The sequence below is a fragment of the Enterobacter asburiae genome, assembly GCF_001521715.1.
Taxonomy (GTDB): domain Bacteria; phylum Pseudomonadota; class Gammaproteobacteria; order Enterobacterales; family Enterobacteriaceae; genus Enterobacter; species Enterobacter asburiae.
Window position 1 is genome coordinate 3025122 of record NZ_CP011863.1, and the last position, 113830, is coordinate 3138951.

The 113830-nt window shown below is 56.6% G+C and carries 109 protein-coding genes and 3 tRNA genes (2 of these 112 only partly in view); 46 read left to right on the forward strand and 66 right to left on the reverse strand.

The genetic code is table 11. The features are described from left to right. Positions 1-350, forward strand: partial view of an aspartate carbamoyltransferase regulatory subunit gene (pyrI, locus tag ACJ69_RS14610; protein WP_023310197.1) — the 3' portion only. 112 nt of this gene lie to the left of the window's left edge; the window shows 350 of its 462 coding nt (coding positions 113-462); the start codon falls outside the window, past its left edge; the stop codon is at positions 348-350. Between the two features lie 73 nt (positions 351-423). After that, entirely contained in the window at positions 424-810 is a 387-nt protein-coding gene (ridA, locus tag ACJ69_RS14615) for a 2-iminobutanoate/2-iminopropanoate deaminase (protein WP_008501391.1), read from the forward strand. Between the two features lie 51 nt (positions 811-861). Here ridA and ACJ69_RS14620 read toward each other — a convergent pair whose 3' ends face one another. Together ACJ69_RS14620 and mgtA are read right to left on the reverse strand one after the other, a co-directional pair. Beyond that, positions 862-3246: a beta-N-acetylhexosaminidase gene (locus ACJ69_RS14620; protein ID WP_059347247.1), complete on the reverse strand. Its 2385-nt coding sequence runs from the start codon at positions 3244-3246 to the stop codon at positions 862-864. Positions 3247-3456: 210 nt separating this feature from the next. Continuing rightward, positions 3457-6165 carry a magnesium-translocating P-type ATPase gene (gene mgtA, locus ACJ69_RS14625; protein ID WP_059347248.1) on the reverse strand — a complete coding sequence of 903 codons (2709 nt, stop codon included), beginning with the start codon at positions 6163-6165 and terminating at the stop codon, positions 3457-3459. A 387-nt stretch (positions 6166-6552) separates the two neighbouring features. Between mgtA and treR the strand changes: the two genes are divergently transcribed. The 5 genes from treR (at position 6553) to nrdG (ending at position 13819) form a co-directional block, all read left to right on the forward strand. After that, positions 6553-7500 carry a trehalose operon repressor TreR gene (gene treR / locus ACJ69_RS14630; protein ID WP_059347249.1) on the forward strand — a complete coding sequence of 316 codons (948 nt, stop codon included), beginning with the start codon at positions 6553-6555 and terminating at the stop codon, positions 7498-7500. A 129-nt stretch (positions 7501-7629) separates the two neighbouring features. Next, entirely contained in the window at positions 7630-9048 is a 1419-nt protein-coding gene (treB, locus tag ACJ69_RS14635) for a PTS trehalose transporter subunit IIBC (protein WP_054829935.1), read from the forward strand. Positions 9049-9099: 51 nt separating this feature from the next. Then, on the forward strand, positions 9100-10743 hold the full coding sequence (gene treC, locus ACJ69_RS14640) for an alpha,alpha-phosphotrehalase (RefSeq protein WP_059347250.1): 1644 nt from the start codon (positions 9100-9102) through the stop codon (positions 10741-10743). A gap of 375 nt (positions 10744-11118) precedes the next feature. After that, entirely contained in the window at positions 11119-13257 is a 2139-nt protein-coding gene (gene nrdD, locus ACJ69_RS14645) for an anaerobic ribonucleoside-triphosphate reductase (RefSeq protein WP_023310191.1), read from the forward strand. Positions 13258-13354: 97 nt separating this feature from the next. After that, positions 13355-13819 (forward strand): anaerobic ribonucleoside-triphosphate reductase-activating protein, encoded by a 465-nt coding sequence (gene nrdG, locus ACJ69_RS14650; RefSeq protein ID WP_048977027.1) that lies wholly within the window; start codon positions 13355-13357, stop codon positions 13817-13819. Between the two features lie 3 nt (positions 13820-13822). Here the strand turns inward: nrdG and ACJ69_RS14655 are convergent, their stop codons facing one another. The 14 genes from ACJ69_RS14655 to pmbA all read right to left on the reverse strand — a co-directional run bounded on the left by ACJ69_RS14655 (position 13823) and on the right by pmbA (position 25098). Beyond that, positions 13823-14107 carry a type II toxin-antitoxin system RelE family toxin gene (locus tag ACJ69_RS14655; RefSeq protein ID WP_054829936.1) on the reverse strand — a complete coding sequence of 95 codons (285 nt, stop codon included), beginning with the start codon at positions 14105-14107 and terminating at the stop codon, positions 13823-13825. Beyond that, positions 14097-14339 (reverse strand): type II toxin-antitoxin system RelB/DinJ family antitoxin, encoded by a 243-nt coding sequence (locus ACJ69_RS14660; RefSeq protein ID WP_008501400.1) that lies wholly within the window; start codon positions 14337-14339, stop codon positions 14097-14099. Before ACJ69_RS14660 ends, ACJ69_RS14655 begins: the two co-directional genes overlap by 11 nt. A gap of 77 nt (positions 14340-14416) precedes the next feature. Further along, the gene (locus tag ACJ69_RS14665) at positions 14417-16327 is read right to left on the reverse strand and encodes a BglG family transcription antiterminator (protein WP_059347251.1); all 1911 of its coding nucleotides are present in this window, start codon (positions 16325-16327) and stop codon (positions 14417-14419) included. Positions 16328-16346: 19 nt separating this feature from the next. Further along, the gene (locus ACJ69_RS14670; RefSeq protein ID WP_059347252.1) at positions 16347-17483 is read right to left on the reverse strand and encodes a lactonase family protein; all 1137 of its coding nucleotides are present in this window, start codon (positions 17481-17483) and stop codon (positions 16347-16349) included. 36 nt (positions 17484-17519) lie between these two features. Beyond that, positions 17520-18260 carry a 2-dehydro-3-deoxy-phosphogluconate aldolase gene (gene dagF / locus ACJ69_RS14675; protein ID WP_029739262.1) on the reverse strand — a complete coding sequence of 247 codons (741 nt, stop codon included), beginning with the start codon at positions 18258-18260 and terminating at the stop codon, positions 17520-17522. Next, the gene (locus ACJ69_RS14680) at positions 18257-19375 is read right to left on the reverse strand and encodes a DgaE family pyridoxal phosphate-dependent ammonia lyase (RefSeq protein ID WP_059347253.1); all 1119 of its coding nucleotides are present in this window, start codon (positions 19373-19375) and stop codon (positions 18257-18259) included. Before ACJ69_RS14680 ends, dagF begins: the two co-directional genes overlap by 4 nt. Continuing rightward, positions 19359-20492: an amidohydrolase/deacetylase family metallohydrolase gene (locus ACJ69_RS14685; protein WP_059347254.1), complete on the reverse strand. Its 1134-nt coding sequence runs from the start codon at positions 20490-20492 to the stop codon at positions 19359-19361. The genes ACJ69_RS14680 and ACJ69_RS14685 overlap by 17 nt, the downstream gene beginning before the upstream one ends. Positions 20493-20534: 42 nt before the next feature. Then, positions 20535-21176, reverse strand: a complete 642-nt coding sequence (locus ACJ69_RS14690; RefSeq protein WP_023310183.1) for a DUF4310 family protein — start codon at positions 21174-21176, stop codon at positions 20535-20537. 13 nt (positions 21177-21189) lie between these two features. Next, positions 21190-21966: a DUF4311 domain-containing protein gene (locus tag ACJ69_RS14695; RefSeq protein WP_023310182.1), complete on the reverse strand. Its 777-nt coding sequence runs from the start codon at positions 21964-21966 to the stop codon at positions 21190-21192. 22 nt (positions 21967-21988) lie between these two features. Continuing rightward, positions 21989-22288, reverse strand: coding sequence for a DUF4312 family protein (locus ACJ69_RS14700; protein ID WP_006810338.1), 300 nt, complete (start codon positions 22286-22288; stop codon positions 21989-21991). A 2-nt stretch (positions 22289-22290) separates the two neighbouring features. After that, a complete protein-coding gene (locus tag ACJ69_RS14705; RefSeq protein ID WP_010427372.1) occupies positions 22291-22653 on the reverse strand; it encodes an SFCGS family glycine-rich protein in 363 nt (120 codons plus the stop codon). 10 nt (positions 22654-22663) lie between these two features. Further along, positions 22664-23002: a glycine dehydrogenase gene (locus ACJ69_RS14710; protein ID WP_025911967.1), complete on the reverse strand. Its 339-nt coding sequence runs from the start codon at positions 23000-23002 to the stop codon at positions 22664-22666. A 315-nt stretch (positions 23003-23317) separates the two neighbouring features. Then, positions 23318-23704, reverse strand: a complete 387-nt coding sequence (gene cybC, locus ACJ69_RS14715; RefSeq protein ID WP_008501412.1) for a cytochrome b562 — start codon at positions 23702-23704, stop codon at positions 23318-23320. A 41-nt stretch (positions 23705-23745) separates the two neighbouring features. After that, positions 23746-25098, reverse strand: a complete 1353-nt coding sequence (gene pmbA / locus ACJ69_RS14720; RefSeq protein WP_023310180.1) for a metalloprotease PmbA — start codon at positions 25096-25098, stop codon at positions 23746-23748. Positions 25099-25193: 95 nt separating this feature from the next. Between pmbA and yjgA the strand changes: the two genes are divergently transcribed. Then, positions 25194-25745, forward strand: coding sequence for a ribosome biogenesis factor YjgA (gene yjgA, locus ACJ69_RS14725; RefSeq protein WP_054829937.1), 552 nt, complete (start codon positions 25194-25196; stop codon positions 25743-25745). A gap of 95 nt (positions 25746-25840) precedes the next feature. On the opposite strand, the gene mpl is transcribed toward yjgA, so the two are convergent. Then, positions 25841-27220: a UDP-N-acetylmuramate:L-alanyl-gamma-D-glutamyl-meso-diaminopimelate ligase gene (gene mpl / locus ACJ69_RS14730; RefSeq protein WP_029739256.1), complete on the reverse strand. Its 1380-nt coding sequence runs from the start codon at positions 27218-27220 to the stop codon at positions 25841-25843. 197 nt (positions 27221-27417) lie between these two features. On the opposite strand from mpl, the gene fbp reads away from it, so the two are divergent. Together fbp and ACJ69_RS14740 are read left to right on the forward strand one after the other, a co-directional pair. Further along, on the forward strand, positions 27418-28416 hold the full coding sequence (gene fbp / locus ACJ69_RS14735) for a class 1 fructose-bisphosphatase (RefSeq protein WP_023310178.1): 999 nt from the start codon (positions 27418-27420) through the stop codon (positions 28414-28416). 150 nt (positions 28417-28566) lie between these two features. After that, entirely contained in the window at positions 28567-28923 is a 357-nt protein-coding gene (locus ACJ69_RS14740) for a helix-turn-helix domain-containing protein (RefSeq protein ID WP_059347255.1), read from the forward strand. Here the strand turns inward: ACJ69_RS14740 and ACJ69_RS14745 are convergent. The 5 genes from ACJ69_RS14745 to ytfQ form a co-directional block, all read right to left on the reverse strand. After that, the gene (locus ACJ69_RS14745) at positions 28895-30466 is read right to left on the reverse strand and encodes a methyl-accepting chemotaxis protein (RefSeq protein ID WP_059347256.1); all 1572 of its coding nucleotides are present in this window, start codon (positions 30464-30466) and stop codon (positions 28895-28897) included. The two genes, ACJ69_RS14740 and ACJ69_RS14745, sit on opposite strands and share 29 nt — an antisense overlap. 93 nt (positions 30467-30559) lie before the next feature. Continuing rightward, positions 30560-31561, reverse strand: coding sequence for a galactofuranose ABC transporter, permease protein YjfF (yjfF, locus tag ACJ69_RS14750; protein WP_023310175.1), 1002 nt, complete (start codon positions 31559-31561; stop codon positions 30560-30562). Further along, complete coding sequence (ytfT, locus tag ACJ69_RS14755; protein ID WP_166642373.1) at positions 31548-32573, reverse strand: galactofuranose ABC transporter, ATP-binding protein YtfT; 1026 nt, start codon at positions 32571-32573, stop codon at positions 31548-31550. The genes yjfF and ytfT overlap by 14 nt, the downstream gene beginning before the upstream one ends. Before the next feature lie 10 nt (positions 32574-32583). Continuing rightward, positions 32584-34086, reverse strand: a complete 1503-nt coding sequence (ytfR, locus tag ACJ69_RS14760) for a galactofuranose ABC transporter, ATP-binding protein YtfR (RefSeq protein WP_029741733.1) — start codon at positions 34084-34086, stop codon at positions 32584-32586. 133 nt (positions 34087-34219) lie between these two features. Further along, positions 34220-35176: a galactofuranose ABC transporter substrate-binding protein YtfQ gene (gene ytfQ / locus ACJ69_RS14765; protein WP_014882271.1), complete on the reverse strand. Its 957-nt coding sequence runs from the start codon at positions 35174-35176 to the stop codon at positions 34220-34222. Positions 35177-35355: 179 nt separating this feature from the next. Between ytfQ and ACJ69_RS14775 the strand changes: the two genes are divergently transcribed. From ACJ69_RS14775 to ACJ69_RS14785, 3 genes are all read left to right on the forward strand, one after another. Beyond that, a protein-coding gene (locus tag ACJ69_RS14775) for an IS3 family transposase (RefSeq protein ID WP_116799391.1) occupies positions 35356-36563 on the forward strand; the annotation gives its coding sequence in 2 pieces (ribosomal slippage) (positions 35356-35677 and positions 35677-36563; 1209 coding nt in all). A 273-nt stretch (positions 36564-36836) separates the two neighbouring features. Further along, entirely contained in the window at positions 36837-37367 is a 531-nt protein-coding gene (gene ppa / locus ACJ69_RS14780; protein WP_010427397.1) for an inorganic diphosphatase, read from the forward strand. A gap of 223 nt (positions 37368-37590) precedes the next feature. Next, the gene (locus ACJ69_RS14785) at positions 37591-38019 is read left to right on the forward strand and encodes a hypothetical protein (protein WP_232248554.1); all 429 of its coding nucleotides are present in this window, start codon (positions 37591-37593) and stop codon (positions 38017-38019) included. On the opposite strand, the gene ACJ69_RS14790 is transcribed toward ACJ69_RS14785, so the two are convergent. Next, a protein-coding gene (locus ACJ69_RS14790) for an IS3 family transposase (RefSeq protein ID WP_116799391.1) occupies positions 38016-39223 on the reverse strand; the annotation gives its coding sequence in 2 pieces (ribosomal slippage) (positions 38016-38902 and positions 38902-39223; 1209 coding nt in all). The two genes, ACJ69_RS14785 and ACJ69_RS14790, sit on opposite strands and share 4 nt — an antisense overlap. A 99-nt stretch (positions 39224-39322) precedes the next feature. On the opposite strand from ACJ69_RS14790, the gene ACJ69_RS25330 reads away from it, so the two are divergent. Continuing rightward, the gene (locus tag ACJ69_RS25330) at positions 39323-39526 is read left to right on the forward strand and encodes a hypothetical protein (RefSeq protein WP_233424633.1); all 204 of its coding nucleotides are present in this window, start codon (positions 39323-39325) and stop codon (positions 39524-39526) included. After that, positions 39523-39993 (forward strand): hypothetical protein, encoded by a 471-nt coding sequence (locus ACJ69_RS14805; protein WP_047646496.1) that lies wholly within the window; start codon positions 39523-39525, stop codon positions 39991-39993. The genes ACJ69_RS25330 and ACJ69_RS14805 overlap by 4 nt, the downstream gene beginning before the upstream one ends. A gap of 314 nt (positions 39994-40307) precedes the next feature. Here the strand turns inward: ACJ69_RS14805 and ACJ69_RS14815 are convergent, their stop codons facing one another. Genes ACJ69_RS14815 through tamA form a run of 3 tightly spaced genes read right to left on the reverse strand, consistent with a single transcriptional unit; the run spans position 40308 to position 46161 of the window. Then, on the reverse strand, positions 40308-40652 hold the full coding sequence (locus tag ACJ69_RS14815; protein ID WP_014830431.1) for a gamma-glutamylcyclotransferase family protein: 345 nt from the start codon (positions 40650-40652) through the stop codon (positions 40308-40310). Between the two features lie 2 nt (positions 40653-40654). Then, on the reverse strand, positions 40655-44431 hold the full coding sequence (gene tamB, locus ACJ69_RS14820) for an autotransporter assembly complex protein TamB (protein WP_059347257.1): 3777 nt from the start codon (positions 44429-44431) through the stop codon (positions 40655-40657). Continuing rightward, complete coding sequence (gene tamA, locus ACJ69_RS14825; RefSeq protein WP_029741955.1) at positions 44428-46161, reverse strand: autotransporter assembly complex protein TamA; 1734 nt, start codon at positions 46159-46161, stop codon at positions 44428-44430. The genes tamB and tamA overlap by 4 nt, the downstream gene beginning before the upstream one ends. Positions 46162-46385: 224 nt before the next feature. Between tamA and msrA the strand changes: the two genes are divergently transcribed. Together msrA and ACJ69_RS14835 are read left to right on the forward strand one after the other, a co-directional pair. Then, on the forward strand, positions 46386-47027 hold the full coding sequence (gene msrA, locus ACJ69_RS14830) for a peptide-methionine (S)-S-oxide reductase MsrA (RefSeq protein WP_054830266.1): 642 nt from the start codon (positions 46386-46388) through the stop codon (positions 47025-47027). Positions 47028-47280: 253 nt separating this feature from the next. Beyond that, a complete protein-coding gene (locus tag ACJ69_RS14835) occupies positions 47281-48618 on the forward strand; it encodes a polyamine export protein PaeA (protein ID WP_032662457.1) in 1338 nt (445 codons plus the stop codon). 71 nt (positions 48619-48689) lie between these two features. Here the strand turns inward: ACJ69_RS14835 and ACJ69_RS14840 are convergent, their stop codons facing one another. Further along, on the reverse strand, positions 48690-48896 hold the full coding sequence (locus ACJ69_RS14840; RefSeq protein WP_008501430.1) for a DUF1107 domain-containing protein: 207 nt from the start codon (positions 48894-48896) through the stop codon (positions 48690-48692). Positions 48897-49220: 324 nt separating this feature from the next. Between ACJ69_RS14840 and ACJ69_RS14845 the strand changes: the two genes are divergently transcribed. After that, positions 49221-49778: a YtfJ family protein gene (locus ACJ69_RS14845; protein WP_023310161.1), complete on the forward strand. Its 558-nt coding sequence runs from the start codon at positions 49221-49223 to the stop codon at positions 49776-49778. Here the strand turns inward: ACJ69_RS14845 and cysQ are convergent. Further along, complete coding sequence (cysQ, locus tag ACJ69_RS14850; protein ID WP_059347258.1) at positions 49772-50512, reverse strand: 3'(2'),5'-bisphosphate nucleotidase CysQ; 741 nt, start codon at positions 50510-50512, stop codon at positions 49772-49774. The two genes, ACJ69_RS14845 and cysQ, sit on opposite strands and share 7 nt — an antisense overlap. A 190-nt stretch (positions 50513-50702) precedes the next feature. Here cysQ and ACJ69_RS14855 point away from each other — a divergent pair, with 190 nt between their 5' ends. Then, positions 50703-52646, forward strand: a complete 1944-nt coding sequence (locus ACJ69_RS14855; RefSeq protein WP_059347259.1) for a bifunctional 2',3'-cyclic-nucleotide 2'-phosphodiesterase/3'-nucleotidase — start codon at positions 50703-50705, stop codon at positions 52644-52646. Between the two features lie 98 nt (positions 52647-52744). Here ACJ69_RS14855 and ACJ69_RS14860 read toward each other — a convergent pair whose 3' ends face one another. Further along, positions 52745-53131: a winged helix-turn-helix transcriptional regulator gene (locus ACJ69_RS14860; protein ID WP_029741950.1), complete on the reverse strand. Its 387-nt coding sequence runs from the start codon at positions 53129-53131 to the stop codon at positions 52745-52747. 84 nt (positions 53132-53215) lie between these two features. Here ACJ69_RS14860 and ACJ69_RS14865 point away from each other — a divergent pair, with 84 nt between their 5' ends. From ACJ69_RS14865 to ACJ69_RS14885, 5 genes are all read left to right on the forward strand, one after another. After that, positions 53216-54013, forward strand: coding sequence for an SDR family oxidoreductase (locus ACJ69_RS14865; protein ID WP_059347260.1), 798 nt, complete (start codon positions 53216-53218; stop codon positions 54011-54013). A gap of 50 nt (positions 54014-54063) precedes the next feature. After that, a protein-coding gene (locus tag ACJ69_RS14870; RefSeq protein ID WP_103215986.1) for an IS1-like element IS1A family transposase occupies positions 54064-54761 on the forward strand; the annotation gives its coding sequence in 2 pieces (ribosomal slippage) (positions 54064-54313 and positions 54313-54761; 699 coding nt in all). 36 nt (positions 54762-54797) lie between these two features. Continuing rightward, on the forward strand, positions 54798-55802 hold the full coding sequence (locus ACJ69_RS14875; RefSeq protein WP_071886575.1) for a GlxA family transcriptional regulator: 1005 nt from the start codon (positions 54798-54800) through the stop codon (positions 55800-55802). A gap of 48 nt (positions 55803-55850) precedes the next feature. Further along, positions 55851-56675: an AraC family transcriptional regulator gene (locus ACJ69_RS14880; RefSeq protein WP_023310154.1), complete on the forward strand. Its 825-nt coding sequence runs from the start codon at positions 55851-55853 to the stop codon at positions 56673-56675. 75 nt (positions 56676-56750) lie between these two features. Continuing rightward, positions 56751-57716 carry a DMT family transporter gene (locus ACJ69_RS14885; protein ID WP_059347261.1) on the forward strand — a complete coding sequence of 322 codons (966 nt, stop codon included), beginning with the start codon at positions 56751-56753 and terminating at the stop codon, positions 57714-57716. 79 nt (positions 57717-57795) lie between these two features. Here the strand turns inward: ACJ69_RS14885 and ACJ69_RS14890 are convergent, their stop codons facing one another. Next, a complete protein-coding gene (locus ACJ69_RS14890) occupies positions 57796-59445 on the reverse strand; it encodes a methyl-accepting chemotaxis protein (RefSeq protein WP_047646486.1) in 1650 nt (549 codons plus the stop codon). A 243-nt stretch (positions 59446-59688) separates the two neighbouring features. On the opposite strand from ACJ69_RS14890, the gene ytfE reads away from it, so the two are divergent. Then, positions 59689-60351, forward strand: coding sequence for an iron-sulfur cluster repair protein YtfE (gene ytfE, locus ACJ69_RS14895; protein ID WP_054829815.1), 663 nt, complete (start codon positions 59689-59691; stop codon positions 60349-60351). Positions 60352-60447: 96 nt separating this feature from the next. On the opposite strand, the gene cycA is transcribed toward ytfE, so the two are convergent. Further along, entirely contained in the window at positions 60448-61857 is a 1410-nt protein-coding gene (cycA, locus tag ACJ69_RS14900) for a D-serine/D-alanine/glycine transporter (RefSeq protein WP_029740380.1), read from the reverse strand. A 311-nt stretch (positions 61858-62168) separates the two neighbouring features. Beyond that, positions 62169-62789, reverse strand: coding sequence for an FKBP-type peptidyl-prolyl cis-trans isomerase (fklB, locus tag ACJ69_RS14905; protein WP_008502892.1), 621 nt, complete (start codon positions 62787-62789; stop codon positions 62169-62171). Between the two features lie 233 nt (positions 62790-63022). On the opposite strand from fklB, the gene ACJ69_RS14910 reads away from it, so the two are divergent. Continuing rightward, positions 63023-63667, forward strand: a complete 645-nt coding sequence (locus ACJ69_RS14910; protein WP_059347262.1) for an OapA family protein — start codon at positions 63023-63025, stop codon at positions 63665-63667. Positions 63668-63734: 67 nt separating this feature from the next. Here the strand turns inward: ACJ69_RS14910 and rplI are convergent, their stop codons facing one another. From rplI to rpsF, 4 genes are read right to left on the reverse strand one after another with little or no spacing between them, the layout of a single operon-like run. Next, positions 63735-64184 carry a 50S ribosomal protein L9 gene (gene rplI / locus ACJ69_RS14915; protein ID WP_023310148.1) on the reverse strand — a complete coding sequence of 150 codons (450 nt, stop codon included), beginning with the start codon at positions 64182-64184 and terminating at the stop codon, positions 63735-63737. Positions 64185-64225: 41 nt separating this feature from the next. Further along, the gene (rpsR, locus tag ACJ69_RS14920) at positions 64226-64453 is read right to left on the reverse strand and encodes a 30S ribosomal protein S18 (RefSeq protein WP_000135199.1); all 228 of its coding nucleotides are present in this window, start codon (positions 64451-64453) and stop codon (positions 64226-64228) included. A gap of 4 nt (positions 64454-64457) precedes the next feature. Continuing rightward, positions 64458-64772 carry a primosomal replication protein N gene (gene priB, locus ACJ69_RS14925; protein ID WP_008502895.1) on the reverse strand — a complete coding sequence of 105 codons (315 nt, stop codon included), beginning with the start codon at positions 64770-64772 and terminating at the stop codon, positions 64458-64460. Between the two features lie 6 nt (positions 64773-64778). Then, entirely contained in the window at positions 64779-65174 is a 396-nt protein-coding gene (rpsF, locus tag ACJ69_RS14930; protein ID WP_014068637.1) for a 30S ribosomal protein S6, read from the reverse strand. Positions 65175-65515: 341 nt separating this feature from the next. On the opposite strand from rpsF, the gene yjfY reads away from it, so the two are divergent. Next, positions 65516-65791 (forward strand): DUF1471 family protein YjfY, encoded by a 276-nt coding sequence (gene yjfY, locus ACJ69_RS14935; protein ID WP_029740378.1) that lies wholly within the window; start codon positions 65516-65518, stop codon positions 65789-65791. Positions 65792-65960: 169 nt separating this feature from the next. Here yjfY and yjfP read toward each other — a convergent pair whose 3' ends face one another. Further along, positions 65961-66683, reverse strand: coding sequence for an esterase (yjfP, locus tag ACJ69_RS14940; protein WP_059347263.1), 723 nt, complete (start codon positions 66681-66683; stop codon positions 65961-65963). 137 nt (positions 66684-66820) lie between these two features. Between yjfP and bsmA the strand changes: the two genes are divergently transcribed. The 3 genes from bsmA to ACJ69_RS14955 all read left to right on the forward strand — a co-directional run bounded on the left by bsmA (position 66821) and on the right by ACJ69_RS14955 (position 69678). Further along, positions 66821-67150: a biofilm peroxide resistance protein BsmA gene (bsmA, locus tag ACJ69_RS14945; protein ID WP_029740376.1), complete on the forward strand. Its 330-nt coding sequence runs from the start codon at positions 66821-66823 to the stop codon at positions 67148-67150. Positions 67151-67286: 136 nt separating this feature from the next. Beyond that, positions 67287-67574 carry a DUF1471 family protease activator YjfN gene (gene yjfN / locus ACJ69_RS14950; RefSeq protein ID WP_032665074.1) on the forward strand — a complete coding sequence of 96 codons (288 nt, stop codon included), beginning with the start codon at positions 67287-67289 and terminating at the stop codon, positions 67572-67574. Between the two features lie 172 nt (positions 67575-67746). Beyond that, entirely contained in the window at positions 67747-69678 is a 1932-nt protein-coding gene (locus ACJ69_RS14955) for a methyl-accepting chemotaxis protein (protein WP_059347264.1), read from the forward strand. Here the strand turns inward: ACJ69_RS14955 and ACJ69_RS14960 are convergent. Further along, positions 69675-71297, reverse strand: coding sequence for an isovaleryl-CoA dehydrogenase (locus ACJ69_RS14960; protein WP_054829814.1), 1623 nt, complete (start codon positions 71295-71297; stop codon positions 69675-69677). The genes ACJ69_RS14955 and ACJ69_RS14960 overlap by 4 nt on opposite strands. Positions 71298-71489: 192 nt before the next feature. On the opposite strand from ACJ69_RS14960, the gene ACJ69_RS14965 reads away from it, so the two are divergent. Beyond that, positions 71490-72764, forward strand: a complete 1275-nt coding sequence (locus ACJ69_RS14965; protein WP_054829813.1) for an MFS transporter — start codon at positions 71490-71492, stop codon at positions 72762-72764. Positions 72765-72843: 79 nt separating this feature from the next. Here the strand turns inward: ACJ69_RS14965 and rlmB are convergent, their stop codons facing one another. The 14 genes from rlmB to nnr form a co-directional block, all read right to left on the reverse strand. After that, positions 72844-73578, reverse strand: a complete 735-nt coding sequence (gene rlmB / locus ACJ69_RS14970; protein WP_010427468.1) for a 23S rRNA (guanosine(2251)-2'-O)-methyltransferase RlmB — start codon at positions 73576-73578, stop codon at positions 72844-72846. 65 nt (positions 73579-73643) lie between these two features. After that, positions 73644-76088, reverse strand: coding sequence for a ribonuclease R (gene rnr, locus ACJ69_RS14975; RefSeq protein WP_039261027.1), 2445 nt, complete (start codon positions 76086-76088; stop codon positions 73644-73646). A gap of 38 nt (positions 76089-76126) precedes the next feature. Continuing rightward, on the reverse strand, positions 76127-76552 hold the full coding sequence (nsrR, locus tag ACJ69_RS14980; protein ID WP_023334253.1) for a nitric oxide-sensing transcriptional repressor NsrR: 426 nt from the start codon (positions 76550-76552) through the stop codon (positions 76127-76129). A gap of 192 nt (positions 76553-76744) precedes the next feature. Further along, a complete protein-coding gene (locus ACJ69_RS14985; protein ID WP_024907332.1) occupies positions 76745-78043 on the reverse strand; it encodes an adenylosuccinate synthase in 1299 nt (432 codons plus the stop codon). A 104-nt stretch (positions 78044-78147) separates the two neighbouring features. After that, positions 78148-78345 (reverse strand): DUF2065 domain-containing protein, encoded by a 198-nt coding sequence (locus ACJ69_RS14990; RefSeq protein ID WP_003855996.1) that lies wholly within the window; start codon positions 78343-78345, stop codon positions 78148-78150. A 71-nt stretch (positions 78346-78416) separates the two neighbouring features. Next, positions 78417-79421: a protease modulator HflC gene (gene hflC / locus ACJ69_RS14995; RefSeq protein WP_029740370.1), complete on the reverse strand. Its 1005-nt coding sequence runs from the start codon at positions 79419-79421 to the stop codon at positions 78417-78419. 2 nt (positions 79422-79423) lie between these two features. Continuing rightward, positions 79424-80683, reverse strand: a complete 1260-nt coding sequence (hflK, locus tag ACJ69_RS15000) for an FtsH protease activity modulator HflK (protein WP_059347265.1) — start codon at positions 80681-80683, stop codon at positions 79424-79426. A gap of 56 nt (positions 80684-80739) precedes the next feature. Continuing rightward, positions 80740-82020: a ribosome rescue GTPase HflX gene (gene hflX, locus ACJ69_RS15005; protein WP_023310136.1), complete on the reverse strand. Its 1281-nt coding sequence runs from the start codon at positions 82018-82020 to the stop codon at positions 80740-80742. 74 nt (positions 82021-82094) lie between these two features. Further along, positions 82095-82406: an RNA chaperone Hfq gene (gene hfq, locus ACJ69_RS15010; RefSeq protein WP_023334248.1), complete on the reverse strand. Its 312-nt coding sequence runs from the start codon at positions 82404-82406 to the stop codon at positions 82095-82097. Between the two features lie 85 nt (positions 82407-82491). Further along, positions 82492-83442 carry a tRNA (adenosine(37)-N6)-dimethylallyltransferase MiaA gene (gene miaA / locus ACJ69_RS15015; protein WP_032651346.1) on the reverse strand — a complete coding sequence of 317 codons (951 nt, stop codon included), beginning with the start codon at positions 83440-83442 and terminating at the stop codon, positions 82492-82494. After that, positions 83435-85279 carry a DNA mismatch repair endonuclease MutL gene (gene mutL / locus ACJ69_RS15020; protein ID WP_029740368.1) on the reverse strand — a complete coding sequence of 615 codons (1845 nt, stop codon included), beginning with the start codon at positions 85277-85279 and terminating at the stop codon, positions 83435-83437. The genes miaA and mutL overlap by 8 nt, the downstream gene beginning before the upstream one ends. Before the next feature lie 9 nt (positions 85280-85288). After that, positions 85289-86629, reverse strand: coding sequence for an N-acetylmuramoyl-L-alanine amidase AmiB (gene amiB, locus ACJ69_RS15025; protein WP_029740367.1), 1341 nt, complete (start codon positions 86627-86629; stop codon positions 85289-85291). 16 nt (positions 86630-86645) lie between these two features. Next, positions 86646-87107, reverse strand: a complete 462-nt coding sequence (gene tsaE / locus ACJ69_RS15030) for a tRNA (adenosine(37)-N6)-threonylcarbamoyltransferase complex ATPase subunit type 1 TsaE (RefSeq protein WP_013095283.1) — start codon at positions 87105-87107, stop codon at positions 86646-86648. Continuing rightward, positions 87100-88623, reverse strand: coding sequence for a bifunctional ADP-dependent NAD(P)H-hydrate dehydratase/NAD(P)H-hydrate epimerase (gene nnr, locus ACJ69_RS15035; RefSeq protein ID WP_059347266.1), 1524 nt, complete (start codon positions 88621-88623; stop codon positions 87100-87102). Before nnr ends, tsaE begins: the two co-directional genes overlap by 8 nt. On the opposite strand from nnr, the gene queG reads away from it, so the two are divergent. Beyond that, positions 88622-89761 carry a tRNA epoxyqueuosine(34) reductase QueG gene (queG, locus tag ACJ69_RS15040; RefSeq protein WP_059347267.1) on the forward strand — a complete coding sequence of 380 codons (1140 nt, stop codon included), beginning with the start codon at positions 88622-88624 and terminating at the stop codon, positions 89759-89761. The two genes, nnr and queG, sit on opposite strands and share 2 nt — an antisense overlap. Before the next feature lie 270 nt (positions 89762-90031). On the opposite strand, the gene ACJ69_RS15045 is transcribed toward queG, so the two are convergent. The 4 genes from ACJ69_RS15045 to orn form a co-directional block, all read right to left on the reverse strand. Further along, positions 90032-90107: transfer RNA gene (locus ACJ69_RS15045), tRNA-Gly, on the reverse strand. A gap of 36 nt (positions 90108-90143) precedes the next feature. Continuing rightward, positions 90144-90219, reverse strand: a tRNA-Gly gene (locus tag ACJ69_RS15050). 37 nt (positions 90220-90256) lie between these two features. Next, positions 90257-90332: transfer RNA gene (locus tag ACJ69_RS15055), tRNA-Gly, on the reverse strand. A gap of 196 nt (positions 90333-90528) precedes the next feature. Further along, positions 90529-91074 (reverse strand): oligoribonuclease, encoded by a 546-nt coding sequence (orn, locus tag ACJ69_RS15060; protein ID WP_023310130.1) that lies wholly within the window; start codon positions 91072-91074, stop codon positions 90529-90531. Positions 91075-91181: 107 nt separating this feature from the next. Here orn and rsgA point away from each other — a divergent pair, with 107 nt between their 5' ends. The 3 genes from rsgA (at position 91182) to mscM (ending at position 96643) form a co-directional block, all read left to right on the forward strand. Next, a complete protein-coding gene (gene rsgA / locus ACJ69_RS15065; protein WP_023334242.1) occupies positions 91182-92234 on the forward strand; it encodes a small ribosomal subunit biogenesis GTPase RsgA in 1053 nt (350 codons plus the stop codon). A 97-nt stretch (positions 92235-92331) separates the two neighbouring features. Continuing rightward, a complete protein-coding gene (gene asd, locus ACJ69_RS15070) occupies positions 92332-93300 on the forward strand; it encodes an archaetidylserine decarboxylase (RefSeq protein ID WP_029739893.1) in 969 nt (322 codons plus the stop codon). Positions 93301-93319: 19 nt separating this feature from the next. Continuing rightward, complete coding sequence (gene mscM / locus ACJ69_RS15075; RefSeq protein ID WP_059347268.1) at positions 93320-96643, forward strand: miniconductance mechanosensitive channel MscM; 3324 nt, start codon at positions 93320-93322, stop codon at positions 96641-96643. Positions 96644-96687: 44 nt separating this feature from the next. Here the strand turns inward: mscM and epmA are convergent, their stop codons facing one another. Next, positions 96688-97665, reverse strand: coding sequence for an elongation factor P--(R)-beta-lysine ligase (epmA, locus tag ACJ69_RS15080; RefSeq protein ID WP_024907345.1), 978 nt, complete (start codon positions 97663-97665; stop codon positions 96688-96690). 310 nt (positions 97666-97975) lie between these two features. Between epmA and frdA the strand changes: the two genes are divergently transcribed. Genes frdA through frdD form a run of 4 tightly spaced genes read left to right on the forward strand, consistent with a single transcriptional unit; the run spans position 97976 to position 101269 of the window. Beyond that, entirely contained in the window at positions 97976-99766 is a 1791-nt protein-coding gene (gene frdA, locus ACJ69_RS15085; RefSeq protein ID WP_029739891.1) for a fumarate reductase (quinol) flavoprotein subunit, read from the forward strand. Next, entirely contained in the window at positions 99759-100493 is a 735-nt protein-coding gene (locus tag ACJ69_RS15090) for a succinate dehydrogenase/fumarate reductase iron-sulfur subunit (protein ID WP_023310124.1), read from the forward strand. The genes frdA and ACJ69_RS15090 overlap by 8 nt, the downstream gene beginning before the upstream one ends. A gap of 10 nt (positions 100494-100503) precedes the next feature. Then, positions 100504-100899 (forward strand): fumarate reductase subunit FrdC, encoded by a 396-nt coding sequence (gene frdC / locus ACJ69_RS15095; RefSeq protein WP_029739890.1) that lies wholly within the window; start codon positions 100504-100506, stop codon positions 100897-100899. Between the two features lie 10 nt (positions 100900-100909). Then, positions 100910-101269 (forward strand): fumarate reductase subunit FrdD, encoded by a 360-nt coding sequence (frdD, locus tag ACJ69_RS15100; RefSeq protein WP_000609653.1) that lies wholly within the window; start codon positions 100910-100912, stop codon positions 101267-101269. A 29-nt stretch (positions 101270-101298) separates the two neighbouring features. Here the strand turns inward: frdD and ampR are convergent, their stop codons facing one another. Then, positions 101299-102174, reverse strand: coding sequence for a LysR family transcriptional regulator AmpR (ampR, locus tag ACJ69_RS15105; protein ID WP_054829812.1), 876 nt, complete (start codon positions 102172-102174; stop codon positions 101299-101301). Positions 102175-102306: 132 nt separating this feature from the next. On the opposite strand from ampR, the gene ACJ69_RS15110 reads away from it, so the two are divergent. Beyond that, on the forward strand, positions 102307-103449 hold the full coding sequence (locus ACJ69_RS15110) for a cephalosporin-hydrolyzing class C beta-lactamase ACT-4 (protein WP_059347269.1): 1143 nt from the start codon (positions 102307-102309) through the stop codon (positions 103447-103449). A gap of 138 nt (positions 103450-103587) precedes the next feature. Continuing rightward, positions 103588-104118, forward strand: coding sequence for a lipocalin family protein (locus tag ACJ69_RS15115; protein WP_054829811.1), 531 nt, complete (start codon positions 103588-103590; stop codon positions 104116-104118). Here ACJ69_RS15115 and sugE read toward each other — a convergent pair. Next, positions 104115-104432: a quaternary ammonium compound efflux SMR transporter SugE gene (sugE, locus tag ACJ69_RS15120; RefSeq protein WP_006178944.1), complete on the reverse strand. Its 318-nt coding sequence runs from the start codon at positions 104430-104432 to the stop codon at positions 104115-104117. The genes ACJ69_RS15115 and sugE overlap by 4 nt on opposite strands. A gap of 261 nt (positions 104433-104693) precedes the next feature. Here sugE and ACJ69_RS15125 point away from each other — a divergent pair, with 261 nt between their 5' ends. Continuing rightward, a complete protein-coding gene (locus ACJ69_RS15125) occupies positions 104694-105293 on the forward strand; it encodes a helix-turn-helix transcriptional regulator (RefSeq protein ID WP_059347270.1) in 600 nt (199 codons plus the stop codon). Between the two features lie 37 nt (positions 105294-105330). Here ACJ69_RS15125 and ecnB read toward each other — a convergent pair whose 3' ends face one another. From ecnB to efp, 3 genes are all read right to left on the reverse strand, one after another. Further along, a complete protein-coding gene (gene ecnB, locus ACJ69_RS15130) occupies positions 105331-105477 on the reverse strand; it encodes a lipoprotein toxin entericidin B (RefSeq protein WP_003025482.1) in 147 nt (48 codons plus the stop codon). A gap of 108 nt (positions 105478-105585) precedes the next feature. Further along, entirely contained in the window at positions 105586-105717 is a 132-nt protein-coding gene (locus ACJ69_RS15135; RefSeq protein WP_024907352.1) for an entericidin A/B family lipoprotein, read from the reverse strand. Positions 105718-105775: 58 nt separating this feature from the next. Next, on the reverse strand, positions 105776-106342 hold the full coding sequence (gene efp / locus ACJ69_RS15140; RefSeq protein WP_010427766.1) for an elongation factor P: 567 nt from the start codon (positions 106340-106342) through the stop codon (positions 105776-105778). Between the two features lie 40 nt (positions 106343-106382). Between efp and epmB the strand changes: the two genes are divergently transcribed. Further along, on the forward strand, positions 106383-107411 hold the full coding sequence (epmB, locus tag ACJ69_RS15145) for an EF-P beta-lysylation protein EpmB (RefSeq protein ID WP_059347271.1): 1029 nt from the start codon (positions 106383-106385) through the stop codon (positions 107409-107411). Between the two features lie 47 nt (positions 107412-107458). On the opposite strand, the gene ACJ69_RS15150 is transcribed toward epmB, so the two are convergent. The 3 genes from ACJ69_RS15150 to ACJ69_RS15160 all read right to left on the reverse strand — a co-directional run bounded on the left by ACJ69_RS15150 (position 107459) and on the right by ACJ69_RS15160 (position 109915). Continuing rightward, positions 107459-107812, reverse strand: a complete 354-nt coding sequence (locus ACJ69_RS15150) for a DUF4156 domain-containing protein (protein WP_023310115.1) — start codon at positions 107810-107812, stop codon at positions 107459-107461. Between the two features lie 134 nt (positions 107813-107946). After that, entirely contained in the window at positions 107947-109590 is a 1644-nt protein-coding gene (gene groL / locus ACJ69_RS15155) for a chaperonin GroEL (RefSeq protein ID WP_029742112.1), read from the reverse strand. Positions 109591-109621: 31 nt separating this feature from the next. Continuing rightward, a complete protein-coding gene (locus ACJ69_RS15160) occupies positions 109622-109915 on the reverse strand; it encodes a co-chaperone GroES (RefSeq protein WP_003855929.1) in 294 nt (97 codons plus the stop codon). Between the two features lie 179 nt (positions 109916-110094). Here ACJ69_RS15160 and yjeH point away from each other — a divergent pair, with 179 nt between their 5' ends. Further along, a complete protein-coding gene (gene yjeH / locus ACJ69_RS15165) occupies positions 110095-111345 on the forward strand; it encodes an L-methionine/branched-chain amino acid transporter (RefSeq protein ID WP_059347272.1) in 1251 nt (416 codons plus the stop codon). A 24-nt stretch (positions 111346-111369) separates the two neighbouring features. On the opposite strand, the gene ACJ69_RS15170 is transcribed toward yjeH, so the two are convergent. Beyond that, complete coding sequence (locus tag ACJ69_RS15170) at positions 111370-111834, reverse strand: FxsA family protein (protein WP_023616652.1); 465 nt, start codon at positions 111832-111834, stop codon at positions 111370-111372. Between the two features lie 335 nt (positions 111835-112169). Between ACJ69_RS15170 and aspA the strand changes: the two genes are divergently transcribed. Both aspA and ACJ69_RS15180 read left to right on the forward strand, forming a co-directional pair. Next, positions 112170-113606 carry an aspartate ammonia-lyase gene (gene aspA, locus ACJ69_RS15175; protein ID WP_003855923.1) on the forward strand — a complete coding sequence of 479 codons (1437 nt, stop codon included), beginning with the start codon at positions 112170-112172 and terminating at the stop codon, positions 113604-113606. Positions 113607-113721: 115 nt separating this feature from the next. Next, positions 113722-113830 carry the 5' portion of an anaerobic C4-dicarboxylate transporter gene (locus tag ACJ69_RS15180; protein ID WP_023334226.1) on the forward strand. 1193 nt of this gene lie beyond the right edge of the window, so 109 of the gene's 1302 nt are visible here — the first part of the coding sequence; it begins with the start codon at positions 113722-113724; the stop codon falls past the right edge of the window.

Here is a 113830-nt window from a genome sequence, read left to right on the forward strand (position 1 = left end):
CCGACCAGCGCATCACCATCGGCCTGAACCTGCCGTCGGGCGAGATGGGCCGCAAAGACCTGATTAAAATCGAGAACACCTTCCTGACCGACGAGCAGGTCAACCAGCTGTCGCTGTACGCGCCGGACGCCACCGTCAACCGCATCGACGAGTATGAAGTGGTCGGCAAATCCCGCCCGAGCCTGCCGGATCGTATCGAAAGCGTGCTGGTCTGCCCGAACAGCAACTGCATCAGTCACGCTGAGCCGGTTTCTTCCAGCTTTGCAGTGAAAAAACGCGCCGATGACATCGCGCTCAAATGCAAATACTGCGAAAAAGAGTTTTCTCATTATGTGGTGCTGGCCAACTAATTGAGGTTGGTAATGAAATCCCGGCTGTTATAATGGCCGGGAACATTCTTAACGCTGTAATTCTGGAGAAAACATGAGCAAAGTACTCGCGACGGAAAATGCACCAGCGGCTATCGGCCCTTACGTTCAGGGCGTTGATCTGGGTAGCATGATCATCACTTCCGGGCAGATCCCGGTGAACCCAAAAACCGGCGCGGTGCCGGAAGACGTCGCGGCACAGGCGCGCCAGTCGCTGGAAAACGTGCAGGCTATCGTTGAATCTGCCGGTCTGAAAGTGGGCGACATCGTCAAAACCACCGTTTTCGTGAAAGATCTGAACGATTTCGCGACCGTTAACGCCACTTACGAAGCGTTCTTCACCGAGCACAACGCCACCTTCCCGGCGCGCTCCTGCGTGGAAGTGGCCCGTCTGCCAAAAGACGTGAAAATTGAAATCGAAGCGATTGCGGTACGTCGCTAATTCGCTTTGGCGATAAAAAAAGGCAGCCCAGGCTGCCTTTTTTGTTGCTTGCTACTGATTCCGCGTCGCCCTGAGCAGCGTTTCCAGCGGATACACCGCCGCAATCACCACCTCGTCCTGGACCTTCGCCGCGTTATCCAGCTCGCTCTGAATCGACGCTATCTCTTTATCATCCAGCGTGCCCTGGCGCGCGACCAGATCCGTCAGCCGCAGGCCAATGGAGGCCAGCTTATCCACCTCCTGGATCACCGGCTTCATCGCCTTCAGCTGATAGCTGTTTTCGCTTAGCGCCAGCGCGTCGCTGGTGTTGCTCTGCCAGCGGTTAAAGACGTGGCGCAGCGCGTCGGCGCTTTCCGTGACTTCAGCATCGCTCACCAGGCGGTCCGCCCATTTGTTCATCTGGCGCACGGTGGCGCTTTCGGCGTTTAGCGCGTCCGCGAAGCGGTTGAGCGGCTCAAACTGATGATAATTTCCCGCCTGGAACTTCAGGTGCTGACGGGTGTAATACTGCGCGGGCTCTACCGCCTGCGCGAGGATCTGCAGCGGCAGCGTGTCGGCATTCCCGGCGAGGCGCGTGAACTGCACCTGCTGCTGGGTATGCTGCTGCAGCCCAACCGACACCGTCGACCAGCTATCCATCGCCTGCAGGCGGGTGTACATGTTGTCGACATCGTTGACGTCCTGCGCGGACCAAAGGCGCTCCGCCACCGCGAAGGTGCGCGGCCACAGGCGGATATCCAGCACCGGCGCCACCACGTTCTCCGCCCACAGCGCGGCTTCACCGCCGAGCAGGTTGGCCTGATTCGCCACGTCCGGCACGACGGGCGGAATGCCTTTCGGCACCGCGTCCAGACGCGCGCCGCTGATTGGGTAACGCGTATTCCCCACCAGGAAATAGCCGGTGAGCTTGTCGTTATCAACGGAGACCACCGGGCGCGTCTCGCCCATCCACGTATCGACGGTGAAGGTCACCTGGCTGTCGTCACGCCATTCAATACCCTGCACCGCGCGGCGGGATTTCCCGGCAAAATCAATAAACCCGCGCCAGCCTGCGTCCCCTTTCACCAGCGTGAAGCTCCCCTCCACCGGCTTGCCCTTCAGGCGCGGCATGGAAAAGGCCCAGCTCTGGACGCTGTCCGTGTCTGCAATCACATCCACGCCGTTCAGCCCCTGCGGGACAATTTCGTTGCGGTAGTGATAGGCGGTGGACTGGGGCTGGTCGAGATAGAAACCGGTGGAGAGAATGCCCTTGTAGCCGTTCTGCGCCACCTGCCCCAGCGCGTCCTGGCCCTGCCAGGACTGGATCAGAATGCTTTTCGGCAGGTCGGGATGATAGATCTCGTCCCAGCCGACCATCTGCCGGTGGTGTTTCTCGAGGATCGTTTCCAGCTTGCGGTTGAAATACGCCTGCAGCGCGTGGCTGTCCGCCAGCCTGTTGTCGCGCATGAAATTCTGGATTGCGGCATTCGCTTTCCACTGGCTGTCGTCGACCTCGTCACCGCCGATATGCAGATACGGATCGGGGAAGATCGCCGCCAGTTCACTGACCATCGCGTCAGCAAAGGCGTAGGTTGCCTCTTTTGTGGGATCTAATACCGGCTTCAGCACGCCCCAGTGGCGCTCCATGGCGTACGGCCCCGGGGCGCTCATCAGCTCCGGATAGGCCACGGCAATCGCCGAGGCGTGGCCCGGCATGTCGATCTCCGGCACCACGCGGATACCGCGCTCGGCGGCGTAACGCACCACTTCGCGCATTTGTTCAGGCGTGTAGAACAGCCCGTCGCTGGCAAGCTGCGTCAGCTTAGGGTAGCGCTTTGAGCTGAAGCGCCAGCCCTGATCGTCGGTTAAGTGCCAGTGCAGGACGTTGAGCTTCGCCGCGGCCATGCCGTCGATCTGGCGCTTGATATCCGGCAGCGGAATAAAGTGGCGCGCCGAGTCGAGCAGCAGCCCGCGCCACGGGAAGCGCGGCGAATCTTCAATGGTGACCCACGGCAGCGAGGTGTTTTCCGCCCCGTTCTGCATCAGCTGGAGCAGGGTTTCCATGGCGCGCAGCGCGCCGAAGCGGGTGTTGGCGGAGATATCGACGCCGTTGGCATCCACCGTGAGCCTGTAGCTTTCATCGCTGTCCGGCAGCGGCTGCGGTTTTACCTTTTTGGCAACCGCGATGCGGATGGTCGGCTTTTCAGGCTTGTCGGCCTGCGGCTGCAGCGTCCAGCCGGTTTGCAGGGCCATGCGCTGGCGCAGGCGGTTGACGGCGTCGCCTAGATCGTCGCCGCTGACGCTGACAGAGATTTTATCATTAAGCACCAGCGCGCCCTGTGTCGTCGGGCGTTCAACCTTGGCAGGCCAGGGCATTAAGGGGAGATCGCCTGCCGGGGCGGCAAAGGCTGAGGCGCCGAGCATCAGCCCGGCGGTTAAGAGACTGTACCGTAACATGAATGTTCCTTATCTGACGGGCCAAATAAAGGCAAAACATTCTGTTAACATGCGCTCAATTTGTCGTCAAGCGAATGCGCCGACGGAGATCACAGGTTGTTGAATTTGGGAGGAAAGCCAGTCCCCTCTCCCCAAAGGGGCGAGGGTGAAAGGCGGCACCGAGCGGTCCCCTCTCCCTTCCAGGGAAAGGGTTAGGGTGAGGGTAAAAAATTACTGCCATCCATACCGACGCGCATAGAATCCTTTCACCATCTGCGTCAGCACCATATAGCCCGCGAGGATCGCCACCAGCCACGGGAAGTAGCTCAGCGGCAGCGCCTGCAGCTGCAGGTAGCTCGCCAGCGGGGAGAACGGCAGCGCGATACCGAGCGCCATCACAATCCCCGTCATCACAATCAGCGGCCACGCGGCGCGGCTCTGGATGAACGGAATGCGGCGGGTGCGGATCATATGCACAATCAGCGTCTGCGACAGCAGACCCACCACGAACCAGCCGGACTGGAACAGCGTCTGGTGTTCCGGGGTGTTGGCGTGGAACACAAACCACATCAGGCAGAAGGTCAGGATATCGAAGATGGAGCTGATCGGCCCAAAGAACAGCATAAAGCGCCCGAGATCCGCCGGGTTCCAGTGCTGCGGCTTCTGGATCTGCTCGTCGTCCACGTTATCAAACGGGATCGCTACCTGAGACACGTCGTACATCAGGTTCTGGATCAGCAAGTGCAGCGGCAGCATCGGCAGGAACGGCAGAAACGCGCTCGCCACCAGCACGCTGAAAACGTTACCGAAGTTGGAGCTGGCGGTCATTTTGATGTACTTGAGCATGTTGGCAAAGGTGCGGCGTCCTTCGATCACGCCCTCCTCCAGCACCATCAGACTCTTTTCCAGCAGAATGATATCCGCCGCTTCGCGGGCAATATCCACCGCGCCATCGACGGATATACCGATGTCCGCCGCACGCAGCGCGGGCGCGTCGTTGATGCCGTCGCCCATAAAGCCCACCACGTGCCCTTCGCGCTTGAGCAGGGTGACGATGCGCTCTTTGTGCATCGGCGTCAGGCGGGCAAACAGCGTGGTACGCTGGGCAAGCTTCGCCAGCTCATCGTCGGACAGGTGCTCAATATCGCTCCCCACCACCACGTCGCCCGCGTCCAGCCCCACTTCATGGCACACTTTGGCCGCCACCAGCTCGCTGTCGCCGGTGAGAATTTTGACGGTAATGCCGCTCGCCTTCAGCGCCTTCAGCGCCGGCGCGGTGGTCTCTTTCGGCGGATCGAGGAAGGCGATATAGCCCTCGAGGATCAGATCGGATTCGTCGATACGCTGATAGTCACCCTCGCGCGCGGGCAGGAACTTGCTCGCGACCGCCACCACGCGCAGCCCCTGACGGTTCAGGTTGTCGGTGACGCGCCTGATGCGGCGCAGCATGGTGTCGTCCAGCGGCACGATGTCGCCGTTATAGCGAACCTGCGTCGACACGTTGAGGATCTCCTGCAGCGCCCCTTTGCAGATCAACTGGTGCACGTCCGTCTGCTCGCTCACCACCACCGACATGCGGCGGCGCTCGAAGTCGAACGGGATCTCATCCACCTTCTGCCAGCGGCCGGAGAGCGTGCGGGCGGATTCTTCATCCACCCCTTCCAGCACCGCGACGTCGAGCAGGTTTTTCAGCCCGGTCTGGTAATGGCTGTTCAGCCACGCGCTGTGTAGGACGCGCTCGCTGGTTTTGCCGGAGATATCGGTGTGGTTCTCCAGCACGATTTTGTCCTGCGTCAGGGTGCCGGTTTTATCGGTGCAGAGAATGTCCATCGCGCCAAAGTTCTGGATGGCGTCGAGGTGTTTAACGATCACTTTCTGCTTAGAGAGCTTCACCGCCCCGCGCGCCAGCGTGGAGGTGACGATCATCGGCAGCATTTCAGGCGTTAAGCCAACGGCCACGGAGAGCGCGAACAGGGCCGCTTCCCACCAGTCGCCTTTGGTGTAGCCGTTGATCAGCAGCACGATCGGCGTCATCACCATCATAAAGCGGATCAGCAGCATGCTGACGCGGCCAATCCCTTTCTGGAAGGCGTTCGGCTCGCTCTCCTGCTCGCTGACGCGCCCGGCAAGCTGACCAAACCAGGTGTTGCCCCCGGTGGCGGTGACAATCGCCTGCGCGGTGCCGCTGACCACCGTGGTGCCCATGAAGCACAGGGTGTCGCACTCGAGCGGGTTCATCTGCTGCGGGTCGCGGCTGCGCGCCACCTTTTCAACGGGCAGGGATTCCCCGGTCAGGGAGGCCTGCGCCACGAACAGATCGCGCGCCTGGATGATGCGTAAATCCGCCGGGATCATGTCCCCCGCCGCCAGCTTCACCAGATCGCCCGGCACCAGCTGGTCGATAGGCAGTTCCACCCAGGCGTTTTCGCCGAGATCGTTAATCACGCGCGAGACGGTCGCGGTATTGCTGACCATCGCCTTCAGGGCGTCCGCCGCTTTGGTGGAGCGGGCCTCCTGAATAAAGTTCAGCAGCGTGGAGATACCCACCATCAGGGCAATCACGCCTGCGGCAAACAGATCTTCCGTCGCGTAAGAGATAAGGCCGAGCACGGTCAGCAGCAGGTTGAACGGGTTGCGGTAGCAGAGCCACAGGTGCACCCACCACGGAGACGGCTTTTGCGCCGGGATCTGGTTATCGCCGTGCACGGCGCGGATTTTTTCCACTTCGGCCGCGTTTAGCCCTTCCGGGTGTCCGCCGAACGCGCGCCAAACTTCGTTTTCATCCATCGCCGCCACGTTCAGGCAGCGTTCGGTCAGGGACGCGGGGATCGCGGTGCCCACCATGTTTTTGGCGTTTGGCAGCGGGTCGCGCTGAACAAGACGGTGTGGCAGGTGGCGGCTCAGCAGGGCCTGCAGCTGCCGGGTGATATTTTTAAACATAGTCATTCCTCCGCATCCGCGAATGCGGACGCAGCAATTCCTTCAGGCGTGGCAAAGCCGTACCTGAGAGGCACTCAATTTTTCAAGCAGGAACGTTTAAGACGTTGCTGCCTCACGCCGGTGAGACAGCAAAAGCTGGCTTACCGGAAAGAACGCATTCTCCCGTTCAGGAGAGGTGTGGGATCGGGATCCATGAAGCCTCCGGTAAGTAAAAAGTAGGGTGTCGCCGCGCAGTACAGGGATTTAGGCATACCCTTTATGACGATTCGGGCGGTATTATACCCCCCTGCAAATAAACCGAACGTAAACCAGACTTTGCCCATAGCGAAATCGCGCTATAGCATTAGGCTCAATTCACTACATCGTCGTTGTTACAGGGAATACAGCATGCAGAACCGCCTTACGATTAAAGACATCGCGCGTTTAAGCGGCGTGGGGAAATCGACCGTCTCACGCGTGCTGAACAACGAAAGCGGCGTCAGCGAACGCACCCGCGAGCGCGTTGAGGCGGTCATGAATCAGCACGGTTTTTCCCCTTCCCGCTCCGCGCGCGCCATGCGCGGGCAGAGTGACAAAGTCGTCGCCATCATTGTCTCGCGTCTGGACTCTCTGTCTGAAAATCTCGCCGTGCAGACCATGCTGCCCGCCTTCTACGAGCAGGGGTATGATCCGATCATGATGGAGAGCCAGTTCTCTGTGCAGCTGGTTGAAGAACATCTGGGTATGCTTCAGCGGCGCAACATTGATGGCGTGGTGCTGTTCGGTTTTACCGGCATTAAGGACGAGATGCTAAAACCCTGGCAGCCTTCGCTGGTGCTGCTGGCGCGCGATGCCCACGGGTTTGCCTCCGTCTGCTATGACGACGAGGGCGCGATTATCACCCTGATGCAGCGCCTGTTTGACGAAGGCCATCGCCACATCAGCTTCCTCGGCGTCCCGCACGCGGACGTCACCACCGGCAAGCGCCGTCATGAGGCCTATCTGGCCTTTTGCAAAAAGCACAATCTCTCCGCCGTGGCCTCTCTCCCGGGGCTGGGCATGAAGCAGGGCTACGAGCAGGTCGCCAGCGTTCTGACGCCGCAGACCACGGCGCTGGTGTGCGCCACGGATACCCTGGCGCTGGGTGCCAGCAAATATCTGCAGGAACAGCGCATCGATAATCTGCAGGTGGCGAGCGTCGGCAGCACGCCGCTGATGAAGTTCCTGCACCCGGAGATCCTTACCGTCGATCCGGGCTACGCCGAGTCCGGCAGACAGGCCGCCGCGCAGCTGATCGAGCAGATAAACGGGCGTTCAGAGCCGCGTCAGATCGTCATTCCCGCTCACCTTTCGTAACCCCTCTAAAACAGATTATTGTGATCTTCGCCCGATTTCGGGAACGTTCCCATTTTCGCCGTCACGCTGAAGGAGTAGGCTTGCGCTCAGGTCATTACACCCCCTCACCATCTGTCATGAGGTTTCATGATGAGTAAAGTCAAACAAGCAGATATCGATCGGTTGATCGTCCTGGTCGGCGGACGCGAAAACATCGCTACCGTCAGCCATTGCATTACCCGCCTGCGCTTCGTGCTGAACGATCCGGCAAAAGCCAACCCGAAGGCCATTGAAGAACTTTCCATGGTCAAAGGCTGCTTCACCAACGCCGGGCAGTTCCAGGTCGTTATTGGTACCGAAGTGGGCGATTACTATCAGGCTCTGCTGGCGACAACCGGGCACTCTTCTGCCGATAAAGAACAGGCGAAGAAGGCCGCGCGCCAGAATATGAAGTGGCACGAGCAGCTGATTTCCCACTTCGCGGAAATTTTCTTCCCGCTGCTGCCCGCGCTGATCAGCGGGGGCTTAATCTTAGGCTTCCGTAACGTCATCGGCGATGTGCCGATGAGCGACGGCAAAACCCTGGCGCAGATGTATCCGGCGCTGAAAACCGTTTACGATTTTCTGTGGCTGATTGGCGAGGCGATATTCTTCTATCTGCCGGTCGGGATTTGCTGGTCCGCGGTGCGCAAAATGGGCGGCACGCCGATTCTCGGTATCGTGCTGGGCGTCACGCTGGTCTCTCCACAGTTAATGAACGCTTACTTACTTGGGCAACAGGTGCCGGAAGTGTGGAACTTCGGCCTGTTTACCATCGCCAAAGTGGGCTATCAGGCGCAGGTTATCCCTGCACTTCTGGCCGGTCTGGCACTCGGCTTTATTGAAACGCGCCTGAAGCGCATCGTGCCGGATTACCTCTATCTGGTGGTGGTGCCGGTCTGCTCGCTGATTATTGCCGTGTTCCTGGCGCACGCCTTTATCGGTCCGTTTGGCCGCATGATCGGCGACGGCGTGGCCTTCGCGGTGCGTCACCTGATGACCGGCAGCTTCGCGCCAATCGGTGCCGCGCTGTTTGGCTTCCTGTACGCCCCGCTGGTGATCACCGGCGTGCACCAGACCACGCTGGCTATCGACATGCAGATGATCCAGAGCCTCGGCGGCACGCCGGTCTGGCCGATTATCGCCCTGTCTAACATTGCGCAGGCCTCTGCGGTGACCGGCATCATCATCGTCAGCCGCAAGCATAACGAGCGTGAGATCTCCGTTCCGGCGGCCATCTCTGCTTACCTCGGCGTCACCGAACCGGCGATGTACGGTATCAACCTGAAATACCGCTTCCCGATGCTCTGCGCGATGATCGGTTCCGGTCTGGCGGGCCTGGTGTGCGGTCTGAACGGCGTGATGGCGAACGGGATTGGCGTCGGCGGCCTGCCGGGCATTCTCTCCATCCAGCCCGCTTACTGGCAGGTGTTTGCCCTGGCGATGGCCATCGCGATCATCGTCCCAATGGCGCTCACCACCGTGGTTTACCAGCGTAAGTTCCGTCAGGGCTCGCTGCAGATTGTTTAACTCTCTCTTTCGGGGCGCAGTTGCGCCCCTTCGCATTTGCAGGAACGCACTATGAATACCCTTCCTCACTGGTGGCAGAACGGCGTCATCTATCAGATTTACCCAAAGAGCTTCCAGGACACCACCGGCAGCGGCACCGGCGATCTGCGCGGCGTGACGCAGCGTCTGGACTACCTGAAAACCCTCGGCATCGACGCCATCTGGCTGACGCCATTTTATATCTCCCCGCAGGTGGATAACGGCTACGACGTGGCGAATTACACCGCCATCGATCCGGCCTACGGCACGCTGGATGATTTCGACGAGCTGGTTGCCCGGGCGCACGAGCGCGGCATTCGCATCGTGCTGGATATGGTGTTTAACCACACCTCCACGCAGCACGCCTGGTTCCGCGAATCGCTGAACAAAGAGAGTCCGTACCGCCAGTTCTACATCTGGCGCGACGGCACGCCGGAGCAGCTTCCCAACAACTGGCGATCCAAGTTTGGCGGCAACGCCTGGCGCTGGCACGCCGAGAGCGAGCAGTATTACCTGCACCTGTTCGCCCCGGAGCAGGCGGACCTCAACTGGGAAACCCCTGAAGTGCGCGCCGAGCTGAAAAAGGTGTGTGAGTTCTGGGCCGATCGCGGCGTGGACGGCCTGCGTCTCGACGTGATTAACCTGATTTCAAAAGACCAGGATTTCCCGGACGACAACATCGGAGACGGTCGCCGCTTCTACACCGATGGGCCGCGCGTTCACGAATATCTGCAGGAGATGAGCCGCGACGTCTTCACCCCACGCAACCTGATGACGGTGGGCGAGATGTCCTCGACCTCGCTGGAGAACTGCCAGCAGTACGCCTCGCTCGACGGACGCGAGCTGTCGATGACCTTTAACTTCCACCACCTGAAGGTAGACTATCCCGGCGGCGAAAAGTGGACGAAGGCGAAGCCGGACTTCGTGGCGCTAAAAACCCTCTTCCGCCACTGGCAGCAGGGGATGCACAACAGGGCCTGGAACGCGCTGTTCTGGTGTAACCACGATCAGCCGCGCATCGTGTCGCGCTTTGGTGACGAAGGGGAATACCGCGTACAGGCCGCGAAGATGCTCGGCATGGTGCTGCACGGCATGCAGGGCACGCCCTATATCTACCAGGGCGAAGAGCTGGGGATGACCAACCCGCACTTCAGCCGCATTACCGACTATCGCGACGTGGAGAGCCTGAACATGTTCGCCGAACTGCGCGCCAACGGCCGCGAGCCGGATGAACTGCTGGCGATTCTGGCGAGTAAGTCCCGTGATAACGGACGAACCCCAATGCAGTGGGACGCGTCGCACAATGCGGGCTTTACCGAGGGCGAGCCGTGGATTGGCGTCTGCGATAACTACGAAACCGTGAACGCCCGTGCGGCGCTGGACGACCCGGATTCGGTGTTCTACACCTACCGGTCGCTGATTAACCTGCGCAAAACCCTGCCGGTGCTGACGTGGGGAGATTATGAGGATCTCCTGCCGGAGCATCCTTCTCTTTGGTGCTATCGCCGCCAGTGGCAGGGACAGACGCTGATAGTGGCGGCAAACCTGAGTCCTACGCCTCAGGAATGGCAGACAGACGCTCTCAGCGATAAGTCGCAGGTGCTGATGAGTAACTACCCGTCACCGCAAACGACGTCGCTGCGTCCGTTTGAAGCGGTCTGGTGGCTGCAGCAGTAACATTCCCGCCGGGTGCCGCCTAGCACCCGGCTTATTTTACTGTTTTTGTTGAATAATTAATCAGATTTTTCTCGCGCGCCTTTACAATCGCTGAAGCGCCCGTCGTTTGTACTCTCGTCTTTTTACTTTGTTCTGCATCAAATAAATCGCAAACATGTTTGATGCAAATCACTATATGTAGCACTTAAAATGCACGCCGACCCAACATCTTGTATTTATCGTCTACTATTCCAACAACAAGACGGCGCTTACGCTGGCCGGAATTGTGGATAACACGAGCTGGGAACGCGGGAAGTCTTTGGCCCGGCGGGGAATACGCCCGGTGAATACTTCTCCACCTCTGTGGATAACCTGTTTTCAAAAAATGGAGTGATCATGACACCGCATGTGATGAAACGTGATGGCTGTAAAGTGCCGTTTAAATCAGAGCGCATCCAGGAAGCCATTCTGCGTGCAGCTAAAGCAGCGGGAGTCGATGACGCAGATTACTGCGCCACCGTCGCAGAAGTCGTTAGCAGCCAGATGAACGAACGCAGCCAGGTTGATATCAACGAGATCCAGACCGCGGTTGAGAACCAGCTGATGGCGGGGCCTTACAAACAGCTGGCGCGCGCCTACATTGAGTACCGTCACGATCGTGACGTGCAGCGTGAGAAGCGCGGTCGTCTGAACCAGGAAATCCGTGGCCTGGTGGAGCAGACCAACTCCGCCCTGCTCAATGAAAACGCCAATAAAGACAGCAAAGTGATCCCGACCCAGCGCGACCTGCTGGCCGGTATCGTCGCCAAACACTATGCCCGTCAGCATCTGCTGCCGCGCGACGTAGTGTCCGCGCACGAGCGCGGCGAGATCCACTACCACGACCTCGACTATTCGCCGTTCTTCCCGATGTTCAACTGCATGCTGATCGACCTGAAAGGCATGCTGACCCACGGTTTTAAAATGGGTAACGCCGAGATTGAACCGCCTAAGTCGATCTCCACGGCCACCGCCGTCACCGCGCAGATTATCGCTCAGGTCGCCAGCCATATTTATGGCGGCACCACGATTAACCGCATTGATGAAGTGCTGGCCCCGTTCGTGACGGCAAGCTTCAACAAGCATCGTAAAACGGCCGAAGAGTGGCAGATCCCGGACGCTGACGGCTACGCGCACTCCCGCACCGAGAAAGAGTGCTACGACGCCTTCCAGTCGCTGGAGTATGAGGTAAACACGCTGCACACCGCCAACGGCCAGACGCCGTTTGTGACCTTCGGTTTTGGTCTGGGCACCAGCTGGGAATCGCGCCTGATCCAGCAGTCCATCCTGCGCAACCGCATTTCCGGCCTCGGCAAGAACCGCAAAACGGCGGTGTTCCCGAAACTGGTATTCGCTATCCGCGACGGCCTGAACCACAAGTTTGGCGATCCGAACTACGACATCAAACAGCTGGCGCTGGAGTGCGCGAGCAAGCGCATGTACCCGGACATCCTGAACTACGATCAGGTGGTGAAAGTGACCGGTTCGTTTAAAACGCCAATGGGCTGCCGCAGCTTCCTCGGCGTGTACGAAGATGAAAACGGCGAGCAGATCCACGACGGGCGCAACAACCTGGGCGTTATCAGCCTGAACCTGCCGCGCATCGCGCTGGAGGCGAAAGGGAATGAAGCTGAATTCTGGACGCTGCTGGACGAGCGCCTGCAGCTGGCGCGTAAGGCGCTGATGACCCGCATTGCGCGCCTTGAAGGGGTGAAAGCCCGCGTGGCGCCGATCCTTTATATGGAAGGGGCCTGCGGCGTGCGCCTGAAGGCGGACGATGACGTGTCTGAGATCTTCAAAAACGGTCGCGCGTCCATTTCGCTGGGCTATATCGGCATTCACGAGACCATCAACGCCCTGGCGGGCGATACGCATATGTACGACAGCGAGGCCCTGCGTGAGAAAGGCATCGCGATTGTTCAGCGCCTGCGCGACGCGGTTGACCAGTGGAAAGAGGAAACCGGCTACGGGTTTAGCCTCTACAGCACGCCGAGCGAGAACCTGTGCGACCGCTTCTGCCGTCTGGACACCGCCGAGTTCGGGATTGTGGAAGGCGTGACCGACAAAGGGTATTACACCAACAGCTTCCACCTCGACGTGGAGAAAAAGGTGAACCCGTACGACAAGATCGACTTCGAAGCGGCGTATCCGCCGATCGCCAGCGGCGGCTTCATCTGCTACGGAGAGTATCCGAACATTCAGCACAACCTGAAGGCGCTGGAAGACGTGTGGGATTACAGCTATCAGCACGTGCCGTATTACGGAACCAACACGCCAATCGACGAGTGCTACGAGTGCGGCTTTACCGGCGAGTTCGAGTGTACGAGCAAAGGCTTCACCTGCCCGAAATGCGGCAACCACGATGCGGCCCGCGTCTCCGTGACCCGTCGCGTGTGCGGCTATCTCGGCAGCCCGGACGCGCGTCCGTTTAACGCAGGGAAGCAGGAAGAGGTGAAGCGTCGCGTGAAGCATTTGGGGAATGGGCAGATCGGGTAAGTTCTGCGCAGGGTTCTCCCCCTCACCCTACCCCTCTCCCTGTGGGAGAGGGTCGGGGTGAGGGCATCAGCGCGCACACATTCTCTGGACATTTTCTATGCGATACCATCAATACTACCCCGTCGACATCGTCAACGGCCCCGGCACCCGCTGCACCCTGTTCGTTTCAGGCTGCGTCCACGAATGCCCCGGCTGCTATAACAAAAGCACCTGGCGCTTAAATTCCGGCATGCCGTTCACCGCCGAAATGGAAGACCGGATCGTCAACGACCTGAACGATACGCGCATCAAACGCCAGGGGATTTCGCTCTCCGGCGGCGACCCCCTGCACCCGCAAAACGTGCCGGATATCCTGAAGCTGGTGAAGCGCATTCGCCGCGAATGTGCAGGCAAAGATATTTGGGTCTGGACGGGATATAAACTGGACGAACTCAATGCGCAGCAAAGAGAAGTAGTGGATCTGATTAACGTCCTGGTCGACGGCAAGTTTGTGCAGGATTTAAAAGATCCGGCTCTGATTTGGCGCGGCAGCAGTAACCAGGTAGTGCATCATCTGCGGTGATAGCTAAAGCCGTTTGTTTGCATCATGATAAACGGCTGATTTCTCTCTCTTACCGATAGCGATAACAAATACCGTTACAACGTTGTCCTGAACCTGATAGACCAAACGATAACCCTGCGATCTGAGTTTTATTTTGTAGCAATCCGGTAGACCATGCAGGCGGGCCGATTCGACCCTGGGATTCACCAACACCTCCGCAAGTTTCTTCTTAAACTGGTCTTTTACAGTCTCCCCCAGCTTGCTCCACTCCTTTAACGCCCTCGGATCAAATGCCAGTTCATAAGTCATCCAGACTAACCTTAATTCCCTTTTGCGGATTCGCCAGTCGCTCCCGGACCGTCTGTATCAGCGCATCTTCACTGTCGCTAATCGTGACCGTTTTCACCGGCATACGTCCCGTCTCCGCGACGTACTGAAACAGTAATCGCACGGCTTCCGTTGGGGTGATATTGAGTTTTTCCAGCACGGCATAAGCCTCGTTTTTGAGTTTGTCATCCAGACGGACGTTCAGCGTGGCCATTATGCCTCCGGTAAAATCGAATTTGTAATGCAGTTTAGCATTACATTCGCATTACATCGAATTCTGGATAACGCCTCTCAAAACCGGCTCAAACTCTCCATCGCCACCGCCTTAAACCCGGCAAAATCTCCGCAGCTACAGAGCCGCGACATCGCCCGTTCACGCAGGAAGGTGACGAAGATATCGTAAATCGCCATCGCCTCTTCGTATTCGCTTTTGCTGATGGCGAGCAGGAAGATGACGTGCGCGGTTTCGTCGCCCCACTGGACGCCGTCCGGGGCGAGCACGGTATAGACCACCGTTTTCTGCGCTAAAAGGCCGAGAGAGTGCGGGAGCGCAATACCGTCGCCGAGCATGGTGCTGACGATGGCTTCACGCTCGATAACCGAATCCAGAAACTCCGCGCCAACGAAGCCTTCGCCTTCGAGCTGCTCGCACAGCTCGCGGAACAGCGTTTGCTGGTCAACGGGCTTGTCGAGAATGCGGAAATGGGCCGCATCGAAGTATTTATCCAGCATCCACGGGCGGGTACGATCCACCAGCACCAGCTTGCCTATCTGCTCTAACTGGTAATCGGTCGGGAACGGGGCGATCGTCACCACCGGCTTAGACTTTTCGCTCACGCGGGCTGTGGCGATCACGAAGTCTTCGCCGATAGAGTCGGCCAATTCGTACTCGCGCAGGGTGAGCGTGCGCGTGACTTCAATTTGCGGATATTTGCGCTGCAGCACCGCTTCAATCATGCGGACCATGGCATTACCGGCGTCGCACACCAGCAGCACGCGCGGCTGGCGCTGGTAGCCGATGTTGTAGTGGCGCTCCAGCCCGACGCCAATATGCAGCACCAGGAAGCCGATTTCGTTTTCGCTGATCACATACGGCGTGTATTTGCCCCAGCTCGACACCGCCGCGAGGGTCATATCCCACGCCATCGGGTAGTGCTGCTTGATGTTATCCAGCAGCGGATTGGGGATCATGATTTGATACCGCACGCGGGTGATCATCGTCTTGATGTGCGTGAGCAGGTCCGCGTGCAGCTGCTCGTCGCTGAGCAGGTTGTAGTTATAGTGGGTGTTGATATAGCGCAGGATGTAGTTGACCAGCGCTTCGTCGTCATCCGCGTTAATTGCGCTCGGGGCAATCTCCTGGATCTGCCGCGCCGCAATGTGCACGCACAGCCAGCTCTCCTCTGAAGGTGAAAGCGCTTTGCCCGCCAGCTGCTGGATAGTGACGGCGATATCCTTCGCCGCCTCGCGCACGTTCTCTTCCACGTCTTCGGCGTGGAATTCCGGCAGCGGATAGCCCTCGCTGATGCGCCGCACCGACACCGCGCAGTACAGGCGCAGGAACAGTTCGCCTTCATCGGTCAGACGGATGTGATGACGCGTCAGCGCCTCGTGCAGCACGGGCACCATCTGCTCCGCCACGCCTGCATTCAGCGCCACGTCGGTCACCAGCGGGTTCAGGCTGTCCTGCTGCGCCAGCTCCCAGAGCAGATCGGTCAGGCAGGCGCGGGTCGACATCTCGCTGCCAAACAGCTTCATGCCGTGGCGCGGACGCGTTTCCAGCGTCAGGTTATAGCGGTGAAACCACTCGCGCACTTCGGCCATGTCGCTTTGCAGCGTGGCGCGGCTGACGAACCACTCGTCAGCCAGATCCTCGAGCTTAAGAGAAAATGCCGAGGTCAGAAAACGCACCACCAGATAGTGCACGCGCTCCGGCCCGGTCCGGGGAATACGCAGCGCGCGCGGGTGGGATGCCTGCAGCTGCTGGTAGCGCTGGGCATCATCAATTTTGAGCTGGTAGCCGTTGCCCCGGCTCAATATAAACTGCGCGCCGTGGCCTGCCAGCAGCGCGTTCAGGGCGGTGATATCGGCACGGACGGTTCGCGTGGAGACCGACAGCCGCTGCGCCAGCTCGTCCTGCGGCAGCGTCTCGTTTTGCAACAGATCGAACAGTTGCGCTAAACGTTGGTTCGGAAATCGCACGGGTTTGTCCTCTTACAGCTTAAGGTGAAATGACCATCTGGGATGGGCTGCCGACCGGGATGTAGTCCGGCTCGAAGCTCAATTTGCCGTCCTGCGCCACGCGGAAACGGGTAATGTTGTCGCTGCGCTGGTTCATGACGTACAGCCAGCGCCCCTGCTTATCGAGCGTCAGGGTGCGCGGGTAGTCGCCGCGCGTCCAGACGTCGTCCTGATGCGTCAGCGTGCCCTCCGCTGTTACGGTAAAGTGCCCGATGCTGTTATGCAAACGGTTAGCCACATACAGCTGTTTACCGTCGGCGCTTAATGCGAGCCCGGCAGCAAAGCTGGTGCCTTTGTAACCTTCCGGCAGGGCTGAAAGCGTTTTGCCCTCTTTCAGGGTGCCGTTGGCGCTCACGGTATAATGGGTGAGCGTAGACGCCTCTTCGTTAATCAGCCACAGGGCATCGCCTTTGGGCGTAAAGACAAAGTGGCGCGGCCCGGCGCCTTTTGAGGAGGCGCTGATAAACGGCGGATCGTTCGGCGTCAGCTTCCCTGTTCGATCGTCAAAACGGTACTGGTAGAGGCGATCCAGCCCAAGATCGGTGGAAAATACGTATTTCCCGCTCGGATCGGCGGCGATCATGTGCGCGTGGGGGCCGTTATGATCGCTGATGGCAAAGCTGCCCTCCGCTGCCGCTTCCGGCTTCGCCGCGCCCGCTTCGCCTTGATCCTGATGAGTGTCCGTGACCTCACCCAGGCTGCCGTCTGCGTTGACCGGTAAAACGGCAATCGATCCGCTGACGTAGTTCGCCACCAGCAGATGGCGACCGTTCGGCGTCAGGGAAAGATACACCGGCCCCGCACCGCCGGAGGCCACCTGATTCAGCTCGCTCAGCGCGCCGTTATCCCCCACCCGCAGCGCCTGCACCACGCCCTGCTCCACTTCACTTGCCAGATAGAGCGTTTTGCCGTCGTGCGAAACGGCCAGCTGCGCGGCGTTCGGCAGCTTGCTCACCAGCGTTTTATTCGCCAGCGCGCCGCTTTGCGGGTCAACGGTAAAGCGGTACAGCCCTTCGCCGTTGGGGTTGTAGGTGCCCACCCAGGCGTATTGCGGCTGGGCGATGGCGGCGGTGGCGAACATTGAGAGTGAAGCAACAAGCAGGGTACGGGTGTGCATGGTGGCTCCTTTGTGTGTGTGCGGTAAGGTTTTGTTCTACTTCACCAGCTTCTTCGTCATCGCAAGCAGCGTACGCACGTCTTCCGGGCGCGTATCGCCGCTGGCTTTGTCGATAATCGAGCTGTAGATATGCGGGATGATTTTACTCACGCCCGCGTCGAGGGCGATCTGCAGGATCTCCTCATAGTTTTCCAGATCGATACCTCCGGTCGGCTCCAGCCAGAAGTCGTGACGGGCGCAGGCTTCCGCCACCGCTTTGTACTCGTCACGGCACTTCAGGCCGCCCATCGGGAAGTATTTGATGGAGCTGCCGCCGAAATCCTTCAGCAGGGCAATCGCGGTTTCAACCGGTACGATGCCGTCCGGCGCGTTGCTGCTCAGCGGTCCGGTGGAGATTTTGACCATGCCCACGGTGCCGGTCGGAGAGACCAGACCGTTAACCACCGATTCATTCTGCCCCAGCAGCGCGCGGCTGGTGGCCACGCCGGTGAAGACCTGGTTGACGTGCTGCGGCTGCACCTGACGGGAGATTTCACTCACCATAGCAGACTGGTTCGGATCCCCCGCGCCGAGGCCTACGGAGAGCGCGTTATCAATCAGCGCGGCATATTCACGCATATCGGCAACGGCGCTCGCCACGTCCGGGTAATTTTTGGAGAGCACGCCCACCAGCACATGACCTTCCGCCGCCTCGTAAATGGCGCTGGCGTTGGCTTTCGATCCTGCCAGCACGTTCAGGCAGACGCGGTCACGGTAAAAGTTGGGGGTCAGTTTCATGCTTTTTTCTCCTGTCCTAATACTTCGCTAATGCGGCGGTACACGATGTTCAGCTGGTCAGCGTTCACGCTGCGCACGTCCGCCTCGATAATCCCTTCGTTGGCCTTGTAGCCGCGGAAGTAAATGGCGTATTCGCCCTGTTTCAGCTTCGCCACCAGATCGCCCGTGCCGACGCCCGTTGCGGCTTCGTCGAACTTAATCTCGGTGCGCGCGATATCGCGACCGGCGCTGTCCCAGACCACGCGAGCGGTCACGCCGTTCAGGGTATTGAGCGCGTTGATAAACGGCGTCATCTTCGCCACCATCTCGGCCCCGCTCTCTTTGGTCGCCGTCAGGTAATGTTCGATGGCGCAGGTCAGGCCCAGAATGCCCTCTTTGCCCACTTTCATGGCGCGGCCAATGCCCGCGGTCTGACGCTTCACCCACTCAACGTACTGGGTTTTGCCGATCACCAGCCCGCTGGTTGGGCCTTCAATCGCCTTCGCGCCGCTGTAGATCACCAGATCGGCGCCGGATCGGTAGTACGCGTGCAGATCTTCTTCCGCCGCCGCATCGACGATCAGCGGGAGATCGTGCTTGCGCGCCACAACCGCCGCCTGCTCGACGCTGAGCATGCTTTTCTGCACGCAGTGGTGAGATTTGATGTAGAGGATCGCCGCCGTGCGCGGGGTGATCGCCGCCGCCAGCTGATCGGCAGAGCATTCGTTGGCGTAGCCCGCCTCCACCAGCTTGCCGCCGCCCAGCGCCACCATGGTGCCCACCGGCGCGCCAAAGTTCACGTTGTGGCCTTTCGGCAGGACGATTTCGTTGTTCTCAATCGGGGTCACGTGCAGGTTTTCCAGCAGCCAGTCGCTGTCTTTTACCAGCACCGCCGCCACCGACTGGGCAATGCCCGCCGACGCGCAGGAGACCACCGTCGCGCCTTCCACATCCAGCAGCTTCGCGATGTATTCCCCGGTTTTGTTGACCAGATCCTTCATCTCGAAATAGTGATTCATGCCGTCCATCGCCGCCTGCACCACTTCCGGGCGCGGCGTGGAGACGCCCAGCGCCGTCATGCGGCCAGAGGTGTTGATAACCTGCTTTAAGTTGTACTTCTCATAAATCGAAGGCATGTTCCGTGCTCCCTTGTTCGGTCATGTAGCCCTTGCCCGCGCGGATCGCGGCAAGCGGCACCAGAATGTGTTCAGCCTGCAGGCTGTCGTTTTCAGCATCCGTCAGCACCGTCGGCTGGCGTTTGAGCGTGAACAGCGTCAGGTCGGCGTCGAGGCCCGGCTGAATGCGGCCTTTATGCGACAGGCGCAGGCCGTCGGCAGCGTTCGCAGTCACGCAGTCAATCACCTGCGGCAGCGACATGCCGATGGCGAGGAATTTAGACATTACGCTTGCCAGCGAGCCCACCGGGCCGTTGATGCGGTTGCGGCAGTAGATATCCGAGCTGATGGTGTGCGGCAGAATGCCCATCGCGATGGCGCGTTTCGCCACTTCGAAGCTGAAGCTCGCCGTACCGTGGCCGACGTCCAGACGCACGCCGCGCTTCAGCGCAGACGTAATGGAGGCGCGCAGCTCGCCGGAGGGCGTCAGAATGCGGTTGGGCTTGCCGTTGTAGCAGTGGGTGATGATGTCGCCGGAGCTCAGCAGCTCGGCAATTTCGTCGAGGTTCGGCGGGTTGTTGCCGATATGCACCATCAGCGGCAGGTCGCCGTTCTCTTTCTGAATGGCTTTCGCGCGCTCCAGCGGCGTGATGCCGTTTTCACCGACCACGCTGCTGCTCATGCGCGCCTTCAGGCCGACGATAAAATCAGGGTGGCGCTTCACCGCCTGCTTCACCGCGTCGGCGTCAATATTCGCCATGTTGGCCAGCTCGTTCTGAGCGATCAGCCCCACGCGGGAGATGTTCAGCAGGGCAAACACCTCGGTAGAGGCCCTGCGGGTGATTTCATAGAAATCGTCCACGTCGTCGGCGCCGGTGCTGCCCGCGTCCACCACGGAGGTGACGCCGGTGGCAATGCCCACGCTGTCCGGCTCGTCGTGGTAAATCGGGGAGTTCGGGTAGCAGTGAACGTGGGAGTCAATCCAGCCTGCGCTGACGAACACGTCGCCGTTCAGCTCAACCGTTTTATGCGCGGGGGCGTCAATGTCGCCCAGCGCCGCGATCTTCCCGTCCTGAATGGCGATATCGGTCAGGGTATCGTCGGCAAGGCGCGCACGGCGCAGGAGTAAATCAAACATGAGGATCTCCTGATAAGGCGGGCGCCTGAGCGCCCGCGGGTATTAAAGGGCGACCGGGAACAGCCAGCCCAACAGCATTGCGCCGAGAATGGCGCCACCGGTGATCGGCTTCTGCCAGATGTAGAACACCAGCGCACCCAGCAGGGAACCGACGCCGATAGGAATGGATGCGGTCATGGCGCTGAGGATAATCAACGGCCCGAGGAAGCGGCCGGAGGCGTTACCCGCGCCCATCATCACGTCTGCACCGTAGGTAGAGTTGCTCTGGTTGATGGTGAACTTACGCGCCAGGATGATGACGTAGCCAATCGCCAGACCAATCACCAGGCCGGTAATCAGCGCGGCAATGAAGTTGGTCACCGGGAACATGATGCCCGCGCCCAGCAGCAGCGCCGGAACGCCAAGACCGACGCCGGTCTGGATCGCACCGCCGATGTCGAGAATCCCCACCAGCGAGCCTTCGATAATACGGGCGAACAGGAAGCTCGCGCCGAACGCCGCTACCGCGCCGTAGACGCCGGTATCGATCCCCGCTTTCAGCATCGCCACGAAGGCCACTTCGTTAAACGCACCGATGCCGTAGAGGTAGTACATGTGCGTCCCGGCGAAAACGCCGGAGGAGAGCAGGCCAACGAAGATCGGGAACGACCAGTCGGCATACCAAAAACCTTTATTCTGTTCCATGTAGAGGCTCCTGTTATTTACCGCTGAGCGAGTTGTGGATCATGTCGAGCCAGTTCGGCACGGTCAGATGGAAGGATTCGATCATCTTCATGTCGAAGCCGCGGAAGAAGCCGCTCAGCACGAAGAGCAGGACGATCGCCGCCATCATCACTTTGGTGACGTGGTTCCAGCCGCTCTCTTCCACACCTTTCCCGATCAGGATCCCCAGCACCAGGCCCGGTACGGCGTTGCCCATGATCAGCTGCGCCGCGCCGCCAAAGATGGTGGCCCAGAAGCCCGATTTTTTACCCGCGTCGATGGCCGCCAGCCAGAAGATCACCGGCATCACGGTGTTCACCAGCAGGTTTGCCGCAGGCACCAGCACTTTGACGGCGGTGACCTGAAGCGCTGCCGGAACGGAGGAGGCGGTCAGGTTCAGGAAGGTGACGACGAGCATGCCGATCACGCCGCAGGCAATCGCCATTTTGCGCGGGTCGTGCAGCGTTTCGCCGACGTTACGGTTTTTGATCATCAGTGCAGCAGCACCCCAGTTCGGGATGATGCGGTGGTCAACGTCCTGTGTGAAGGCACCTGCGGCCACGGAAGAGGCCCAGGCGTTAAAGAAGAAACCTAACCCAAAGGAGAAGTGGGACGCCGGATCCCCTTCACAGGAGTTCAGCTCCCCCAACGTACGAAACGCGCCCATACCCTGAGTGGTAGGCGCATGAAACATGCGTGCAGCCCCGGCTCCGACACCGACGCCAACCAGGCCGCCAATGATGAGCGATTTTATTAATATAATTAAGAACATCAGTCTGCCCTTTTATGAATAATCAGCGTTGCGTGACGAAATCCACCTGGTCAAGATTGATAGCGGTCACGTTGACGGTCACATCCAGCTCCACGCTGTAGGTGCGTCTTTCCCGGCGCAGAAAGAAGAACAGAAACGCTTCTTTTCGCACCGCTTCTTGCGCCTGAACGACCTGCACATCCTGTGGCTCAATACGCAGTAAGATATGCGGTGAGGCTTTCATCACCGCGGCCTGAACGTGGTTGAGCGCGTCGGCAAAGGCGCGCGCTTTGGCGTCGCCTTTTCCCTTCACTCTCACCGTGGTTGTGAACTGTTCTTTCATGCTTATGCGCCGTATTTCTTCTGCCACGCCTGTACCAGACGCTCGCCCAGCTCTTCTTTATCCATAAAGCCAAAGCCCAGCACGTTGCAGCCTTCGTTGATGGCGGTCACGCCTTCTTCCACGGAACGCATGCCGTATTTGGCCTTGTAGCCATATTTGGTTTGGGCAGTGATGGCACCCGCGCCGCCGCTGCCGCAGAAGGAGATGCCGAAGGTGGCGTTTTCCGCCTTCATCATGTCGCCGAGCTTCATGTCCGCCGCCATGCCCGGCACAACCACCGCGCGTCCACCTGCTTTTTCCACACCGGCAGCCACTTTCTGACCTTTACCCAGGCGATCGCCAATCACGACTGTAATCTGTTCCATGTGTTGCTCCTTAAAGGTTGTCTTTCGCGACTTCAAAGTGAACGGAGAGCAGCCAGGCTTCTTCATCAGGAAGATTGCCAAACTGCGCGACCACTTCACGGGCGAGCCGCATTGAATCCGGTGAAATTTCGTCAAACAGCTCTGCTTCAACCTCCGGCAGCGGCTCGCCGGTCACGGACCGGTGCGCCATTGCGCGCACGTGTGAGGTGAGCATCTGCTCCTGTACCGCATTGGGGATGATGTTGTTCCGGGCCAGCAGGGCATAAACCTGCTGCAGCATGGTGTTCGCGAGCTGTTCTGTTTGCTCCGCCTGTTCCCCAACGTCGTTCATTACCGCTCCGTTAATCACTGGTCTTACCCCGTTAATGGCTCTGGAATAAAACTAACGTTGGGGGGGAATTGTTTGTAGCGAGTTGTTTTCCACTTCGAAGTGGAAAGGCGAGCCGCAGCAGTGATCTGTGCCACATAAATGCGGTGAATCTGAATTAATCCCGGTATTTGCGTGATGAATATCACGTATTCCAGCGGCAAAATGCGCGCCGGGGAAACGAAACGTTCAGGCGTGGTGACGCAAAAATGTGATGGCGATAGGGTTTACTTATTACCGCGTAAAAAAAACGGGAGCCACTGGCCCCCGCTGGTTGTTTGTCAGATGCGCGATCGGTTAACGGTATTTCTTGTGATAGGTGTTACGGGTCGTCACAAACTGCTCGGCCGCCGCCTGGGCTTCCTTCACTTTGCCTTCGTTAGCCAGCTTCAGCGCGCCGTCGATCTGGCCGACCAGCACGTCAAAGCCGTGGCGGTAGTCTTTCATCTCTGCGCTGTCTGCCGCTTTGCTTTCCAGCTTCGGAGGCGTCGCTTTTTGTGCGTCCAGCGCCGCTTCACGCATTTTGGTCAGCGCGTCTTTCATTTCAGCCGCATTGTCGGTTTTCTGCACCACCTTCAGGTTTTGACCGAGGATGCCCATGTCGTCTTCAAGATCGGCAGCAAACGCAGAAGAGCCAAGAACCAGCGTTGAAGCCGCGACGATCGCTAACAGATGTTTACGCATTGCTCACTTCCTTTTTTATTATTAAAACGCCTTTACGGGTATTACTGACCGGCGATTTTCATTTCCGGCAGAAGTACAGAACCACACTGTATATTGCTACGTGTTTCAATATCGTTACCGACCGTAACGATATTCCGCCACATGTCCTTCAGGTTGCCGGCAATCGTAATCTCGCTTACCGGATACTGGATTTCGCCGTTTTCCACCCAGAAGCCCGCCGCGCCGCGCGAGTAGTCGCCGGTGATGCCGCTTACGCCCTGCCCCATCAGCTCGGTGACCACCAGCCCGGTGCCCATCTCTTTCAGCATCTGCTCAAAGTTCAGGCCCTGTCCGGCAATGCGCCAGTTGTGGATGCCGCCAGCGTGTCCGGTGCTTTTCAGCCCCAGCTTGCGCGCGGAGTAGTTGGTCAGCAGCCACTGCGTCAGAATACCGTCTTTGATGATATCGCGACGTTCGGTGCGCACGCCTTCGCTGTCGAACGGCGTGGAGGCCAGCCCTTTCAGCAGGTGCGGATGTTCTTCAATGGTGAGCCATTCCGGCAGGATCTGCTTGCCCAGCGAGTCGAGCAGGAAGGTCGATTTACGGTAAACCGAGCCGCCCGCGATAGCGCCCACCAGATGGCCAAACAGACCGGTTGCCACTTCATTCGCAAAAATGACCGGGGCCTTCATGGTGGAGAGTTTACGCGGCGACAGGCGCGACAGCGTGCGTTCGGCACACTCTTTACCCACCCACTCAGGAGACTGCAAATCCCCCAGCGCGCGGCCAATGGTGTAGGCGTAGTCGCGCTCCATGTCTCCGTTCTCTTCGGCGATGACGCAGCTGGAGAGCGAATGACGGGTAGAGCAGTAGCCCTGCAGCATGCCGTGGCTGTTGCCGAAGACTTTGATGCCGTAGTGGCTGTTGAAGCTGCCGCCTTCGGTATTGGTGATGCGCTTATCCGCCTGCAGGGAAGCCTGCTCGGCGCGCGCGGCCAGCTCGATCGCTTCGTCCGGGGTCACCTCCGCCGGGTGGAAAAGATCGAGATCCGGCGCGTCAAACGCCAGCAGGTCTTTATCCGCCACGCCTGCGTAAGGATCCGGAGAGGTATAACGGGCGATATCCAGCGCAGCCTGCACCGTGCGGGCAATGGCATCCGGGCTGAGATCGGTGGATGACGCGCTGCCTTTGCGATTCTGGTGATACACCGTGATCCCAAGCGCGCCATCGCTGTTGAATTCTACGTTCTCCACTTCACCATAGCGGGTACTCACGCTGATGCCGGTGGTTTTGCTGACCGCCACTTCGGCGCCATCTGATTTTTCTGAAGCAAGCATCAGCGCGGTGGAGACGGCTTCTTCAAGAATCTTACGCTGCGCTTCAACTTGTGAGGTTACTTTCATCGCAAATGCCATACTGTAAGAGAGAGTTATCTGAAGTCTAACAGAGAACCGTTTTTCAGTGCGCGTCTTAACTGGTAACATTAGCCTCTTTTTTTAAGGAGCCTGACATGACTAAGCAGCCCGAAGACTGGCTCGACGACGTTCCCGGTGATGACATCGAAGACGAAGATGATGAGATCATCTGGGTCAGTAAAAGTGAAATTAAACGTGACGCCGAAGAGTTAAAACAGCTTGGCGCAGAAATGGTAGAACTGGGTAAAAACGCGCTGGACAAGATCCCGCTCGACCAGGATCTGCGTGATGCCATTGAACTGGCACAGAAAATCAAGAAAGAAGGCCGTCGTCGCCAGCTTCAGCTTATCGGGAAAATGCTGCGTCAGCGCGACGTCGATCCGATCCGCCAGGCGCTGGACAAGCTGAAAAACCGCCACAACCAGCAGGTTGCGTTTTTCCATAAGCTTGAGCAGATCCGCGATCGCCTGATTGAACAGGGTGATGTTGCCGTACCGGAAGTGCTGAACCTGTGGCCGGATGCCGACCGCCAGCAGCTGCGTTCCTTGATCCGCAACGCGCAGAAAGAGAAAGAAGGGAATAAGCCGCCGAAGTCTGCGCGCCTGATTTTCCAGTATCTGCGCGAGCTGTCTGAGAACGAAGAGTAATCTGTTCCCCTCACCCCTGCCCTCTCCCCAGAGGGGCGAGGGAGAAAACACGGGAAAGTAGGCCCGGTAAGCGCAAGCGCCACCGGGCTTTTTTTTTACTCTGCGGCGGCCGCTTCCGCTTTCTTCGCCAGACCGTCCAGCAGCTTCTGATGGATCCCACCAAAACCGCCGTTGCTCATCACCAGAATGTGGTCGCCAGGCTGTGCGGCTTTCACCACCATATCCGCAAGCGCATCCACATCCGCGCTCCAGTGCGCAGGCTGAATGCAGGCGTCGGCCACTTCGGCCACCTGCCACGGAATATGCTGCGGCTGCAGCAGGAAGACTTCATCGGCGCGTCCTAACGACGGCGCGAGGTCATCTTTGCAGATGCCCATCTTCATGGTGTTCGAGCGCGGTTCCAGCACCGCCAGGATGCGGGCTGTCCCGCCAACCTTGCCACGCAGGGCGGCAAGCGTTGCCAGAATGGCGGTTGGGTGGTGCGCGAAATCGTCATACACGGTAACGCCGTGGGCTTCACCGCGCAGTTCCAGACGGCGACGGGCATTGATAAACGAGCCCAGCGCATTGGCCGCATCCGCAGGCAGAACGCCCACGTGACGCGCCGCAGCAATGGCCATCAGGCCGTTGTGCATGTTGTGCTCGCCCACCAGGCCCCACTTCACCTCACCCACTTTCTCACCGTCGAGCAGCACTTCCCACTCGGAGGCATCGGCGTTGAGCTTTTTCGCCTGCCAGTGGCCCTGCTCGCCCACCAGCTCTTGCTCGCTCCAGCAGCCCATCGCCATCGTCTGCTTCAGGTTGATGTCGTTCTCCGGCAGGATGATGCGCCCCTGGCCCGGAACAATGCGCACCAGGTGGTGGAACTGTTTCTGGATCGCTTTCAGGTCGTCAAAAATATCCGCGTGGTCGAACTCAAGGTTGTTGAGGATCAGCGTGCGCGGGCAGTAATGCACGAACTTGGAACGCTTGTCGAAGAACGCGCAGTCGTACTCGTCGGCTTCGATCACAAAGAACGGGCTGTCGCCCAGACGCGCAGAAACGTCGAAATTACCCGGTACGCCGCCAATCACGAAGCCAGGCTTGTAGCCGCAGGCTTCGAGGATCCAGGTCGCCATGCCCGCGGTCGTGGTTTTGCCATGCGTACCGGCAACGGCAACCACCCAGCGGTCGCGCAGGACGAAGTCATGCAGCCACTGCGGGCCGGACATGAACGGAATATTGCGTTCCAGAACCGCCTCGACGCACGGATTGCCGCGGGTCATGGCGTTGCCGATGATCACCAGGTCCGGCTCGGGATCAAGCTGGCTGGCATCGTAGCCCTGAATTAACGAGATGCCCTGTTTCTCCAGAAGTGTGCTCATTGGCGGATACACATTGGCGTCCGAACCTGTCACTTCATGGCCCAGCGAGCGCGCCAGCATTGCCAGTCCGCCCATGAAAGTGCCACAAATCCCCAATATATGAATGCGCATACGTCACTATCCTTCTTCAATGTGGCGCACATTTTACTCACATGTTAGCGGCTGTGAAACGCATTTCAGGTAAATCCGTATGTTGCTGGCGCGATTCACCTCTGCGCTAATATTTGAATGTTTGTTAAGATTGTTGGGCTTTAGTCGTTTTAGTGAACATACAATCGCTCTACTCACAAAGATGCAGGGAAAGTGTTATGAAAACGTTAGGTGAATTTATTGTCGAAAAGCAGCACGAGTTCTCTCATGCTACCGGTGAACTCACTGCTTTGCTGTCGGCAATAAAGCTGGGCGCTAAGATCATCCACCGTGATATCAACAAGGCCGGTCTGGTCGATATCCTGGGTGCCAGCGGTGCCGAGAACGTTCAGGGCGAGGTTCAACAGAAGCTCGATCTGTTCGCAAATGAAAAATTGAAAGCTGCACTGCGCGCGCGCGACATCGTTGCGGGTATCGCCTCTGAAGAAGAAGATGAAATTGTTGTTTTCGAAGGGTGTGAACACGCTAAATACGTTGTTCTGATGGATCCGCTCGACGGCTCCTCAAACATCGACGTTAACGTTTCTGTCGGTACCATTTTCTCCATCTACCGCCGCGTCACGCCTGTTGGCACGCCGGTGACCGAAGAAGATTTCCTGCAGCCGGGCATTAATCAGGTTGCTGCCGGTTACGTTGTTTATGGCTCCTCCACCATGCTGGTGTATACCACCGGGTGCGGGGTTCACGCCTTTACGTACGATCCGTCACTGGGCGTTTTCTGTCTGAGCCAGGAACGCATGCGCTTCCCGGAGAAGGGCAACACCTACTCCATCAACGAAGGCAACTACATCCGCTTCCCGAACGGCGTGAAGAAGTACATTAAATTCTGCCAGGAAGAAGATAAAGCCACACAGCGCCCGTACACGTCCCGCTATATTGGCTCTCTGGTCGCGGATTTCCACCGTAACCTGCTGAAAGGCGGTATCTACCTCTACCCAAGTACCGCCAGCCACCCGGACGGGAAGCTGCGCCTGCTGTACGAGTGCAACCCGATGGCGTTCCTCGCCGAACAGGCGGGCGGCAAGGCGAGCGACGGTAAAGAGCGTATTCTGGATATCGTGCCGGAAAGCCTTCACCAGCGCCGTTCATTCTTCGTCGGCAACAACCACATGGTTGAAGACGTTGAGCGTTTTATCCGTGAGTACCCGGACGCGTAATGCCTCTCTACAGGGGAGCCGTTCTGGCTCCCCTGGTCATTTATATATTTTACCGTATAAGTGTTTATAAAAAACATGCTTTAATATTCACCACTGCTCCTGCATTATTTCCATAACAGTTTGACAGATATTTCGTGGAGCAGAATCGCAATGAAAAATTATTCCCGTGCTAATACCGGCATTGATTTAAATCTTATCCCTGTATTTATTGAGATCGTCCGCTGCGGCAGCATGGCAAAAGCCTCTTTGCGTCTGGAGATGTCACGTCCGGCGGTGAGCCTGGCCTTAAAGCGCTTTAATCAACTCTTTGATGAGCCGTTATTTTTCCGCAAAGGTTTATATCTTGAACCGACGGAAAAGGCGTTAGCCTTAACTAGCTCGCTGGAAATATTAATGGGTGATATTCACGATAATATTGCGGCAGTTAATTCCGGGAAAAATAAAACCCCGGCACAGAACGTACCGGGGCTGGGTAATATTATACAGCGGTCTGAGTCGCCACTTTGAATGATGACATGGCTTCCATCAGCTGACGCGACTGCTCCTCAAGGGAGCGGGTCGCGGCGGAGGATTGCTGCACCAGCGCCGCATTCTGCTGCGCGGTTTCGTCCATCTGATTCACCGCAATATTCACCTGCTCAATACCGCGGCTCTGCTCCTGAGACGCGGTCGCAATCTCACGCATCAGTTTGGTCATACGCAGCACTTCTGTTGCGATCTCGTCCATCGTTTCGCCAGCCTGCTGGGCCAGCTCGCTGCCCTCGTTAACGTGGGTCTGCGAATCACTGATAAGCGTTCGGATCTCTTTCGCCGCGTCGGCGCTGCGGCTGGCAAGGTTTCGCACTTCGCCCGCGACGACGGCAAACCCGCGCCCCTGCTCGCCCGCGCGCGCCGCTTCCACGGAGGCGTTAAGCGCCAGGATATTGGTCTGGAAGGCAATACCGTCGATCACGCTCAGGATGTCGGCGATGCGCGCCGAGCTGCCGGAGATATCGCGCATTTTTTCAATCACGTAGCAGACCATTTCGCTGCCGTGATCGGCCGTGTCGGACACCGACTTCGCCAGCTGGTGCGCCTGCTCGGCGTTATCGGCGTTGAGCTTCACCGTCGCGGTGATCTGTTCCATGCTGGCCGCCGTCTGCTCCAGCGACGTGGCGGTGGATTCCGTACGCTCGGCAAGATCGCGGTTTCCCAGCGTCAGCTCGCGGCTACCGGTGTCAATTTGCGAGCTGGCATCGCGTACCCGCATAACCGAGTTCATCAGCGACTGTCGCATCTCCTCTATCACCGCGTTGAGGCGGTTAAACTCCTGGCTCGCGGGGGCATTCAGCGTATGGGTTAAATCCCCCGCCGCCACGTTCTCCAGCTGAGCAATGGAGGCCGAGAGCGGCTTGAGCAGCATATGGCGCAGCACCAGCCACGCGAGCACGATAATGCCCGCCGTCAGCAGCGCGGCGACGATAATCAGGATCAGTACGTGGGTTTTACTCGCCTGCACGGCACTCACTTCCGCCTGACCACGCGCTTCGCTCCATTTCTGAAACGCCTGCATATCGTTATCAAACTGCTTCGCCACCGGAATCAGCGTCTTCTCCAGCAGATCGTAATACCCGTCCGCGCTCTGGTCATTCAGGGTTTTCAGCATCGGGTTGATCCCCTGCTGGCTATACGTCGCCAGGCTGGCCGCCACTTTATCGAGCAGCTGTTGCCCCTGCTCGTCAGCCACGCCGCCGTCGATTACGCCTTTCAGCGTTTTTTGGGCCAGGGCAACTTCCTGATTGATGTTTTTTACCGCTTTGGCCGCATCGTCCAGCATGCCGATTTCCATCATGCGGACGGCCTGGCCCGCCTCATTGCGCGCGCGCAGGATCAGCGTATAGCCTGAATTAAGCTGCACCATCTGCTCACCCTGAAGGTGATTAATACGCTGCAGTGAAGAAGAACTCTGTGTGAGGGCATAAATGCCGATGCCGCTGACAATCAGCAGCAGAAGGGTCATAACGGCCAGTAAAGAGAGCAAGCCGGTACGAATCGATAGCGTTTTAAGCATGATATTATTTCCGGTAGCGAGATATTTCTGGGCATAAAAAAAGAGTATCGGCCGCTACCGGAAAATGTTTAGACTTTAAGCAAATTCAGCGTGTTATCGCTCTGTTACCGATGTGTTTACGCGGGTAACAGGCGAGCTTTGACGGTTCTCCCAGAGCACCGTCAGGCCACGCTGCAGGGCAATAAAAATAAACAGCAGAATGCCGATGGCGATCTTCGTCCACCAGGAGCTGAGCGTGCCGTCAAAGTTGATATAGGTTTGTATCAGCCCCTGGATGGCCACGCCGAACAGCGTTCCCAGCACCGTGCCCACCCCGCCGCTGAGCAGCGTGCCGCCGATAACCACAGAAGCAATCGCATCCAGCTCTACGCCCACGCCTGCAAGGGCATAGCCCGCCTGGGTATACACCGAGAAGACGATACCCGCCAGCGTCGCCAGGCCGGTCGAGAGCATATAGATGCGGATGGTGGTGCTGCGGGTTGAGATCCCCATCAGGTTTGCCGACGTAGCGCTACCGCCGATGGCGTACACCTGATTGCCAAACCGGGTACGATGGGCGAGGAAGATGCCAATCACCACCACGCCCAGCATCAGCAGCCCCATCGCGCTCAGGCGGCCGCCGCCGGGAATTTTCCACGCCAGGCTGGAGAGCGTGTCGTACACCGGATGGTTAATCGGAATCGACTCTTCCGACACCAGGTAGCTCACCCCGCGCAGGAAGAACATTCCCGCGAGGGTAATGATAAACGCCGGGATTTTTAACGCGTCGATCAGCAGCCCCATAAAGGCGCCAAACGCGCAGCCCATCGCCAGCACCAGCGGAAACGCCACCAGCGGAGAGATCCCCCAGAAGCCGATCGCCTTCGCGAGGAACACGCCCGTAAACGCGATCACTGACCCGACGGAGAGATCGATTCCGCCAGAGAGGATCACAAATGTCATCCCGACGGCGATGATGCCTAAAAAGGCGTTATCGGTCAGGATATTGCAGATCACACGCGTGGAGGCAAAACCGGGGAATTGGGTGAGGCAGTAGAGGTACCCCAGCACAAACACGCCCAGCGTGATCATCAACGGTAAATTACGTTTTATCATGGCCACGGATCCCCTTAATGATGCTGACAAAGCGCGGCGACTGGACGATCAGCACGCAGAGCACGACCACCGCCTTCACCACCTGGTTGAGTTCCGGCTGAAACCCCGAAAGCAGGATCCCGGTGTTCATTCCCTGAATGATCAGCGCGCCTATCACCGAGAGCAGCAGGTTAAAGCGCCCGCCCATCAGCGACCCGCCGCCGATCACCACCGCGAGGATCGCGTCCAGCTCCAGCCACAGTCCCGCGTTGTTGGCATCCGCCCCGCGAATATCCGCCGCGACGATGACCCCGGCGATGGCGGCGCAGACGCCGCTCAGCACGTAGGTCAGCATCACCATCAGGCGGGTGTTGACCCCGGCGTTGCGCGCGGCGCGGATGTTGATCCCGACGGCCTCAATGAACATGCCCAGCGCCGTTTTGCGGGTGAAAAGCCAGAAAACAACGAGCGTGGCCAGGGCAACGATCACCGGCGTCGGGAAGAACAGCAGGTTGCCGCTCCCGATCCACGCCAGGCTCGGAGAGTTAAAGGTGACAATCTGCCCGGAGGTGATCAGCTGCGCCACGCCGCGCCCGGCCACCATTAAGATAAGGGTGGCGACAAAGGGCTGAATTTTCAGCACCGCCACCAGAATGCCGTTCCATAATCCGGCCAGCACGCCGGTGCCTAAGGCCGCCAGCAGTACCACCGGCAGGCTGTGTCCGGACACGGTCATGGAGGCTGCCGTGGCCCCGGCGATGGCCATCACCGCGCCGACGGAGAGGTCAATCCCGCCGGTGGCGATGACCAGCGTCATCCCGATGGCCAGCAGCGCCACCGGCGCGGCACGGTTTAGAATGTCTATCGGGCTGCCAAACAGGCGACCATCCTGCACGATAATCTGGAAGAAATGCGGCGCGACCAGGCTATCAACCAGCAGAACAACCAGCAGCGCTGCGATTTGCGGCGTGCCGGTTGGCCAGCTGAATCGGCGCTTTGACTCACCGGTTTGCGAAAGCGAACGGGGCATCACGATTTACTCCTTATGCCGCGATGGCATTCATGATCGCCGGAACGGACAGCTTATCCAGCGGGATCTCTGCCACCTGTTTGCGATCGCGCATGATGATGACGCGATCGGCATAGCCCACCAGCTCCTCCAGCTCGGACGAAATAACCAGCAGCGCCAGACCGTCCGCGCACAGGGTTTCGATAAGCCGGATAATTTCGGCGTGCGCGCCCACGTCAATGCCGCGGGTTGGTTCGTCGAGGATCAGGAACTGGGGTTTGGTCAGCAGCCAGCGAGAGAGGAGAACCTTCTGCTGGTTACCGCCGGAGAGAAACTCAATAGGCTGTTCCGCGCTCGGGGTACGAATACCCAGCTGACGGATGAAGCGCTCGGCAATCGCGTTCTGCTCTTTACGGGGGATCGGGCGCAGCCAGCCGCGCTGGGCCTGCAGCGCCAGGATGATATTTTCCCGCACCGAGGCCGCGGCAATAATGCCGTCCGTTTTTCGGTCTTCCGGGCAGAAGCCGACGCCCAGACAGGAGGCCTGATGCGGCGATCGCAGGGTTTGCGGTTTGCCCTTGATCAGCGCGGTGCCGCTGTCCGCAGGCTTGATCCCGAAGATCACCTCGGCGGTTTCGGTCCGGCCGGAGCCCAGCAGGCCCGCCAGGCCGACAATTTCGCCCGGGCGGACTTCCAGATTAAACGGCGATATCACGCCTTTCTTGCCGTAATCGCTGAATGCGGCGACCGGTTTCTCGCTCAGCAGCGTGCGCCCTGCGCGCTGAAGGGCGTTAGTTTCCAGCTCGCGGCCCAGCATCATTTTCACCAGTTCGATCTGCGGCAGCTCGCGGGTTTCGCGGCAGCCGACAAAGCTGCCGTTGCGCAGCACCGTGATACGATCGCTTACCTCATACACCTGATCGAGGAAGTGGGTAACGAAGATCAGGCTGACGCCCTGATCGCGCAGCTGGCGCATCAGGGTAAAGAGCATCTCCACTTCCTGGGTATCGAGGCTGGCGGTGGGTTCGTCGAGGATGAGTACCTTCGCGGAGAGATCGATCGCGCGACAGATGGCGACAATCTGCTGCATCGCCACGGAAAAGCGGTTCAGCGGCTCGCGGACGTCGAGGGAGAAGCCGTACGATTCCATCAGCTTTGTCGCCCGCGCCTCCATCTCTTTGCGGCGCAGCAGGCCAAAACGGCGTGGCTCGCGGCCAATAAACAGATTATCCGCCACCGACATATTCGGCAGCAGGTTCACTTCCTGGTACACCGTCCCGATCCCCAGCTGCTGGGCATGGGCGGTATTTTTCGGCGAAATGGCGTTGCCTTCCAGCCAGATGGTGCCGCGATCGGCATGATAAACGCCGGTCAGGGATTTAATCAGCGTCGATTTTCCCGCGCCGTTCTCGCCCAGCAGCGCCATGATCTCTCCGCGCCGCAGGCTGAAATCAACGTTATCCAGCGCCTTTACGCCGGGGAAGAATTTGCTTAAGCCCTCTGTGCGGAGGATTTCCTGGTGTTGTTCAGTGGTCATGGTTTTCCCCCTCACCCTGACCCTCTCCCCGGAGGGGAGAGGGGATTGATCGTGCCAATTGTTAATATCCAGCTCCGCCCTGCCTTTCTCCCTCTCCCCTCCGGGGAGAGGGCTGGGGTGAGGGGCGCGGGTCTTAGTAGCCCATATTTTTCTTCTTCTCTAACTCTTCTTTCGCCGTGTCAGGCAGGTAGAGCGTGGACTTGGTGACCGTCACCTTCTCAGGCATCGTGCCGTCTTTCTTGAATTTCTCCAGCGCGTCGAATGCCGGGCCCGCCATGTTTGGCGTCAGCTCCACGCTGGCGTTGGCTTCACCGTCAATCATCGCTTTGTAGATGTCCGGCACGCCGTCGATAGAGCCGGTGAGAATATCTTTGCCCGGCTTCAGGCCCGCTTCTTTAATCGCCTGAATCGCACCGATCACCATGTCATCGTTGTGGGCGTAAACCATGCAGATGTTCTTGCCGTTGTTTTCAGCCTTAATAAAGCTCTCCATGACCTCTTTACCTTTACTGCGCGTAAAGTCGCCGGACTGAGAGCGGATAATCTTGATGTTTGGCGCTTTAGCGATGGCCTCAGCAAAGCCTTTTTTACGGTCGATGGCCACGCTCGCGCCGACGGTGCCCTGCAGCTCAACGACGTTACACGGCTTGCCGTCAACCTGCTTCACCAGCCAGTCGCCAATCAATTGCCCTTCCAGCACGTTGTTGGCGGTCACAGTGGTCATATAGAGGGATTTGTCTTTAACGTCGATGGAACGGTCGAGCAGGAAGACCGGGATCTCAGCGTCTTTCGCTTCCTTCAGGACGGGTTCCCAGCCGGTCGCCACGACGGGTGCAATAAAGATGGCATCCACGCCCTGGGCGATAAAGGAGCGCACGGCTTTGATCTGATTCTCTTGTTTTTGCTGACCATCGGCGATTTTCAGGGTAATGCCGCGTTTCTGAGCCTCGCTTTTCGCAACGTTGGTTTCTGCCGCTCGCCAGCCAGATTCAGAGCCGACCTGCGAAAAACCTACGGTTAAGGGAGCGGCCATCGCCATAGACGACATGGCTGCCGAAACTGCTGTGACAAGAAGTAAGCGCTTCCACATATGAGCGTCCTCGTAGGGGTGTTTATTGTTGGTTAAAAGATGTTCTGCGAAATGACTATAGCCCATGAAATATGTAACGAATTGCGTTTGATGTAGCCCCCTGAAACACCGGACAGTAGCTGTATCTCCAGATAAGAGATAGGCTTGAATATATGTCTAACACTAACGCCAATTTTGAGATGACCGGGATCCTGTTAGGGCAAGAAGCCCGTAAACGTAAAACTCCTCAGGAGAAGATCGCCATTATCCAGCAGACGATGGAGCCGGGCATGAATGTCTCCCATGTCGCCCGCCTGCATGGTATCCAGCCCAGCCTGCTGTTTAAGTGGAAGAAGCAATATCAGGAAGGCAGCCTCACCGCCGTTGCGGCCGGAGAGGAAGTCGTTCCTGCTTCTGAGCTTACTGCTGCTCTGAAGCAGGTCCGGGAACTTCAGCGCCTTCTGGGCAAGAAGACGATGGAAGTTGAGATCCTGAAAGAAGCCGTGGAGTACGGCCAGTCGCGAAAATGGATAGCGCACGCGCCCTTGTTGCCAAAGGACGGGGAATAGCCCTGGTCAGCCGCACCATGGGCGTGTCGCGTGCGCAGCTGTCACTGCGGATTAACCGTTCTGCCGACTGGCAGGACAGGCGCTGTAACCGGCGTAATGACGAAGCAGACGAAGAAATACTGTCGGCTATCCTCGACATCATCAGCGATATGCCGAGTTATGGTTATCGACGCGTGTGGGGCATCCTGCGCAAGCAACGTCGCACAGAGGGACAGCCACCTGTGAACGCCAAACGGCTTTACAGGATAATGAGCGAGCATAACCTGTTGTTGTTGCATGACAAACCAGAGCGACCGAAGCGTGAACATAAGGGCAAGATAGCGGTGGCAGAAAGCGATATGCGCTGGTGTTCAGATGGCTTCGAGTTCGGCTGCGACAACGGCGAAAAACTGCGGGTAACGTTCGCGCTGGACTGCTGCGACCGTGAGGCCATAGACTGGGCAGCAAGCACGGGAGGCTATGACAGTTCGACCGTGCAGGATGTGATGCTGAGGTCGGTGGAAAAGCGCTTCGGCGACAGGCTACCGGAAACACCAGTGCAGTGGCTGACGGATAACGGTTCAGCGTATACCGCGTATGAAACGCGGAGGTTCGCGAGAGAGCTGAATCTGGAGCCCTGCACAACAGCGGTGAGCAGCCCGCAGAGTAATGGCATGGCCGAACGGTTCGTGAAAACGATGAAAGAAGACTATATCGCGTTCATGCCAAAACCGGATGTGAGAACAGCACTGCGAAACCTTGCAGTAGCGTTCACGCATTACAATGAAAACCACCCGCACAGCGCGCTGGGATATCACTCCCCGAGGGAATACCGGCGGCAGCGGACATCGTTAACTTAAGATACAAAAGCTGTCCGGAGATGGAGGGTCAAGATCAGTAACGAATTGCGTTACATCACACTTCAGAAAAGTGAATAAAACGTTAATCACAAGTTTGTAATCGCTTTCATTTCACCATGAAAAATGCGGCTGAGTTTATGGATTTTTCTGTCATGGAAAGGGTCTGAAAAGTGGAGAAAGCGGGGAGAGAAAGCGAAAACAGGCGGAGACATTCAGCGCGAGTTGGCTATAATACCTGCCACTTGTTTACCATCCATTTTAAAGGACACCGACATGAGCTTACTCAACGTCCCAGCGGGTAAAGAACTGCCAGAAGACATCTACGTAGTTATCGAAATCCCGGCTAACGCAGATCCGATCAAATACGAAGTGGACAAAGAGAGCGGCGCCCTGTTCGTAGACCGTTTCATGTCTACCGCGATGTTCTATCCGTGCAACTACGGTTACATCAACCACACCCTGTCTCTGGACGGTGACCCGGTTGACGTGCTGGTCCCAACGCCATACCCACTGGAGCCAGGCTCCGTCATTCGCTGCCGTCCAGTTGGCGTGCTGAAAATGACCGACGAATCCGGTGAAGATGCGAAGCTGGTTGCAGTACCGCACACCAAGCTGAGCAAAGAATACGATCACATCAAAGATGTGAACGACCTGCCAGAGCTGCTGAAAGCGCAGATCACTCACTTCTTCGAGCACTACAAAGACCTCGAAAAAGGCAAGTGGGTTAAAGTTGACGGCTGGGACAACGCAGAAGCGGCGAAAGCAGAAATCATCGCCTCTTTCGAACGTGCTGCTAAGAAGTAATTCTTACTGCTGTTAATGAAGGCCCCGCGAGTCGGGGCTTTTTTTATTTCCCAGGTTGAAAGTAGTACAAACTGATTTTTAAGAATAATCCCATTCCTTTTGTTTTTGACATTAACACCAAAAAAAGACACCCTATCATTTATAGTGGGAGTGGTTGAATAGCCTGGCTGTTCACAACATACTGTCATGATGATCATTAATCCCCATTCATTACAGGATTCATATGTCATCCATTAACATTGATGTTGCCCGCCCAACTGGAATTTATTTTATCATTGAACGGTTGTATTCCCGCGATGGTTTTATGCCTTCTATTGGGGAAATCAGCCCCTCTTTAACACAGGTGCACCGTACTGTCATTCAGCTAAAACGCAAGCAGGATATGTTTATGGATGGTGTTAAGGTTACCCCTAAAGATATTACCCTTTGGCAACAGATAAAATATATTACGGGTTCAAAAGTAACGACCAAAGATACAGATGCATTAGTGTATACGACCGATTTTATCGGCTCCCTTGTTGCCACCACGCCTTTAGGTAATATTGAGCATGAAAATATTCCTCGCTTCCTCACGACAGAGTCTATCCACTCCCTTCCACAGGCGGTGAGTTTGATCTTGACCCTCCATCTCCGGACAGCTTTTGTATCTTAAGTTAACGATGTCCGCTGCCGCCGGTATTCCCTCGGGGAGTGATATCCCAGCGCGCTGTGCGGGTGGTTTTCATTGTAATGCGTGAACGCTACTGCAAGGTTTCGCAGTGCTGTTCTCACATCCGGTTTTGGCATGAACGCGATATAGTCTTCTTTCATCGTTTTCACGAACCGTTCGGCCATGCCATTACTCTGCGGGCTGCTCACCGCTGTTGTGCAGGGCTCCAGATTCAGCTCTCTCGCGAACCTCCGCGTTTCATACGCGGTATACGCTGAACCGTTATCCGTCAGCCACTGCACTGGTGTTTCCGGTAGCCTGTCGCCGAAGCGCTTTTCCACCGACCTCAGCATCACATCCTGCACGGTCGAACTGTCATAGCCTCCCGTGCTTGCTGCCCAGTCTATGGCCTCACGGTCGCAGCAGTCCAGCGCGAACGTTACCCGCAGTTTTTCGCCGTTGTCGCAGCCGAACTCGAAGCCATCTGAACACCAGCGCATATCGCTTTCTGCCACCGCTATCTTGCCCTTATGTTCACGCTTCGGTCGCTCTGGTTTGTCATGCAACAACAACAGGTTATGCTCGCTCATTATCCTGTAAAGCCGTTTGGCGTTCACAGGTGGCTGTCCCTCTGTGCGACGTTGCTTGCGCAGGATGCCCCACACGCGTCGATAACCATAACTCGGCATATCGCTGATGATGTCGAGGATAGCCGACAGTATTTCTTCGTCTGCTTCGTCATTACGCCGGTTACAGCGCCTGTCCTGCCAGTCGGCAGAACGGTTAATCCGCAGTGACAGCTGCGCACGCGACACGCCCATGGTGCGGCTGACCAGGGCTATTCCCCGTCCTTTGGCAACAAGGGCGCGTGCGCTATCCATTTTCGCGACTGGCCGTACTCCACGGCTTCTTTCAGGATCTCAACTTCCATCGTCTTCTTGCCCAGAAGGCGCTGAAGTTCCCGGACCTGCTTCAGAGCAGCAGTAAGCTCAGAAGCAGGAACGACTTCCTCTCCGGCCGCAACGGCGGTGAGGCTGCCTTCCTGATATTGCTTCTTCCACTTAAACAGCAGGCTGGGCTGGATACCATGCAGGCGGGCGACATGGGAGACATTCATGCCCGGCTCCATCGTCTGCTGGATAATGGCGATCTTCTCCTGAGGAGTTTTACGTTTACGGGCTTCTTGCCCTAACAGGATCCCGGTCATCTCAAAATTGGCGTTAGTGTTAGACATATATTCAAGCCTATCTCTTATCTGGAGATACAGCTACTGTCCGGTGTTTCAGGGGGCTACATCACACAGGCGGTGAGTTATGGGCGTGATCCCATCCCACAAGTCCTTCTTTATGGTCGTAAGGATATAGTCTTCTTTATGGACAATGGTGGTAAGGGTACGCCAACCGCTATTGCAAAATATAACCACAATACTCGTGACCTTGCCATAATTAAAGATCAGCTAGAAGCCAGTAAAACGATGAAGGAACTGCTATCTAAGGGAGCAAAATTATGAGTAAGAAAAGCCATATTGTGAGCCTATTTATTCTTATTGTTGCCTCCTTTGTCTTTGGCAGAAGTACGTATGTTGAATATCTGTCATGGTACTATGGAAGCGATAATTTAATATTCAGCGAAATAAATAGTTCTTTACTATCCAGTTTATTTAACGGGCTTTACTTCGCGCTATCAGCAAGTATTATTTATGCGTCACTTACTCTATTAAAAAAAATCCCAGGAAATATTATCACTTCTTGTCTGCTTCAGTTCTGTATTAACATCGGGCTATATACGCTTTTTGTTGCAGTAGATAGAGGATATAGTAAATTACATACTTTAGGCTCGGGTGCTACTGATATTACCCACAGCTATTTTTTAGGGGCGTTGCTGACGAGCACACTCCTGACCGTCGCGATCGTGAGCGTTATACATGCTAAGTTTCTTTCTTCAAAGCATAAAGATGGGCTACATAAAGGCGTTTGACTGTTACGGTAAAGACAGTAAATGGCAGTATCTCTGCATCATGACATTCCAGCTTGCCTGGTTTTTGTTTTACTTATGGCTCCCTTATCGAAGCGATTATGTGATTCTGCTATTTTTACTGTTTTTCCTGCCCGTCATTTCAAGCAATACGCGGTGCATAAACTACTACGGCCGCTCACGCGCCTTGTGTTTTTTATGGCTTATTGCCCCGTACATCATGCTGTTCGTTCCTCTGTTTTTAACCCGACGTCGGGATACAGAAGAGAGTTGAAGGAATAAAAAACAACGCCACCTCATGGTGGCGTTGTTTTTTTTCAGTACTGGTCTCTGTCTAACCAGTTACCGCTTACAATCCGCGTTAACCCTTCGACCGGACGCTGGTAGACGTACATCCACGCACTTCCGTACGGCGTCTGGATCAACTGGCGTGCGTATTCACCGCCCCTGGTGCGCAAGGCATCAAGTTCGGCAAGCGTCGCGTTATCAATACGATAGACTTCACCCTGTACTGTTCCTTCGCCCGGAACCGCGCCTGGATAGTGGCCCAGGCTATACAACTGGTAGTTCTCGATATTGTAATTCCCCAGCAGCAGGGCATTGGTCATCCAGTGACTGTTGCCTTGCTTGGTTCGTAAACTGCCATAGACAAATATTCGCATTGCTAAAACTCAAACTGATAGAGCAGATCAAGTGCCTGGTCTACGCCGGACACTGCTTCCAGATATAGCTTGGGCATCAGGCGATAGCGTAACGTGAGAGTTGCCAGTGAGTCAAAGATCCCCACACCATATTTTACCTGCAGACCCGGCAGTACATAGCCGCTGACCACCACCTGCGAGGAGTCACCCACGCCCTGGGTGTCCAGCGCCAGATTGCTTACGCCGAACGTCTCGCCGATTTTACCCACAACCTGCCCACTTTGTGCAACCCCCAGACCCACTAACATCGAGGTCATCGCCGCACTGTCGCTTTGTCCGCTGTTCAGGCCTTGTCCACGCAGCAGATAAGAGAGAGCTTCCTGCTGCGACATCGCCGGGTCAGAGAAGATCTCCGCCTTCGGTTCGTCGGCGGAACCGGTGACGCGAACGCCAGCAATGACGTCGTCTTCCGTCGCTTCCGGGTTACGAATCGCTTCGATGTTCAACAGGGGCTGATCCGGTGGACCGGAGAACAGCAGCTCGCCTTTGCGCACAATCAGATCCTGACCATAGGCGTGGAAACGCCCTTCAGGAATAGTGATCTGCCCGTTAAGGCCAAGCCCTTGTTTATCCTGCGCCACTTTCAGATCGCCCGTGAGCCTCGCCTTCAGCCCAAACGCATTCAACCGCACGTTATTCCCCACGTGCACGATAAGGTTACTATTGATCGGTATGCCAGCGCTCTTCTGTTCGATAGGTTTCAGATTTTCATTGAGCATAACTTCATCACTTGAGACGCCGACCGCGCTTTCCGGCACGTCGTGAACCACGATGCGCGCCCACGGCACGTCGACGCGCCCGTCAAGCGTAAAGAGGCTTGGCGTGGCTTCAAAGACCACATCAGGCGAAACGTCCAGGCGCACCATTGGCGGTACGGTGATGCGTACCCGGCTGCCCTTCGCGGCAATACGGGCGCGCCAGTTATCGATCTGGCTCCAGTCCGCGTCGCCGCTCAGGTTGATTTGCCCTTGCTGCGTCAATACCGAGCCGCTCAGCGTCGAGCTCATGCCGTTGAAGTTCATCGCAATCTGGCTGGGCTGCATGTCAAACGGCATGAAGTTACCGTCGATATCCACGCCGCTGAGGCGCAGCTGGCCGAACAGCTGCGGGCTTTGCACGTTACCGGCCAGGCGCAGGTTAGCGTTCACCATGCCCTCTGCTTTTTCCCCGCGCGCGAAAATCGGGTTCACCATCGCCAGGTTGAAGTTACGGACGTTGACGTTGCCGCCCAGATTACGCCGTCCCTGCGGATCGGTAATCTGGACCTCCCCGTCCAGCTGACCGTTGTTGGTCAGGCGGATCGTCCACCCCAGCTGTGCGCGATTGTTATGCAGATCGGCACTCAGGTTCAGGGTGTCGAACGCTACCGGCAGCGGCGCGTCGTTGACCTCCTGCGTCACCTTCACGTTACGCCCGGACAGCGTGACGCTGCCCTGCGGCAGCCCCTCTTTGGTAGTGTCCCAGGCCACATCGGCCTTCCCGCTGAATACGCCGCTGGCCTGGGTTGTGTCCGGCATAAACGGCTTCAGCATCGCCAGATCGAAACGGTTGAGGTTGATCTGCGCGCGCCCTTCCGCACCCGCATCGATGGTCTGCGGCACGCACAGCTCCGCATTCGGGTTGGTCCAGCAGTGTGGCCCAATGCTGATCTTCTGCTCGGCGTTGCGGTAGTCGAGGGCAATGGATCGCGAGAGCGCCAGCGGCCCGACCGGCGTAGTGAAGCGGGTGTTGTCCAGCGTCCCTTTCCAGCGTTCTTCCTTGCGGTCGAAGCTGCCGGTGAGGTGAAGCTGGCCGGAGACCGGCTCGCCCTGCACGCGCAGCTGGAGGTCGTGCTGCTTCTCGTTCCCTTTGGCGTCCAGGGTGACCAGGTTAATGTTCACGTCCGGCTGAGAAATGCGCTCCACGCGCAGGTTCAGGCTACCGCCGATCTGATCGGTAGATTTCACATCCCCTTCCACGCGGACGCGGGCAACGCTCAGCTCCTGCCAGCGCAGGTTATTGGCGGTAATGTCCGCCAGCAGCTGCGGCGCCTCCACCGTACCGCGCACTTTCACGAGACCTTTCGCCGTGCCGCCCAGCCCCGGCAGGGCGTTGTCGAGATTCGGCGCGTCGATGGTGGCGTCCAGATTGAGATCTTTTACCCCCAGCTCGCCTTTGATATCCGCCGTGTTGCGGCCCAGCGCCACATGCAGCCCCGGGATAACCCACTGCAGATAGCTGTTGCCTTTCACCGAGCCTTCAACGTTAACCTTGTTCTGCTTCACGTTGCCGGTGAGCTTGATTTCCGGCACGTCCATCTGCCACGTACCGCCGTACAGGCTGCCGCGGGTTTTAATCAGGCCATCCAGTTTCGACGGCCAGTCCGGCACCTCTTTGGCGGTGTTAATGCCCGTCAGCTTCAGCTCGCCGCGCCAGCTGATCGCCTGCTGCCAGTCGAGCAGCGCGGTCAGCTCGGTTTTGCCTTCCAGCGCCGCGACGGTCAGCTTGTCGAGGTTGACCTGCTGTTCGTTGCCCTTCGCATCCAGCGTGATGTTCGCGGGCGGCACGCCCTGCCCCTTCACCGCGGTGCGGAACGAGAGCGTGTAGTCGGTCATCTTGCCGCTCAGCTTTAGCTTCAGGTCATCGGCCTGGAACTGTTTTTCGCCGGTGAACGGCCAGGAAAGCTGCTTGCTGACAACCTCCAGATTGAGCGGCAGCCCGGCTTCCGCCAGCTGCGTTTGCGCGCGCAGAACCATGTCCACCGGGCCGGAGAGATTCACCCCGACGTCCAGCTTGTCGCGCAGCGCACCGCCCACTTTGACCTTCACCTTTTCGCCTTTCAGCGGATCGATGTTGAGGGCACTGTTAAGCGTAATGTCCACCGGCCAGTTGTCGCGCAGCAGGGCATTCCCTGACGCATTCACCGAGCCCTGGTTGGTGTCGATATCCAGCGCGTCGAGCTTCATGTTGCCGTCAATGCTGCTGACCTTCAGCAGCATGGTGTAGACCGTCAGATCGGTATCGCCGGTCAGGCGCAGCTGCTCGCCTTTGAACTCCTCGATGTTGAGATTTAGCGGCAGATGAACGTCGGTCATTTCCGGCAGGACAGGCTTCGAGAAGAGGTCTTTCAGCGTTTCGCCCAGCGGTTTTTCTTCCGGCTGCCGGTTCTGGATCTTCGGCTCGACGATCTCTTCCTGCGCCACGTCTGCCACTTTCGGCAGCGCGATCAGCAAGCCCTGCAGGGACGTCGGCGTCAGGGTGAGGTTTTTCTCCTGCCAGCGCAGGCCGGAGGAGAAATCCATCACGGACACGGTGGTGTCGTCGATTTTGATATTGACGTTATCGAGCGCCACCCGATAGAGCGCGATCGGGTACGGCGTGGAAAGATTCAGCGGGCCGCTGTCCTCCTCCTCGACCGGCGCAGACTTCGGCATTTTTTTCGAATCTATCGCCACGTTGACGTCTTTTAGCGACACATCGTTGACGCAGAGCTTACTGTCGCGCAGGCAGCCCAGCTTCACCGCGAGATGGAACTCCCCGGCGTTCACCGCCACGCCCGGCTGCTCATAGCGGATGTTCTTCAGACGCAGATCGCGCCAGCCGCCCGTTACCTGGCCAATCTCCAGCCCCGGCACCCAGCGGTTCGCAGCGTTAAACAGCAGATGCAGCCCGGTCGTCGTTCCCACCAGAAACGCCACCGTACCGAGCAGCAGCACGATAAAAATCAGCACCCCGAGGCTTATTTTCTTCCATAAACTCATAATTCAGGCCCCAGACCGATGTAAAACTGTAATCCGTGCTCTTCTTTGTCGCCGACAGGCACGGCGAAGTCGAGCTTGATGGGCCCGACGGGTGACTGCCAGCGTACGCCCACGCCCGCGCCGGTTTTGAAGTCGCTGCGGCGGATATCGTTTACCGCTTCACCGCCGTCAACAAACATGGCGCCCCACCACTTTCCGCTGACGTTGTACTGATACTCCAGCGATCCGGTCGCCAGTTTTGACGCACCGGTCAGCTGGCCCTTTTCGTTCTCAGGTGAGATCGATTTGTACTTATACCCACGAATGCTGCGGTCGCCCCCGGCGAAGAAGCGCAGATCCGGCGGAACGCGCTCGAAGTCTCCCGTTTCAATCCAGCCGAGATTGCCGCGCATCACAAAGCGGTGTTTGTCATACAGCGTGCGGATCCAGACGTTTTGCGCCTGCATGACGGAGAAGTCCACGTCGGAGCCCCAGGCGGAGTTGGAATAATCAATGGAGTAGCGCTGCGAGTCGCCCCAGGTCGGCATCAGGCCCCCGCGCGAGCGGGTACGGCTGATCATCACGCCCGGATAAAGCAGCATGGTGGTGTTGGTGACGTTGGCCTGGGTAAAGTGGTCCAGGCTCCAGCGCAGGTTGATGGCGCGCTGCCAGCCGCTGGAGAGATCCCAGAAGCGGGAGACCGCAAGGGTCGTAGAATCCTGCTTGGTGTCGTTCAAGTCGGTGCGCTTAAAACCGCCCTGCACAAGATAATATTGCTCAAGCGGATTTTTCAGCAGCGGCATTTTGTAGCTGAAATCCAGCTGCTGCTCGGGCGCAGAGAGGCTCAGGCTGGTGGTCAGGCTGTGACCGTACGAGTTCATCCACGGTTTTTTCCACGAGGTTCTCACGCGTGGTCCAACATCCGTCGAGTAGCCAACACCGGTCTCAATGGTGTTCTCGGTGCGCGGCGAGACAACGCCATGCAGCGGCAACACCTTCGTTTTGCGAGACTTCTCAAATTCCGGCGCGACAACCACGGAGTTAAACCAGCCGGTAGCGGAAAGACGACGGTTCAGTTCCGCCAGGTCCCTCGACTGGTAGTAATCCCCTTTTTTGAACGGCACGAGGTTTTGCAGGTACTCTTCACGAATTTGCGAACCTTCAAACGTCACATCGCCAAAGCGGTAGCGTTCTCCGCTGTCGTAGTCGATATCCCAGAAGGCCTGACGCCGATCCAGCGCAATCCCCAGCTGGCTTTTATTGAACTGGCTGTCAAAGTAGCCCTTACGCAGGGAAACGTTCGTCAGCTCTTTTTTGAAATGGTCGTAGTCGCCGTGGTTAAGCACGGTACCGATTTTCGGCCGCGTGCTGAGCAGGTCCAGGTAATCCCGGTCGGTACGCGCCCCGCCGCGCAGGATGACGTTCGTACCGCCAATCAGTACCGGCTCACCCGGCGAAACGCGGGCAATAAGGACCTGGCGCCCCTTCTTTGGCGGCGGGCGGAGATCGAAATCAATGGTGGGTTCATAATACCCCAGCGCTTTCAGCCCTTCACGGATGGCGTCATCCACGCGCGCGCGAAAACGCCGGTCCGGCGTCACCTCATCACTCTGGATGGTCGACAACTGCGCACGCACGTTTTTTTGTAGCGCCCCGGATAACCCCTCAACCTGCAAACGGACATTCGCCGCGCTGGCAATCCCGCTTGTCAGCAACACACTGACTAAACATAACTGGCGGATTTTTGTCACGTTTTCTCCTGAATATCCCTGTTTCCACCCTGGAAGCAAATGAAGTGCCGCTCTGCGGCAAAATACGGCCTGTTAGCCAAAAACCCAAATCACGGGTTGAAAACGGGTGTAACACCCAAATATTTCTTATGATTAAATCTAGACTCATTCAGCGCATTTATTGTGTTCAATTAAACGCTTCGTGACAACCTTAACCGAAACATCGCACCCCGGGAGGCCCAATCGTGAGTTTATTCGACAAAAAGCATCTGGTTTCACAAACTGATGCATTACCGGGACGCAACACCCCTATGCCTGTGGCGACCTTACACGCCGTCAATAACCATTCCATGACCAACGTGCCGGAGGGAATGGAAATCGCCCTGTTCGCCATGGGCTGCTTCTGGGGCGTTGAGCGCCTCTTCTGGCAGCTGCCCGGCGTTTACAGCACGGCGGCTGGCTACACGGGCGGCTACACGCCCAATCCGACCTATCGCGAAGTCTGCTCCGGCGAAACCGGGCATGCGGAAGCGGTACGCGTGGTCTATGACCCTGCAGTCATTAGCTACGAGCAGCTCCTGCAGGTCTTCTGGGAAAACCACGACCCGGCGCAGGGCATGCGTCAGGGCAACGACCACGGCACACAGTACCGTTCGGCCATTTATCCGCTCACGCCCGAGCAGGATACCGCCGCGCGCGCCAGCCTTGAGCGTTTCCAGCAGGCCATGCGTGAAGCGGGCGATACGCGCGAGGTGACGACGGAAATCACCACCGCGAAACCGTTCTACTATGCCGAGGACGATCACCAGCAGTATCTGCATAAAAACCCGTACGGCTACTGCGGTATCGGGGGCATCGGCGTCTGCCTGCCGCCACAGCTGGCCTGATACCTACCCAGCGCCACGCGAGCCGCGTGGCGCTCAAGAAATCGACTGCGTTGTCTCATAATATAACAACCACCCGTTAGCCGCCCCCGCCGGCCATCTTCGACAAATTGTGACCTCTGGCAGATTTACATCTCTTTACGCTATACTACCCGCTGAAATAATCGGCTCAACGCTACGAGCTGATTTTCAATGTGTTTTCACACAAATGGTATCAACTCCCCTTCTGAGGATCTGGCGAGAAGCCGGATAAACTATGTTAAACAGTATTTTAGTAATACTTTGTCTGATTGCCGTCAGCGCGTTTTTCTCGATATCTGAGATCTCGCTGGCCGCGTCCCGTAAAATCAAACTGAAGCTGCTTGCCGATGAAGGCAACATCAATGCCACCCGCATCCTGAAAATGCAGGAAAACCCCGGAATGTTCTTCACCGTGGTGCAGATTGGCCTCAACGCGGTCGCCATTCTCGGCGGTATCGTGGGTGATGCGGCGTTTTCCCCGGCGTTTTATAGTCTGTTTGTTAAGTACATGTCCGTTGAACTGGCTGAACAGCTTAGCTTTATCCTCTCCTTCTCGCTGGTAACCGGCCTGTTCATCCTCTTTGCAGACCTGACCCCGAAACGCATCGGTATGATTGCGCCAGAAGCTGTGGCTTTGCGTATCATCAACCCGATGCGCTTCTGTCTGTACGTGTTTCGTCCGCTGGTATGGTTCTTCAACGGCCTGGCGAACGTGATTTTCCGCATCTTTAAGCTGCCAATGGTGCGTAAAGACGACATCACCTCTGACGACATTTATGCGGTGGTGGAAGCCGGCGCGCTGGCCGGGGTGCTGCGCAAGCAGGAGCACGAGCTGATTGAGAACGTATTCGAACTGGAATCCCGTACCGTGCCGTCTTCCATGACGGGCCGTGAGAACATTATCTGGTTCGATTTACATGAAGATGAGCAGAGCCTGAAGAACAAAGTGGCGCAGCATCCGCACTCTAAGTTCCTGGTCTGTAATGAAGATATCGACCACATCATCGGTTACGTCGACTCCAAAGACCTGCTGAACCGCGTACTGGCAAACCAGAGCCTGGCGCTTAACAGCGGCGTGCAGATCCGCAATACCCTGATTGTGCCGGACACCCTGACGCTCTCAGAAGCGCTGGAAAGTTTCAAAACCGCCGGGGAAGACTTCGCGGTTATCATGAACGAATACGCGCTGGTGGTGGGTATTATCACCCTGAACGACGTGATGACCACGCTGATGGGCGACCTGGTTGGCCAAGGGCTGGAAGAGCAGATTGTTCAGCGTGACGATAATTCATGGCTGATTGATGGCGGCACGCCGATTGAAGACGTAATGCGCGTGCTGGATATCGACGAGTTCCCGCAGTCCGGCAACTACGAGACCATCGGCGGCTTTATGATGTTTATGCTGCGTAAGATCCCGAAACGTACCGACTCGGTGAAGTTCTCCGGCTACAAGTTTGAAGTGGTGGATATTGATAACTACCGCATCGACCAGCTGCTGGTGACGCGCATCGACAACAAACCGACCGTACTGGTACCAAAGCTGCCGGACGCGGAAGAGAAGGTGTCGGCGTAAACTCCCTGCCCCCACAAACATCAACGGCTCCCATTGGGAGCCGTTTTTTTAACTACTGCATAGCACGTTGGTTAAGCCATCTCAGTCTGCAGACGCATAACCTGACGGTTGACTTCGGACATCACAGACAGGTGCTGTTTGTCCTTCACTTTTGGGACAAGGATCTTGCCCTTATCAAACTCAAAAGCGCCAACATCCTTGATGTACAACCGTCCACGGAACAGGATCTTCACGTACTTCGCCACCTGAAGCGGGTTGTAGCGTTGGAAAATTTTCATTCTTGTATCTCCTGCGAATCATACGCTCTTGCGGTGCCACAATCGGCCCGACTGTCCTGAGCGCAAATTTTAATGCTCAATGACTATAGACCAGAACTTAGGTGTTACCCAGTGTGCATAAGTTTATTTACCGTTTGATTACAATTATTCAGAATAATCTTTGCAAAGCGTGACTGAGAGCAGTATAAGCCGTCGTTTTTTCATGGATATGTGCGTTCGCCCGCAAACTGGCATCGGGATTGCGGGAAAACCCCATTGATCGCACTTATGATTAAAAGCGCAAGACCAAGTGGTCGGATCACCTGCAAACAATAAGGAAACGCCATGACCCTACGTAATATCCTTGCAGCAGCCTGCCTGCTGCTGCCTCTGTGGGCTTCCGCTCACAACATTGAAAAAGGACAACGTGTACCGCCAGTCGGCATTGCTGACCGGGGAGAATTGATTCTCGACAATGATAAGTTTAGCTACAAACCCTGGAATAGCGCGCAGCTCGCGGGCAAAGTGAGAGTTGTACAACATATTGCCGGTCGTACATCCGCAAAAGAGAAAAATGCCAACCTGGTGGAAGCGATCAAGGCCGCAAAATTCCCTCACGACCGCTACCAGACGACCACCATTGTTAACACCGACGACGCCATTCCGGGCTCCGGAATGTTTGTACGCTCCAGTCTTGAGAGCAATAAAAAGCTCTACCCGTGGTCGCAGTTTATCGTCGACAGCAACGGCGTAACCCGTAAGGCCTGGCAGCTGGAAGAAGAGAGCTCCGCGATTATCGTGCTTGATAAAGAGGGCCGCGTACAGTGGGCGAAAGACGGCGCGTTAACCCAGGAAGAGGTGCAGCAGGTTGTCGACCTGCTGCATAAGCTGCTGGCTCAGTAAATAGAGACGCGGAAGCCGGGGTTGAGGAAGGATTCGCGCGGGGTGTAGTCCAGCGGCTTGCCCTGCCAGTCATGAACGTGCGCCCCGGCGGCCGCAGCAACGGCATGACCTGCCGCGGTATCCCAGACGTTGGTTGGCCCAAAGCGAGGGTAGAGCTGCGCGTGGCCTTCCGCCACCAGGCAGAATTTCAGCGATGAGCCAATCGAGGTGGTCTGGTGTTCACCCAGCTGCTGCAGGTACTCCTGCAGTTCGCTGTCGCTGTGCGAGCGGCTAATCACCACCAGCGGTGGACGCGCATCGCGCACCTGGATCTGCTTGCGCACGCCGCACTCTTCCTTCCACGCCTTCCCTTCTGCAGCGCTGTACATCACCTTCATTACCGGCGCGTAGACCACGCCCAGCACCGCTTTGCCCTTCTCAATCAGGGCGATATTGACGGTGAATTCACCGTTGCGCTTGATGAACTCTTTTGTCCCGTCCAGCGGATCGACCAGCCAGTAGCGCTGCCAGTGCTGGCGCTCGTCCCAGCTTTGCGGCGCTTCTTCTGACAGAACGGGGATGTCCGGCGTTAAGGCCTGTAACCCTTTCAGGATCACCTTATGCGCCGCAATATCCGCCGCCGTGACCGGAGAGTCGTCGGCCTTGCTGACAACCTCCATAGGTTTACAGCCGTCATACACCTGCATGATGGCATCTCCCGCATCCCGTGCGAGCTGACAAATTTTATCTAGCATTTTCCACCTCTTTGTTAACGCAGTGAGGTTAACTCTTTGTTTTAGTTATATCGTAATGTGAACAATTCCGCTATCTGTGAAGCAATTCCGGTTTCAGGTTACTTTTTTCTGTCAGGATTCACATTTCTGTAAGCAACAAGCTATAGATACATACTCTTTTGTGGTCTGCATCGAAAAAAGGACTCCTCTGATGATTAAGTTTAGTGCAACGCTTCTGGCGACGCTGATTGCAGCAAGCGTACAGGCGGCGACGGTAGATCTGCGTATTCTGGAAACGACCGATCTGCACAGCAACATGATGGACTTCGATTACTACAAAGATACCCCGACGGAAAAATTCGGCCTGGTACGCACGGCAAGCCTGATCGATGCGGCGCGTGGCGAAGTGAAAAACAGCGTGCTGGTCGACAATGGCGACCTCATTCAGGGCAGTCCGCTCGGGGATTACATGGCGACGAGGGGGCTGAAAAAAGGCGAGATTCATCCTGTTTATAAAGCGATGAACACCCTGGACTATACCGTCGGCAACCTCGGTAACCACGAATTCAACTACGGTCTGACATACCTGCACGATGCGCTCGCCGGTGCGAAATTCCCGTACGTTAACGCCAATATCATCGACGTTAAAACGCAAAAGCCACTCTTTACCCCTTACCTGATTAAAGAGACAAACGTCGTCGACCAGGACGGTAAAAAACAGACGCTGAAAATCGGCTATATCGGCTTTGTGCCGCCGCAGATCATGACGTGGGATAAGGCCAACCTCGACGGTAAAGTGACCGTTAACGACATCACCGAAACCGCGCGCAAATACGTGCCGGAAATGCGCGAAAAAGGCGCCGATCTGGTCGTCGTTGTCGCCCACTCGGGCCTCTCCGCCGATCCCTATCAGGCCATGGCAGAAAACTCCGTTTACTATCTGAGTGAAGTTCCGGGCGTCGACGCAATCCTGTTCGGCCACGCCCACGCGGTCTTCCCGGGCAAAGATTTCGCCAGCATCATAGGGGCGGACATTGAGAAAGGGACGCTCAACGGCGTGCCGGCGGTGATGCCGGGCATGTGGGGCGACCACCTTGGCGTGATGGACCTGGTGCTGAATAACGACAGCGGCAGCTGGAAGGTGACGCAGTCAAAAGCCGAAGCGCGCCCGATTTACGACGCTGCGGCTAAAAAATCTCTGGCGGCGGAAGATAAAAAACTGGTTGACGTGCTGAAGCACGATCACGACGCTACGCGCGAATTCGTCAGCAAGCCGATCGGCAAATCCGCCGACAATATGTACAGCTTCCTGGCGCTGGTTCAGGACGACCCGACCGTTCAGGTCGTCAACATGGCGCAGAAAGCCTATGCCGAACACTTTGTGCAGGGCGATCCGGATCTGGCAAAACTGCCGGTTCTGTCAGCCGCTGCGCCATTCAAGGTGGGCGGACGTAAGAATGACCCGGCAAGCTATGTTGAAGTCGAAAAGGGTCAGCTGACCTTCCGTAACGCCGCCGATCTCTACCTCTACCCGAACACGCTGGTGGTGGTAAAAGCGACGGGCCAGGAGGTGAAAGAGTGGCTGGAGTGCTCTGCCGGACAGTTTAACCAGATTGACCCGCACAGCAGTAAGCCGCAGTCGCTGATTAACTGGGACGGCTTCCGCACCTATAACTTCGACGTGATCGACGGCGTGAACTACCAGATTGACGTCACCCAGCCGGCGAAATATGACGGCGAGTGTCAGGCGATCAACCCGCAGGCGGAGCGCATCAAAAACCTGACCTTCAACGGCAAGGCGATCGACCCGAATGCCACCTTCCTGGTCGTGACCAATAACTACCGTGCCTACGGCGGTAAGTTTGCTGGTACGGGGGATAGCCACATCGCCTTTGCCTCGCCGGACGAGAACCGCTCGGTGCTGGCGGCGTGGATCAGCGCGGAGTCGAAGAAGGCGGGCGAAATTCATCCGGCGGTTGATAACAACTGGCGTCTCGCGCCGATCCACAGCGATACCAAACTGGATATCCGCTTCGAAACGTCGCCGTCCGATAAGGCAGCCGCGTTTATCAAGGATAAAGCCCAGTATCCGATGAAGAAGGTCGCAACGGATGATATCGGGTTCGCGATTTATCAGGTGGATTTGAGCAAGTAAAAACAAAACGGCAACATGCGTTGCCGTTTTTGGTGTTTGTTCCCTCTCCCTGTGGGAGAGGGGGTCGCCCACGCAGGCATTAGGTCAGGGTGAAGACATCAGGCCGCACGATCGTCCCTGTTCGCCATCACCTTCGGCGTGTTCACCTCAATCCAGTCCGCCAGCGCGGCGACCTTCTCGCTCACCTCAGTCCCCATCGGCGTCAGGCTATACTCTACGTGCGGCGGCACCACCGGATACGACACGCGATCGACAAACCCGTCCAGCTCCAGCGCCTGGAGTGACTGGGACAGCATCTTTTCGCTCACCCCGCCCATTTTACGGCGCAGATCGCTAAAGCGATGCGTTCCCTGGCGCAGGGCCAGCAGAATCAGGACACCCCAGCGGCTGGTCACGTGTTTGAGCACCTCGCGTGAAGGACACTGTTCCGCGAAAAGATTGCCATCGCGCATTTGTTCGCTGAGCGTCGGTATCGTTGTTTTCATACTTACCTTTTTGTACGTACTTACTAAAAGTTAGCTATGGTGCTAGTGTGCCACAACACCAGACAAACACGAAGGAGATTCATCATGATCGCGATTACCGGCGCTACCGGCCAGCTTGGCCATCTCGTTATCGAACAGCTTCTGAAAACCGTACCGGCGAGCCAGATTGTGGCCATCGTACGTAACCCGGCGAAAGCGCAGGCCTTAAGCCAGCAGGGAATTGTGGTTCGTCAGGCGGACTACACGGATGAAGCCGCATTCACCGCCGCGCTGAGCGGCGTGGATAAGCTGCTGCTGATCTCTTCCAGCGAAGTCGGCCAGCGCGCGACCCAGCACCAGAACGTGATTAACGCCGCCAAAACGGCTGGTGTGAAATTTATCGCCTACACCAGCCTGCTGCATGCGGACAACTCACCGCTGGGCCTGCACGTTGAACACGTTGCCACTGAAAAAGCGCTGGCGGCATCCGGCATTCCTTATGCCCTGCTGCGCAACGGCTGGTATACCGAAAACTATCTGGCGAGCGCGCCGCCTGCGCTGGAACACGGCGTGTTTATTGGTGCGGCAGGCGAAGGCAAAATTGCCTCTGCCACCCGTGCAGACTATGCCGCGGCAGCAGCGAATGTAATCGCAGAAGAGGGCCACGCGGGCAAGATCTATGAACTGGCGGGCGACCACGGCTGGACGCTGAGCGAACTGGCGGCAGAACTCAGCAAACAGAGCGGGAAGCCGGTAACCTATCAGAACCTCAGTGAAGCGGATTTTGCCGCCGCGCTGAAAAGCGTCGGCCTGCCTGCCGGGCTGGCAGATATGCTGGCGGACTCCGATGTGGGTGCGTCTAAAGGGGGACTTTTTGACGATAGCCATACGCTGAGCAGGTGATGCTGCCAACTTACTGATTTAGTGTATGATGGTGTTTTTGAGGTGCTCCAGTGGCTTCTGTTTCTATCAGCTGTCCCTCCTGTTCAGCTACTGACGGGGTGGTGCGTAACGGTAAAAGTACTGCCGGACATCAGCGCTATCTCTGCTCTCACTGCCGTAAAACATGGCAGTTACAGTTCACATACACCGCCTCTCAACCCGGTACGCACCAGAAAATCATTGATATGGCCATGAATGGCGTTGGATGCCGGGCAACCGCCCGCATTATGGGCGTTGGCCTCAACACGATTTTACGTCACTTAAAAAACTCAGGCCGCAGTCGGTAACCTCGCGCATACAGCCGGGCAGTGACGTCATCGTCTGCGCGGAAATGGACGAACAGTGGGGCTACGTCGGGGCTAAATCGCGCCAGCGCTGGCTGTTTTACGCGTATGACAGGCTCCGGAAGACGGTTGTTGCGCACGTATTCGGTGAACGCACTATGGCGACGCTGGGGCGTCTTATGAGCCTGCTGTCACCCTTTGACGTGGTGATATGGATGACGGATGGCTGGCCGCTGTATGAATCCCGCCTGAAGGGAAAGCTGCACGTAATCAGCAAGCGATATACGCAGCGAATTGAGCGGCATAACCTGAATCTGAGGCAGCACCTGGCACGGCTGGGACGGAAGTCGCTGTCGTTCTCAAAATCGGTGGAGCTGCATGATAAAGTCATCGGGCATTATCTGAACATAAAACACTATCAATAATTTGGAGTCATTACCGGATTTGTGTTATGCGAACGCATGCTAAGTTCCGGTCTCAGTCTTCCGATTGAAATGTGGAAAGCGGCAGCCAGTAGCTATTTAGCTGAGCAAAAAACAACATCCCACGCAGACACGCACAAACCGGAGAAGTCGCCCTTCAGGCTCTGTCGCCCGGAGAGTATTCTGAAGGTGAATACCATTGGCATAAACAGCGAGCCCATCCTGACGCACAGTGGCTTTAGCATTACCGCCGATACTACACTTGCCGCAGACAGGCACTATGACGTTATCTATCTTCCGGCCCTTTGGCGCAATCCTCGCGGCGTGGTCAGACAACAGCCTGAGCTCCTGGAATGGCTGACCGAGCAGGCCGCGCGAGGAACCCGCATTGCCGCCGTCGGAACGGGCTGCTGTTTTCTGGCGGAGTCGGGACTGCTCGACGGGAAACCCGCCACTACCCACTGGCACTACTTCAAACAATTCTCGCGCGACTACCCCGCCGTAAAATTACAAACAAAACATTTTCTCACTCAGGCCGATAATATTTACTGCGCCGCAAGCGTTAAGGCCCTGTCAGACCTGACGATCCATTTTATAGAAACGATATACGGGAAACGTGTAGCCACACATACTCAACGGACATTTTTCCATGAAATTCGTAGCCAGTTTGAACGCCAATGTTACAGTGAAGAAAACAAGCCCCATCCGGATGAAGATATTATTCAAATTCAAATCTGGATAAAAGCTAACTGCGCTTCGGATATATCCATGCAAAGTCTTGCAGATATGGCCGGCATGAGTTTGCGCAACTTTAATCGCCGCTTTAAAAATGCCACCGACATGTCTCCTCTGCAGTATTTATTAACCACCAGAATTGAATCCGCCATGACAATGCTGCAATCCACCAATCTTTCCATTCAGGAGATCGCGAATGCGGTTGGATATCAGGATATTGCGCACTTTAATCGCCAGTTTAAGCATAAAACAACGGTTTCACCGGGGGATTACCGTAAGACCGTCCGGGCAAAGATGTTTAGTGCATAAACGCCGGTCATCTCTGATAATGAAAAGATGATCACGAGGAGGCTCAACGTGCAAGGCGTACCGGAACAGTTTAATGATGAAAGAGACAGCGCGCGCTTTCGCCATCTGGCGCAGCTGCCGGGCCTGGAGCTTTATCACGCGCATATTTCTGACTACGCCTTTGAGCCTCACACCCATGAAGCCTTCGGGATCGGCACGATTGAAACCGGCGCCGAACGCTTTCGCTATCGCGGCACCCAGCATCTCGCGGCGGAAAAATCCGTCGTCACCATGAACCCGGACGAGATCCATACCGGCGAATCCGCCACCGAAGGCGGCTGGCGCTACCGGATGGTCTATATCGAACCCGACCTGCTGGAAGAGGTGACCGGCCTCCGGCACTGGTGGTTTAGCGATGTCACGCGTCATGACCCACTGCGCTCGCAGCAAATCGGCAGGCTGATTTACGGCCTGTGGCACACGGACGATCCGCTTGCGCAAAAAGGATTACTGCTGGATCTGATTGAGACCTTCCGGCCGCTGGCCCATCACGCGCCGGTGATTCAGGAAGGCGCGCACCGCTTCGAACGCGTGCGCGAGTATCTGCACGACAACTATATGCGCGCCCTGACGCTGGACGAGCTGGCCAGCGTCGTATCGCTCAGCCCGTACCATTTCCAGCGCCAGTTCAAAGCCCATTTTCACGTTACGCCGCACCAGATGCTGATGGCCATTCGCCTCTGGCGCGCCAAAGCGTTCCTCACCCACGGCATGCCCGCCGCCGAAGTGGCAGCCGCGACCGGGCTGACCGACCAGTCCCATTTAACCCGCGCGTTTACCCACCGCTACGGCATTACGCCCGTGCGCTACCAGAAGCAGGTCACCCGGCGCTAATGCGCAACCTCATACAATACGCGCGCATTTTGCCCTCCTACACTGCCTACAGCGTAAATACCTGTGGATGGAAAAATGATTAGTGGAGTGTTATATGCCCTGCTGGCCGGGATGATGTGGGGGCTGATTTTTGTCGGCCCGCTGATCGTGCCCGAGTATCCGGCAATACTGCAGTCGACCGGACGTTATCTGGCGCTGGGGCTGATTGCCCTGCCTCTGACGTGGCTGGGACGCGCGCGCCTGCGTCAGCTCAGCCGTCAGGACTGGGGTACCGCGCTGGCGCTGACCATGATGGGCAATCTTATCTACTACGTTTGCCTCGCGAGTGCCATTAAGCGTACCGGTGCGCCGATATCTACCATGATTATCGGCACGCTGCCGGTCGTTATCCCCGTCTTTGCTAACCTGCTCTACAGCCACCGCGATGGCAAACTGGCGTGGTCAAAAATGATACCGGCGCTGGTATGCACCGCCGTGGGGCTGGTATGCGTCAATATTGCCGAGCTGCGTCACGGGCATGCGGATGTTGACCTGTGGCGTTACGGTTCTGGTATTGTGCTGGCGTTCATTTCCGTGGCGTGCTGGGCGTGGTATGCCCTGCGCAACGCGCGCTGGCTGCGGGAGAACCCGGACAAGCACCCGATGATGTGGGCGACGGCGCAGGCGCTTGTCACGCTGCCCGTCTCGCTGGTGGGATATGCCGGGGCGTGCATCTGGTTAGGCCATCAACAGCCAGACTTCGCCCAGCCCTTCGGGCCAAGACCCTGGGTGTTTATCGGCCTGATGGTTGCGATTGCGGTGCTGTGCTCATGGGTGGGCGCGCTGTGCTGGAACATTGCCAGCCAGAAGCTGCCAACGGTGATTTTAGGGCCGCTGATTGTCTTCGAAACCCTGGCCGGACTGCTTTATACCTTCCTGATGCGTCAGAGCGTGCCGCCGCTATTTACGGCCTGCGGGATCGCGCTGCTGGTGGTGGGAGTGGTGATGGCGGTAAGAGCGAAGCCGGAAAAACCGAGGGTCGTTCCGGCGTCGGAGGTGTGAGCATTGCCCGGCGGCGCTGCGCTTGCAGGGCCTACAAAACCGTAGGCCCGGTAAGGCGTAACCGCCACCGGGCAAGTCCTTAAAACGTTTCCCAGTTCCCTTCAGACGCCGCCGCTGCGGGCTGCGCTTTTGGCACATAGGTTTTCACCGGCGCCGCTTTTACCGCCTGGTTGCGGGTGATTTTGAACACCGCCACCGCTTCGTTCAGGCGTGCAGCCTGATCTTCCAGCGCCGCCGCCGCGGCCGCGGACTCCTCTACCAGCGAGGCGTTCTGCTGGGTCACGCGGTCCATCTCGGCTACCGCCTGGCCTACCTGGTCAATACCGCGGCTCTGCTCGTCAGAGGCCGAGGCAATTTCGCCCATGATGTCGGTGACGCGGGTGACCGCATTAACGATCTCTGCCATCGTCTCCCCGGCTTCGTTAACCAGCTGGGAGCCCGCGTTCACGCGCTCGCCGGAATCATCGATCAGCGCTTTAATCTCTTTCGCCGCCTGGGCACTGCGCTGGGCGAGAGTACGCACTTCCCCAGCCACAACCGCGAAACCACGGCCCTGCTCGCCCGCGCGCGCCGCTTCCACCGCCGCGTTTAGCGCCAGGATGTTAGTCTGGAAGGCAATACCGTCGATCACGTTAGTAATTTGCGCGATTTTACTGGAACTGGTGGCGATTTCGTCCATTGTACGCACCACGCCTTCCACCACGTTACCGCCCTTCTTCGCCGTTGAGGAGGCGTCCAGCGCCAGACGGGAAGCCTGACGCGCGTTATCGGCGTTCTGCTTCACGGTTGCCGTCAGCTGTTCCATGCTGGCTGCCGTCTCTTCCAGAGACGCGGCCTGCTGCTCGGTACGGGAAGAGAGGTCATTACTGCCCGCAGAGATTTCGCCTGCACCGGTGTAAATCGTATCTGCGCCTTCACGCACCACGCCCACGGTGTTCGCCAGCGAGGTCTGCATCTCCTGAACGTTGCGCGCCAGGATAGCCATTTCGTTCTTACCTTCAGCCTGAATCGGCTGGGTTAAATCCCCTGCCGCAATAGCGCGAATATGGTTAATCACCTCTTCCAGAGGCAGCAGCAGCACGCGGCGCATGGCTACCCAGCTGGAGATAATCACCACAATCACCAGCAGCATAACCGCAGAGAGGATCCACAGGATGCGCCTGTAGTCGCTTTCATTGTCCTGGATGCCTTTATCGGTAAGCGTTGCCTGCGCTTCGCGCCATTCACGGTAAACCGTCTGCATCGCGTTTTGCTTTTGCTCTGCATTCTGCTTGAACATATCTTCCAGATTGCCCTGGCTCAGCAGAACGTTCATTTGCGTCAGCGTTGCAGAGTAAATGCGGTACTGCTCTTCCAGACGCTTGGCCAGGTTCTCGTCCAGGCCCGGCGTATTTGGCAGGGCATAGTATTTATCGTAATGGACCTGTGCATCGGCGAGCAGATTTTTCGCCGTGTTGACCAACTCATTAAGCTGCCCACCGTTAATCTGAGAGGCCATGCTGCTTTGCAGACGCAGCATCCCGCGGTTCAGCGTCACGCGCGCCTGGTTCAGACTGATCCACGCATCGGTAAACTCCGCCACGTTCTTGCTGGAAAGCTGCGACACGGTGAAGTTGTCTTTATCGTTATTCAGCGCGTTGATAAAGATACCGGCGGAAATCACTTGCATGATACCGAGCACAAGCAGCACCGAAATCAGAAGGGTAATGACTTTTATACGTTTAAACATGCGTTGCCTTTGTTATATGCAGGTTTGTCTGACGTGGATATATCGGCAGGCGCGGCGGGTTGTTTACTGTTTCTACACCTTTAAAAAGTTTCTAAACCACTTTCCTATGTCCATTCAGAGAGTTAAACGGGGTGTTTTTTGTGATCTGCTTCTCACTTTCCCCCTTGCCTCTAAAGGGTTATAGCGCTGGCTTAAAGATGCATTTAATATGCATCTTATATTATTGATGACGAGGTAACTGCTATGGCCTTTCGCGACCAACCCCTTGGCGAGCTGGCGCTCTCCATTCCTCGCGCTTCTGCGCTGTTTCGGAAATACGATATGGATTACTGCTGCGGCGGTAAGCAAACCCTGGCACGTGCGGCCTCGCGCAAAGAGCTGGACGTTGAGGTGATTGAAGCAGAGCTGGCGCTGCTGGCCGAGCAGCCCGTCGACAAAGACTGGCGAACCGCCCCGCTCGCTGAAATCATCGACCATATCATCGTCCGTTACCATGACCGCCACCGTGAACAGCTGCCGGAACTGATTCTGCAGGCAACCAAAGTTGAGCGCGTACATGCCGACAAACCTTCCGTACCGCGCGGCCTGGCGAAGTACCTGACCCTGCTGCACGAAGAGCTTTCCAGCCATATGATGAAAGAAGAGCAGATCCTCTTCCCGATGATAAAGCAGGGAATGGGAGGCCAGGCGATGGGGCCTATCAGCGTGATGGAAAGCGAGCACGATGATGCGGGTGAACTGCTGGAAGTGATCAAACACACCACCCACAACGTCACGCCGCCGCCAGAAGCGTGCACAACGTGGAAAGCGATGTACAACGGCATTAACGAAATGATCGACGACCTGATGGAACACATCAGTCTTGAGAACAACGTTCTGTTCCCGCGGGCATTAGCTGGGGAATAAAAAAGGCCGCTGCGGCCTGATGCCCTCACCCCGGCCCTCTCCCACGGGGAGAGGGTGCAAAAACTAAAAACGGCAACCGAAGTTGCCGTTTTGCTTTTACCTTATGCCTGCCATACGTTTCTTACCGATAAACACCCAGCCCAGCCCCAGCGCGATAAACCACAGCGGCGTGACGATGAGTGCCTGACGGGTATCATCTTCCAGCGTGAGCAGAACCAGCACGAAGACGAAGAACGCCATGCACACCCAGCACATCAGCTTGCCCAGCGGCATCTTGTAGATCGATTTTTCATGCAGGTGCGGGCGCTGCTTGCGGTACACCAGGTATGAACAGAGGATGATGGTCCAGACGAACATAAACAGGATCGCAGAGACCGTGGTGATCATAGTGAACGCGCCAATCACGCTTGGGTTCACGTAGAGCATCACCACGCCGCCCAGCAGGCACATGCAGGAGAAGGTCAACCCTTTTGCCGGTACCGCGCGCTTAGACAGCTTGGCGAACGCGCTCGGCGCCACGCCTTCCTGTGCCAGGCCAAACAGCATACGGCTGGTGGAGAACACGCCGCTGTTCGCGGAAGACGCCGCAGAGGTCAGCACCACGAAGTTAATCAGGCTCGCAGCGGCAGGCAGGCCTACCAGCACGAACAGCTCAACGAACGGGCTCTTGGTTGGCACCACGGAGCTCCACGGCGTCACGGACATAATGATGATCAGCGCAAAGACGTAGAACATGATGATACGCAGCGGAATAGAGTTAATCGCGCGCGGGAGAGACTTCTCGGGATCTTTGGTCTCCGCTGCCGTCGTGCCCACCAGCTCGATGCCCACAAAAGCAAATACCGCGATCTGGAAGCCGGCAAAGAAGCCGCTAATACCTTTCGGGAACCAGCCGCCGTCATTCCACAGATGGGTAAACGACGCCTGCACGCCCGTTGGCGACTGGAAGTGGGTGAGCACCATCACCAGACCCACGACGATAAGCCCGACAATCGCCACGATTTTGATCATCGCGAACCAGAACTCCATCTCACCGAACATTTTAACGGTGGCGAGGTTCAGGCTCAGCAGCAGAACAATGACCGCCAGCGAGGCGACCCAGTCCGACAGCCCCGGGAACCAGAACTGCGCGTAGGCGGTAATCGCCACGACGTCCGCCATACCGGTGACGACCCAGCAGAACCAGTAGGTCCAGCCGGTGAAATAGCCCGCCCATGGCCCGAGCAGGTCAGAAGCGAAGTCGCTAAAGGATTTGTATTCGAGGTTCGAGAGCAGCAATTCACCCATTGCACGCATCACGAAGAAGAGCATAAAACCGATGATCATATAAACGAAGATGATCGACGGCCCGGCGAGACTGATGGTTTTGCCTGACCCCATAAACAGCCCGGTACCGATGGCACCCCCAATCGCAATGAGCTGAATATGACGGTTTGTGAGATTGCGCCGTAGCGACTGTTCAGACGTCGCCTCTTCTGTAGCGGCGACTTTGACCTGATCTACCATGTAATTTTCCTGTTTATGCCTGTCTGTGTTGTTAAGGCTCTTCTGGCCTTTAAAAACGTCAAAAAAATGACGGTCCCTTTGTAAGGGTTTATCGATATTAGGTAAGAATCGGCGGGATGAATACTATGATTTAGATATTATGTTAATAATATGTTGAAAGTGAGTGTCATATCACTCATACAGCGCGAAACAGCTCACAAAAATACACGCAACAGTTTCGTTTGCAAGATAAAATATTGATTACGTCGTAACTATAGGTTTTAACACTATTTTCCTCTCCCCAACCGGGGAGAGGAAATAAGAAAAGTCGATTACAGAATTTCCAGCAGCTCGACTTCAAAGACCAGGGTGCTGAATGGCGGAATGGACGCGCCAGCGCCGCGCTCGCCGTAGGCCAGGTTATGCGGGATAGTCAGTTCCCATTTGGAACCCACTGGCATCAGGGTCAGAGCTTCGATCCAGCCTGCGATCACGCCGTTGACCGGGAACTCAGCCGGTTCACCGCGCGCCACGGAGCTGTCGAACACGGTACCATCGATCAGTTTACCGGTGTAATGCACGCGAACGTGGTCGGTACGCGCCGGGATTGCGCCGTCGCCCTGATTGATCACGCGGAACTGCAGACCGGATTCGGTGCTGTTCACGCCTTCACGCTCACGGTTCTCTTCCAGATATTTCACACCTTCGGCCGCCATCTCTTCGAAGCGCGCGCGACGCACGGCGTCAGCACGTTCGTGGATTTCACGCAGCGCACGGTGCACAACGTCTACCGGAACGGCAGGCTGTTTGCCTTCCAGCGCGTCAGCGATACCCGCCACCAGCGCTTCTGGTAACAGACCTTCCAGGCCGGATTCGCTCAGCTGCTGTCCTACCTGCAAGCCGATACCGTAACTTGCCTGCGCTTCGATAGTGTCAAAAGTCGGGGTGGTCATGGGTTTTCCTTCCATCACATTTAAAGTAGCGGGCAGCATATCAGCCATGCCCTTATGGGTAAAACTTTGTCTGAAGTTAAGGTGACAAACCGCGACGAAACAGAAACAATAGAGATAACCAGGATTAATCCCGAACTGATGTCACGGATGTCGGGTTTACTACGCCGTTCAGGCAGTTAGCAAACTATACTTCGGGGCACAGGATAAAAAATACGCGGAGCAGGAGGAGTGCCATGCCCGGGCGATTTGAACTGAAACCTACCCTGGCGAAAATCTGGCAGGCGCCGGACAATTTTCGCATCATGGACCCGCTGCCTCCTCTGCATCGCAGAGGGATCATCATTGGCGCGCTGATGGTGATCGTGGGCTTCCTGCTTCCTTCCGGGGGCGATGATATTGATACCGCACCCGTCACCCGCAATGCCCAACTGGACATTCAGTCGCAGACGCGGCCGCAGCCTGACGCACAGCCGATGCAGACGCAGCTCGTCACCCCGTCTAACGATCCGGGTCAGGTCGCGCCGGTTGAGCCAGAGCCCATTCAGGATGAGCAGCCGCAGGATCAAGCCGCCGCCCCGTCTCAGCCTCAGACGCAACAGCCTACCGGTATTGAGCAACAGTGGCGTTCCTATCGCGTAGAGCCGGGTAAAACTCTGGCACAGCTGTTCCGCGACCACAACCTGCCGCCAACCGACGTGTATGCCATGGCGAAGGTGGAAGGTGCGGGTAAACCGCTCAGTAACCTGCAGAATGGTCAGATGGTACAGATTCGCCAGAATGCCAGCGGGGTGGTGACAGGGTTAACGATTGATACGGGAAGTGGACAACAGGTACTGTTTACCCGCCAGCCAGACGGCAGTTTCATCAGGGCGCGTTAAGACCCGGATCTGTAAAAAGCAAAACGCCGGCACAAGGCCGGCGTTTCAACGTGAGCAGAGTAAAAAATTACTCAGCTACAACGTTAACAACCAGTTTAGCGAACACTTCGCTGTGAACCTGGAAGTCAACTTCGTGCTCACCAGTGGTACGCAGAACGCCGTTCGGCAGACGAACTTCGCTCTTAGCCACTTTAACGCCTGCTGCAGAAACTGCATCAGCGATATCGCGGGTACCGATGGAACCGAACAGTTTACCTTCGTCGCCAGATTTAGACGCGATGGTAACGGTGCCCAGTGCGTTGATTGCTTCAGCGCGAGCATTAGCAGCCGCCAGAACGTCAGCCAGTTTGGCTTCCAGTTCAGCGCGACGTGCTTCGAAAAACTCTACGTTTTTCTTGGTAGCTGGAACAGCTTTACCCTGTGGAACCAGGAAGTTACGTGCGTAACCCGCTTTAACGTTAACCTGATCACCCAGGCTGCCCAGGTTTGCTACTTTATCAAGCAGAATAACTTGCATTACCTTATCCTCTTAAAGTCGTATTAATGGACCGTGCCCGATTACTGATGACGATCAGTGTACGGCAGCAGGGACAGGTAGCGAGCGCGTTTGATAGCGCGAGCCAGCTGACGCTGGTATTTTGCACGAGTACCGGTGATACGGCTTGGGACAATCTTACCGCTTTCGGTGATGTAGTTTTTCAGCGTTGCGATATCTTTATAGTCGATCTCTTGAACGCCTTCCGCGGTGAAACGGCAGAACTTGCGACGACGGAAATAACGTGCCATATGGCTAGTCTCCAGAATCTATCAAATCAATCTGCTCGGCATGCAGAACCATTTTGCTCAGGCCGTTCTTTGCCTTGTGGCAAGAGATGAACCCCTGAACGATTACTGCGCTACCGACCGTTAAACTGTGAGTAATGGCCTGGTTTTCGTGTCCGCTAATAATAACGGGCATTTGGCACCACGCCTGCCGGTGAAACCCGGCTTCCTCTTGCACAGAACGATGCTCAAGCACGAACTGGCAATGCGGAATTCCTGATGGACTGACCTTTCGAAGGGGAGCCCTGCATACGATGCCGGACAACGCCAGACGGTTGGTCATCAGAAATTACTCTTCAGAATCCCCAGCATCAGAATCATCTGCGGTTTCGTTTGCGAAATCATCGCGACGCTCACGGCGCTCGTCTTTCGCTTTAACCATCGGAGATGCTTCGGTAACTGCGTTTTTGGTACGCATAACCATGCTGCGGATAACGGCATCGTTGAAGCGGAAGGTAGTTTCCAGCTCATCGATCACTTCCTGCGGCGCTTCAACGTTCATCAGAACGTAGTGTGCTTTGTGCAGTTTGTTGATCGGGTAAGCCAGCTGACGGCGGCCCCAGTCTTCCAGACGGTGGATCGTACCTTCTGCACCAGTGATGGCAGCAGAGTAACGCTCGATCATACCCGGAACCTGTTCGCTCTGGTCAGGATGGACCATAAAAACGATTTCGTAATGACGCATCGAATTGCTCCTTACGGATTATTCAGCCTCCTGTCTGGGTCAGCCGAGGCCCGGGGAGGCAAGGAACGTGTTAAAGGTCGGCTGAAAAATTGACGCGTCATAATACTTGTGCGCCCCTGGAAACTCAAGCTGATTGCACAAATAATTCGCACAAAGCGCGAAGCGGGTCTAAGTGGGTGATTTAAAATTGGTCACACCCGGAAGCGTTGTTTTTTTGAACAACTGCATCAGAAATGGTCACGCATCCCCGCCGGATGAGTGATTACACTTTAATCAGAGATCGACTGAATTAAAGAAGGAGCATCCCCCCTCTCGCAGCACGTAGTCGTGGAGCGCATATCATGAAAAAAATCGCATTAGCCATAATGGCGGCGCTTTTGCTCAGTGCAAACGCGATGGCAGCCATCAAGATAGACAGCCGACAGGCCAGAAACATGGATGATGTGCAAAGCTTGGGCGTAATTTACATCAATCATAATTTCGCCACGGAAAGTGAAGCAGATCAGGCATTAAACGCAGAAACCGATGCGCAGGGCGCAACCTATTACCACGTGATGTTAACCCGTGAGCCCGGCAGCAACGGCAACATGCACGCCAGTGCAGATATTTACCGATAACGCTTTAACGCTAGCACCAGGAAAGCCAACAACGAGAACATAGCCATACATGACGTTGCCCCCTGCCCGGGGGCTTTTTTTTGTGAATGGCTCCGGAATACTACCGGTCAAATAGCCCCTCAAAGATCCTCCACAAGCGGGAAGATAAGGACATCAAAGTCCTGCGCGTTTACAGGTGCTGGCGGAAAAACGCCACCGTGGCGTCCAGCGCCGTTGGCGTAATGCGGTGGCGGACGCCCGGTTCCCACAGGCAGGTCAGATTACCGTCCAGCCCTTCATTCATTAACGCCTGCTGCAGACGGAAGGTTCCCTCGGGCGGGACCACATCATCCGCGTCACCGTGCCACAGCAGCAGCGGGCGATCGGCCACGCGCGGCAATGCCCTGGCCACGTCCCACTCTGTCAGCGTCGCGATCATTTCCGTTAAATCCTGAGGGGGGAAAAGGGTCTTCGCCAGTGAAGTAAAATAACCCGAGCCCATCAGACAGGCGACAGACTTCACTTCAGGATGATGCGTCATAATCCCCAGCGCCGTCATACCGCCCATCGATGCCCCGGCTACCGCCAGACGATTGTCGGCCACCAGCCCTGCCTCATAAAGCGCATCGCGCAGCCCGGCAAACTCGGTCAGACTCCCGTGCAGAATCTGCCAGAACTGCCCCAGCCGCGCCTGTTCATTACCCGTAAAGCGTGCGCCGTGGTCGGGTGCATCTGGCATCACCACGCGAAAACCCGCCTGCGCCAGCGCTACCGCAAAATAACTGTAAACCAGCTTCGATGAGGTAAACCCATGATAAAAAACCACAACAGGCAGCGGTTTATCACGTTTACCCGCTGGCATCGCGTGTAAAATTTCATGGTCGCCGAGGTGGCGTATTTCAATTTCAATCATTGTCGACCCTGTGCGAATCTATGATTCATAATGTTGAGAACTGGGTTACGCTTTCGCGTCATTTTCATTCGAAATATACGTACCAGATAACACTTCGGGAACATTCCCCCAAAACTAAATTCACAGACAACTACACTATGGCTATCAGGAAACGAGATATGGTTATGCGCAGGTTTGCTGCTTTATTGCTGGTGTTTCTGCTGAGTGGCTGTAGCGCGCTGCAGGGAACGCCGCAACCCGCTCCACCGGTCGCCGATCATCCACAGGAGATTCGTCGTAATCAGACGGAAGGATTACAACGAATGGGTACCATCTCCGCGCTGGTTCGCGGCTCTCCGGATGACGCAGAATCGGCAATAAAAGCACAGGCCGTCGCCGCCAAAGCAGATTATTACGTCATCATTATGATCGACGAAACCATCATAACGGGACAGTGGTATTCACAGGCCATTTTGTACCGTAAATAATGGTTTTCCTTTGAACGAGATTTACACTGCTTTGCGTCCATAGACATTTTCCTGTCCACAATAAACTCCACGACCGCATCAATGGAAGGGAGTTTATTAGCGAAGGATTGCCCGGCGGATACCGGATATATGTGAAATGGAGCTGACGATGAAACGAACTCTTGCTTTGACCTCACTGTTGCTCTCAGCAGGCCTGCTGAGCACCACCGCGCAGTCAGCAGAATTCGCCAGTGCTGATTGCGTGACTGGCCTGAATGAAATTGGCCAGATCTCCGTGAATAATATCTCGGGGAGCCCGCAAGACGTTGAACGTGTCGTGGCATTAAAGGCCGATGAGCAGGGTGCTTCATGGTATCGCATCATCCAGATGCAGGAAGATAACCATATCGATCGCTGGCGGGTACAGGCCATTCTCTACGTGTAAACTCCCTCCTGATAAAAGCCACTTACTTTTAGTGGCTTTTCGTTTTTGCAAATTTTTTATCTTATATAAAACCAATAAAGAACAATTAAATAACACTTTGTTACATTAAAACAGTAAACGTAATCCCCGCTCTGCCGTTGAAGAACCATAACTTTTCAATGATGAGCAATTTATGATCAACTTTTTCCGCCGTGCGGGCCTGGGGTCGAAACTCTCGCTGCTAACTGGCGTCAGTGTCGCCATGCTGTTTCTGCTATTCACTTTTCTGCTCAGCCAAAAAGCCAGCCAGCAGCTTGAAGCCCTTGCGGTAGAAGATCTGCATAATCAGTCCACCGGCATGGTCGACATGGTGCAGATGTTTAATACCAGCCTGAGTGAAGAGGTTGAGAGCTATACCCGTCTGTTTACCACCTTTTTACCGCAGCCCCTGAACATTGATACTTCCCAAACCCGGACGATTAACGGGCTCAGCGTTCCGCTTCTGAAAGGCGGAGACACCGGGCTGCATGAAAATAACACCCTTTCGGACGAGTTCCTGAACCGTACGGGAGCCATTTCGACGCTGTTTGTACGCAGCGGTAACGACTTTGTTCGCGTAGCCACTTCCCTGCGCAAAGAGAATGGCGATCGGGCAATGGGTACCGTTCTGGATAACGCCAGCCCGGCCTTTGCTGCCGTCAACAAAGGTGAAGTCTACCGCGGCCTGGCGCTGCTGTTCGGCAAACGCTACATCACCCAGTACCAGCCCGTTAAAAACGCCGAAGGGCAGGTCATTGCGATCGTCTTTGTCGGGGTGGACATCACCCACTCCTGGAACGTCATGCGCGAGAAAATCCTCAACCGCCGCCTGGGCGAGAGCGGTCACTTCTTCGTGCTGGATCGCAGCAACGGCAAAACGCGCGGGCAATACCTGTTCCATGCCAGCGAAGAAGGAAAACTGCCGAAGTGGGACGGCGCAACGCAGCAGCAGCTTCTGGGTGACAAACCCGGCACGCTGGAGCGTACAAACGACGACGGCAGGACGCTGAAAATGGCCTATACCCCGCTGCCGGGCTGGAACTGGACTATCGTGGGCGAAGTGGATAAATCGGTGCTGCTCTCAAGCGTTACCGCCATGCGCGATCGCTTCCTGCTGGCCGGCGTGGTCTTATCCATCCTTTTCGCTGGCCTGTTCGTGGTCCTGATTCGCCGGATGCTGACCCGACCGCTGCGCAATGTGATCCACCTTGCCCGGCAATATGCCGCAGGGGATCTCCGTTCCAGCCTGCCCGTGACCCGCCAGGATGAAGTCGGCCAGCTGATCGATGCTATCAACGGCATCGGCGGCGGCCTGCAAAAAATTGTCCTGCAGGTTCGTGAGGCAGCAGGCGAGATCCATTTGGGCACCAATGCGCTGGCCGCCGACACCGGCGAGATTTCAGAGCAGATCAACAAGCAGGCCAGCAGCGTGGAAGAGACGTCTGCCAGTATGGAGCAGCTGGCCGCCACCGTTCAGCAAAATGCCGCCAACATGGAGCAAACGCAGCAGCTGGTGGGCGAAACCTCGCTCGCGGTCCATCAGGGTGGTGAGACGGTCACCCACGCGGTGTCGACCATGGACGACATTCGCGAAGCGTCAAAACGCATCGAAGACATCACGCGCGTGATCGAATCCATCGCTTTCCAGACCAACATTCTGGCGCTGAATGCGGCAGTGGAAGCGGCCCGCGCAGGCGAGCACGGAAAAGGGTTTGCAGTTGTCGCGCAGGAAGTTCGCGCGCTGGCGGGACGCAGCGCTAACGCGGTGAAGGAGATTGAACAGCTAATTGGCGATACGCTCAGAAAAGTGAGTGAGGGTCATGCGCTGTCTGAACAGACGCGCCTGGCGATGGATGACATCATCATTCATATCGATAACATCAGCCAGCTGGTCACCGAGATTAACCATGCCTCACGCGAGCAGTCCGCCGGGATCGGCCAGGTGAACCTCGCCATGACCCATATTGGCGAAGCGTCGCATATCAATGCCGATCGCATCTCACGCAGCGAGCAAACGGCTCAAACGCTGCGCGAGAAGGGTTCACACCTGACTCAGCTGGTGAGTCTGTTCCAGCTAAAAGGCTAGCCAACTCTGCCCGTCGCACGCAGCAGCAGGTCGCTTTGCACCTGCTCGCTCATCAGCGTACCGCCACGGGTGTCCAGCATCATGCGGCACCACGCCTGCGCCACCGGGGGCGATGCGTGCCGCAGCATCTGGCTTCCGGTACCCAGCAAGAAAAGCTGCTGCGCGATCTCCCGGCCCTGCGCCTCCTGAGGTTTACGCAGTTTTTGCTGAAGCTGTCGCCAGCCGCGGTCGAAGTGTCTGTCCTGCCCTTTCACCTGCGCAAACTCGTCGGCAAGCAGGTCGTGAATACCCGGCAGCTTCGCCAGCACGCGCAGCACGTCCAGGCACATGATATTTCCCGATCCTTCCCAAATACTGTTCACCGGCATCTCGCGGTACAGGCGGGGAAGTTCGCTCTCTTCGCAGTATCCAATCCCGCCCAGCACCTCCATCGCCTCAGCGACAAACGGGATGCCCGCTTTACAGACGCTAAATTTCGCCGCCGGGGTAAACAGCCTAGCCCATGCGGCCTCCTGCGGATCGGCACGCTTGTCCCACGCCCGGGCCAGGCGGAACAGCAGCGCCGTGTGCCCCTCCAGCACCAGCGCCATCCGGCTTAGCACTTCGCGCATTAACGGCTGATCGATGAGATTTTTGCCGAAGGTTTGACGCTGATGGGCATGGTACAGCGCCACCGAAAGCGCCCGACGCATCAGTCCGTGGCTGCCCAGCGCGCAGTCAAAGCGCGTCAGCCCGCCCATTTTGAGGATCTGCCGTACCCCTTCACCCTCTTCCCCCAGCAGCCAGCCAGAGGCATCAAGGAACTCCGCCTCGCTGCTGGCGTTGGAGCGGTTTCCGAGCTTGTCCTTGAGGCGCTCAAGACGCACGGCGTTGCGCTGTCCGTCAGGCAAAAAGCGCGGCACAAAAAAGCAGGATAGCCCGCCCTTCGCCTGGGCCAGCACCAGATGCGCATCGCTTTGCGGGACGGAGAAAAACCATTTGTGCCCCACTAGCCTGTAGCTACCGTCGCTGCATTTTTCCGCTTTGGTGGTGTTGCTGAGCACGTCCGAGCCGCCCTGCTTTTCCGTCATTCCCATACCGATCAGCAGGCCGCGCTTTTGCGCACCGGGGGCCAGATGCGGATCGTAACGATCGCTGAGCAGCGGCGTCAGCCAGTCGTGAAATGCTTTGGGGAGCGCCTGCTGCAGCAGCGGCGTGGCGGCGAACGTCATGGTGACCGGGCAAAGCGTGCCCGCCTCCACCTGAGCATGAAGCACAAAGCGTGCGGCCCGAGCGACAAACGACCCTTTACGCGCTTCCTCTTCCCACGCCAGGTTATGCACGCGGTTGGCGCAAAGCCCCTGCATCAGCAGATGCCATGCCGGATGAAAACGCACGTCGTCCAGCCGCTCTCCGGTGGCGTCATAGCGTAACAGCTCGGGCGGGTTGACGTTTGCCAACCGGCCCAGCTCCAGCGACTCCGCGGTGCCTAACTGCTGTCCGATGCTGGCGAGCAGCTCAATATCCCACTCGGCCCCTTCACGCGCGACCGCATCGCGCAGGGCGCAGTCCGAGAGGAAAAGGTTGCTGTTGGAAAGCGGTGCAGGTTGATTGAAAACGGTATGGGTCTGCCAGTGCATGCTGTCTCCCTCCTTCAGTGGCAATGACGATAAGTATGGACAGACCGCGCGCACGCTGCATGGGAGGGGAGTCACACGTTCACGATCCCGCTGATATCATTCGTGAAATAGCTCACAGAACATAAGAATAAACTATTTCATGACTTCGCTTTTGTTGAATAATTTATTCTTACACCTTAAGTGAGGATCGTTATGCAACCGGACGCGCACAAGCGAGCATTAATTGCAGGCTCCATTGGTAACTTTATCGAGTGGTATGAGTTTGCGGTCTACGGTTTTCTGGCGACCGTCATTGCGAAAAACTTCTTCCAGCTTGAAGGAGAGGCGGGGCTGACCAGCCTGATCCTCACCTACGCCTCGTTTGCCATCGCCTTCTTCTTCCGCCCGCTGGGTGCGGTGGTGTTTGGCCGCATCGGGGACCGGATTGGCCGTAAGCCGACGCTAATCATCGTGCTGGTGCTGATGACGCTCGCTACCGCCGCCATCGGCGTTGTGCCGGTCTATGCCAGCATCGGGATTGCCGCGCCGCTCATTATTACGCTGCTGCGCATCCTGCAGGGGCTCTTCGCGGGCGGCGAGTACGGCGGTGCGGTCTCGCTGATGACGGAGTTCGCCCCGCGCGGCAAGCGTGGGCTCTATGGCGCGTGGCAGTCCTTTACCGTGGCGCTGGGGCTGTTAGCGGGTGCAGGCATCGTGGCGCTGCTCTCCGCCCTTCTCACGCCTGAAGCCCTGCACGACTGGGGCTGGCGCATTCCGTTCTTCCTGGCGCTGCCCATGGGCGTTGTGGCGCTGTGGCTTCGGGTCAGCATGGAGGAAACGCCCAGCTTCGTGCAGCAGCAGGATAAACCGGCTGTCGCTCAGGCGGATACTGCCGCCACGCTCCGGGCCATCGTGATGGGGATTGGGCGCGTAATGGTCTGGTCTGCGGCGGGGTACACCTACCTGGTGATTATGCCGACCTATCTGCAGTCGGCGCTGCACACCGGGTTTAACCAGGCGCTGCTGATAGCGGTGATTTCGAATATTGGTTTTGCACTCACCATCATTCCGTCGGGGATCCTGAGCGACCGGATCGGCCGCCGCACGGTGATGATTATCGCCACCGCGCTGCTGCTGATCCTCGCCCTGCCGCTGCTGAAAATCCTGCAGGCGGAGTCGAGTACGCTGGCGGTGAAGGCTGGTGTGGTACTGATTGCGGGCGGTCTGGTGGGCATGCTGGCGGGGCCGGGCCCGGCGATGCTGTCTGAGATGTTCCCGACGCGCGTGCGCTATACGGGGCTGGGGCTGGCCTACTCGTTGTCGAACGCGATTTTCTCGGGATGCGCAGGGTTAATCATTACCGGGCTAATTAAGCAGACGGGCAACCTGGATATTCCGGCGTATTACGTGATGGCGACGGCGGTAGTGAGTATTTTCGCGCTGATGACGCTGAGGAAGGATGACCATTTGCGGTCGCTAGAGGAGTGAGTTTTTCACCGTCTGGTGCCCTCACCCCGCCCCCACAGGGAGAAAACACAAAAGGCCGTCCTGTGGACGGCCTTGCTGTTTATTCTCCGCGCTGACGCACCGCTTCAAACAGGCAGATGCCCGTCGCAACGGAAACGTTCAGGGACGACACGCTGCCCGCCATCGGGATGCTGATCAGCTCGTCGCAGTGCTCGCGGGTGAGACGACGCATGCCTTCGCCTTCCGCACCCATCACCAGCGCCAGACGGCCGGTCATTTTGCTCTGGTACAGAGTATGATCCGCTTCACCGGCGGTACCGACGATCCAGATATTCTCTTCCTGCAGCAGACGCATGGTGCGCGCGAGGTTGGTCACACGGATCAGAGGAACGTTTTCCGCCGCGCCGCAGGCCACCTTCTTCGCCGTCGCGTTCAGCTGCGCGGAGCGATCTTTCGGCACGATCACCGCATGCACGCCCGCCGCATCTGCGCTACGCAGGCACGCGCCGAGGTTGTGCGGATCGGTTACGCCATCGAGGATCAGGAAGAACGGATTATCCAGCTCGGCAATCAGATCCGGCAGATCGTTTTCCTGATACTGTCGACCCGGCTTCACGCGGGCAATGATCCCCTGGTGAACCGCGCCTTCGCTTTTCTCATCCAGGAACTGGCGGTTCGCCAGCTGGATCACCACGCCCTGTGCTTCCAGCGCGTGGATCAGCGGCATCAGACGCTTATCTTCACGCCCTTTCAGAATAAACACTTCCTGAAAACGCTCCGGTGCGCGCTCGAGAAGGGCCTGCACCGCGTGGATGCCGTAAATCATTTCACTCATTGATGGTTCTCGTAATAAGTATTTCCCCTCCCCCGTTGGGGAGAGGGTCAGGGTGAGGGGAGAATTTACTCCGCCTGCTTTTTCTTGGCCGCGCGCTTCGCTTTGGTGGCGGCAGCGATTTTCTGCGTTTTCGCGGAAGGTTTTTTCGCTGAACGAGCTTCTTTCTTCGCAGCCTTCGGCTTCTGTTTCTTCTCGCCGCGGAACGCGCTGTCCGGCTCGAAGTTTACCTTCTTGCCCGCCTGACGACGTTTACCGCCGCCCGGTTTACCGTTACCGGTTTTTTTCGCCCTTTCACGCTCGGTTTTCCCGACGTTACGCGGCGCGCGCTCGCTGGAGATCAGGCTGAAGTCGATTTTACGATCGTCCATATTCACGGCTTCGACCTTCACTTCCACACGATCGCCCAGACGGTAGGTCTGGCCGCCAGATTCGCCAATCAGGCGCTGGCCGACCTGGTCGAAGCGGTAATAGTCGTTATCCAGGCTTGAGACGTGCACCAGACCGTCGATGAACAGCTCGTCCAGACGAACGAAGAAACCAAAGCCGGTCACGCTGGCAATCACGCCTTTAAAGACGTTACCTACCTGATCGAGCATAAAGTCACACTTCAGCCAGTCCGCCACGTCGCGGGTTGCTTCATCGGCACGACGTTCGGCCATGGAGCAGTGCTGACCCAGCTGCAGCATCTCTTCCATCGAATAATGGTAGCCACCGGTTTCGGTGGTGTTCCCTTTATGACCCTGCTCCTGCGCCAGCAGATACTTGATCGCACGGTGCAGAGAGAGGTCAGGATAACGACGGATCGGCGACGTGAAGTGGGCGTAAGACTGCAGCGCCAGGCCGAAGTGGCCGCGGTTTTCCGGATCGTAAATCGCCTGCTTCATAGAGCGCAGCAGCATCGTCTGCAGCATTTCTGCGTCAGGACGGTCGCCAATGGACTCCAGCAGCTCGGCGTAATCGCGCGGCTCTGGCTTGTTGCCTCCGGGCAGTTCCAGACCCAGTTCAGCCAGCACGGAGCGGAACGACGTAATGGCTTCCGTGGTCGGCTTATCGTGAATACGGAACAGCGCAGGCTCTTTGGCTTTCTCGACGAAACGTGCCGCCGAGATGTTCGCCAGAATCATACACTCTTCGATCAGCTTGTGCGCGTCGTTACGCTGGGTCTGCTCGATACGCTCAATACGGCGTTCGGCGTTGAAAATGAATTTCGCCTCTTCACTCTCAAACGAGATCCCGCCGCGCTCTTCGCGCGCCTGATCCAGCGTTTTGTAGAGGTTATGCAGCTCTTCGATATGTTTGACCAGCGGCGCGTACTGTTCGCGCAGATCCTGGTCGCCCTGCAGCATATGCCAGACCTTGGTATAGGTCAGACGCGCGTGCGAGCTCATCACCGCTTCGTAGAACTTGTAGCCGGTTAAGCGCCCTTTGGTGGAGATGGTCATCTCGCAAACCATACAGAGGCGGTCAACCTGCGGGTTCAGGGAACACAGGCCGTTAGACAGCACTTCCGGCAGCATCGGCACGACCTGGGACGGGAAGTAGACCGACGTACCGCGGCTGCGGGCTTCGTTATCCAGCGGGGTGTGCGGACGGACGTAATAGCTTACGTCAGCGATAGCAACCCACAGGCGCCAGCCGCCGCCGCGTTTTTTCTCGCAGTAGACGGCGTCATCGAAGTCGCGGGCGTCTTCACCGTCGATAGTGACCAGCGGCAAGGAGCGCAGATCCACGCGGCCCACTTTGGACTCTTCCGGCACTTCTTCGCGCAGGCTTTCGATCTGCTCTTCAACCGCTTTCGGCCAGATGTACGGAATTTCATGGGTACGCAGCGCCATATCAACGGCCATGGTTGTGCCCATGTTGTCGCCAAGCACTTCGACGATTTTACCTACCGCTTTAGTGCGACGGGTTGGGCGCTGGGTGAGTTCGACCACCACCACAAAGCCCATGCGGGCGCCCATCACCTCTTCAGGTGGGATCAGAATGTCGAAGCTCAGGCGGCTGTCGTCCGGCACCACGAAGCCCACGCCAGCGTCGGTAAAGTAGCGGCCGACGATCTGGCTGGTTTTTGGCACCAGAACGCGCACGACGCGCGCTTCGCGGCGGCCTTTACGGTCAGCGCCCAGCGGCTGCGCCAGGATCTGGTCGCCGTGGATACACATCTTCATCTGTTCAGATGAGAGGTACAGATCGTCTTTACGGCCTTCCACGCGCAGGAAGCCGAAGCCATCGCGGTGACCAATGACGGTCCCTTTCAGCAGATCGAGGCGTTCTGGCAGCGCGTAGCACTGGCGGCGGGTAAAGACCAGCTGCCCGTCACGCTCCATTGCGCGCAGACGGCGGCGAAGGGCTTCAATTTGCTCTTCACCTTCAATGTTTAATTCAACGGCAAGTTCTTCACGATTGGCGGGTTTTTCGCGTTTTGTTAAGTGTTCAATGATGAACTCGCGGCTGGGAATAGGATTCGCGTATTTTTCGGCTTCGCGTTCCTGGAAAGGATCATGTGACATGTCGGTTCCTCCGTTGTCAGCTCCGGTGGAAATTTTCTTCATTCCACCAGCAATAATTTATAAAGCGGTTGATTCTCTTCAACCAAATCGGCCAGCGTGTAGTTATCCAGTTCCATAAGAAAACTTTGCACGGCCTTTGAAAGCGCCTTTTTCAGGCGGCAAGCGGGCGTGATGTGGCAGAACTCGCTGCTGCAGTTCACCAGAGACAGCGGCTCCAGTTCACGTACCACATCGCCCACACGAATACTCTGTGCCGGTTTACCGAGACGGATCCCACCATTCTTCCCGCGGACGGCAGCAACGTATCCGGCACGACTAAGTTGATTGATTATTTTGACCATATGATTACGGGATACGCCGTAAACCTCTGTGACTTCAGAGATACTGGTCATCTTCCCCTCGGGTAACGACGCCATGTAAATCAGCGCACGTAAGCCGTAATCGGTGAAACTTGTTAACTGCACATCAACCTCAGGAAAAAGGGAAAACGCGGTCAAACCGCAGAGATATTCATTAATGATGATAAACCAGCCAGATAGTGAGCGGCTAATTTATTTGACAGACGGGGCGAAAAAGCGGAGATCCAGGAGCGTTCGCCGGATGGCGCTACGCTTATCCGGCCTACGGGTCACCCCGCAGGCCAGCATTCACGAAGATTATGCGTCGAACGGGTCGCGCAGGATCATCGTTTCAGTACGATCCGGGCCGGTAGAAATAATATCGATCGGCACTTCGGTCAGTTCTTCAATACGCTTGATGTAATCCAGCGCCGCCTGCGGCAGGCCGCTACGCTCTTTCACACCGAAAGTGGTCTCAGACCAGCCCGGCATGGTTTCGTAGATTGGCTCAATGCCTTCCCAGTCGTCAGCAGCCAGCGGAGTGGTGGTCACTTCGCGGCCATCTGGCATACGGTAGCCTACGCAGATTTTCACTTCTTTCAGGCCGTCCAGTACGTCCAGCTTGGTCAGGCAGAAGCCAGACAGGGAGTTGATCTGCACTGCGCGACGCACTGCAACCGCATCCAGCCAGCCGGTACGACGACGACGACCGGTGGTCGCGCCAAACTCGTTACCCTGCTTGCAGAGGAACTCGCCGGTTTCATCAAACAGCTCGGTCGGGAATGGACCCGCACCCACGCGAGTGGAGTACGCTTTGATGATGCCCAGCACGTAATCCACATAACGTGGACCCAAGCCAGAGCCGGTCGCCACGCCACCTGCAGTGGTGTTAGAGGAGGTAACGTACGGATAGGTACCGTGGTCGATGTCCAGCAGCGTACCCTGCGCACCTTCGAACATGACGAAATCGCCACGCTTGCGCGCCTGGTCCAGCAGATCGGACACATCAACAACCATACCGGTCAGAATGTCAGCGATCGCCATGACGTCATCCAGCACTTTCTGGTAGTCAACAGCGTCAGCTTTATAGAAGTTCACCAGCTGGAAGTTGTGATATTCCATCACTTCTTTCAGTTTTTCAGCGAAGGTTGCTTTGTCGAAGAGGTCGCCCACGCGCAGACCGCGACGTGCAACTTTATCTTCGTAAGCCGGACCGATACCACGACCGGTGGTGCCGATCGCTTTCGCGCCGCGCGCTTTCTCACGCGCTACGTCCAGCGCCACGTGATAATCCAGAATCAGCGGGCAGGCCTCGGAGAGCAGCAGACGCTCACGAACAGGGATACCACGGTCTTCCAGACCTTTCATCTCTTTCATCAGCGCAGCAGGAGACAGCACAACGCCGTTACCGATGATGCTGGTGACGTTATCACGAAGAATGCCTGATGGAATAAGATGGAGGACGGTTTTTTCACCGTTGATTACGAGAGTATGGCCTGCGTTGTGACCGCCCTGGTAGCGTACAACATATTTAGCCCGTTCAGTCAGAAGATCAACAATCTTCCCTTTACCTTCGTCACCCCATTGGGTGCCCAGTACGACGACGTTGTTACCCATTTTTTTCAAAATCACCGTTTGCTTAAAAATGGATTCTACCATCGCTTTTTCAGATATACAGCACTTTTTGACCTCAAAATACGCCGATTGCGCCTACTTTTTGATCAGCCAATCGTTTTCCTCAACATGTAGTAGATCACGATGCCCGCAACCACAAGACCGCCGCCAAAACGACGCAAAATATTATCCGGCAGCTGGCTCATCGTGGCGATCATTCGGCGCCAGGCGCGCGGATAAAGCATCGGTCCAAGACCTTCCAGCACCAGGACCAAAGCCAGTGCGAGCCAGATCGTTGAATTCATTTTTATTCCTTATAAAAGAAAACCACCGCTCCGTTGAGAGCGGTGGTTTGAATACTCAAACGAGCCTGAGTTTATCGCGTTGCGTTAGTCGGCGTCTTCATATAACGGAAGAAATCGCTGTCCGGGCTGAGCACCATCACATCCTGGTTGCTCTGGAAGCTATTCTCGTAAGCGCGCAGGCTACGGATAAAGGCGTAGAAGTCAGGATCCTGGCTGAAAGCATCAGCAAACAGCTTCGCCGCTTCGGCATCGCCTTCACCGCGCAGGATACGGCCCTGACGCTCAGATTCCGCCAGCGTCTTGGTGACTTCATAGTCCGCTGCTGCACGCAGCTTCTCAGCCTCTTCCTGGCCCTGTGAACGGTGACGACGGGCTACCGCTTCACGCTCGGCGCGCATACGGTTGTAAATCGCCTCGGACACTTCCGCTGGCAGGTTGATCTGCTTGATACGCACGTCAACCACTTCGATACCCAGCGCAGCCATACTGTTCGGGTTGATCACCGGCACTTTACCGTTGGTCTCCGCCTGAACGCGTTCAGCCGCTTTGGCAATCGCATCATCTGCTGCCGGCGTTGAAACTTCATCTTCAGTGCCCGCTGTACCGGAGTTCAGCGCATCGCGAACTTCCAGGGTCAGACGACCGCGGGAGTCGGTCACGATGTCTTTCACATCCAGACGACCAATCTCGGAACGCAGACGGTCAGAGAACTTACGTTTCAGCAGCACTTCTGCCTGAGAAACGTCGCCGCCGCCCGTTGCCAGGAAGTAACGGCTGAAATCGCTGATGCGCCATTTGATATAGGAATCAACGATCAGGTCTTTCTTCTCTTTGGTCACGAAACGGTCGGCCTGGTTATCCATGGTCTGGATACGCGCATCCAGCGTTTTCACGGACTGAATGAACGGCACCTTGAAGTGCAGACCCGGCTCGTAAATCACCGGGCGTTTGTCGCCATCACGCACGACGCTGCTGAACTGGAACTTAATCCCACGCTCGCCTTCTTTCACCACAAAAATCGAGGTATAAAGCGCGACCAGTACGATGACGATGATCGCAATAACTGACTTACGCATCCTTATTCCCCCTGACGCTGGTAGTCGTTACGCTGCGCGTTAGCACGGCGTTGGTCCATAATGTCACCATCGTTCGAAGAAGGCGTTGTGTTCGTGCTGGCGCTGCCTGTTGAGGCTGGCGGCAGACGCAGCAGGTTGTTCGCGCCGCTGGTGTCGCCTTTCGCTGCTGGTACAGAACCGCCTTTCAGCATCTGATCCAGCGGCAGAACCATCAGGTTCCCGCCTTTACTGTCGTTAACCAACACTTTGCGGGTGTGGCTCAGCACTTTTTCCATGGTCTCGATATAGAGACGCTCACGGGTAATTTCCGGCGCCGCTTTATATTCCGGCAGGATCTTCGCGAAGCGGGCCACTTCACCCTGAGCTTCCAGGATGGTCTGCGTCTTATACGCGCGCGCTTCTTCCAGAATACGCTGCGCCTGACCGTTAGCGCGTGGCTGAACTTCGTTGGTGTACGCTTCTGCTTCACGGATGTACTGCTGTTCGTTTTCACGGGCAGCAATCGCATCGTCAAATGCGGCTTTCACCTCTTCCGGCGGACGCGCAGCCTGGAAGTTGACGTCAAGCAGGGTAATACCCATGTTGTACGGACGAATGGTCTCTTCCAGCTCGCGCTGGGTATCGCTACGAATAACGGTACGACCTTCGGTCAGAATACGGTCCATGGTGTATTTACCGATCACACCGCGCAGGGCGCTGTCGGTCGCCTGACGCAGGCTGTCATCGGCGCTGGTCACGCTAAACAGATAACGCTCAGGATCGGTCACGCGGTACTGCACGTTCATCTCAACGCGCACCACGTTTTCGTCAGAGGTCAGCATCACGCCAGAGGCGGCCAGTTCACGGACGGATTCCACGTTTACCGCGGTCACGTCGTCAATGAAGGTCGGCTTCCAGTTCAGACCCGGCTCAACCAGATGGCTGAACTTACCGAAACGGGTGACCACGCCGCGTTCTGCTTCTTTAATGGTGTAGAACCCGCTGGCTGCCCAGATGATGACTACCGCAGCGGCCACGATGCCCACTACGCGGCCACCCATTGGCGGGCGCGAACTCTGAGTGGAATTGCCACCCGAGCCAGAACCTTTTCCTCCGCCAAGGCCACCAAGCTTCTTGCTCAGTTTGCGGAAGATATCATCCAGATCCGGCGGCCCCTGCTCGCGACCACCTTTGTTGCCATTTCCCTCAGAGTTGCCGCCAGGTTTGCTGCTTCCCCACGGGTCGCGGTCTTGTCCGTTATTACCGGGCTGATTCCACGCCATGTATATGCTCCATATTTGTTATGCAAGGGCGAATTATTCAGGCATCCCCTTTCTGATCAGACGATATAGTCGACCAGCGCAGGTTCTTGTTTACAGAGGCGACGCCAGTCAACGATCGGCATACGCACCTGCATCCCCACGCTGCCGTCATCCTCCATCCACTCTTTTTCTATCGCCTGAAGCTGATAAAACCGGCTGCGCAGCCTGCCTTCCTGTGGCGGCAGTCGCAGCGTGTGCTGAGCTACCTCACCGGAAAGACGTTCTGTCAAAGCCTGGAAAAGCAGTGGCACACCAATACCGGTCTGGGCAGAAAGCCAGACCCGAATCGGTTTGTTTTCTTCATCTCTGTCGATACGCGGTTCGAAATCGTCCAGCATATCGATCTTGTTCATGACCAACAGCGTTGGGATCTCGTGGGCGTCGATCTCTTCGAGCACCACGTTCACCGCGTCGATGTTCTCCTGCACGCGCACGTCTGCCGCATCAATCACGTGCAGCAGCAGAGTCGCCTGTCGCGTCTCCTGCAGGGTGGCTTTAAACGCCGCCACCAGGTCATGCGGCAGATGGCGAATAAACCCTACGGTATCCGCCAGCACCGTTTCACCGACGTCTGCAACGTCAATACGGCGCAGCGTAGGGTCCAGGGTCGCAAACAGCTGGTCTGCGGCATAAACCTGGGCCTCGGTTATCTGGTTAAACAGGGTGGATTTACCGGCGTTGGTATAGCCCACCAGCGACACCGTCGGGATATCGGCTTTGGTTCGCGCCCGACGCCCCTGTTCGCGCTGTTTCTCTACACGTTCCAGACGTGAAAGGATCTGGGTAATTCGGCCACGCAGCAAACGACGGTCGGTTTCGAGCTGGGTTTCACCCGGGCCGCGCAAACCAATCCCGCCTTTTTGTCTTTCAAGGTGTGTCCAGCCACGCACCAGACGCGTTGCCAGATGGCGCAGCTGCGCCAGCTCAACCTGCAGTTTCCCTTCATGGGTACGTGCACGCTGAGCAAAAATATCTAAAATCAAACCCGTGCGATCGATAACACGGCATTCGCAAAGGGCTTCCAGGTTGCGCTCCTGGGCTGGAGACAGCGCATGATCAAACAACACGACTGACGCGCCGGTTGCTTTTACGGCATCCGCAATTTCGACTGCTTTACCTTCACCAACAAAATACTTTGGGTGCGGCGCTTTACGGCTACCGGTAATCACCTGCATTGCTTCGACACCGGCGGAAGAGACCAGAGATTCAAACTCCTGGAGGTCTTCCATATCTTTGTCTTGCGAAAAATAGATGTGTACCAGCACCGCCTGCTCACCGGCATCATAACGGTCAAACAAGCGTAAACCTCTCTAAAAAGATCAGCGGGGAACGCAGGATCCCTGGCTCCCCGTGTGGATAACAGTGCGAAACCTTATTCGGTTTCGTCGCTGTCCTGCGCCGGCGTTGAAGAACCCTGCGCGCTGCTGCCATGATGGTAGTTACTACCAGTGCCGCCGCCAGCGTTATTGCTGTGATGAGATACCGGACGGGACGGAACAACAGTAGAAATAGCGTGCTTGTAGACCATCTGACTGACCGTGTTTTTCAACAGAATCACAAACTGATCGAAAGACTCAATCTGACCTTGCAGCTTAATACCATTCACCAAATAAATAGAAACTGGAACACGTTCCCGACGCAATGCGTTCAGGAACGGATCTTGTAAAGATTGCCCCTTAGCCATTCTTTCTTTTCCTTATATGCTTGTTTTGTACTTAGAACCTTGCGATTCTGAAAAATTGCGCACGATACGTCTCAATTGTACACATTCAGTGAGCGATATCACCAACAACCTCAATCACTTCGTTTAACGCCTGTTGCGGTTTTTCACTGTCTAACCAGTGAACGCCGTCCCAACCGCGCAACCAGGTGATCTGGCGCTTCGCTAACTGTCTCGTGGCGCAAACACCTCTATAAACCATTTCATCGTATGAAATCTCACCTTCAAGATACGACCACATCTGGCGGTATCCCACACAACGAATGGAAGGCATGTCCGTATGCAAATCTCCACGGGCAAATAGCGCCCGCACTTCTGCTTCAAAATCTGAAGCTAACATCTGATGAAAACGCTGCTCAATTCGCTGATGGAGCAGTTCACGGCTCGCCGGGGCGATGGCGAACTGATGCACCTGATACGGCAGAGCGTCTCCTGACGTTTGCGTCAGTTCCGTTAAAGTTTTACCCGAAATGAAAAAAACTTCCAGTGCCCGGGAAAGCCTTTGCGGATCATTTGGATGGATCCGTGCTGCTGCAACCGGGTCAATCTCCGCCAGTTGCTGATGCAGAACGTCCCAACCCTGCTCTGCCGCCTGCTGCTCAATTTTCGCTCTTATTTCCGGATCCGCGGATGGCAGAGGTGACAACCCCTCCAGCAACGCCTTGAAATAGAGCATGGTTCCGCCAACCAACAGCGGTATACGTCCCGCCGCCGTTATCTCGGCCATTTCGGCTAAGGCATCCCGGCGGAAATCTGCTGCGGAATAGGCCTGAGCCGGGTCGAGAATATCCAGCAAACGGTGCGGTGCCGCACGCAGCTCTTCTGCGTCAGGCTTCGCCGTGCCGATGTCCATCCCTCGGTAGATGAGGGCGGAGTCGACGCTAATCAACTCTACAGGCAAAACTTTACGCAACTCAATGGCTAGCGCCGTTTTGCCGGAGGCCGTTGGGCCCATTAAAAAAATTGCCTTAGGCAGGCTCGCCTTACTTGCGTCAATCATGTTTCAGGGCATTCATCGCCGTTTGTAAATCAACAGGTTGTAATAACCCACCCGGCGGCGTTTTCACCAGATGCGGACAGAGGCGTTCCACCTCCGCCAGCACGCTAATGGCCTGCGCCATACTCCACGGCGCGTGTTCGCTTGCCAGATGGCGGGCGATCCACTGCGCGGTGTTGGCGGCATCAAACGATGTTTGCTGCGCCAGGTAGCCTATCAGTTCAGGAATCAAGTTTTGTAAATTTTGTTGGCGTAAGGGTAAAGGCACTGCACGAATTGTCACATGTTGTGGTTCGAGCACAATTTCAATACCCATTTGCACCAGCTGCGGCTCTGCGCGCTGCAATACCCTTGTTTCTTCAGGGGATATTTTCAGGCGAACCGGAATTAAGAGCGGCTGCGCGCAGGCTGCATTTTCGCCTGGCGTGAGCTGCACCTGCTTGAGCCAGCGTTCGGCGACCGGCAGTGCCATAAGCATCAATTTGCCGTCACGCTCAAGCAGTGCCATATCCGGCGCGATAATCGTCAGCACCCGGCCAAAACTCTGGCTATGGCCGTCCAGAGAAGGCTGAGCGGGCGGAATGTGCTCTTTACGCTCCACGGCTGGCGTTTCCAGCAGCTTGCGGTACAACGCTCCCTGCTGCTTCTGATAGCCAGGCTGGGCATTCGGGTAGTTCGCGCCCGTTGGACGCGGTGCGCTCCCTGCCGGGGAGAAACGCGGGGCCTCCGGTTCACGCGCGACGGCAGGCTCCGCAAAATGGTTGCGCCCTGCCGCGACACGGTTTTCCGGCAGCGGACGCGGTGCAGGGGCGTCATTCTCCAGCGGCAGCGTTGGCGCTGCCTGCTGCTGCAACACGGCGGCCACGCCCTGATAAATAAAGTCGTGAACCAGACGCGACTGGTGGAAACGCACCTCATGCTTGGCAGGATGAACGTTTACATCCACCTGATGGGGGTCGATTTCCAGATAAAGGACGAAAGCTGGCTGCTGATCGGCCCCGAGTTTGTCTTCGCAGGCCTGGCGAATCGCGTGATTGATGAGACGGTCGCGCATCATGCGGCCGTTCACGTAGCAATACTGAATTTCAGAGAACGCAGCACTGCTCGCGTTTGGATCGGCAACCCAGCCGCGTAACGCCAGGTCGCCGTGCTGCCACTCAATGGCCAGCGCCTGTTCCAGAAACGGCGTACCGCAGATGGCCCCCAAACGGCGCTCTTTCTGTCCACCTTCTGCCACCGCGCGATACTGGCGCATCACCTTGCCGTTGTGGCTGAGGTTGATGGTGACATCGAAGCGGGCCAGCGCGATACGGCGAATGATCTCGTCGATATGGCCGAACTCGGTCTTCTCGGTACGCATAAACTTGCGTCGGGCGGGGGTGTTGTAGAACAGATCCAGGACTTCCAGCGTCGTGCCGACAGGGTGCGCCGCGGGTTTCACCGTCACATCCATATCGCGCCCTTCGGCGTAAGCCTGCCAGGCTTCCTGCTGTTCAGCGGTACGGGAGGTCAGCGTTAAGCGCGAAACGGAGCTGATACTGGCCAGCGCTTCGCCGCGAAAACCGAGGCTAATAATCGCTTCCAGGTCATCCAGAGAGGCGATTTTACTGGTGGCGTGACGGGCCAGCGCCAGCGCCAGCTCCTCTTTTTTAATGCCACAGCCGTTGTCGCGAATACGGATAAGCTTCGCGCCACCGCGTTCGATATCAATATCGATGCGGGTGGCGCCCGCATCGAGGCTATTTTCCACCAGCTCCTTCACCACCGACGCAGGGCGTTCCACCACCTCACCGGCGGCGATTTGGTTCGCGAGCTGCGGCGGTAGAACCTGAATCGGCATGAATTCTCCTTAGTTGGTCGCGGTCATCTCACCCGGCAGCGCTGCGCTGGCCGTCTGGGCAGCGCCGCTCTGTGGCGCAGACTGCAGAGGATGCGCCTCAAAATATTTACGCAGACCGTTATAAATCGCTTCGGCAATTTGCTGCTGGTAGCTGTCGCTTCCCAACAGACGCTCTTCACCGTTGTTACTGATAAATCCCGTCTCTACAAGGATGGACGGGATATCCGGCGAGCGCAGAACGCCGAGGCTGGCATGTTCCGGACGACGCTTATGCAGCACGCCAACGCTTTGCAGCTGGTTCAATACGTTAGTGGCGACATCATACCCGACGCGCTGAGAATGACCGAACTGTAAATCCAGCACCGCCTGGCTGAGGTACGGATCGGACTGGCTGTTCGCCAGCACGTCGCCCGCGCCGCCTAACAGTTCAGACTGCTTCTCATGCTCTTCCAGCCAGTTGGCCATTTCGCTGTTAGCGCGACGGTTCGACAGCACCCAAACCGAGGCGCCGGTGGCGCTACGATTCGGTGCGGCGTCCGCATGAATGGAGACCAGGAAGTTCGCGTTTTGCTTACGCGCCACATCCGAGCGTCCCATGACGGAGATAAAGTAGTCCCCGTCGCGGGTCAACACGCCTTTAAACATAGGGTCGTCATTGAGTAACGAACGCAGCTTACGCGCGATAGCGATGGTCACGTTTTTTTCTCGCGTGCCGCCAGGGCCAATCGCCCCCGGGTCTTCCCCACCGTGGCCCGCATCAATGGCGATAATCACTTTGTCACCGCTGACCGTCGCGCGTCGCGCGCTGGCCGCAGGGCGCGTCACCGTATCGCTGCTGGTTGCCGCAGTAATGCGATCGTTCTGCGATTTAAACGGATTACGCGCAGGTTCAGAAGGACGCGGCGTATATACCGGTTCTTCCACGCGCTTCGCTACGACCGGCGGCGGTGGAGGCGGAGGCGGTGCGTCGGCATTGATGGTAAAGACCACCGTATAGTTCGCCCCGTTTTGCTGCTTCACCGCCTTCGTTTTACCCTTTTCGGTCAGATCGACCACCAGGCGTAACGACTGGCTATCCTGCGGCGTTCCCGAACGGATACTTTTCACCAGATTATTACCGCTGAACCGCAGCGGTAGCCCCTGGATCACGCCTGTTTGTTTGATATCCAGCGCCACGCTGTGGCTGTCTGGCTGTGAGAACGCATATTCAGGATCGCCCATAAAGCTGAACGTGATCCGGGCCTGGATTTCGCCGTTTGATACCTGAATATCTGAGAGGTTTGCCGCCCCGGCCTGCGCGCACAGCAGCACGGTGGCAGCCAACAACCAACCTTTAACGCGATTTATCATCCCGTCATCCCTACGCTTAACCGGCCAGTCGCGCCAGTAAGGAACTGCCTGATGAGGAAACAGCACTGATGCGTGCCTCACGCCCTTGTGCCTGGTAATCTAAGTGAATTTCGACATCCGGGTCAGGCAGCACACCCGCACCTTGTTGCGGCCACTCCACCAGGCAAATGGCGTCGTTGGCAAAATAATCACGAATCCCCATAAATTCCAGCTCCTCAGGATCCGCAAGGCGGTATAAATCAAAGTGGTACACCATGAGATTTTCAAGGGTGTACGGTTCGACCAGCGTGTAGGTTGGGCTTTTCACATTCCCGTTATGCCCTAATGCCTGCAAAAAACCCCGGCTGAAGGTGGTTTTACCCGCACCTAAATCACCATACAGATAAATGACGGTTGCCCCCTGACAGGCCTGCGCCACGCGCTTGCCGAGTTCTAAAGTGGCTTGTTCATCAGGTAAAGGAATCGCTCGATTAGTCATTTTCTACGTCAATCACATCCGGGTTAACAACACGCCGCAGCGTGCAAAAAAGATCGGTGGCCAGCATACCGCGTGTACCATAACGCGCGGCGAGTTTATCCGCCGCGACACCGTGGGCCACGCAGCCCGCGCAGGCTGCATCATAAAGGGGAAGTTTCTGTCCAAGCAATGCGCCAATGATGCCGGAAAGCACATCGCCCATGCCGCCGCTTGCCATGCCCGCATTTCCAGCATCAATAATGCCCTGCGTCTCGTCACTGGCGACAACGGTTCCTGCCCCTTTCAAAACAGCAACACCTCCGTAACGTTTTACCAGACGCTGAGCAGAAAGTAAGCGATCGCTTTCAATTTCTGCCACGCTGCAGTTAAGCAGTCGCGCGGCTTCGCCGGGGTGTGGCGTCAGAATGCGATTGTGACGCTTATCCGGGTTTATTGCCAGAAGGTTAAGCGCGTCGGCATCCCACAGCATCGGTTTACGAAAATTCTCGACCTTTTGCAGGGCCTGTTTACCCCATGCCTGCTGCCCAAGGCCCGGGCCAATCACCACTACATCCGCCCATTCAAGGCTCTCTTCAAGCGCCTGGGGCGTAAGCTCGTGCACCATCAGCTCCGGTCGGGCCGTAACGATCGGCGCAATATTCTCGATGCGAGTGAGTACTCGCACTAATCCGGCGCCGCTGCGTAATGCCGCTTCGCCGGTCATGCGAATCGCACCTGCCGTACCATGGTCGCCGCCAATAATCACCAGCCTGCCGTGATCGCCCTTATGAGACGTCGGCCGGCGCGGCGGGAGCCACGCCGCAAGCTGCGACGCATCAAAACGCGCGATGCGCATTTCCTGCCCGGCCAGCCAGCTCTCCAGCCCCAGCGCATTGTGGTGCAGCACGCCAACGACGTCTCGCGCTTTACCGGTCAGTAACCCCGGCTTGAGGGCGATGAAGGTCACCGTATGGGCAGCCTCAATAACAGCTTCCGGCGTCGCGCCGGTTTGTGCAATCAGGCCAGAGGGAATATCCAGGGCGACTATCGGCGCGGAATGTCTGTTAGCGTGTTCAATCAGCGCGGCAATGTTCTCACGAGGCGCACTGCGTAGCCCGGTACCCAGCAGACCATCAACAATCAGATCCACCTCTTCCGGCCAGACGATATCAGGCGCATGAATCACACCGCCTGCGTTAAGCCACGCCTCCCGGGCCGCGCTGGCCTCTTCCGGCAGCGGTTTATCGCTCTCCAGGGCCAGCAACGTCACGCGGATACCTGCCGCAACCGCCAAACGGGCGACAACGTAGCCGTCGCCGCCGTTATTGCCGTGACCGCACAGAATCAGCCAGTGGGCGGCCTGAGGGTACGCGCTGCGGGCAACGGTAAACGCAGCCTCCCCCGCGCGCAGCATCAGTTCATAAAGGGTAATCCCGAGGCTGTCTGCGGCCTCTTTTTCGGCGCGCCGGAGGTCATCCGCATGCCAGATGGAATGTGGTATACTTGCGGGGTTTTTCTTCACCGTATGGTCCGTCATGTCACAGCCCCTCGATCTCAATGAATTAGCGCAAAAAATAAAACAGTGGGGTGCTGAGCTTGGCTTCCAGAAGGTGGGCATTACCGATACCGACCTTTCCGCCAGCGAGCCAAAACTGCAGGCCTGGCTGGACAAACAATACCACGGCGAAATGGAGTGGATGGCGCGTCATGGCATGATGCGCGCCCGCCCTCACGAGCTTTTGCCGGGCACATTACGCGTCATCAGCGTGCGCATGAACTATCTGCCCGCCAACGCGGCCTTTGCGCGAACGCTAAAAAATCCCTCTCTGGGTTACGTCAGCCGGTACGCCCTGGGACGTGATTACCATAAGCTTTTGCGTAACCGTTTAAAAAAACTCGGGGAAACTATTCAGCAGCACTGTGTTTCGCTGAATTTTAGACCCTTTGTCGATTCTGCGCCTATTCTTGAGCGCCCGATCGCCGAAAAAGCCGGGCTTGGCTGGACAGGTAAGCACTCACTTATCCTCAGCCGCGACGCCGGTTCGTTCTTCTTCCTCGGTGAACTGCTGATTGATTTACCGCTGCCGGTTGACGGCCCGGTAGAGGAAGGCTGCGGCCGCTGCGTGGCCTGCATGACCATCTGCCCGACGGGTGCCATCGTCGAGCCTTACACCGTTGATGCGCGCCGCTGCATCTCCTACCTCACTATCGAACTGGAAGGGGCCATTCCCGAAGAGTTTCGACCGCTTATTGGCAACCGTATCTACGGCTGCGACGACTGCCAGCTGATCTGCCCGTGGAACCGCTATTCGCAGCTCACGGACGAAGAGGATTTCAGCCCGCGTAAGGCGCTGCATGCGCCTCAGCTCGTTGAGCTGTTCGCCTGGACCGAAGCCTGGTTCCTGAAAGTGACGGAAGGTTCGGCCATTCGCCGTATCGGTCATCTGCGCTGGCTGCGTAATGTTGCCGTCGCGCTGGGTAATGCCCCGTGGGATGAAGCCAATATTCGGGCGCTTGAAAGCCGTAGAGGTGAGCACCCACTTCTTGAAGAGCACATAGAATGGGCGATTGCGCAGCAAATAGAGAAGCGTAATGCCTGCACGATCGAGGTACAGCTACCGAAGAAACAGCGTCTGGTGCGGGTGATTGAAAAAGGGCTTCCGCGGGATGCCTGAACTATTCACAGCCTGTGAATAAAATTACAAACTCAAGCGCCATCTGGGCTGGAGAAGAGGTCAAGTGATCTCAATAACATTTTGAAATGAAAATTTATCTACTAAATACAGCGCGTTACAAAGATATTATTCACCCTGCTAAGCTTTAGCCTTGTTTCGGTTAAGCGCAGTTTCTGTGGATAACTCTGTTCACAAGAATATTTCAGAGACAATAGAAAACGTCCCCAACGACTCTTTTCGCTGTGGATATTTTAGAGATTAAGAAGAATTTGGAGCGGGAAACGAGACTCGAACTCGCGACCCCGACCTTGGCAAGGTCGTGCTCTACCAACTGAGCTATTCCCGCTTGGGTGGTCCGTGCTTTGAAAGCACTTTCAAATTTTGGAGCGGGAAACGAGACTCGAACTCGCGACCCCGACCTTGGCAAGGTCGTGCTCTACCAACTGAGCTATTCCCGCTTGGGTGGTCCGTGCTTTGGAAGCACTTTTCAAATTTTGGAGCGGGAAACGAGACTCGAACTCGCGACCCCGACCTTGGCAAGGTCGTGCTCTACCAACTGAGCTATTCCCGCAAATCTGCACTGCTTTTGTTGCTGTCGTAACGTGTAATTCTCTGTCGTTACGGGAGGCGCATTATACGAGAAATCCTTTTAGCTGCAACCCCCCTTAAAGCGATTTTTTCGAAATTAAGTTCAAATGCTTAATTAATCGGCAAGCTGAACAATTTAACGACAAAAACCCGGCCACGCAAGGCGCCGGATCGCAAAATCACAGCTTTATAAAGTTTTCGCGGTAGTAGGAAAGCTCCGCCACGGACTCACGGATATCGTCCATCGCCTGGTGGGTCCCCTGCTTTTTAAAGCCGTCGAGAATTTCAGGCTTCCAGCGACGCGCCAGCTCTTTCAGGGTGCTGACATCCAGATAGCGGTAGTGGAAATATGACTCCAGCTCCGGCATGTACTTAAACAGGAAACGGCGATCCTGGCCGATGCTATTCCCACAGATGGGCGATTTGCCTGCCGGAACCCACTGTTTCAGGAACTCAAGCGTTGCCAGCTCCGCCTCACGGTCGCCGAACGTGCTCGCCTTCACGCGCTCCACCAGGCCACTGCCGGTGTGGGTGCGCACGTTCCATTCATCCATCAAAGCCAGCTGGTCGTCGGACTGATGCACCGCAATCGTTGGCCCTTCAGCCAGGATATTCAGGTTAGCGTCCGTCACCAGCGTTGCAATTTCAATGATGCGATCGCGCTCGGGATCCAGCCCGGTCATTTCGAGATCGATCCAAATCAGGTTGTTTTCATCCGCGCTCATGTTATTTTCCACCCTTCTCGCATAACCGGCAGTAGCAGGTTAACTAGTATTAATTAGAGTGTATCATAGAGGTTTTGCCCCTTACGGGCGACCAGGAGCCAGCGCGATTGAGTAAAAATAAACTCTCCAAAGGGCAGCAGCGCCGCGTAAACGCCAACCACCAGCGCCGTCTTAAAACCACTTCGGAGAAGCCGGATTATGACGACAACCTGTTTGGTGAAGCGACAGAAGGCGTAGTCATCAGCCGTTTCGGTATGCATGCCGATGTCGAATCCGCCGACGGGGATATTCACCGTTGCAATATCCGTCGCACCATCCGTTCACTGGTTACCGGCGATCGCGTGGTCTGGCGTCCGGGTAAAGAGGCGGCGGAAGGCGTTACGGTAAAAGGTATCGTTGAAGCGGTTCATGAGCGCACGTCCGTGTTAACCCGTCCCGATTTCTACGACGGGGTCAAACCTATTGCCGCCAACATTAACCAGATCGTCATTGTTTCGGCGATTTTACCTGAGCTTTCGCTCAATATTATCGACCGATACCTCGTCGCCTGCGAAACGCTGCAGGTTGAACCGATTATCGTATTGAACAAAATCGATCTGCTGGATGACGACGGCATGGCCTTCGTGAATGAGCAAATGGATATCTACCGCAAGATTGGTTACCGCGTGCTGATGGTCTCCAGCCACACCAAAGATGGTCTTAAACCGCTGGAAGAGGCACTGACCGACCGCATCAGCATCTTTGCGGGCCAGTCCGGCGTGGGTAAATCGAGCCTGCTGAACAACCTGCTTGGCCTCCAGCAAGAGATCCTGACCAACGATGTGTCCAACGTCTCTGGCCTGGGCCAGCACACCACTACCGCCTCGCGTCTGTATCATTTCCCGCACGGCGGCGACGTGATCGACTCCCCGGGCGTGCGTGAGTTCGGTTTGTGGCACCTTGAGCCGGAACAAATCTTTAACGGATTTGTCGAATTCCATGATTATTTAGGCGCTTGTAAATACCGCGACTGTAAACACGATAACGACCCAGGCTGCGCTATCCGTGAAGCGGTTGAGAAAGGCGAGATCGCGGAAACCCGCTTCGAGAATTACCACCGTATTCTTGAGAGCATGGAAGACGTAAAAACGCGTAAAAACTTTTCTGATTCTGATAACTGACAACTAAGCTAAGCATCGCTAAAATCGTCCCCTTTTTTCAGGTTCCGGCGGCTTAACGCCGGATCAGGAACGACAAAACAATGGCCTGGAGGCTACCTTGTTAAACGCATTTAAACTTTCGCTTCAATACATTCTGCCAAAACTGTGGCTCACTCGCCTGGCGGGCTGGGGCGCAAGCAAACGCGCGGGCTGGCTGACCAAACTGGTCATCGACCTTTTCGTAAAATATTACAAGGTCGACATGAAAGAGGCGCAAAAGCCGGATACCGCCAGCTACCGCACCTTCAACGAGTTCTTCGTGCGCCCGCTGCGTGACGAAGTGCGCCCGCTGAACACCGATCCTAACGTCCTGGTGATGCCGGCAGACGGCGTGATCAGCCAGTTGGGTAACATCGAAGACGACAAAATCCTGCAGGCGAAGGGCCATAACTACAGTCTGGAAGCGCTGCTGGCAGGTAACTACCTGATGGCGGATCTGTTCCGCAACGGTACGTTTGCCACTACCTATCTGTCACCGCGCGACTATCACCGCGTGCACATGCCGTGTAACGGTATCCTGCGTGAAATGATTTACGTCCCGGGCGACCTGTTCTCCGTAAACCACCTGACCGCGCAGAACGTGCCGAACCTGTTTGCCCGTAACGAGCGCGTCATCTGTCTGTTCGATACTGAATTTGGCCCTATGGCACAGATTCTGGTGGGTGCAACCATCGTAGGCAGCATTGAAACCGTCTGGGCGGGCACTATCACTCCACCGCGCGAAGGCGTGATCAAACGCTGGACCTGGCCTGCCGGTGAAGCGGAAGGCTCGGTGGCCCTGCTGAAAGGTCAGGAGATGGGTCGCTTCAAGCTGGGCTCTACCGTAATCAACCTGTTTGCGCCGGGCAAAGTGAAGCTGGCTGAACAGCTCGAAAGCCTGTCGGTCACCAAACTGGGCCAGCCGCTGGCGGTCTCTACCGAAACCTTCGTGACGCCGGATGCAGAACCTGCTCCGCTCTCACAGGAAGAGATTAACGCCGAGCACGACGCCAGCCCGCTGGTTGACGACAAAAAAGACGAAGGCTAACAACAGAAGGATCGCTGACGTGCGCCCGATTATCGTTCTACTGATGGCCTGGTGCCTCAGCATGGGGGCGTACGCAGCGACAGCCCCCGACGCCAAACAGATAACCCAGGAACTGGAGCAGGCAAAAGCGGCCAAACCCGCTCAGCCAGAGACCGTCGAGTCGCTCCAGTCTGCCCTGAACGCGCTTGAGGAGCGGAAAGGCTCTCTTGAGCGCGCTCAGCAGTATCAGCAGGTTATCGACAACTTCCCCAAACTCTCGCAGACGCTGCGCGCGCAGCTCAATAATTTGCCTGACGAACCGCGCGACGTGCCCGCAGGCATGACCTCGGACGCTCTGAACCAGGAGATCCTGCAGGTCAGCAGCCAGCTTCTGGAAAAGAGCCGACTTGCCCAGCAGGAGCAGGAGCGAGCGCGTGAAATTGCCGACTCCCTCAGCCAGCTTCCGCAACAGCAAACCGACGCCCGCCGCCAGCTTAATGAAGTTGAGCGTCGCGTGGGTACGCAAAGCGGCAATACGCCACAGGCTCAGGCCCAAAATCTGGGCCTGCAGGCAGAATCTGCTCGCCTGAAGGCCCTTGTCGATGAGCTGGAGCTGGCGCAGCTTTCCGCCAATAACCGCCAGGAGCTGTCGCGGATGCGCTCTGAACTCGCTCAGAAGCAGAGCGAGCAGCTGGATGCGTATCTCCAGGCCCTGCGCAATCAGCTCAACAGCCAGCGCCAGCGTGAAGCGGAGCGCGCGCTGGAAAGTACCGAACTGCTGGCGGAAAACAGCGAAAACCTGCCTGCCGGTATCAACGAACAATTCAGGGTCAACCGCGAGCTTTCTGCCGCGCTGAATCAGCAGGCACAGCGCATGGATCTGGTTGCCTCGCAGCAGCGTCAGGCGACCAATCAAACCCTGCAGGTCCGCCAGGCGCTCAACACCCTGCGCGAGCAGTCCCAGTGGCTCGGGTCATCAAACCTGCTGGGCGAAGCGTTACGCGCCCAGGTCGCGCGCCTGCCGGAAATGCCGAAGCCGCAGCAGCTGGATACCGAGATGGCCCAGCTGCGCGTTCAGCGCCTGCACTTTGAAGATCTTCTCAATAAACAGCCGCAAATCCGCCAGATCCGTCAGGCTGACGGACAGCCCCTGACCAGCGAGCAAAACCGTATTCTGGAAGCCCAGCTGCGTACCCAGCGTGAACTGCTGAACTCTCTTCTCCAGGGCGGGGATACGCTGATTCTGGAGCTGACCAAGCTAAAAGTCTCCAATAGCCAGCTGGAAGATGCGCTGAAAGAGGTGAACGAGGCTACGCACCGTTATCTCTTCTGGACGTCCGACGTGCGCCCGATGACCTTCTCGTGGCCGATTGAGATTGTCCAGGACCTGCGACGCCTGATTTCGCTGGACACCTTCAGCCAGCTGGGACAGGCCAGCGTGATGATGTTCACCAGCAAAGAGACCATTTTCCCGCTGCTGGGGGCGTTGATTCTGGTTGGCTTCAGCATTTACTCGCGCAGACATTTCACCCGCTTCCTGGAGCGTTCCAGCTCCAGGGTCGGGAAAGTCACCCAGGATCACTTCTGGCTGACGTTGCGCACCGTATTCTGGTCGATTCTTGTCGCCTCCCCGCTGCCGGTGCTGTGGATGACGCTGGGGTATGGCCTGCGGGAAGCCTGGCCCTATCCGCTCGCGGTCGCGATTGGCGATGGCGTCACCGCCACGGTGCCGCTGCTGTGGGTGGTCATGATTTGCGCCACCTTCGCGCGCCCCAATGGCCTGTTTATCACCCACTTTGGCTGGCCGCGTAATCGCGTTGCGCGCGCCATGCGTTACTACCTGATGAGCATCGGGCTGATTGTGCCGCTGATTATGGCGCTGATCATGTTCGATAATCTCAACGACCGGGAATTCTCAGGCTCGCTGGGCCGCCTCTGCTTTATGCTGATATGCGGGGCGCTGGCCATCGTCACGCTCAGCCTGAAACGCGCGGGTATTCCGCTCTATCTCGATAAATCCGGCAGCGGCGAAAACATGTTCAACCGGCTGCTCTGGAACCTGCTGCTTAGCGCGCCGCTGTTTGCGATGCTGGCAGCCGCGGTGGGCTATCTGGCAACCGCGCAGGCGCTGCTGGCGCGGCTGGAAACCTCGGTGGCCATCTGGTTCCTGCTGCTGGTGGTGTACCACGTGATCCGCCGCTGGATGCTGATCCAGCGCCGCCGTCTGGCCTTTGACCGAGCCAAGCATCGTCGGGCGGAGATTCTCGCCCAGCGCGCGCGGGGTGAGGAAGAGCCAAACCACGTCAACAGTACGGAAGGCACAACGGAAGCGGACGAGGTCGAACTGGATCTGGATGCCATCAGTACCCAGTCCCTGCGCCTGGTTCGCTCCATCCTGATGCTGATTGCCCTCCTGTCGGTCATCTTCCTGTGGTCAGAGATCCACTCCGCGTTTGGCTTCCTGGAGAACATCTCTCTGTGGGACGTGACGTCGACGGTGCAGGGTGTTGAGAGCCTGGAGCCGATTACCTTAGGGGCGGTGCTGATTGCCATTCTGGTGCTGATCATCACCACGCAGCTGGTGCGCAACTTCCCGGCGCTGCTGGAGCTGGCGCTGCTGCAGCATCTGGATTTAACGCCGGGTACAGGCTATGCGATTACGACCATTACCAAATATCTGATCATGCTGTTTGGCGGGCTGGTTGGCTTCTCGATGATCGGTATTGAGTGGTCGAAGCTGCAGTGGCTGGTGGCGGCCCTGGGTGTAGGGTTAGGTTTTGGTTTACAGGAGATCTTCGCCAACTTCATCTCTGGCCTGATCATTCTGTTCGAAAAACCGATCCGTATTGGCGATACCGTAACGATCCGCGATCTGACCGGCAGCATCACGAAGATCAACACCCGTGCGACGACGATCAGCGACTGGGATCGGAAAGAGATCATCGTGCCAAACAAGGCGTTTATCACCGAGCAGTTCATCAACTGGTCGCTGTCAGACTCCGTTACCCGCGTGGTGCTGACGGTACCGGCACCGTCGGACGCCAACAGTGAAGAGGTCACCCAGATCCTCTACACCGCCGCTGAGCGCTGCTCGCTGGTAATCGACAACCCGGCGCCGGAAGTATTCCTTGTGGATTTACAGCAGGGGATCCAGATTTTCGAGCTGCGTATCTACGCCGCCGAAATGGGACACCGTATGCCGCTGCGCCATGAGATCCACCAGCTGATTCTGGCGGGCTTCCGCGAGCACGGTATTGATATGCCGTTCCCACCGTTCCAGATGCGCCTGGAAAGCCTGGACGGGCGTAAAACGGGAAGAACGCTGACGTCAGCGGCGCGTACGCGCCCGGCGGGAAGTTTGTAAGATAAACGGTGCAACCCTCTCCCGCGGGAGAGGGTAAACTGCCGTCAGGCGCGATCTACGGTAAACGCAATCACATCGCCAAGCTGCTCTGCGCCCAGGGCCAGCATCACCAGACGGTCAACACCCAGCGCCACTCCGGAGCAATCCGGCAGACCTGCTTTTAATGCTTCAAGCAAATTAACATCAATCGGCTGCTGCGGCAGACCGCGCGCGGCGCGCTTGCGGTTATCCTGCTCGAAGCGCTGCTGCTGCTCGCGGGCATCCGTCAGTTCGTGGAAACCGTTCGCCAGTTCGATGCCTTTGTAATAGACCTCAAAACGTTCTGCGACACGATGATCTTCGGTACTGATCTGCGCCAGTGACGCCTGGCTTGCCGGGAAGTGATAGACAAACGTCGGGCGGTCTTTGCCAATCTGCGGTTCTACACCGAAGGTAAACAGCAGCTGCAGCAGCGTGTCGCGATCCTCTTCGGTATCCGCCACGTTGCTCAGATCCAGTTTTGCCGCCACTTCGCGCAGCTGGGTTTTGTCCGCCGACAGCGGATCGATTTCCAGATGGCGCTGGAAAGCCTGCTGATAGGAGAGCGTTTCGGCTTCTGAGCAGTCCAGCACCTGTTGCAGCAGATCGTCCACCTCATTCATCAGGCGGTACATATCATAATGCGGGCGGTACCACTCCAGCATGGTGAATTCCGGGTTGTGGTGACGACCCATCTCTTCATTACGGAAGCTGCGGCACAGCTGATACACCGGGCCACACCCCGCCGCCAGCAGGCGTTTCATGTGGTATTCCGGGCTGGTCATCAGATACAAATTCATGCCCTGAGAGTGGCCGGGGCCAACAAAACGGGTTTCAAACGGCACCAGATGAATATCCGTTACCGTTGCCTGACTCATGCACGGCGTTTCCACCTCCAGGACTCCGCGGTCGGCAAAGAAACGGCGGATCTCCGCCATAATTGCAGCGCGTTTTAACAGATTAGGGATGGATGCGCTCGGCTGCCAGGTGGCCGTTTCGCTCATGAGTTGTTCTCCGATTTCAGACAAGGGCACGAAGTCTACTCGTTAGCAGGGGCAGAGACAAATTTTGCGCAGTAAAAAAGCGCATTTCATTTAGGTGAACTTTTTCGTGACGTATTTCATCAATCCTCATGATAAATCGCCGTACAGAACAGCAAAAAAATCGAACACGTCAAATTTCCCTGACATCTACACGGTTATACTGTTTTACCCATAAAGGAGCAGTGGAAACGCTTTCGCAATCGTCCTTTTGGACGGGTGAACTACCTTTAGTTTGTCGCGTTGCGAAATAACAAAAATCTGGAGGAATGTCGTGCAAACTTTTCAAGCCGATCTTGCCGTAATAGGCGCTGGCGGGGCTGGATTACGTGCTGCGATTGCTGCAGCACAAGCTAATCCCAACGCTAAAATCGCATTGATTTCAAAAGTCTATCCAATGCGTAGTCACACAGTGGCAGCAGAAGGAGGGTCCGCCGCCGTTGCGCAGGATCATGACAGCTTTGAATACCATTTCCACGACACGGTTGCAGGGGGCGACTGGCTTTGCGAACAGGATGTCGTTGACTACTTTGTGCATCATTGTCCAACGGAAATGACCCAGCTTGAACAGTGGGGATGTCCGTGGAGCCGCCGTCCGGACGGCAGCGTCAACGTTCGCCGCTTTGGCGGAATGAAGATTGAACGCACCTGGTTCGCCGCCGATAAAACCGGCTTCCACATGCTGCATACCCTGTTCCAGACCTCCCTCCAGTTCCCACAAATTCAACGCTTCGATGAACATTTCGTCCTCGACATTCTGGTTGATGACGGACAGGCGCGTGGCCTGGTGGCGATGAATATGATGGAAGGCACGCTTGTCCAGATCCGCGCCAACGCGGTAGTGATGGCAACGGGCGGTGCGGGTCGCGTTTATCGTTATAACACCAACGGCGGCATCGTGACCGGTGACGGCATGGGCATGGCGCTCGGCCACGGCGTACCGCTGCGCGATATGGAGTTCGTGCAGTATCACCCAACCGGTCTCCCGGGTTCCGGCATTCTGATGACGGAAGGCTGCCGCGGTGAAGGCGGTATTCTGGTCAACAAAAACGGCTATCGCTATCTGCAGGATTACGGCATGGGCCCGGAAACCCCGCTCGGCGAACCGAAGAATAAATACATGGAACTCGGCCCGCGCGACAAAGTCTCTCAGGCCTTCTGGCACGAGTGGCGCAAAGGCAACACTATCTCCACGCCGCGCGGCGATGTGGTCTATCTCGACCTGCGTCACCTTGGCGAGAAGAAACTGCTGGAACGTCTGCCGTTCATCTGCGAGCTGGCAAAAGCTTACGTCGGCGTCGACCCGGTGAAAGAGCCGATTCCGGTGCGTCCAACCGCGCACTACACCATGGGCGGGATCGAAACCGACCAGCAGTGCGAAACCCGTATTAAAGGCCTGTTCGCCGTCGGCGAGTGTTCCTCCGTGGGTCTGCACGGCGCCAACCGTCTCGGGTCTAACTCTCTGGCAGAGCTGGTCGTCTTTGGCCGCATGGCGGGCGAGCGCGCCATGGAGCGGGCGGCGACCTCAGGCGAAGCCAACGGTGCCGCGCTGGATGCGCAGGTCGCAGACGTTGAAAAACGCCTGAAAGATCTGGTGAACCAGGAGGGTAACGAGAACTGGTCTAAGATCCGTGACGAGATGGGTCTGTCGATGGAAGAAGGCTGCGGTATTTACCGTACGCCAGAGCTGATGCAAAAAACCGTCGACAAGCTGGCGGAACTGCAGGAGCGCTTCAAGCGCGTGCGCATCACCGATACCTCCAGCGTATTCAACACCGACCTGCTCTACACCATCGAGCTGGGCCACGGTCTGAACGTCGCGGAATGTATGGCGCATTCTGCGCTGGCGCGTAAAGAGTCGCGTGGAGCCCACCAGCGTCTGGACGAAGGCTGTACCGAACGTGACGACGTCAATTTCCTGAAACACACTCTCGCCTGGCGCGATGCAGATGGCACCACACGTCTGGACTACAGCGACGTAAAAATCACCACGCTGCCGCCGGCTAAACGCGTGTACGGTGCAGAAGCAGAAGCCGCCGAGAAGAAGGAGAAGGCGAATGGCTGAGATGCAAAAAATGAAGGTTGAAGTGGTGCGCTACAATCCGGAAGTGGACGCCGCACCGCACAGCGCTTTCTATGAAGTCCCTTATGACGAGCAAACCTCCCTGCTGGATGCGCTCGGCTATATCAAAGACAACCTGGCGCCAGACCTGAGCTACCGCTGGTCCTGCCGCATGGCCATCTGCGGCTCCTGCGGCATGATGGTCAACAAGGTGCCGAAGCTGGCCTGTAAGACCTTCCTGCGCGAGTACACCAAAGGCATTAAGGTCGAAGCGCTGGGCAACTTCCCGATTGAACGCGATCTGGTGGTCGATATGACCCACTTTATCGAAAGCCTGGAAGCCATTAAGCCGTACATCATCGGTAATCCGCGCACGCCGGATCAGGGGCCGAATACCCAGACGCCGGCGCAGATGGCAAAATACCATCAGTTCTCCGGCTGCATCAACTGCGGCCTGTGCTACGCAGCCTGTCCACAGTTTGGCCTGAACAAGGAGTTCATCGGCCCGGCCGCCATTACCCTGGCGCACCGCTATAACGAGGACAGCCGCGACCACGGTAAAAAAGAACGTATGGCGCAGCTTAACAGCCAGAACGGCGTGTGGAGCTGTACCTTTGTGGGTTACTGCTCCGAAGTTTGTCCGAAGCACGTCGACCCGGCCGCCGCTATTCAACAGGGTAAAGTGGAAAGCTCGAAAGACTTTCTTATCGCTACCCTGAAACCACGCTAAGGAGTGCATGATGACGACTAAACGCAAAGCCTATGTGCGGCCTGTGCCGTCCACCTGGTGGAAAAACCTGCCGTTTTATCGCTTCTACATGCTGCGTGAAGGCACGGCGGTACCGGCGGTCTGGTTCAGCCTTGAGCTGATGTACGGCGTTTTTGCCCTCAAGCATGGCCCGGAAGCCTGGGCCAGCTTTGTCGGTTTCCTGCAAAACCCGATCATTGTTGTTCTGAACCTGATCGTGCTCGCGGCCGCGCTGCTTCATACCAAAACCTGGTTTGAGCTGGCGCCAAAAGCAGCGAACATCATCGTAAAAGGCGAGAAAATGGGGCCAGAGCCGGTAATTAAAGGGCTCTGGGCAGTGACGATTCTGGTCACTGTGGTCATTCTGTTTGTCGCACTGTTCTGGTAAGGAGACACCTGTGATCAATCCAAATCCAAAACGTTCTGACGAGCCGGTCTTCTGGGGCCTGTTTGGCGCAGGCGGCATGTGGAGTGCCATCATCGCCCCCGTCATCATCCTGCTGGTAGGCATTATGCTGCCGCTGGGGCTGTTCCCGGGCGATGCGCTGAGCTACGAGCGCGTGCTGGCGTTCGCGAGCAGCTTTATCGGCCGCGTGTTCATCTTCCTGATGATCGTCCTGCCGCTGTGGTGTGGTCTGCACCGTATTCACCATGCGATGCATGACCTGAAAATCCATGTCCCGAGCGGAAAATGGGTGTTCTACGGTCTGGCGACCATCCTGACCGTGGTGACGCTGATTGCCGTGGTCACCATCTGACGCTTCAGGCCCGCGATCCGGCGGGCCTTTTATTTCTGCATCTTCCCCACCAGCCACTGGGCAAACTCGCGCATTGCGGGCGTTTCTGTCCGTGACTGTAGTCTTGTGAGCCAGTAGCTGCCGAGGTCAATCTGCGTTGCAAACGGCTGCACGATGCGCTCGCTGCTGAGTAAATGGGTAAACATGTCGACAGGCGCAATCGCAATCCCTACGCCTGCCTGCGCGGCTTCCAGCATGGTCACGGACGAATCAAACACCATCACCCGGTGCGTCGGCGAGGGAGGATGTTCACCCGCTGCCTGCATCCACGCAGCCCACTCGTCGCGCCGGTAGGAGCGCAGAAGGGTAAACTTCAGGATATCTGCCGGGCTTTTGAGAACTGAGGCTATGTCAGGTGTACAGAGCGGAGACAGCGGCGCAGGGCAAAGGAATTCAGCATCGGTTCCATGCCACGCGCCGCCACCGTAGCGAATAGTGTAATCAAGCCCTTCGGCCGCCGGATCGACGCGATTGTTATGGGTGGAAAGCTGAAGATCAATATGCGGATAGCAGCGGCGAAAGTCCGCGAGCAGCGAGAATAAAACACCCGTGGCAAAAGTCCCTACCACACCTACTTTAAGCTTCTCCTGAGCGCGCTGGCTGGCAAAACGATCCAGCATTCCGGCGATGCGATCGAACGAGTCATTCAGCACCGGCAGCAAATTCTCGCCTTCGGTGGTCAGCATCAGCCCTCGCGAAACGCGGACAAACAGCTGGCAATTAAGGTGCTGCTCCAGCGCCTTGACGTGCTGGCTAATCGCGGAATGGGTGACGTTCAGCTCGATGGCGGCATGAGTAAAACTGAGATGCCTGGCAGCCGCTTCAAACGCCCGCAGGGAATTAAGAGGGAGATAGCTGCGCGTCATGGTCTCGTCCGTTAGAAAAATTAACAGCTAATGCTAAATTTAACCGTTTGTCAGCCATAGTCAAATCCAACAGACTACAGCGGTCTGACGGGCCCGGACACTCCCTTGAACTGCTATTACGGAAGATAACTGATGATGACTAAATCCCTTTGCTGCGCCCTGCTGCTCAGCACCTCCTGCTCGGTATTGGCTGCACCGATGTCAGAAAAACAGCTGGCTGAGGTGGTGGAACGGACCGTTACGCCGCTGATGAAAGCGCAGGCCATTCCGGGTATGGCGGTGGCGGTGATTTATCAGGGCCAGCCGCACTACTTTACCTTCGGTAAAGCCGATGTTGCGGCGAACAAACCTGTCACCCCACAAACCTTGTTCGAACTGGGTTCTATAAGTAAAACCTTTACCGGCGTACTGGGTGGCGATGCCATTGCTCGGGGTGAAATATCGCTGGGCGATCCGGTGACAAAATACTGGCCTGAGCTGACGGGCAAGCAGTGGCAGGGGATCCGCATGCTGGATCTGGCAACCTATACCGCAGGCGGTCTGCCGTTACAGGTACCGGATGAGGTCGCGGATAACGCCTCTCTGCTGCGCTTTTATCAAAACTGGCAGCCGCAGTGGAAGCCGGGTACCACGCGTCTTTACGCCAATACCAGCATCGGCCTTTTTGGCGCGCTGGCGGTCAAACCTTCCGGCATGAGCTATGAACAGGCCATAACGACGCGGGTCTTTAAGCCGCTCAAGCTGGACCATACGTGGATTAACGTTCCGAAAGCGGAAGAGGCGCATTACGCCTGGGGATACCGCGACGGTAAAGCGGTACACGTTTCGCCAGGCATGCTGGACGCTGAAGCCTATGGCGTAAAAACCAACGTGCAGGATATGGCAAGCTGGGTGATGGTCAACATGAAGCCGGACTCCCTTCAGGATAATTCACTCAGGCAAGGCATTGCCCTGGCGCAGTCTCGCTACTGGCGCGTAGGGGCCATGTATCAGGGGTTAGGCTGGGAAATGCTTAACTGGCCGGTCGATGCCAAAACCGTGGTTGAAGGTAGCGACAATAAGGTGGCACTGGCACCGCTGCCCGCAAGAGAAGTGAATCCTCCGGCGCCTCCGGTCAACGCGTCCTGGGTCCATAAAACAGGCTCTACCGGCGGGTTTGGCAGCTACGTGGCCTTTATTCCTGAAAAGCAGCTCGGCATTGTGATGCTGGCGAATAAAAGCTATCCCAACCCAGCACGCGTTGAGGCGGCTTACCGTATTTTGAGCGCGCTGTAGTAAACATTGCCGGGTGGCGCTAACGCTTACCCGGCCTACAAAATCCCAGGGGTGGCCATCCGGCGAAACACACCGCACAAAAACCACATTTTCCTTGCCGTCATCTACACTTAACAAAAAAACAGTAAGGAAACTCCTATGCGCATTCTGCCTGTTATCGCTGCGGTGACAGCCGCGTTTTTAGTGGTTGCCTGTAGTTCCCCTACCCCACCGCCAGGCGTTACCGTCGTCACGCCTTTTGATGCACAACGCTTCCTTGGAACATGGTATGAAATCGCGCGCCTCGACCATCGTTTTGAGCAGGGCTTAGAGAAGGTCACTGCGAATTACAGTCCGATGGACGATGGCGGTATTCAGGTGATCAACCGGGGCTATAATCCCGACCGGAGGATGTGGCAACAGTCGATTGGGAAAGCGTACTTCACGGGCGACCCGCGACGGGCCGCGCTCAAAGTCTCGTTCATTGGCCCGTTTTATGGCGGCTATAACGTGATCGCGCTCGACAGAGAGTACCGTCACGCGCTGGTCTGCGGACCGGATCGCGACTATCTGTGGATACTTTCCCGCACGCCAACTATTTCGTCAGAAATGAAACAGCAGATGCTGGACGTCGCGACCCGGCAAGGGTTTGATGTGTCAAAACTCATCTGGGTAAAACAACCCCATTAATGGGTGCTGAGCTTCAGCCCAATGATCCCGGCCACAATCAAGGCGAGGCTGGCGATACGCGCCAGACTCGCTGACTCTCCCAGCAGCAGAATGCCGGTGATGGCGGCCCCCACCGCACCAATGCCCGTCCAGACGGCATAAGCCGTTCCTACAGGCAGCGAGCGCATTGCCCAGGATAACAGGACAATACTCACGATCATCGCGGTGACGGTTATGACGCTGGGCGTCAGGCGGGTAAATCCGTGGGTGTACTTGAGACCAATTGCCCATACCACTTCGAGCAGGCCAGCAATAAAAAGAATGATCCAGGACATTTCAGGCTCCTTAACTTAATACAAGCTGGGGCCGTCCCCGGTGAAAGAAACGCTTACGGGTCGTCCCGTAAGGCAGAGATTACGCCCCATATTGTGGTTAGCGTGCTATTTTTTTTCAATCATTTTTTGCTGAACACGTTAAGGCAAGAAATAGCCGCAGTATGGCGCGTAGTTCCGGCATTTAGCACTCATCCGACTTCTCTATGATGATGTGCTTTCTGATGGCAGGAAGCCAAACCACTAGCCGACTGCGAATAACATATGTTCAAAATTCTCTTGATTGACCGTTGTCACTTCACCCGCACGGGGTTTGAAGCATGGCTCAATCATTCCGGTTTGTTCCCGGGACACTACGTTGTGACCGGGTTAAATAATCTGTTCCTTGCCAGGGAGTACATTCTGCAATGGAAACCCACGCTGGTTATCGCCGATCTTTACGGCTTCAGGCAGGATATTCATCATTTTCAGCAGCTCTCGTCGTTGCTGAGCGCCAGTGAACGATTACCGTTTATTTTGCTGCAATCGGGAGAGGACAGCGGCATGACCGACTGGCTCGGACAGTTCCCGGTGTGGTCGTCGCTGTTGAAAAACGCCAGTCTCGAAGAAGTGGCAACGATTATCAACGACGCATTAATCTCGCGCGCCAGCGCTGACAGGCCAACGGCGGCTGCCCCCTTGCTGACCCGACAGGAAGAGAAAGTGCTGACATTGTGGATGGATGGCGCGAGCAATCAAAAAATTGCCGCTCACCTGAGTATCAACGGAAAAACGGTCTATACCTATAAACGCAATATCCGCATGAAACTGCATATGGATACGCGTTTTTCTCCGTTCTTATCCCTGCAGGAATCAGAAAGCTGACGGTACGAAACCCGGCTGGTCTCGTACCGTATGTTAATTACTGCTGAGCTTTAGTTGCCGCACCAGAGATTGCGCTACCACCTTCAGAAATATCCTGACCGACGCCACGCGTGGTATTACAGGCCGTTAACACTGAAGAAAGTACCAGGACTGAAAAGATCGCTGCAATTGTTTTCTTAACCATAATATCTTCCTTTTATAGCCAAAGTTGTTTTGTGTATAGCAACTTAAGGATAGACAAGATCCCGCCGGTTGACGGAAAAGGAAGCATTTTTAGGAAAATTAGACGAACTTAGCTGGCGGCGTGAGAAATGATATGACCGAGATCCTGGATATCTTGTCCCATCCCACGGGTGGTGTTACAGCCGGAAAGCAATGCGCTGGAAAGCGCTAACAGAAGCAGAATTTTAACGGTACGTTTCATCATCCCTGCCTGCAAAAATCAGGCGCAGCGGGCGCTGCGCCTTCAATCATGACGTAAATTACTTCACGCGGGACACGTATTCGCCGGAGCGGGTATCCACTTTGATCACTTCGCCAGTCTGTACGAACAGTGGAACTTTAACCACTGCGCCGGTAGACAGTTTGGCTGGTTTACCGCCGGTACCTGCGGTATCACCTTTCAGACCTGGATCGGTTTCAACGATTTCCAGTTCAACGAAGTTTGGTGGGGTCACAGCGATAGGCTGGCCGTTCCACAGGGTCACGATGCACTCAGCCTGATCCAGCAGCCATTTAGCGCTATCACCTACCGCTTTCTCGTCAGCAGACAGCTGTTCGAAAGTGGAGTTGTTCATGAAATGATAGAACTCACCGTCGTTGTACAGATAGGTCAGGTTCATATCAACAACATCAGCGCCTTCAGCGGAGTCAGTAGACTTGAAGGTTTTCTCAACACGGGTACCGGTCAGCAGACGGCGCAGCTTAACGCGTGCGAATGCCTGGCCTTTACCTGGTTTAACGAATTCGCTGGCTTCAACCGCGTACGGTTCGCCGTCCATCATGATTTTAAGACCAGCACGAAAATCGTTGCTATAGTACGTTGCCATAAGGCCCTCTAAATTTGTTAACTGGTAGCTAAGCCACAAAATGGCGCATATTGTAACCCTAAACACCCCGTCCAGAGAAGATTGGTTATCGCAACTTGCCGATGTAATCACCAGTCCTGATGAATTGCTGCGTCTTTTAGACCTCGATCAGCACCCAGAGTTGCTTGCAGGCCGCGAGGCAAAGCGCCTTTTCGCCCTGCGCGTTCCCCGTGCGTTTGTGGCGCGAATGGAGAAAGGCAACCCCGACGATCCACTTTTAAAACAAACGCTTACTTCGCAGGATGAGTTTGTCACCGCGCAGGGTTATAGCACCGATCCGCTGGAAGAGCAGAACAGCGTGGTGCCGGGTTTACTGCACAAGTATCTCAACCGCGCCCTGCTGCTGGTAAAAGGCGGCTGTGCGGTAAATTGTCGTTATTGCTTCCGTCGGCACTTCCCCTATGCCGAAAACCAGGGCAATAAACGCAACTGGCAGGTCGCGCTGGACTATATCGCCGCCCATCCGGAGCTGGATGAGATTATTTTTTCCGGCGGTGACCCGCTGATGGCAAAAGATCATGAGCTGGACTGGCTGCTGACCCAGCTTGAAGCCATTCCGCACGTAAAGCGTCTGCGTATTCACAGCCGTTTACCGATTGTCATTCCGGCACGTGTCACTGGCGGCCTGGTGTCACGCCTGGAGCAGTCAAGATTGCAGGTGCTGCTGGTGAACCATATCAACCACGCGAACGAAATTGATGATGACTTTCGCGCGGCGATGGCGCGTCTGCGTAAAGCGGGCGTGACGCTGCTGAACCAGAGCGTGCTGCTGCGCGGCGTGAACGACAGCGCCCGCGTGCTGGCTGACCTGAGTAATGCCCTGTTTGATGCGGGCGTGATGCCCTATTACCTGCACGTGCTGGATCGCGTTCAGGGCGCGGCCCATTTCATGGTGACGGATGAAGAAGCCCGGCAGATTATGCGCGAACTGTTAACGCTGGTTTCAGGCTATATGGTGCCGAAGCTGGCACGCGAGATTGGCGGAGAGCCGAGCAAGACGCCGCTGGATTTGCAGCTGCGGCAGTGCTAGTTTCCCCTCACCCTAACCCTCTCCCACAGGGAGAGGGAAAAAGGCAATCAGTTTGGGCACTTGTAGACCTGGCCGTTCATCTGGCTCGCGGTCGGCACGAAGCTGGACAGCATACTCTGCGTTGGGCTGCTCACGCCGTAAATCACGTTACCGCCCATAGCCGCAGCCTGGTTACGCAGGGCATTCGCCGCACCGCGCATCGAGCCACCTTCTTCGCCATGCTGACCTGACATCCAGTTACTTTGCTCACCGGTTGCCGTGCCTAACAGCTGGCATTCACTGCCAGGCTTATCTTCCACAAAGCGAACGCCCTGGCCCGCTGCCGACAGCTCATTGCTGGAGCTACAACCCGCCAGCAGCAATGCTGCCCCTACAATCCCTGCACAGACTTTTACGCGCATGTTATTCCTCGTTTTCAATAAGCTGGACAGTAGTTGTCCGTGTGTAAATCTTATACCTAAAAGATGACCAAAAGAAAAACCCCCGAGCATTTCTGCCCGGGGGTTTTTCACATTCTACGACGTAGAACGCACGATTACATCATGCCGCCCATACCGCCCATGCCGCCCATGCCAGCAGCACCTAAGTCAGGTGCATCGCCTTTAGGCAGGTCGGTTACCATGCACTCGGTGGTGATCATCAGGCCAGCGACAGATGCCGCGTACTGCAGAGCAGAACGGGTCACTTTAGTTGGATCCAGGATACCGAAGTCGATCATGTTGCCGTATTCTTCAGTTGCCGCGTTGTAACCGTAGTTACCTTCGCCCGCTTTCACGTTGTTGGTCACAACAGATGGTTCTTCACCGGCGTTAGAAACGATCTGACGCAGAGGGGCTTCCATTGCGCGCAGCGCAACTTTGATACCCACGTTCTGATCTTCGTTCTGTGCGGTCAGGCCTGCCAGTTTAGCGGCAACACGCACCAGCGCAACACCACCACCAGCAACCACGCCTTCTTCTACCGCAGCACGGGTCGCATGCAGGGCATCGTCAACGCGTGCTTTTTTCTCTTTCATTTCAACTTCGGTAGCTGCACCGACTTTGATTACCGCAACGCCGCCAGCCAGTTTCGCTACGCGCTCCTGCAGTTTTTCACGGTCGTAATCGGAAGTCGCTTCTTCGATCTGCTTACGGATCTGACCCACGCGGCCCTGAATAGCGGCTTCTTCACCCACACCGTCGATGATGGTGGTGGTGTCTTTGTTGATCACAACGCGTTTCGCCTGGCCCAGGTCTTCCAGGGTCGCTTTTTCCAGCTCCATACCGATCTCTTCAGAGATCACGGTACCGCCGGTCAGGGTAGCGATATCCTGCAGCATCGCTTTACGGCGATCGCCGAAGCCAGGTGCTTTAACAGCAGCCACTTTCACGATGCCGCGCATGGTGTTAACCACCAGGGTCGCCAGCGCTTCGCCTTCAACGTCTTCAGCGATGATAACCAGAGGCTTGCCTGCTTTCGCAACGGCTTCCAGTACTGGCAGCATTTCGCGGATGTTGGAGATTTTCTTGTCAGCCAGCAGGATGAACGGGCTTTCCAGCTCAACAGCACCTGTTTCTGGCTTGTTGATGAAGTATGGGGACAGGTAACCGCGGTCGAACTGCATACCTTCAACCACGTCCAGTTCGTCTTCCAGACCGGTACCGTCTTCAACGGTGATCACGCCTTCTTTACCGACTTTGTCCATCGCTTCAGCGATCAGTTTACCTACGGTTTCGTCGGAGTTAGCGGAGATGGTACCAACCTGAGCAATGGCTTTAGAGTCAGAGCACGGTACGGACAGCGCTTTCAGTTCTTCAACAGCGGCAGTGACGGCTTTGTCGATACCGCGTTTCAGATCCATTGGGTTCATGCCCGCAGCAACGGCTTTCAGACCTTCGGTGATGATTGCCTGCGCCAGTACGGTCGCGGTGGTGGTACCGTCACCTGCAGCGTCGTTCGCTTTAGAGGCAACTTCTTTCACCATCTGCGCGCCCATGTTTTCGAACTTGTCTTCCAGCTCAATTTCACGTGCTACAGAAACACCATCTTTGGTGATGGTTGGCGCGCCGAAGGATTTATCCAGCACTACGTTGCGGCCTTTCGGGCCCAGAGTCACTTTAACTGCATCTGCCAGTACGTTTACGCCGCGGAGCATTTTTACACGAGCGTCGTTACCGAATTTTACGTCTTTAGCTGCCATGTTCTTATTTCCTCAAATTCTCGTGCGTAAATTACGCTTCAACAATTGCCAGAATGTCGCTCTCGGACATGATCAACACTTCTTCATTGTCGATCTTCTCGGATTTCACGCCGTAGCCATCGTTGAAAATTACGATGTCACCAACTTTAACGTCCAGTGGCTGCACAGTTCCGTTTTCCAGGATGCGGCCCTTACCGACAGCGATGATTTCGCCACGCGTTGATTTGGCTGCTGCAGAACCGGTCAGAACGATGCCGCCAGCAGACTTGGTTTCAACTTCTTTACGTTTGACGATCACACGATCATGTAACGGACGAATACTCATTGATAGCTCTCCTTTGAGAAAGTCATTATCAGTTATGGATGACGCCGGCCCGCATGCGGTTTTCCGACTAGTGCCCTGAGAGATGGGGATAGCTTTTTCCCCCTTCAAGGGGGAGTCGAAAAAAAAATTTGCGAAAGTGTTACCATCGCCTCTCTTTTGGTACTGGCAGGGCGATGTGAATGAGTGGACTCAAGCAGGAGCTGGGGCTGGCGCAGGGCGTCGGACTGCTCTCAACCTCCTTGTTAGGTACGGGCGTGTTTGCCGTACCCGCGCTGGCGGCGCTGGTGGCTGGAAATAACAGCCTGTGGGCGTGGCCGGCGCTGATTGTATTGGTTTTCCCGATAGCCATTGTGTTTGCCATCCTGGGCCGGCATTTCCCCAGCGCGGGCGGCGTGGCGCACTTTGTCGGACTGGCCTTTGGCCCGCGGCTGCAGCGCGTCACCGGCTGGCTGTTTCTTTCCGTCATTCCGGTTGGCCTACCTGCGGCGCTGCATATTGCGACCGGCTTTGGTCAGGCGCTGTTTGGCTGGTATAACGAGCAGTTATTGCTGGCCGAACTGGGAACGCTGGCAATCGTCTGGTGGGTAGGCTCTCGCGGCGCCAGCTCCAGCGCCAACCTGCAGACGCTGGTTGCGGTGCTGATTGTCGCGCTCGTTGTCGCTATCTGGTGGGTGGGCGATATCACAATCAAGGAAATTCCCTTCCCTGCGGTGACAGACGTCGACCATTCACAGCTTTTCGCCGCGCTCTCTGTCATGTTCTGGTGTTTTGTCGGCCTGGAAGCCTTTGCCCATCTGGCCTCTGAATTTAAGCAGCCTGAACACGATTTCCCCCGCGCGCTGATGATAGGTCTGCTGCTTGCTGGCACAGTCTATTGGGCGTGTACCGTGCTGGTCTTACACTTCCAAGCGTTCGGAGCGGATCTCGCCGCCGCGGCATCGCTACCGGGTATCGTGGTGGAACTGTTCGGCGTGAAGGCACTATGGATCGCCTGTGCGATCGGCTATCTCGCCTGTTTTGCCAGCCTCAATATTTATATCCAGAGCTTTGCCCGGCTGGTGTGGTCGCAGGCGCTCGACAAATCAGAGAATCGCCTCGCGCGCCTGTCTAAACGCCAGCTTCCGCTGAATGCTCTGAATGCCGTACTGGGCTGCTGCGTGGTGAGCACGCTGTGTATTTACGCACTGAAGATTAATCTGGACGCGCTCATCGTCTACGCCAACGGCATTTTCATCATGATCTACCTGCTGTGCATGCTGGCGGGATGTCGTTTGCTGAAAGGTCGCTATAAAGCTCTGGCGGTCGTCGGGGGTGTGCTTTGCCTGCTGTTGCTGGCGATGGTGGGATGGAAGAGTCTGTACGCGATTGTCATGCTGGCAGGGCTGTGGGTGTTTTTGCCGAAGCGCGGTGCGCTCCCGGAGGCCCGGTAGGCGAAGCGCCACCGGGCAACAAAATCACCGATCGTCTTTATGATCTAAACGGTCGTGCTGTTCATCCTTACGCTGATACTCCCCTTCAAAGGTATCGCCCGGCCCGGTGCTGAACCCGCCGCCCGGCATACGGCTAAAGCGCAGATGCGGCAGCAGCTTCATGGTCAGGTGTTTTTGCACCGGCGGCAGAAGCAGCAGCAGGCCGAGGAAGTCAGTGAAGAACCCCGGCAGGATCAGCAGCAGCCCTGCAATAATCAACGACACGCTTTTGATCATCTCTTCCGCAGGGCTTTCCCCTGCGGCCATCTTCTGCTGCATTATCAGGAAATTTTTGAAACCCTGATTACGCACCAGCGACATGCCGATGACGGAGGTGAAAATCACCAGAATCAGCGTCAGCAGGACGCCCAGCACATGGGCAACCTGGATGAAAATGGAAATCTCAATGTAAACATAGAGAAAGAAAGCAATAAACGGTATCCAGCGCACTGGCATCTCCTGTGTGGCAGAGGCCATCGGGCCCCTGTCTGAATGTGTTCGCGACGCGCGTTTGTATGAGATGGTGACGGTTAGCGAAAATTCAATCAGTTTGCACGGATATTTTTTTTGGAAATTTTAAAGCGGTGACCCATTTCACAGATTAATAATTATCATGGAATCGGCTCGATAATAAGTGATCCAGCTTACGGCAATTCGCTATCATCAGCATATGATCTCGAGCATCTGGCTGATTGAGGGAATAATCGTCGGCCAGAAAATATTCAAAACCACATAAATACTGTGTGTTTAGTACAATCCATCGGCAGCTTGAAAAGAAGGTTCACATGTTAAACAACATTCGTATCGAAGAAGACTTGTTGGGTACCAGGGAAGTTCCAGCGGATGCCTACTACGGTGTCCACACTCTGAGAGCGATTGAAAACTTCTACATCAGCAACAGCAAAATCAGCGACATTCCTGAGTTTGTCCGTGGCATGGTGATGGTGAAGAAAGCCGCAGCACTGGCCAACAAAGAGCTGCAAACCATTCCTAAAAGCGCGGCAAATGCGATTATCGCGGCCTGCGATGAAGTGCTGAACAACGGCAAATGCATGGACCAGTTCCCGGTTGACGTCTATCAGGGCGGCGCGGGCACCTCCGTCAACATGAATACCAACGAAGTACTGGCAAACATTGGCCTGGAGCTGATGGGTCATCAGAAAGGTGAATACCAGTACCTGAACCCGAACGATCACGTAAACAAATGCCAGTCTACCAACGACGCCTACCCTACCGGCTTCCGTATCGCGGTGTATGCCTCTGTGGTGAAACTGGTGGATGCGATCAACCAGCTGGGTGATGGCTTCCAGCGTAAAGCGGTTGAGTTCCAGGATATCCTGAAAATGGGTCGTACCCAGCTGCAGGACGCGGTGCCGATGACGCTCGGCCAGGAATTCCACGCGTTTAACGTACTGCTGAACGAAGAGACCAAAAACCTGCTGCGCACCTCCGAGCTGCTGCTGGAAGTGAACCTGGGCGCCACCGCCATCGGTACGCGTCTGAACACCCCGGATGGCTATCAGCAGCTGGCGGTACAGAAGCTGGCTGAAGTCTCTAACCTGCCGGTTGTGCCTGCAGAAGACCTGATTGAAGCCACCTCAGACTGCGGCGCCTACGTCATGGTACACAGCGCCCTGAAACGTCTGGCGGTGAAACTGTCCAAAATCTGTAACGACTTGCGCCTGCTCTCTTCCGGTCCGCGCGCTGGCCTGAATGAAATCAACCTGCCAGAACTGCAGGCGGGTTCGTCCATCATGCCAGCCAAGGTGAACCCGGTTGTGCCAGAAGTGGTGAATCAGGTTTGCTTCAAAGTCATCGGTAACGATACGACCGTGACCATGGCCTCTGAAGCGGGTCAGCTGCAGCTGAACGTGATGGAGCCAGTGATTGGCCAAGCGATGTTTGAATCCATCCACATCCTGACCAACGCCTGCTACAACCTGCTGGAAAAATGCATTAACGGTATCACGGCGAATAAAGAAGTCTGTGAGGGTTATGTCTACAACTCCATCGGGATCGTCACCTACCTCAACCCGTTCATCGGTCACCACAACGGTGATATCGTCGGTAAGATTTGCGCCGAAACCGGTAAGAGCGTACGTGAAGTGGTGCTGGAGCGCGGGCTGTTGACCGAAGCTGAGCTGGACGATATCTTCTCGGCCCAGAACTTGATGCACCCGGCATATAAAGCAAAACGATATACCGATGAAAGCGAACAGTAACCGTTCAGGCTAGGCTTCTTAAGGCACGTCACTTGTGACGTGCCTTTTTTCTTTTTAGGCGTTACCAAAATACAACAATTCAATATCAACTTGTTAATAAGCAAGGAAGGTCCTTATGTTTGGAGCAGAACTCGTCATCGTCTTGTTGGCGATTTATTTGGGAGCAAGACTCGGGGGTATCGGCATCGGTTTTGCCGGCGGTCTCGGGGTGCTCGTTCTTACCC

Bases quoted from the DNA above. Each gene is read 5' to 3' on its own strand.
- ridA (WP_008501391.1), top strand. From the start codon at position 424: ATGAGCAAAGTACTCGCGACGGAAAATGCACCAGCGGCTATCGGCCCT.
- ACJ69_RS14620 (WP_059347247.1), bottom strand. From the start codon at position 3,246: ATGTTACGGTACAGTCTCTTAACCGCCGGGCTGATGCTCGGCGCCTCA.
- mgtA (WP_059347248.1), bottom strand. From the start codon at position 6,165: ATGTTTAAAAATATCACCCGGCAGCTGCAGGCCCTGCTGAGCCGCCAC.
- treR (WP_059347249.1), top strand. From the start codon at position 6,553: ATGCAGAACCGCCTTACGATTAAAGACATCGCGCGTTTAAGCGGCGTG.
- treB (WP_054829935.1), top strand. From the start codon at position 7,630: ATGAGTAAAGTCAAACAAGCAGATATCGATCGGTTGATCGTCCTGGTC.
- treC (WP_059347250.1), top strand. From the start codon at position 9,100: ATGAATACCCTTCCTCACTGGTGGCAGAACGGCGTCATCTATCAGATT.
- nrdD (WP_023310191.1), top strand. From the start codon at position 11,119: ATGACACCGCATGTGATGAAACGTGATGGCTGTAAAGTGCCGTTTAAA.
- nrdG (WP_048977027.1), top strand. From the start codon at position 13,355: ATGCGATACCATCAATACTACCCCGTCGACATCGTCAACGGCCCCGGC.
- ACJ69_RS14655 (WP_054829936.1), bottom strand. From the start codon at position 14,107: ATGACTTATGAACTGGCATTTGATCCGAGGGCGTTAAAGGAGTGGAGC.
- ACJ69_RS14660 (WP_008501400.1), bottom strand. From the start codon at position 14,339: ATGGCCACGCTGAACGTCCGTCTGGATGACAAACTCAAAAACGAGGCT.
- ACJ69_RS14670 (WP_059347252.1), bottom strand. From the start codon at position 17,483: ATGCACACCCGTACCCTGCTTGTTGCTTCACTCTCAATGTTCGCCACC.
- dagF (WP_029739262.1), bottom strand. From the start codon at position 18,260: ATGAAACTGACCCCCAACTTTTACCGTGACCGCGTCTGCCTGAACGTG.
- ACJ69_RS14680 (WP_059347253.1), bottom strand. From the start codon at position 19,375: ATGCCTTCGATTTATGAGAAGTACAACTTAAAGCAGGTTATCAACACC.
- ACJ69_RS14685 (WP_059347254.1), bottom strand. From the start codon at position 20,492: ATGTTTGATTTACTCCTGCGCCGTGCGCGCCTTGCCGACGATACCCTG.
- ACJ69_RS14690 (WP_023310183.1), bottom strand. From the start codon at position 21,176: ATGGAACAGAATAAAGGTTTTTGGTATGCCGACTGGTCGTTCCCGATC.
- ACJ69_RS14695 (WP_023310182.1), bottom strand. From the start codon at position 21,966: ATGTTCTTAATTATATTAATAAAATCGCTCATCATTGGCGGCCTGGTT.
- ACJ69_RS14700 (WP_006810338.1), bottom strand. From the start codon at position 22,288: ATGAAAGAACAGTTCACAACCACGGTGAGAGTGAAGGGAAAAGGCGAC.
- ACJ69_RS14705 (WP_010427372.1), bottom strand. From the start codon at position 22,653: ATGGAACAGATTACAGTCGTGATTGGCGATCGCCTGGGTAAAGGTCAG.
- cybC (WP_008501412.1), bottom strand. From the start codon at position 23,704: ATGCGTAAACATCTGTTAGCGATCGTCGCGGCTTCAACGCTGGTTCTT.
- pmbA (WP_023310180.1), bottom strand. From the start codon at position 25,098: ATGGCATTTGCGATGAAAGTAACCTCACAAGTTGAAGCGCAGCGTAAG.
- yjgA (WP_054829937.1), top strand. From the start codon at position 25,194: ATGACTAAGCAGCCCGAAGACTGGCTCGACGACGTTCCCGGTGATGAC.
- mpl (WP_029739256.1), bottom strand. From the start codon at position 27,220: ATGCGCATTCATATATTGGGGATTTGTGGCACTTTCATGGGCGGACTG.
- fbp (WP_023310178.1), top strand. From the start codon at position 27,418: ATGAAAACGTTAGGTGAATTTATTGTCGAAAAGCAGCACGAGTTCTCT.
- ACJ69_RS14740 (WP_059347255.1), top strand. From the start codon at position 28,567: ATGAAAAATTATTCCCGTGCTAATACCGGCATTGATTTAAATCTTATC.
- ACJ69_RS14745 (WP_059347256.1), bottom strand. From the start codon at position 30,466: ATGCTTAAAACGCTATCGATTCGTACCGGCTTGCTCTCTTTACTGGCC.
- yjfF (WP_023310175.1), bottom strand. From the start codon at position 31,561: ATGATAAAACGTAATTTACCGTTGATGATCACGCTGGGCGTGTTTGTG.
- ytfR (WP_029741733.1), bottom strand. From the start codon at position 34,086: ATGACCACTGAACAACACCAGGAAATCCTCCGCACAGAGGGCTTAAGC.
- ytfQ (WP_014882271.1), bottom strand. From the start codon at position 35,176: ATGTGGAAGCGCTTACTTCTTGTCACAGCAGTTTCGGCAGCCATGTCG.
- ppa (WP_010427397.1), top strand. From the start codon at position 36,837: ATGAGCTTACTCAACGTCCCAGCGGGTAAAGAACTGCCAGAAGACATC.
- ACJ69_RS14785 (WP_232248554.1), top strand. From the start codon at position 37,591: ATGTCATCCATTAACATTGATGTTGCCCGCCCAACTGGAATTTATTTT.
- ACJ69_RS14805 (WP_047646496.1), top strand. From the start codon at position 39,523: ATGAGTAAGAAAAGCCATATTGTGAGCCTATTTATTCTTATTGTTGCC.
- ACJ69_RS14815 (WP_014830431.1), bottom strand. From the start codon at position 40,652: ATGCGAATATTTGTCTATGGCAGTTTACGAACCAAGCAAGGCAACAGT.
- tamB (WP_059347257.1), bottom strand. From the start codon at position 44,431: ATGAGTTTATGGAAGAAAATAAGCCTCGGGGTGCTGATTTTTATCGTG.
- ACJ69_RS14835 (WP_032662457.1), top strand. From the start codon at position 47,281: ATGTTAAACAGTATTTTAGTAATACTTTGTCTGATTGCCGTCAGCGCG.
- ACJ69_RS14840 (WP_008501430.1), bottom strand. From the start codon at position 48,896: ATGAAAATTTTCCAACGCTACAACCCGCTTCAGGTGGCGAAGTACGTG.
- ACJ69_RS14845 (WP_023310161.1), top strand. From the start codon at position 49,221: ATGACCCTACGTAATATCCTTGCAGCAGCCTGCCTGCTGCTGCCTCTG.
- cysQ (WP_059347258.1), bottom strand. From the start codon at position 50,512: ATGCTAGATAAAATTTGTCAGCTCGCACGGGATGCGGGAGATGCCATC.
- ACJ69_RS14855 (WP_059347259.1), top strand. From the start codon at position 50,703: ATGATTAAGTTTAGTGCAACGCTTCTGGCGACGCTGATTGCAGCAAGC.
- ACJ69_RS14860 (WP_029741950.1), bottom strand. From the start codon at position 53,131: ATGAAAACAACGATACCGACGCTCAGCGAACAAATGCGCGATGGCAAT.
- ACJ69_RS14865 (WP_059347260.1), top strand. From the start codon at position 53,216: ATGATCGCGATTACCGGCGCTACCGGCCAGCTTGGCCATCTCGTTATC.
- ACJ69_RS14875 (WP_071886575.1), top strand. From the start codon at position 54,798: ATGCTAAGTTCCGGTCTCAGTCTTCCGATTGAAATGTGGAAAGCGGCA.
- ACJ69_RS14885 (WP_059347261.1), top strand. From the start codon at position 56,751: ATGATTAGTGGAGTGTTATATGCCCTGCTGGCCGGGATGATGTGGGGG.
- ACJ69_RS14890 (WP_047646486.1), bottom strand. From the start codon at position 59,445: ATGTTTAAACGTATAAAAGTCATTACCCTTCTGATTTCGGTGCTGCTT.
- ytfE (WP_054829815.1), top strand. From the start codon at position 59,689: ATGGCCTTTCGCGACCAACCCCTTGGCGAGCTGGCGCTCTCCATTCCT.
- cycA (WP_029740380.1), bottom strand. From the start codon at position 61,857: ATGGTAGATCAGGTCAAAGTCGCCGCTACAGAAGAGGCGACGTCTGAA.
- fklB (WP_008502892.1), bottom strand. From the start codon at position 62,789: ATGACCACCCCGACTTTTGACACTATCGAAGCGCAGGCAAGTTACGGT.
- ACJ69_RS14910 (WP_059347262.1), top strand. From the start codon at position 63,023: ATGCCCGGGCGATTTGAACTGAAACCTACCCTGGCGAAAATCTGGCAG.
- rplI (WP_023310148.1), bottom strand. From the start codon at position 64,184: ATGCAAGTTATTCTGCTTGATAAAGTAGCAAACCTGGGCAGCCTGGGT.
- rpsR (WP_000135199.1), bottom strand. From the start codon at position 64,453: ATGGCACGTTATTTCCGTCGTCGCAAGTTCTGCCGTTTCACCGCGGAA.
- priB (WP_008502895.1), bottom strand. From the start codon at position 64,772: ATGACCAACCGTCTGGCGTTGTCCGGCATCGTATGCAGGGCTCCCCTT.
- rpsF (WP_014068637.1), bottom strand. From the start codon at position 65,174: ATGCGTCATTACGAAATCGTTTTTATGGTCCATCCTGACCAGAGCGAA.
- yjfY (WP_029740378.1), top strand. From the start codon at position 65,516: ATGAAAAAAATCGCATTAGCCATAATGGCGGCGCTTTTGCTCAGTGCA.
- yjfP (WP_059347263.1), bottom strand. From the start codon at position 66,683: ATGATTGAAATTGAAATACGCCACCTCGGCGACCATGAAATTTTACAC.
- bsmA (WP_029740376.1), top strand. From the start codon at position 66,821: ATGGCTATCAGGAAACGAGATATGGTTATGCGCAGGTTTGCTGCTTTA.
- yjfN (WP_032665074.1), top strand. From the start codon at position 67,287: ATGGAGCTGACGATGAAACGAACTCTTGCTTTGACCTCACTGTTGCTC.
- ACJ69_RS14955 (WP_059347264.1), top strand. From the start codon at position 67,747: ATGATCAACTTTTTCCGCCGTGCGGGCCTGGGGTCGAAACTCTCGCTG.
- ACJ69_RS14960 (WP_054829814.1), bottom strand. From the start codon at position 71,297: ATGCACTGGCAGACCCATACCGTTTTCAATCAACCTGCACCGCTTTCC.
- ACJ69_RS14965 (WP_054829813.1), top strand. From the start codon at position 71,490: ATGCAACCGGACGCGCACAAGCGAGCATTAATTGCAGGCTCCATTGGT.
- rlmB (WP_010427468.1), bottom strand. From the start codon at position 73,578: ATGAGTGAAATGATTTACGGCATCCACGCGGTGCAGGCCCTTCTCGAG.
- rnr (WP_039261027.1), bottom strand. From the start codon at position 76,088: ATGTCACATGATCCTTTCCAGGAACGCGAAGCCGAAAAATACGCGAAT.
- ACJ69_RS14985 (WP_024907332.1), bottom strand. From the start codon at position 78,043: ATGGGTAACAACGTCGTCGTACTGGGCACCCAATGGGGTGACGAAGGT.
- ACJ69_RS14990 (WP_003855996.1), bottom strand. From the start codon at position 78,345: ATGAATTCAACGATCTGGCTCGCACTGGCTTTGGTCCTGGTGCTGGAA.
- hflC (WP_029740370.1), bottom strand. From the start codon at position 79,421: ATGCGTAAGTCAGTTATTGCGATCATCGTCATCGTACTGGTCGCGCTT.
- hflK (WP_059347265.1), bottom strand. From the start codon at position 80,683: ATGGCGTGGAATCAGCCCGGTAATAACGGACAAGACCGCGACCCGTGG.
- hfq (WP_023334248.1), bottom strand. From the start codon at position 82,406: ATGGCTAAGGGGCAATCTTTACAAGATCCGTTCCTGAACGCATTGCGT.
- miaA (WP_032651346.1), bottom strand. From the start codon at position 83,442: ATGATTGACGCAAGTAAGGCGAGCCTGCCTAAGGCAATTTTTTTAATG.
- mutL (WP_029740368.1), bottom strand. From the start codon at position 85,279: ATGCCGATTCAGGTTCTACCGCCGCAGCTCGCGAACCAAATCGCCGCC.
- amiB (WP_029740367.1), bottom strand. From the start codon at position 86,629: ATGATAAATCGCGTTAAAGGTTGGTTGTTGGCTGCCACCGTGCTGCTG.
- tsaE (WP_013095283.1), bottom strand. From the start codon at position 87,107: ATGACTAATCGAGCGATTCCTTTACCTGATGAACAAGCCACTTTAGAA.
- queG (WP_059347267.1), top strand. From the start codon at position 88,622: ATGTCACAGCCCCTCGATCTCAATGAATTAGCGCAAAAAATAAAACAG.
- nnr (WP_059347266.1), bottom strand. From the start codon at position 88,623: ATGACGGACCATACGGTGAAGAAAAACCCCGCAAGTATACCACATTCC.
- orn (WP_023310130.1), bottom strand. From the start codon at position 91,074: ATGAGCGCGGATGAAAACAACCTGATTTGGATCGATCTCGAAATGACC.
- epmA (WP_024907345.1), bottom strand. From the start codon at position 97,665: ATGAGCGAAACGGCCACCTGGCAGCCGAGCGCATCCATCCCTAATCTG.
- ACJ69_RS15090 (WP_023310124.1), top strand. From the start codon at position 99,759: ATGGCTGAGATGCAAAAAATGAAGGTTGAAGTGGTGCGCTACAATCCG.
- frdC (WP_029739890.1), top strand. From the start codon at position 100,504: ATGACGACTAAACGCAAAGCCTATGTGCGGCCTGTGCCGTCCACCTGG.
- ampR (WP_054829812.1), bottom strand. From the start codon at position 102,174: ATGACGCGCAGCTATCTCCCTCTTAATTCCCTGCGGGCGTTTGAAGCG.
- ACJ69_RS15110 (WP_059347269.1), top strand. From the start codon at position 102,307: ATGATGACTAAATCCCTTTGCTGCGCCCTGCTGCTCAGCACCTCCTGC.
- ACJ69_RS15115 (WP_054829811.1), top strand. From the start codon at position 103,588: ATGCGCATTCTGCCTGTTATCGCTGCGGTGACAGCCGCGTTTTTAGTG.
- sugE (WP_006178944.1), bottom strand. From the start codon at position 104,432: ATGTCCTGGATCATTCTTTTTATTGCTGGCCTGCTCGAAGTGGTATGG.
- ACJ69_RS15125 (WP_059347270.1), top strand. From the start codon at position 104,694: ATGTTCAAAATTCTCTTGATTGACCGTTGTCACTTCACCCGCACGGGG.
- ecnB (WP_003025482.1), bottom strand. From the start codon at position 105,477: ATGGTTAAGAAAACAATTGCAGCGATCTTTTCAGTCCTGGTACTTTCT.
- ACJ69_RS15135 (WP_024907352.1), bottom strand. From the start codon at position 105,717: ATGAAACGTACCGTTAAAATTCTGCTTCTGTTAGCGCTTTCCAGCGCA.
- efp (WP_010427766.1), bottom strand. From the start codon at position 106,342: ATGGCAACGTACTATAGCAACGATTTTCGTGCTGGTCTTAAAATCATG.
- epmB (WP_059347271.1), top strand. From the start codon at position 106,383: ATGGCGCATATTGTAACCCTAAACACCCCGTCCAGAGAAGATTGGTTA.
- ACJ69_RS15150 (WP_023310115.1), bottom strand. From the start codon at position 107,812: ATGCGCGTAAAAGTCTGTGCAGGGATTGTAGGGGCAGCATTGCTGCTG.
- groL (WP_029742112.1), bottom strand. From the start codon at position 109,590: ATGGCAGCTAAAGACGTAAAATTCGGTAACGACGCTCGTGTAAAAATG.
- ACJ69_RS15160 (WP_003855929.1), bottom strand. From the start codon at position 109,915: ATGAGTATTCGTCCGTTACATGATCGTGTGATCGTCAAACGTAAAGAA.
- yjeH (WP_059347272.1), top strand. From the start codon at position 110,095: ATGAGTGGACTCAAGCAGGAGCTGGGGCTGGCGCAGGGCGTCGGACTG.
- aspA (WP_003855923.1), top strand. From the start codon at position 112,170: ATGTTAAACAACATTCGTATCGAAGAAGACTTGTTGGGTACCAGGGAA.